Below are 115,002 nucleotides of genomic sequence, written 5' to 3' on the forward strand. Positions count from 1 at the left end.
CCGTTCGCCGCTCGAGTACCCCGAAGGGCCTTTCCGCTCGACTTGCATGTGTTAAGCACGCCGCCAGCGTTCGTCCTGAGCCAGGATCAAACTCTCCAACAAAAATCTTTGTGGAAAAAATGTCCCGGCAACAAAATGTTGCCAAAGGAATCCCAACCGGAAGATCCCGAAGAATCAACCAGCCCGGGGTAATAATCAATTTGGCACTGGCTTATCAAGCACCCTGTTGAGTTCTCAAAGAACAACCACACACCATCCGACAACCCCCACCAGGGGAGCCCATCATCCGGGGCATTTCGCTCCGCGTCCCGCCGCTCTCGCGCCGGGCACTTTTACTACGTTACCCGCTGGTTTCTGCCGTGTCAAACCGCTGTTTTGCGGTTTGTCGTGCTTCCAACCCTTTTTGCGGGCACCCTGACTCGACCGGCTTCCGCCGTTCTCCTCACGGGTTCCGGTAGGCCGGCCGCTGCGGTCTCCCGCGAGCTCGCCCGGTGCCCTGCCGGTCGTGAACCATACCCGGTCGGTTCCGCCTCACCAAATCCGCCTCGCGGCGAATCCGGGGCACCACCCGGGTTCCAGGTCGGAGAGCCGTACGGCCTCTGACCCGGAGGTCGTTCCTGCGCTCCGGCCTTCAGGACTTTCGCCCCGTTTCGTCCGTTCCGCGCTGGCAGAGAGAAAGTTACGCGCCCCGCGGACCGATCGTCAAATCCGCGGAGCGCGTCGCGCGTCACACCGTCGACATACGACTATCGCCGCAGCTCAACGCCGGCGAAGGAGCGCTTGCCCCGGCGCAGCACCAGGTACCGCCCGTGCAGGAGGTCGGACTCCGAGACCTGGGCGTCGACCTCCGTCACCCGGTTGTTGTTGACGTACGCGCCGCCCTCGGCGATGACCCGCCGGGCCTCCTTGAGGCTCGGCACCAGACCCGAGTCCCGGAGCAGCCCCGCGACGTCGGGCAGCTCCGCCAGCTGCGCCAGCCCCGCCTCGGTGAGCGCGGCACGCAACGTGGCCAGGCTCAGCTCCTCGAGGGAGCCCCGCCCGAACAACGCCTGACTGGCGGCGACTGCCTGGGCCATCTCCCGCTCGCCGTGCACCAGGGTGGTCAGCTCCTCGGCGAGCGCCCGCTGGGCGAGCCGCGCCGCCGGACGCTCCGCCGTCGCCTTCGCCAACTCCTCCAGCTCCTCGCGCGGGCGGAAGCTGAAGAAGCGCAGGTAGCGGTCCACGTCGCGGTCGTCCGCGTTGACCCAGAACTGGTAGAACGCGTACGGGCTGGTCATCTCCGGGTCGAGCCAGACCGCGCCGGTCTCGCTCTTGCCGAACTTGGTGCCGTCGGACTTGGTCACCAGCGGGGTGGTGAACGCCTGCACCGGCCCGGCGCCGCGGCGGCGGACGTAGTCCACCCCGGCGGTGATGTTGCCCCACTGGTCGGAGCCACCGTACTGAAGCTGACACCCGTGCCGCCGATGCAGCTCGAAGAAGTCGTTCGCCTGCAGGAGCTGGTAGCTGAACTCGGTGTAGCTGATGCCCGTCTCCAGACGGGCCTTGACGACCTCACGGGCGAGCATCTTGTTGACCGGGAAGTGCTTTCCGACGTCGCGGAGGAACTCCACCACCGACATCTCGCCGGTCCAGTCGAGGTTGTTGACCAGCTGGGCCGCGTCCTGGCCGGTGTACGAGACGAAGGGCGCGAGCTGGTCGCGGATGCGCTGCACCCAGCCGGCGATCACCTCGGGCGAGTTCAAGGTGCGCTCCGCGCTCTCCTTCGGGTCGCCGATCTGGCCCGTCGCCCCGCCGACCAGCAGCAGCGGCCGGTGCCCGGCGAGTTGGAGCCGCCGGGCCATCACGACCTGCATCAGGTTGCCGACGTGCAGGCTCGGCGCGGTCGGGTCGAAACCCACATAGAAGGTGGTGCTCCCGCCGTCGAGCAGCTCGCGCAGCTCGTCGAGGCCGGTCGAGTCCTGGATCAGGCCCCGCCAGAGCAGGTCATCGGTCAGGGAATCCCGCCCGGACGGCGGGATGCTGCTGTCGGTCACGGTCCACGATTCTCCCTCATCGGCTGCCGCCGCCCGTAGCGGGTTTGCCGGAACGCGCCGCTAGGCTGGCCCCACTTCGATCGAGGAGGCGTGTGTCGTGGATATGCCCGACCCCACCGGGGGCTTCGTGGAGCTGCTCGGCCTCAAGATCGACGAGGCGACCGGCGACCGGGTGGTCATCCGCTGGCAGGTCCGGCCGGAGCTGCACCAGCCGTTCGGAATCCAGCACGGCGGGGTCTACTGCTCCGTGGTGGAGACCGCGGCGAGCGTGGGCGCGTCCCTCTGGCTGGCCGACCGGGGAACCGTGGTCGGCGTGTCGAACCAGACCGACTTCCTGCGCGCCGTACGCGACGGCGAGCTGACCGCTGTCGGCACGCCGATCCACCGGGGCCGCAGCCAGCAGCTGTGGCAGGTGGAGATCACCGACGACGCCGAGCGCCTCGTCGCCCGCGGCCAGGTCCGGTTGCAGAACCTCGCTCCCGCCGCCTGACGCCCGACGTCAGCCGCCCGCCCGGTCGAGCAGCGGCGGCGCGTCGGCGGCGTCGGCGGGCGGATCACAGCGGCGCAGCCGTACCTCCGTGATCGCCCGGTGGTCGATGCGAGCGACCTCCAGTCGCCAGCCGTCGAACGCGACGTCCTCGCCGGTGACGGTGGGAATGTGCCCGAGGCAGGCGAGGAGCAGGCCGGCGATCGTGGTGTAGTCGCCCTCCGGCCGACCAGGGAGCTCGACCCCGACGGCCGCCAGGTCGTGCACCGGGAACGTGCCGGGCAGGCGCAGCGTGCCGTCCGGATCGGTCCGCACCGCCCGCACGTCCCGGTCGGTCTCGTCGTAGATCTCCCCGACGATCTCCTCCAGGATGTCCTCGAGGGTGACGATCCCGTCCACCGCGCCGCGCTCGTCGACCACCAGGGCGATGTGCTGGCGTTCGGCCTTGAACTGGCGCAGGGCGTCGACCACGGGCAGCGAGTCGGGCAGCAGCATCGGCGGGCGGACGAACTCGTCGACCGGCCGGTCGTCGGGCAGGCCGACGAGGTCCCGCAGGTGGATCACGCCGACCGCGTCGTCCAGGCCGCCGTGGCGGACCACCGGCGCGCGGGAGTGGCCGCTGGCGGCCAGCACCAGCCGGGCCGCCTCCGCGTTCGTTCCGCTGTCCAGGCAGAAGACCTGCAGCCGCGGTACCAGCACGGCTCGCAACCGCCGGTCGGCGATCTCCACGGCGCCGGCGATGATGGTCTGCTGCTCCTTGGTGAAGCCGTGGTTGCCGGCGACGATGTCCCGCACCTCGTCGGGGCTGATCTCGTCGCGCTGCGGACTCGGATCGAGCCCGACCAGGCGTACGACGAGGTCGCTGGTGGCGCCGAGCGCCCAGACGGCCGGCCGGGTGAGGCCGGCGAGCAGGTCCAGGGGGCGGGCCACCAGCAGCGCCCACCGCTCGGCGGACTGCATGGCGATCCGCTTCGGGGCCAGCTCGCCGAAGACCAGGGTGACGAAGGTCAGCGCCAGGGTGACCGCGACGATGGCGACCGGCTCGGCCGCGTCGCCGAGCGCCGCGAAGAGCGGGACCAGTGGCCGGGCCAGCGAGACCGCCGCGGCGGCCGAGGCGAGGAAGCCGGCGAGCGTGATCCCGATCTGGATCGTGGCCAGGAAGCGGTTCGGGTCCTTGGCGAGCCGGGCCAGCACCTGTCCGGCGCGGCTGCCGCGCTCCAGCCGCTGGATCTGGCTGTCCCGCAGCGAGACCAGCGCCATCTCGCTGCCGGCGAACGCGGCGTTCAGCACGACCAGGACCCCGACCAAGGCCAGTTGGCCCCAGTAGCTCTGCACGCCCGGCTCTCCCTCGCACGACCGCGCCGGACCCCGCCGACGCCGCCGACCGGAGGCCCCCGTCGGCGTACGCGCATCTGTGCCCACTGGGCGCGATGGTGAATCCTCGCCCCGCCGGCACCGTCGCCGGTGGTCGACGGATCAGGCGGCGACCGGCAGGTCGAGGAGTACGCGTCACCGGTGCGGCGAAAGCCGAGGCGGTGGTAGTACGGGGCGACCATGCCGGGCGGGCTGACCACCCGGCGGAAGCCTCGGTCGGTGAAGAGGCGGCTGCGCCGGTACACGAACTCCCCGGGGGTGAAGTCGCGGAACCGCTGGGTCACGTAGTCCAGGTCGATCTGGGCCACGTCGTGCGCCTCGGCGTGCGCCAGCACCACGCCGACCACCTCGTCGGCGCGGACCACCAGGAACGCGGATCGCCGCGCCGCGCCGGCCGGCTGGTCGTCGGCGGGCGGCCAGTGGAAGCCGGGGTTGAACCGGGCGATGTCCGCGGCGTGCACCCGCAGGGTGTGGGCCAGGAACTGGTCGTGCACTCCGACCTCGACGACCTGGTACGTCGCCTCGTCGTGCCGGGTGGCGAGCATCCGCCGCAGGTACCAGACGTTGATCACGGCGAGGACGACGTTCAGCCCGACCATGGGCCAGACCCGCAGGGTGGCGTTGTAGCCGATCAGGATCAGGCATCCGACCAGGTTGAACGCGCGCAGCCGCAGGATGCGGGTCTGCAGCAGGGACCAGACCAGCACCGCGGAGCCGAGCCAGCCGAAGAGTTCGAGCCAGTTCACTCCGCGAGGGTAGTGCCCGTCCTGGTCAGCGTGCCCGGCGGGCGGGTGCCGTCAGACGGTCAGCTCCAGCACGTACTCCTCGACGTCGCGGCCGCGGCCGGCGGCGTAGGCGTGGTCCTCGCCCCGGATGACGAAACCGCACTTGCGCAGCACCGCGAGGGAGCCGAAGTTGTCCTTGGCGGCCCGGGCGTGCACCGGGCGTTGCGGCAGTTCCTGGAGAAGTCCGTCGAGCGCGGCGGTGGCGTACCCCTGACCCCAGTGCCACCGGTCGATCCAGTAACTGACCTCGGTCTGCTCCCCCACCGGGAAGGCGAGCACGTGACCCACCACCCGCCCGTCGACGGTGACCGTGCGGGAGACGATCCCCGGGTCGGTGCGCACCCGGTGCCAGTGGGCGGCGAAGGCGCCCCGGTCGTCGGGGTCGTCGGCGGTGAAGGCAGCCATCCGGACCGCCTCGGGATCGGACTGGTGGCGGTAGAACTCCGGCAGGTCGTCGTCGCGCACCGGACGCAGGTGCAGGTCAGCGGTCACGCGGAGAGGATAGGCCCGACGGGGCCGGACGGGGAACGGACGCCCGCCGCGACGGCGTGCCGTACCGCCGGTGCCGGCGGCGCAGCCGGTCGGGCGGCGAGCGGGTTCGGTCGCGAACGAGCGGAGACTCGGCGATGGCGGCCCGGCTCGTAGCGCTACGGCCCAGGATGGGTGGATGAGACAGGCGCGGATCGGACGGGACCGGCGCGCGGCGAGCAGCGCCGCCCGGGCGAGCGGGGCGCTGGCCGTCGGCGCGCGGGCGCTCGGCGCCTCGGCCGTCGGGGCGCTCGCGGTGTCGGCACTGGCCGGCGGAGCCGTCGCGGTCGCCGCCCTAGCCGTCGGCCGGCTCTCGATCCGCCGGGCCGTCCTGCGGGAGCTGCGTGTCGGCCGGCTCGAGGTGAACGAGCTGGTCGTGCGGCACCGCGACGTCGAACCGGTACCCGCCGTCGGTCACCCGGCGGGTGACCGCGGGTAGACGTCCCGTCGATCGCTGCCGCGCTCCCGGCGGTCCGACGGGCGCGTTCCCACAACGGGTCCGGTTGGACGGGGGTCACACGGAGGCGCCGCCACAGCCGCGGCGACGAGCCACGGCGGTACGTTCGGGCGGTCGCGCAGCAGCACGGCGACCAGACGCGAAAGCGTGAGGAGAGCGGGCCGCACCGGGTGATCCGGCACCGACGGCCCGGGATCCGGGACGAGCTGCTCCGACCGACCGTCGGCCGGTGGAGCGGAACTCGACCCGGACGAAGGAGGTAGTCATGACCATCAACACCGGTGCCCCCGTCGTGGTGGGCGTGGACGGGTCCGACTCCGCCCTGGAGGCGGTCCGGGTGGCGGCCCGGGAGGCCGAACACCGGCACCGTCCCCTGCGGGTGGTCCACGCGTTCAGCTGGCCGCTCACCGCTGCCGAGCTCGGCCCCGCCCCGTTCCCCGCGCAGGCCGAGGGGCTACGCGGCGAGGCCGAACAGTTCGTGTCCCAGGCCCTTGCCGAGGCGCGCAAGGTGAACCCGGAGGTGCCGGCCTCCGGCGTCGTGGTCGACGGATCGGCCACCCGGGTGCTGCTCGACGAGTCCCGTGACGCCGCGCTCGTGGTGCTCGGGCATCGCGGCCTGGGCGGCTTCGCCGATCTGCTGATCGGGTCGGTCACCGTCCAGGTGTCCGCCCGGGCGGAGTGCCCGGTGCTCGTCGTGCATGGCGAACCGCGCGCCGACGGCCCGGTCGTGGTGGGCGTGGACGGCTCCGAGCTCTCCACCGAGGCGGTCGGCTTCGCCTTCGAGGAGGCGTCGCACCGGGGCACCTCGCTGGTGGCGGTGCACGCCTGGCTGAACCCGGTCGTGTTGTTCCCCGGTGATGTGAGCCCGCTGATGGTGGACCTGTCGACGCTCGCCGAGGAGGAGGAGCGGGTGCTCGCCGAGTCCGTGGCCGGGCACGCCGAGCGCTACCCGGACGTGTCGGTGCGGCACGAGCTGGTCCACGGCTCCCCCGCGCAGGCGCTCGTCGAGCAGTCTCGCGACGCCCAGCTGGTGGTGGTCGGTGCGCACGGTCGCGGCGCGCTCGGCGGCCTGCTGCTCGGCTCGGTCAGCCACACGGTCCTGCACCACGCGCACTCGCCGCTGGCGATCGTCCGGCACGTGCGTACCGCCGACGGGTCCTGACGGCGGGCGGCGCAGGCCGCCGACGCTCCCGGGTGGTGGTCGGGCCGGTCGGCCCGGCCACCACCCGGCCCTGACCGTGCCGACGTCGGCCGCTGCCCGGCGCGGCGTGTCGCGGCGTGTCGCGGCGACTTCCACCTGAGCGACGCCGGGCGGGCGGGAAACGCCGCGAACGGCCGTGACCACGCCGACAATGACCTGGTCGAGCGTTGGAGGGCCGAATGAACCGACCCGTCGTGGTGGGGGTGGACGGATCCCCGGCGAGCCTCGCGGCCGCGCAGGAGGCGGCGCGCGCCGCGTCCGCGCGGAACCTGCCGCTGCGCCTGCTGCACGGCTACCTGCACCCGCTCGGCTACGGGGTGCCGCTCACCCCGTACGACCTGGGCCTGCCGGCGCCCACCGACGCCGGGCAGCAGATGTTGGAGCGGGCGGTGAATGAGCTCGCCGACCGCTGGCCGGGGCTGCACATCGAGGCGGCGCAGGTGGCCGGTGGCCCGGGCGCGGCGCTCGTCGAGGAGTCGCAGCGCGCGGAGCTGGTGGTGGTGGGCAGCCGGGGGCTGGGCGGTTTCGGGGGTCTGCTGCTGGGCTCGGTGAGCGCGCAGGTCGTCGCGCACGCGCGCTGCCCGGTGCTGGTGGTGCGCCCCTCCGAGGGGACGGAACCGGGGCGGGGGCCGGTACTGGCCGGCGTCGACGGATCGGAGTCCGCCGCGTTGGCGGTGCGCTACGCCGCCGACGAGGCCCTCCGGCGCGGGGTCGAGCTGGTGCTCGTCCACGCCGAGGCGGGGCGTCACGCCGAGGAGGCCGGTGGCGGGCGGGTCCCGCCGGAGGAGCAGCCGTCGACGCTGCTGGCCGGCGCGGTGGCGACGGCCCGGGACGGCCGTCCCGACCTGGCGGTGACCGGCCGGACGGTTCGGGCGGGCTCGGCCGAGCAGGCGCTGATCGAGGCGAGCCGGGGCGCGGCGCTGATGGTGGTGGGCACCCGGGGCCGGGGCGAGTTCGTGGGCACGCTGCTCGGCTCGGTGAGCCAGGCGCTGGTGCATCACGCCCACTGTCCCGTGCTCGTCGCCCACGACTACCGCCGGGCGGACTGACCACGATCACCGCCAGGCGGACTGACCACGATCACCGCCAGGCAGGCTGACCACGATCACCGCCGGGCCGGCTGACCACGATGACGGCTGGGTCGGCTGACCGCGCCGGCCGGCGCACCTGCCGACGGCCGGCGGCGCGGTCCGGCGGGCGGGGTGGCCCGCCGGACCGCGCCGCGCCGCCGAGGCGACCGCCGCCTCGCGGGCCCGACGGCGGCGAACGCCGGTCAGGGCTCGCGGCGGCCGAGCAGCTCCTCGAAGTTGGTGGTCAGGGCGAAGGGGTCGGCCGGACCGGTGGAGACCGGCCGCCGGTGCACCTGCTCGGCGAGCTCGGCGGCGGCCCGGTCGATCCGGCTCCGCAGTCCGGCGTCGGCCTCCCCGCTCGCCCAGTCCTCGGGGGCGGCGAAGACCGAGGTCGGCACCACCACCGCGTGCAGGTAGGCGAAGAGCGGGCGCACCGCGTGCTCCAGGGCCAGCGAGTGCCTCGCCGTACCGCCGGTCGCGGCGATCAGCACCGGCCGGTCGGTCAACGCGTCCGCCTCGATGAGATCGAAGAAGGACTTGAAGAGCCCGTTGTAGGACGCGTTGAAGATCGGCGTCACGGCGATCAACCCGTCGGCGCCGGTCACCGTGTCGAGCACCGCCCGCAGCGACTCGGCCGGGAAGCCGGTGATCAGGTTGTTCGTCACCTCGTGGGCGTGCTCACGCAGGACGACGTGGCGCAGGTCGACGGTCTCGCCCCGGCCGGCCAGCTCGTCGCGCGTGGCGGCGGCGAGCTGGTCGGCGAGCAGGCGGGTGGCCGACGGCTGGCTGAGGCCGGCCGAGACGATGGCGAGGGTGCGCGTCGTCATCGGTTCACCTCCGGCGCCTTGCCCGTCACGTCGTCCACGGCGTGCACGGTGCTGTCCTTGGCGCCGCCGGCGGCGGCGACGAGCGAGGCGTGGGTCGGCGCCGCTGGCACGTGCGCCGGGCGCATCGAATCGAACTCCTTGCGCAGCACCGGGACGACCTCCTCGCCGAGGAGGTCGAGCTGCTCCAGCACGGTCTTCAGCGGCAGCCCGGCGTGGTCCATGAGGAAGAGCTGACGCTGGTAGTCGCCCACGTAGTCGCGGAAGGTGAGCGTCCGGTCGATGACCTGCTGCGGGCTGCCCACGGTCAGCGGCGTCTCCGTGGTGAACTCCTCGAGCGACGGGCCGTGCCCGTAGACCGGGGCGTTGTCGAAGTACGGCCGGAACTCGCGCACCGCGTCCTGCGAGTTCTTCCGCATGAAGACCTGGCCGCCGAGCCCGACGATGGCCTGGTCGGCGGAGCCGTGGCCGTAGTGCTCGAAGCGCTGCCGGTAGAGGTTGACCATCCGCTGGGTGTGCTCCTTCGGCCAGAAGATGTGGTTGTGGAAGAAGCCGTCACCGTAGTACGCGGCCTGCTCGGCGATCTCCGGGCTGCGGATCGAGCCGTGCCACACGAACGGCGGTACGCCGTCGAGGGGGCGTGGCGTCGAGGTGAACGACTGCAGCGGGGTGCGGAAACGCCCCTTCCAGTCGACCACGTCCTCCCGCCACAGCCGGTGCAGCAGGTCGTAGTTCTCGACGGCGAGCGGGATGCCGGCGCGGATGTCCTTGCCGAACCACGGGTAGACCGGGCCGGTGTTGCCGCGGCCCATCATCAGGTCGACCCGGCCGTCGGCGAGGTGCTGCAGCATCGCGTAGTCCTCGGCGATCTTCACCGGGTCGTTGGTGGTGATCAGCGTGGTCGCGGTGGAGAGCAGCAGCCGCTCGGTACGCGCCGCGATGTAACCGAGCATGGTCGTCGGCGACGAGGGCACGAACGGCGGGTTGTGGTGCTCGCCCGTGGCGAACACGTCGAGCCCGACCTCTTCGGCCTTCAGCGCGATCGCCACCATCGCCTTGATCCGCTCGCGCTCCGTCGGCGCCCGACCGTTGGTCGGATCCACGGTGACGTCACCGACGCTGAAGATTCCGAACTGCATGACAGCTCCTCGGGTTGTTGGCCGCGGCCCGGCGGCCGTTTCGCACCCGACAACATACTTGACTGCTCAATAATTCCGAATGTGGACCACCACTGTGACGGCCGCCACCCCACCCCGGCCATGGACCCTGCCCGATCCTCTCCTCCCCCACCCGACGGCGCCGTCGCAGCCCAGACGGCGCCCGGCCCGCCCGGTAGCCTTGCCGCACGATGACGTACTCCTGGCTCCACGCACCGGCCGCACAGGTCGCCACGACCGCTCGCACCCTCCTCGGCTGGACCGTCTCGGCGAACGGCGTCAAGATCCGGTTGACCGAGGTCGAGGCGTACGCCGGCACCGGAGAGGACCCGGCCTCGCACGCCCACCGGGGCCCGACCCCACGTACCGAGGTGATGTTCGGCCCGGCGGGGAACGTCTACGTCTACTTCGTGTTCGGCATGCACTGGTGCATGAACATCGTCTGCGGCCGGGAGGGTGAGGCCGCCGCCGTCCTGCTGCGCGCCGGCGCCGTGACCGAGGGGATCGAGATCGCCCGGCAGCGGCGCGCGAACGCCCCGGATCGGGAACTCGCGCGCGGCCCGGCACGGCTCGTGACGGCGCTCGGACTCGACCGCGACGCCAACGGCACGTCGGCCCTGGACGGGTCCGGGCCGGTGCTGCTCGCACCGCCGTCGGCGCCCGTCGACCCGGCCCTGATCGCCGCCGGACCGCGCGTCGGGGTCGCCGCGGCACACGACACCCCGTGGCGGTTCTGGCTGGTGGGCGAGGAGAGCGTGAGCCCGTACCGCCGGCACGTCCCGCGTCGCCGGCGCCCCTCGACCCTGCCGGCCTGACGGTGGTGGCCGCGCCGCGCGGCCACCACCCTCGGGTCAGCGCACCGGCTCCGGCTGACCGGCCGGGTCGTGCGGGGCACGCCCGGTGCCCTGCCGGGGGGCGGCGCTCGTCGGTGACTCGGGGAGCAACTCCGCCGCCAGGGCGGAGGCCGTCCGGCCCAGGCGCTGCGCCTCCACCTCCGGCGACACCTCGAACGGCGCCCGGAAGGGGAGGTACGCGGAGAGGAAGTCCGCCAGCATCGCCTGCTGCTCGGAGAGCAGGACCTCACTGGAGTCGGTGTCGTTGAGGCAGAACACGTCGCAGTGCCGCCGGGACAGCAGCGCGGCCAGCTTCACCGGTGTGGAAGGGTGCGCCAGGTCGGCGTAGGTGTACCGGATGGAGCCGGGGACCGAGGTGCCGGAGAGGTACGACCAGTAGTGCTGCAGCGAGGACGGGATCGACAGGTCCCCGGGGTGCCGGAACTGGTGCTCGGCGGTGGCCAGCACCTCGGCCGGCAGGTGCCGCTCGATCTCCTCCAGCACACTGCGGCGCAGCGGGTACGGCACGTGCCGCATCTTCTGTGAGATCGTGCGCCCGAAGCGCTCCTCGATGTGCCGGCGGTTGTTCTTCCCGGCGGCGGTGACGGGAGCGTCGTGCACGGTGGCCGGGCCGACGTCGAGCTGGGCCGGCGAGGTGAAGAACTTCGCGATCCCGTTGGCGTGGAAGAACGCGGTCGGCACCAGCGGCCGGCCGAAGAACATGTCGTCGTTGACGTAGACGAAGTGCTCGCTCAGCCCCGGGATGCGGTGCAGCCGCGACTCGATGGCGTGCGAGTTGAAGGTCGGCAGCCGGCCGGTGTCGGCGAAGATCTCCCGGTGGCGCACCACCCGGACCATCGGGTGCGTGACGTCCAGCCAGGCCGGGACCTGATCGTCGGTGACCAGGTAGATCTGCCGGACCCAGGGCGCGTACGCGACCAGCGACCGCATCGAGTACCGCAGCTCGTCGCGGCTGACGTACCGCGCGTCGTTCGCCGCGACCTCGTTCATCTCGGCCGCCCCGTGCTCGCGCAGCGCCCGGTTCTTGCGCTCGCGCCAGTCGCCGTCGTCACCGTCGACCCAGGTGTAGACCACGTCGATGGGGAAGGTGACCTGGTCGTGGGCGAGGCCGGCGAACTCGGCCCGGCTCGGATAGGTGGTGTCCTCACCGGCGAAGCGGCTCAGCCGCCGGCCCGGCACGGCGACGGTGGCGCCGACCGTCGGCAGAGCCGCGGCGATCCGGTTGGGACGTGGCGCCGCGATGTGCGGGACCGGATACTCCTCGGTCGGCGCGTCCGGCCAGAACTCCACGTCGCAGGCGAAGGCCTGGCCGAGGACGGTACGACCGAACGGGTCGGTGACCGCGGCGAAGACCTCCGCGACCCCCACCGACCGGCCCGGCCGCGCGCGATCGGGAAGGCGCACGGTCACCCCGTCCTGCGCGCCCACCGTGGCGAGCGCCCGCAGTGCCCCGTCCCGGTCCTGCTCGCGTACGGCGACGGCACTGCGCCGCTCGTCGAGGGTCGGCACCGCGAAGTGCGGGACCCCGGCTTCGTCGAACGCCGCGGTCACCAGGTCGAGGTTGTGTCGCCACCGGTCGGCCGGCGTCGCCGCCGCGACCACGCGCGCCTGGACCTGCGCGGCGCCGTCGCGGGCGGTGCGCAGCTTCCCCACCGGCACGCTCGTCCCGCGGCTGGAGATCCGGGTCAGTCGGCGCACCAGCCACAGCTGCCGCTGCGGCGGCAGGACCTGGAGCATCCGGAGCCGGTGTTCCTTCGGCAGCATCCGGTAGACGCGCAGCGCTATCAACGCACGTTCTCCCGTCGCACCCGGACCGTGGACGGCCGACCGGGTCCGTCCACGATCACCGGTCGCCTGCTGAGGTGCCTGTGGCTCACCGTGTCCCCGTCTCCTCGCGCCGGCTCGATGACCGGGCCGACATGCTGGCCTGTCCCGCCCGCCCCGCGACTCGCCGCCCTGCGGGCGGCCGAACGGTCGGTATCCACGAAGGTAACAACGAATTCAACTGCCGGATGCCATCCGATCACCGTGTGTTTACCGCCGGATGGTGCCGATACGGTCACCCAGCCGGGCCGGCGCAGACCCGCCCGGCGTCGGTGACCTGGTAGATCCGGATGCCGTCGACCCGGTGCACCAGCGTCAACCGGTCGCTGCGGTCCAGGCGCGACTGTCGATAGTGGGCTCGCCAGCCGGGGTAGTTCGCGCTGCCCACGACCACGTACCCGATGTCGAGCCGACGGACGGCGCAGCCGGCGGGTGGCGCGTCGGCGTTGTTCACCAGCCAGCGCCAGGCGCGCCAGCGCTCCTCCCAGTTCTCCGCCACCGCCGTCTGCGACGGCGGGATACCGAAGAGCAGCGGCGTGCCGTGGTCGGCGTACGACCACGTCATGAACTGCCGGTGCCGGTCGTACGCGACGACCTGACCCGGCTGGACCTGAGCGTCGAGCCACTCGAACGCGCGAGCGTAGGAGTCGCCGACCGGGGCCCGGCGCTTCACCTCACCGCGCAGCGGATGCCAACTGCTGGGCACCGCGGCGAGTAGCGCCAGGCTCAGCACCACCGCGGCGGCGATCGCGGCGACGGGCGGCACGGCGCGAGCCGGCCACCGCAGCGCCGCCGTCCGGACGCCGAGCAGGGCGAGCAGCCGGCGCAGGCCGAGCCCGAGCACCACCGCGCCGGCCACCGTGGCCACCCCGTAGATCGGGAAGATCATCGACCAGGGGCGGGCGGGATCGCCGTACCAGAGAGCGGCGAGCGACTGCACGAGCGCGGCGTTCGAACTGATGGTGACGATGCCGACCAGCGTGATGGCCAGCCCCGCCGCCAGCCAGGGCCGGGCCCAGCGCAGCTGTCGCAGCACCAGGGCCAGCGGCGACGCGAGAAGGCAGGCGACCGTGATCCAGAGAGCTATCCGGACGCTGAGCGGCCAGGGCGCGACGTCCGCGGTGCCCGGGCCCGGGAAGCCCAGCAGGATGTAGCGCTGCGGATCCGTCAACCAGAACTCGACCGCCTCGCCCCACCGGCCGAGCAGCTGCGGCTTCTCAGTCAGGCGCTCGCCGCCCGCGCCGGCGATCGTGCCGAGCAGCGGCGCGATCGCGCCGGTCCCGGCGATCAGCATCGCGGCGGCGGCCGCGCCGACGGTCCGCCAGCGCAGCCGCTCGCGCAGCCCCACGATCAGGCCGATCGCGAGCACCCCGATGAAGAGCACGTCGTAGGAGTGCGTCATGACGATGCCGGCGCCGCCCAGGCCGGCGAGCAGACCCGTGCGCACCGGATGCCGGCCCCGGACGGCCAGCGCGATCAGCAGGGCCAGCCCGCCGGCCAGGCACGGCGCCGCCTGCTCGGTGATCCGGCCGGAGAGCAACGACGCCCACATCGGGCCGACGAACACCGGCGCGGTGGCGGCGGCCGCCGCCACGAGCGGGCGCCCACCGAACGCCCGGACGCAGGCGTAGATCCCGGCCGCCAGCGCGAACGGCCCGACCAGCAGGGCCCAGGTGGTCATCACGGTGCTCATCGGGCCACCGGAGAGCTGCGTCGCCTGCGCCCAGGCCACGTTGGCGGCGAGCGGGTAGAACTCGCAGGAGGTCACCGTGTCGGTCGAACCGGAGCTGCAGGCGGCGGTGATCGCGGTGGTGCCGGTGTCCAGGATCCGGCGGCTCAGGTAGCCGTGATTCATCGCGTCCCAGCCGGGAGGGGCCGCCAGCCGGCCGACGATCAGCCAGCCGTAGCCGGCGGCGATCACCGTCGGCACCGCCAGCCCCGCGATGTCGGCCGGGCGCGGACGCACCGACGGCAGCCGGAGACGGGAGCGCAGGGATCGCGGACGGTCGTCGGCGTCCTCGACGAGCCCGCGACCGACGAGCCGCGACAGCGCGACAGCCGACCCCGCCAGCACGAGCTCGGCGACGAGCACGGCCATGGCGCCGTCGGGCAGGCCGAGCGGTCGCAGCCAGGCCATCGCCACGGCGATCAGGCCGAGGGTGAGCGCCGGGGACGCCGCCCAGGCGACCCAGCGGTAACGGCCGGGCGGTAGCGCGAAGCCCAACAGGGCTCCGGGCGCGACCGCGACCAGGAACGCGATGAAGCTGGTCAACAGCGCTGCCCTCCCCGGTCAGCACGAGCGCCGCCCCGAAAGACTCGGTAAGCATAGGGGAAACATTCGGTTACGTGGGGCAACGCGCGCCGCCCGAGCCGGCGCGACCAGTCGCCTCAACGAAGTGTTGACAACAAGGCGTTAGAGGGGTCCAATGGACGGCATGGACACGCTGAACAACGATCCGTTCACCGCTCCGGACGCTGCCCAGGCTCGCGCGCACCGCAACTACGCGGCGCTGCTGCGCATCGCGGAACGGCACGCGGGCACCGACGCCCGCCGCCGGCGGTACGCCCACCCCGACGTCCCCGACGCCTACGAGGCGGCGACCCTGGTGATGGCGCTCTCCGGCGGGGCCGAGCTCGAACCGGGAGAGGAGCCGGTCGACCAGGCCGACCTGATGGCCGCGCTGACCCTGATCCCGCACGTGCGCGCGGAGGTGGACGTGCTGGAGACGGGCCTGCTGCAGGCGGCTCGCGGCCGGGGGATGACCTGGCAGGCGATCGCCTTCGGCCTCGGCCTCGGCAGCGCGCAGGCCGCCCAGCAACGCTACGAGCGGCTCACCGCGCGCACTGCGGAGTAGCGCCCGGGGAATGGAAGTCCGGCACGCCCGGACCGTTGGCGGGCACTCGGCCACCAGCGACTGTGGGATCAGCGCAGCGGAAGGGAGACGCGATGCGACGCGAGCAGATGCTGGCGTACTGCCTGGCGAAGCCGGGCAGCTGGCTGGACCAGCCGTGGGAGGGCGACGAGGTGGTCAAGGTGGGCAGCCGGATCTACGCGTTCCTCGGCTCCCCCGACAGCCACCCCACCGTGGGCGTGAAGTGCGGCCCGAACCGGGAGGTGGCCGACGAGTGGCTGCACCGCCACCCGGCGGACGCGCAGGTGATGCCCTACATCGGACGATCCGGCTGGAACACTCTCCGGCTCGACGGCGGAATCGACGACGAGGAGCTGATCGAGGCCGTCGACGCGTCGTACGACGCGGTCGTGGCGAAGCTGCCGAAGCGGGAGCGGCCGACCTCCTGATCAGCCGCGGCACCGCGTGGAATCACGGAAGCCGCCGCCCCGGCGAGCGCCAGGCCGGCGGCCTCCCTGCTGTCGTACGGATCGGGGTTTCCCCGCTCAGCGGGGTACGACCCGCTCGGCGGCCCACTCCCGCCAACCGGCCAGCTTGTCCGCGGCGGTGGCCAGCTGGTCGGCCACCGGTCCCGGGCCGGTGGAGCCGGGCGTGGTCCGGGCCGCGAGCGCCGAGCGGACGGAGAGCACGTCCCGTACCGACGGGTCGAGGTGCTCGCTGACCGTGGCCAGGTCGGCGTCGGAGACCTCGTCGAGCGCGCACTCCCGGGCCACGCAGAGCGCGACCAGCCGTCCGGTGATCTCGTGCGCGTCGCGGAACGGCACGCCCTTACGGACGAGCCAGTCGGCGACCTCGGTGGCGAGCGAGTAGCCCACCGGCGCGGCCGCGACCAGACGGTCGACCCGTACGGTCATCGTGGAGATCATCCCCGCGAGGGCCGGCAGCAGCAGCTCCAGGGTGTCGACCGCGTCGAAGGCCGGCTCCTTGTCCTCCTGCATGTCCCGGTCGTAGGTCATCGGCAGGCCCTTGAGCATGGTGAGCACGCTCATCAGCCCGCCGACCAGCCGGCCGGACTTGCCACGGGCCAGCTCGGCGATGTCCGCGTTCTTCTTCTGCGGCATGATCGACGAGCCGGTGGCGAACGCGTCGTCCAGCTCGACCCAGCCGAACTCCTGCGACGTCCAGAGCACCACCTCCTCGCCGAGGCGGGACAGGTGCACCCCGGTCATCGCGGTGACGAAGAGGAACTCGGCGACGAAGTCCCGGTCGGCGACCGCGTCCATCGAGTTGGCGAACGACGTACGGAAGCCGAGCTCCTTGGAGACCGCCACCGGGTCCAGCGGCAGGCCGGAGCCGGCCAGCGCGCCCGCGCCGAGCGGGCTGATCGCGGCCCGCTCGTCCCAGTCGCGCAGCCGCTCCAGGTCCCGCAGCAGCGGCTGGACGTGGGCGAGCAGCCAGTGCCCGAAGGTGACCGGCTGCGCGTGCTGCAGGTGGGTCATGCCCGGGGCGGCGGTCGAGACGTGCCGCTCGGCCTGCTCGACCAGCGCCTCGGCCAGCTCGACCAGCCGCGCGGCCACCCCACGCGCATGGTCACGCAGGTAGAGCCGCAGGTCGGTGGCGACCTGGTCGTTGCGGGACCGGCCGGCGCGCAACTTGCCGCCGAGGCTGCCCAGCCGCTCCAGCAGGCCCCGCTCCAGCGCGGTGTGCACGTCCTCGTCGTCGACCGTCGGGCGGAACTGCCCGGAGGCGCAGGCCGCCTCCAGGTCGTCCAACGCCGCGAGGATCTTCCCCAGCTCCTCCGGGTCGAGCAGGCCGGCGCCGGCCAGCACCCGGGCGTGCGCCCGCGACCCGGCCAGGTCGTACGGGGCCAACCGCCAGTCGAACTGCACGCTCACCGACAGCCGGGCGAGCGCCTCGGCGGGACCGCCGGCGAACCGGCCGCCCCAGAGGCTGGTGCGGTTCGGGGCGGCGTTGCTCTCGGTCAGGCTCTTGTCGTCCACCGGACCCATTGTGGCAGTGCTCACCTTTCGCTCCCGACTGCGGTGCTCACTCGCTGCGCTCGCTCACTCCTCGCGCTCGCAGGGCTCACCGCTCGCCGAGCCGGGCGTCCCGGGCCGCGGCCATCCGGCTGGGCAGACCCCAGAGCTGGACGAAGCCCTTGGCGAGGGACTGGTCGAACGTGTCACCGGTGTCGTAGGTGGCCATGCCGAAGTCGTACAGGCTGGCCTCGGAGCGCCGGCCGGTGACCGTGGCCCGGCCACCGTGCAGCGTCAGCCGCACCTCGCCGGAGACGTGCTGCTGGGCGTCGTCGATGAACGCGTCGAGCGAACGCTTCAACGGCGAGAACCACAGGCCGTCGTAGACGAGCTCGCCCCAGCGCTGGTCGACGCCGCGCTTGAACCGGGCCAGGTCCCGCTCGACGGTGACCGCCTCCAGCTCCTGGTGGGCCGTGATCAGCGCGATCGCGCCGGGCGCCTCGTACACCTCGCGGCTCTTGATGCCGACCAGCCGATCCTCGACCATGTCGAGGCGGCCGACGCCCTGGGCGCCCGCCCGCCGGTTCAGCTCCAGGATCGCCTGGTACGGGGTGACGGTCTCACCGTCGATGGCGACCGGCACACCGGCGTCGAAGGTCACGACGACCTCGTCGGCGTCGCGGGGCTCGCTCGGGTCGGAGGTGTAGGAGTACAGGTCCTCGATCGGCCCGTTCCAGATGTCCTCCAGGAACCCGGTCTCCACCGCGCGGCCGAACAGGTTCTGGTCGATGGAGTACGGCGACTTCGCCGACACGTCGATCGGCAGGCCCTTCTCCTCGGCGAACGCGATCGCCTTGTCCCGGGTCCAGGCGAAGTCCCGGGCCGGGGCGATGATCTTCAGGTCGGGGGCGAGCGCGCCCAGGCCGACCTCGAAGCGAACCTGGTCGTTGCCCTTGCCGGTGCAGCCGTGCGACACGATCGTGCCGCCGTGCTTGCGCGCCGCGGTGACCAGGTGCTTGACGATCAGCGGCCGGGACAGCGCGGAGACCAGCGGATAGCGGTCCATGTAGAGCGCGTTGGCGCGGATCGCCGGCAGGCAGTACTCGGCGGCGAACTCGTCGCGCGCGTCGATCACCTCGGACTCCACGGCGCCGCAGTCGAGCGCGCGCTGCCGGATGGCGTTCATGTCCTCACCGCCCTGACCGACGTCGACCGCGACCGCGATCACCTCGGCGCCGGTCTGTTCGGCCAGGTACGGAATGGCGACGGAGGTGTCCAATCCTCCGGAATAGGCAAGGACGACCCGCTCGGTCATGGTGTGTTGCTCCCTTCAACGTTCTCTTCCCGGCGGGCCCAGCCGGCGAGCTTCTCGCCGAGCGCGGCCCCGCCGACGCCCTCGCGGGCCACGACGAGGATGGTGTCGTCGCCGGCGATCGTGCCGACGACCTCGGGCAGGCCCGCTCGGTCCAACGCGCTGGCCAGGTAGTGCGCTGCGCCCGGCGGGGTACGCAGCACGGCGATGTTGCCGCTGGAGTCGACCCCGTTGAGCAGCTCGTGCAGCAGCCGCACCAGGCGCGCCGGGGCCGCCTCCGCGTCGCGCAGCGGCCGGTGGCCGTCCTCCGGGATCACGTAGACGCCGCGCCCGTCGCCGCCGCGTACGGTCGCCGCGCCGAGCTCCTTCAGATCCCGGGAGAGGGTGGCCTGGGTGACCTGGATGCCGTCACCGGCGAGCAGCTCGGCCAGCTCGGTCTGCGAGTGGATCGCCTTGTCCCGGATGAGCTCGACGATGCGAGCGTGCCGGGCGGCGCGGGTCAGCGGGGCGGTCATGTGCTCTCCAAGGTCGCGTTGGCGTCGGGCGCCGCCGCGTCCGGGGCCTGGTTGCCGGCCTCGATGAGGAACATGAGCAGCGCCTTCTGGGCGTGCAGCCGATTCTCCGCCTGGTCGAAGACCGCGCTCTGCGGGCCGTCCAACACCTCGTCGGTGATCTCCTCGCCCCGGTGGGCGGGCAGGCAGTGCAGCACGATCGCGCCCGGCGCGGCCTGGGCGAGCAGCTCGGCGTTAACCTGGTAGGGCAGGAACGGCGTGTTGCGGTCCAGCCCGTCGGCCTCCTGCCCCATCGAGGTCCAGGTGTCGGTGGTGACGACGTCGGCCCCCTTGACCGCCTCGGCCGGGTCGGTGAGCACGCTCACCGACCCGCCGGTGTCGGCCGCGATCTCGGCGGCCCGGGCCACCAGCGCCGGGTCGGGGGTGAAACCGGCCGGCCCGGCCACCCGTACGTGCATGCCGGCGGTCGCCCCGGCGAGCAGGTACGAGTTGGCCATGTTGTTCGCCGCGTCGCCGACGTACGCGAGGGTCCGGCCGGTGGTGCCACCGAACCGTTCCCGGACGGTGAGCAGGTCGGCCAGGAGCTGGCAGGGGTGGAAGCCGTCGGTTAGCGCGTTGACCACCGGCACGCTCGCCCCGCCGGCGATCTCGGCGATGCGCTCGTCGCCGTAGGTGCGCAGCACGATCGCGGCGACGTAGCGGGAGAGCACCCGCGCGGCGTCGGCGAGGGTCTCGCCCCGGCCGAAGTGCGTGCCCTGCGTGTCCACGATGAGCGGGTGACCGCCCAGCTCGGCGATCCCGACGTCGAACGAGGTCCGGGTGCGCAGGCTCTGCTTGTCGAAGAGCACCGCCACCGACCGTGGACCGCTCAGCGACTGGTACCCGAACCGGTCCGCCTTCATCCGGGCGGCGAGCTGCAGCACCATCGTCTGCTCGGCGGGGCTCAGGTCGTCGTCGCGTAGGAAGTGCCGGGTCATGGGATCGTCTCCGGGGCGGTCGTGGTGGTCGGCGAGGTCGGGGCGGCGGAGGTCACCGGCGGGACGCGGTCCGCCGCGGGCGCGGTGGCGTCGAGGGCGGCGGGCAGCGCCGCCAGGAAGGCGTCCACCTGCTCCGCGGTGAGGATCAGCGGCGGGGCGAGGCGGACCACGTCCGGCTGGACCGGATTCACCAGGAAGCCGCGCTCCCGCAGCGCCTCGGCGAACACCCGCGACACCGGCGCGGTGAGCACCACGCCGAGCAGCAGGCCGGCCCCGCGTACGCCCGAGACGAGCGGGTGGCCGAGCGCCTCGACGCCCCGGCGCAGTCGCTCGCCGATCCGCTTGACGTGGTCGAGCAGCCCCTCGTGGGCGATGGTGCTCACCACCGCGAGCGCGGCGGCGCAGCTGACCGGGTTCCCGCCGAACGTGGTGCCGTGCGAGCCGGGGGTGAGCAGCTCCGCCGCCCGGCCGAAGGCCAGCGTGGCGCCGAGCGGCAACCCGCCGCCGAGCCCCTTGGCGAGCGTGACCAGGTCCGGCTCCACGCCCTCGGCCTGGTGGGCGAACCAGTGCCCGGTGCGCCCGATGCCGGTCTGCACCTCGTCGAGCACCAGCAGCGCGCCGTGCCGGGCGGTGATCCGCCGGGCCGCGGCGAGGTAGCCGGCCGGCGGCACGACGACACCGTTCTCACCCTGGATCGGCTCCAGGATCACCATCGCGGTGGCGTCGGTGACCGCCGCCTCCAGCGCGGCGACGTCGCCGTACTCGACGTGTGTGACGTCGCCGGGCAGCGGGCGGAACGGGTCGGCCTTGGCCGGCTGCCCGGTGAGCGCGAGGGCGCCCATGGTCCGGCCGTGGAAACCGCCCGCCGCGGCCACCACGTGCGTACGGCCGGTCAGCCGGGACATCTTGAACGCCGCCTCGTTCGCCTCCGCGCCCGAGTTCGCGAAGAAGACCCGGCCGGGACGGCCCGCGAGGGCGAGCAGCAGCTCGGCGAGCGCGACCGGCGGCTCGGCGACGTAGAGGTTCGAGACGTGGCCGAGCGTGGCGACCTGCTTCGACACGGCGGCGACCACGGCGGGGTGGGCGTGGCCGAGGGCGTTGACCGCGATGCCGCCGACCAGGTCGACGTACTCCCGGCCGTCCTCGTCGACCACGACGGCGCCGGAGCCCTCGACGAGGGCGAGCGGCGGGGTGCCGTAGTTGTCCATCATGGACTGGTTCCAGCGCTGCACCAGACTGCTCATGACTTGATCACCATCGTGCCGAACCCTTCCGACGTGAAGACCTCGAGCAGCGTGGAGTGGGCGACCCGCCCGTCGACGACGTGCGCGGCGGGCACTCCCCCGCGCACCGCCCGCAGGCAGGCCTCCATCTTGGGCACCATTCCCGACTCGAGGGTGGGCAGGAGTTTCGCCAGGTCGTCCGCGTCGATCTCGGAGACCAGGCTCGTCGTGTCCGGCCAGTCGGCGTAGAGGCCGGCGACGTCGGTGAGCACGACCAGCTTGCGGGCCTCCAGCGCGACCGCGAGCGCGGCGGCGGCGGTGTCCGCGTTCAGGTTGTGCAGCACCCCGTCGGCGTCCGGCGCGACGGTCGAGATCACCGGGATCCGCCCGGCGGCGATGAGGTCGGTGACCGCGGAGACGTCCACCGACTCGACGTCACCGACCTGGCCCACGTCGACCGGCTCGCCGTCGACGTACGCCGGGCGACGCACCGCCGTGAAGAGCCCGGCGTCCTCGCCGGAGAGGCCGACCGCGAACGGACCGTGCGCGTTGATCAGCCCGACCAGTTCCCGCCCGACCTGACCGACCAGCACCATCCGGACGACCTGCATCGCCTCGGGGGTGGTGACCCGCAGGCCGCCGCGGAACTCGCTGACGATGCCGAGCCGGCCGAGCATGGCCGAGATCTGCGGGCCGCCGCCGTGCACGACGACCGGCTTCAGGCCGACGTAACGCAGGAAGACCATGTCGGCCGCGAACGCGCGCTGCAGCTCGGGGTCGACCATGGCGTTGCCGCCGTACTTGATCACGACGGTGGAGCCGGAGAAGCGGGCCAGCCACGGCAGCGCCTCGATCAGCGTGGCGGCCTTGGCCTGGGAGCGGGTGAGATCGGCGGAGAGGCTCATGCTCCGGCCCGCCTTCCGTTCGCGACTGCGGGACTCCGCTTCGCTGCGTTCCTCGCGCTCACGACGAGTAGGCCGAGTTCTCGTGGACGTACGCGTGGGAGAGGTCGTTGGTCCAGACGGTCGCCGACGCGGCCCCGGAGTGCAGGTCGATCCGGATGGTCACGTCCCGCCCGGTCAGGTCGACCTTCGACCGGTCCTCGGCGGCGGCACCGTCGCGGCACACCCAGACCCCGTTGACCGCGACGTCGACGCCGTCCGGCTCGAAGGCGGCGGCGGTGGTGCCGACGGCGGCGAGGATCCGCCCCCAGTTCGGGTCGTTGCCGAAGAGCGCGGTCTTCACGAGGTTGTTGCGGGCCACCGCCCGACCCACCTCGACCGCGTCGTCCTCACCCGCCGCGCCGACCACCTCGATGGCGATCTGCTTGGTGGCGCCCTCCGCGTCGGCGATGAGCTGCTGGGCCAGGTCGTGGGCGGCGGCGGTGACCGCGACGGCCAGCTCACCCGGCGCGGGCGTGACGCCCGACGCGCCGCTGGCGAGCAGCAGCACCGTGTCGTTGGTGGACATGCAGCCGTCGGAGTCGATCCGGTCGAACGTGACCCGGCACGCCTCACCCAGCACGCCGGAGAGCACCTCCGGGTCGGCCACCGCGTCGGTGGTGATGACGCACAGCATGGTGGCCAGGGCCGGGGCGAGCATGCCCGCGCCCTTGGCCATGCCGCCCACGGTCCAGCCGGCGCCCTGGACGGTGGTCGTCTTCGGCCGGGTGTCCGTCGTCATGATCGCCTCGGCGGCGGGGGCGCCGCCGGCCGTGGAGAGCGTGCCCACGGCGGTGTCCACCCCGGCGAGCAGCGCGGTCATCGGCAGCCGCTCGCCGATCAGGCCGGTCGAGCAGACCGCCACCTCGCCGGCCCCGAGCTCCAGGCCCGGTTCGGCGGCCGTGAGAGCGGCGGCGACGTGTTCGGCGGTGGCGTGCGTGTCCTGGAACCCGGCCGGGCCGGTGCAGGCGTTCGCGCCACCGGAGTTGAGCACGACGGCGCGGACCGCCCCGCCCCGGACGACCTGCTGGGTCCAGAGCACCGGCGCCGCCTTCACCCGGTTGGCGGTGAAGACTCCGGCGATCGCGGCCTGCGGCCCGTCGTTGACCACCAGGGCCACGTCGGCGGCGCCGCTGGCCTTGAGCCCGGCGGCGACGCCGGCCGCCCGGAACCCCTGCGGAACGGTCACACTCATGGGGCCACCCCGTAAACCGACAGGCCGGTGGTCTCCGGCAGACCGAACATCAGGTTCGCGTTCTGCACCGCCTGCCCGGCGGCGCCCTTGCCGAGGTTGTCCAGCGCGCTGACCACGATCAGGCGACCGGAGTCGACGTCGACGGTGGCCTGCAGGTGGCAGGAGTTGGAGCCGAGCGTGGCGGCCGTGTGCGGCCAGCGCCCCTCCGGGAGCACGTGCACGAACGGCGCGTCGGCGTACGCCTCGGCGAGCACCGCCTGCGGGTCGACGCCGCGGGCGGGTAGCGCGGTGACCGTGGCGAGGATGCCGCGCGGCATGGGCGCGAGCACCGGCGTGAGGGAGAGGCCGGTCGCTCCGGTCGCCTGCTTGATCTCGGGCACGTGCTGGTGGGTGCCGACCCGGTAGGGCGACAGGTCGCCCATCACCTCGCTGGCGAGCAGGTGCGCCTTCACGCCCCGCCCCGCCCCCGAGGTGCCCGAGGCCGCGACCACGACCACGTCGGCGGGCTGGGCGGCGCCGGCGGCGATCAGCGGGGCGAGCGCCAGGGTGATGGCGACGGCGTAGCAGCCGGTGTTCGCCACCCGGGTGGCGGAGGCGATCAGCTCCCGCTGCCCGGGCAGCTCCGGCAGGCCGTAGGTCCACTGGCCGGCGTGCGTGCCGCCGTAGTACTGCGCCCACTGGTACGGATCGGCGAGCCGGTGGTCGGCGCCGAGGTCCACGATCCGTACGTCGGCCGGCAGCTGGGCGGCGAGCGCGGCCGACTCGCCGTGCGGCAGGGCCAGGAAGACCAGGTCCGCGTCGGCGAGCGGGTCCGGCCCGGCCGCGCCGAGCACCAGGTCGAGCCCGGCCAGCTGGGGATGGACCACGTCGACGCGGTGCCCGGCCTGGCTGTGTGCGGTGGCGGCCACCAGCTCGAACTCCGGGTGCCCGGAGATCAGGCGCAGCAGCTCGCCGCCGGCGTAGCCGCTCGCTCCCGCCACCGCGACTCGGATTCCCATACTCACCTCCGCATGACTATGCATGCCAAGGTAGCAGCGATGATCTCCGACCGCAAGTTCATACAGTCCACTGCATGAGAATGACGCCAGCCGGGCGCGCCGACCGGAACCGACACCGGCGCCGTTCGCGGGGCACGACCTCGGCGCGGCCCGGCGGATTGCGGTGCGTCAGGATCGGATCTCGGTGCGATGTGCAGGGCGCGTGGTACGGGTGTGCCGTGCCGCCGTCACCGGCCGGGCGGCGGGTCCACCCTCGGCCGCAGCCGCGGCCGGATCACCACCGCACGCAGGTCCCGCTCCAGGAGGTAGCCGCACTCGCGGGAGTCGTAGCTGAACGGCGGGTTGTCACCGAGGACCACCAGGTGCCCCGGCGGGACCTCCCGCTCCGGCCGCTCCCGCAGCAGCGGCACCCGGTCCACCGGCACCGGGTCGCCGGGCACCGCGTGCGCCCGCTTGATGAACAGGCCCGAACCGCCCTCACCGGGCTGGGTGGGGTGGCGGGCGGTCATCTCCGCCGGCGCCACCACCACGACCACGTCACCGGAGCGGACCCGGGCCAGCGGCAGCCGCCGGGCCAGCACCCGGTCGCCGGGGCGCAGCGTGGGTTCCATGCTGCGCCCCACCACCGAGACCAGCATCAGGTGCCGGCGGGCCCAGAGCAGGCCGGTGATGGCCACCGCGAGCACGGCGGCCACCACGACCCACCCGGTCGCCGACACCGGTCAGGCGCCGCGCAGGGTCGCCCCGAAGCGCTCGGCGGCCACGGCGACGGCCGAGTCCCGGGCGGCCACCGCCTCCTCGACGGTGAGCGTCCGGTCCGGCGCCCGGAAGGTGAGCTTGTACGCCAGCGACTTGCGCCCCGCCCCCAGCTGATCGGAGGTGTAGACGTCGAAGAGGCGGACGTCCTCCAGGAGCTCGCCGGCGCCCTCGACGAGCGCCCGCTGCACCTGCGCCGCCGGCACCGACTCGTCCACCACCAGCGCCACGTCGATCAGCGCCGGCGGGAAACCGGAGACCCCCGGGGCCGCCAGCATCGGCGCGGCGGGCAGCAGGTCGAGGTTCAGCTCCATGGCGCTGGTACGGCGCGGCAGCTCCAGCGCCGCCACCACCGTCGGGTGCAGCTCCCCGGCGTGCCCGACGACGACCCCGTCGACCAGCAGCTCGGCGCAGCGGCCCGGGTGCCACGGCGCGTACTCGGCGGCCCGGACCTCGACCCGGTCGGTCGGGAGGCCGGCGGCGGCCAGCACCGTCCGCCCCGCCTCGATCGCGTCCGCCCACCCGGCCGCGCGGCCGGAACCCCACCAGCCGGCCAGCTCGATCTCGCCGGCCAGCACGGCGGCGACGTGCCGGGGCTGCTCGGGCACCACCGCGTCCGCGGCGGCGAACTCCGCGTCGGTCGGCCGCCGGTCCACGCCCATGGCCGGGGGGCTGCCCGCGCCGAGACGCGGATGGAAGACCGACCCGATCTCGTAGAGCGCGAGATCACGGTGACCCCGGCCCAGGTTGCGCTTGAGCACCCCGAGCAGCGGGCCGAGCAGCGTCGTGCGCAGCATCGGCTCCTCGTCGGAGAGCGGGTTGGCCAGCCGCACCGCGGGGCGGCGCGGGTCGTCGCCCGGAAGACCGAGCAGGTCCGGCAGCTCCGGCGAGACGAACGGGTGGGCGAGCACCTCGACGTACCCCCGGTCGGCCAGCGCCTGGGCGATCGTGCGGCGCCGGCGCTGCTGCCAGGTCAGGCCGCGGCCGGCCGGAGCCACCGGCAGCACCGACGGCACCTTGTCGTACCCGTCGAGGCGGACCACCTCCTCGACCAGGTCGGCGGGGTCGACGAGGTCCGGCCGCCAGCTCGGCGGGGTGACGGTGAGCGACACCCCGTCCCCAGCGGCCACCCCGACCGCGCCCGGGTCCTCGGCGAGCCGGTCCACACCCTGCGCCACGGTGCAGCCCACCTGCTCCAGCACGGCCACCACCCGCGCCGGCGGGTAGTCGACGCCGATCCGCCGGGTCGGCAGGTCCGCCGGCAGGGTGATCGGGGTACGCGGCGAGACGTGGTCGAGGTCCAGGATCTCGTCCCCGGCGACGCCGCCGCCGTACTCGGTGAGCAGCCGCACCGCCCGCTCCAGGGCGACCAGCGGCAACGCCGGATCGACGCCCCGCTCCCAACGCTTGGCGGCCTCGCTGAACAGCTTGTGCCGGCGGGCGGTGCGCCCGACCATCACCGGGTCCCAGTGGGCGGCCTCGAAGAGCACATCGGTGGTGCCGGCGACGACCTCGCTGGTCTCGCCACCCATCACCGCGGCGAGCGAGATCGGCACGCCGGCTCCCTCACCCGCGACGGGGTTCGGCAGCCCGGCGTCGCAGATCACCATGTCCTCGGCGGCGAGGACGCGATCCACACCGTCCAGCGTGGTCAGCTTCTCCCCCGCCGCGGCCCGGCGGACCACCAGCGAACCGGCGATCCGGTCGGCGTCGAAGGCGTGCATCGGCTGGCCCAGTTCGAGCATCACGTAGTTGGTGATGTCGACCGGCAGGGAGATGCTGCGGATGCCCGCCGTGGTGAGCCGCCGCTGCATCCAGCCGGGCGTGGGCGCGGACGGGTCGACGCCGCGGACCATCCGGGCGGCGAACCGGTCGCAGCCCACCGTGTCCCGAACCTCGACCGGGTACGCCGGCTGCGGCGTGGCACCGGGCGCGGGCGCGAGACCCGGATCCCGGAACGGCACCTCGAACGCGTGCGACAACTCCCGGGCCAGACCCCGCAGGCTCAGCCCGTAGCCCCGGTCCGGGGTGATCTCCAGTTCGAGCACGATCTCGTCGAGGCCGACCACCGGCCGGGCGTCGTCGCCGGGCTTGGCCGGGCTCTCCTCGGGCAGCACCAGGATGCCCTCGTGGTCGTCGCCGAGGCCCAGTTCCCGAACCGAGCAGATCATGCCGTTGGAGTTGCGGCCGTACGTCTTGCGCGCGCCGATGGCGAACCCGCCGGGCAGCACCCCGCCCGGGAGGATGACGACCACCCGGTCACCGGGGGCGAAGTTGCGCGCCCCGCAGACGATCTCCTGCGGCTCGCCGGTGCCGTTGGCGGCGCCCACGTCGACCCGGACGAACCGGATCGGCTTCTTGAAGCCGGTCAGTTCCTCGATCTCCAGAACCTCACCGACCACCAACGACCCGGTGACGTTCTCCCGCAGGTCGGCCACCGAGTCGACCTCGATGCCCAGGCCGACCAGGGCCTGCGTCAGGTCGTCGGTGGACAGGTCGGCGGGGAGGTCGACGTACTCCCGCAGCCAGCTGACAGAAACTCGCATGACTCAGACCACCGTCTCCGTAACTCGTGCCCGCATCGCCTACGCCCCGGTCCCGAGCGCCCGGCTGAACCGGACGTCGCCCTCGAAGAGATGGCGGATGTCGCTGACCCCGTGCCGGACCATCAGGGTCCGGTCGATGCCCATGCCGAAGGCGAAGCCCGAGTACACCTCCGGGTCGATCCCGCAGGCGCGCAACACCCGCGGGTTGACCATTCCGCAGCCGCCCCACTCGACCCACTGCGGGCCGTCGCGGTGCTCCGGGAACCAGACGTCGAACTCGGCCGACGGCTCGGTGAACGGGAAGTAGTGCGGGCGCCACCGGGTCTTCGCGTCCGGGCCGAAGATCGCCTTGGCGAAGTGGTCGAGGGTGCCGCGCAGGTGCGCCATGGTGATGCCCTTGTCCACCACCAGGCCCTCCGCCTGGTGGAAGACCGGGCTGTGGGTGGCATCCACCTCGTCCGTGCGGTACACGCGGCCGGGGCAGATCACGTAGATCGGCGGCTTGCGGCTGAGCATCGTCCGCGTCTGCACGTTCGAGGTGTGCGTACGCAGCACCAGGCCGGACCGGTCCGCGGGGTCGATGTAGAAGGTGTCCATCAGCCCGCGGGCCGGGTGGTCGGCGGGAATGTTCAGCGCGTCGAAGTTGACCCACTCCAGCTCGACCTCGGGGCCCTCGGCCACCTCGTAGCCCATCCCGACGAACAGGTCGCTGACCTGCTCGATGAGCGTGCTCAGCGGATGCCGTGCGCCTCGGGGCTGCCGGTCGTACGGCAGCGTCACGTCGACGCGCTCGGCGACCAGCACCCGCTCGGCGTGCTCACGCTCCAGCGTCTCGGCCCGGGCGGCGTAGCTGGACTCGATGGCCCGGCGGGCCTCGTTGACCCGTTTGCCGGCGTCGGACTTGGCGGCCGGCGGCAGCGCGCCGATCTCCCGGCGGGCCAGCGAGACCGGCGCCCGGTCACCGAGGTGGGCCGGGCGCAGCGCGGTCAGCGCATCCGGATCGGTGGCGGCGGCGAACGCCTGCTCGGCGTCGGCCACGGCAGCGGCCAGGGCGGCCGGGTCGAGCAGGGCGACCTGCTTCGGGTCGTACGGATCGTTGCGGTAGGTCATGGCGTACGGGCACTCCCTCACGGCGGCGCCGACCCTCGCGGGGTGGCGAAGCGAGTCTACGGACGCGCGGCTTCGCCGCAGCCCGCCGGTGGGAGTTACGCAGGGAGCAGGGTCAGGCCCGCCGCCCGCCGACACCGGCGGGCTGGCTAAACGAACGCCGTGGCGCGTTCATGGACGGCTGGTCTCCCCGGTCGTGACGTTCGCGCGACCGGATCCCGGCCGGCGCTGTGCTTTCGCTGAAGAGTACAGGCAGACGGCGGCGGCCGCAGCGAGGTTGAGGCTCTCGGCGCGCCCGTGCAGGGGCACCCGGACGCGGGCGTCGGCGGCCTCGGTGAGCGCCGGCGGCAGCCCGTGCGCCTCGGAGCCGAAGAGCCAGGCGGTCGGCGCGGCGAGCCGGCCGGCGTCAGCCAGGTCGTCGAGGTCCTCGTCGCCGTAGCCGGTCGTGGCGAGCACCGCGAGCCCGGCGGCGCGCAACGCGGCGACCACCTCGATCGGGTCGTCGGCGCGGACCACGTCGACGTGGAAGAGGCTGCCGGCGGAGGCCCGTACGCACTTGCCGTTGTACGGGTCGACGGCGTCGCCGGCGAAGACCACCGCGCCCGCCCCCGCCGCGTCGGCGGTGCGCAGCACGGTGCCGGCGTTGCCCGGGTCGCGGATCTCGGCGAGCACCGCGACCAGCCGGGGCCCGCCGTCGAGGGCCTGGGCCAGCGGCACGTCGAGGTGCCGGCAGACGGCCACCAGCCCCTGCGGGGCCAGCGTCTCGGCGAGGGCGGCCAGCGCGTCGTCGGTCACCGCGCTGACCGGGACGCCACCGCCGTCGGCCAGGGCGGCCAGCTCGGCGTACCGGTCGAGGGCGGCCGGCGTGCCGAACAGCTCGGTGACGACGCCGGGCACGGCCAGCGCCTCACGCACGGCCTGTGGGCCCTCGGCGAGGAAGCGGCCGCTGGCCTCGCGGTCCCGGCGCCGCTGCAGCCGCCGGGCGGCTACCACCCGGGGCGTACGCGGGGTGAAGAGCATCGTCACCTCAGACATGCGGCGAGGCGCCTCCCGTCAGGGTCGACGAGGGGCGCCTCACTCCAGACGCAGGGGATCAGGCGGCCTGGGCCGCCGCACCGCCGGTGCCCTCGGCCGCGACCGCGGCGCGAGCCACCTCGACGATCGCCGCGAACGCGGTGGCGTCGTTGACGGCCAGGTCGGCCAGGATCTTCCGGTCGACCTCGATGCCGGCCAGCTTGAGGCCCTGGATCAGCCGGTTGTAGGTCATCCCGTTGGCGCGGGCGCCTGCGTTGATCCGCTGGATCCAGAGCTGCCGGAAGTCGCCCTTGCGGTCACGACGGTCCCGGTAGGAGTACTGCATCGAGTGCAGCACCTGCTCCTTGGCCTTGCGGTAGAGGCGGGAGCGCTGACCGCGGTAGCCGCTCGCGGTCTCCAGCAGGGTACGGCGCTTCTTCTGGGCGTTCACAGCCCGCTTGACGCGTGCCATCTCAACTCCTTCTTACGTCGGGTGGCGCGCGTCAGCGGCCGAGCAGCTTCTTGATGCGCTTCACGTCGGCCTTGGCCAGCACGACAGTGCCGGTCAGCCGCCGGGTCTGGGTGGAGGGCTTCTTCTCCAGGTTGTGCCGGAGGCCGGCCTGCTGGGCAACGATCTTGCCCTTGCCGGTCACCTTGACCCGCTTGCCCATCCCCGTGTGGCTCTTCATCTTCGGCATGTGGAACGTCTTCTCCCCTGTTACTGGCCGCTGGTGTCAGCGGTCGTGCCGGTCTCCCCGGCTGCTGCGGTCTCGCCGGCCTCCGGGGCGGAGCCTTCCGCGACCCGGTCCCGGGGCGCTCCGCCCCGAGTGGCCGTCGCGGCGACCGCGGCGGCCTTGGTGGCGCGGTGCGGCGCGAGCACCATGATCATGTTTCGGCCGTCCTGCTTCGGAGCGGCCTCGACGTACCCCAGCTCCGAGATCTCCGACTCGAGCCGGCGCAGGAGCCGGTAACCCAGCTCCGGTCGACTCTGCTCGCGACCGCGGAACATGATCGTCACCTTGACCTTGTCGCCGGCCTTGAGGAACCGCACCACGTGACCCTTCTTGGTCTCGTAGTCGTGCGGATCGATCTTCGGCCGGAGCTTCATCTCCTTGATGACGGTCTGCTGCTGGTTACGCCGCGCTTCGCGCGCCTTCAGTGCGCTCTCGTACTTGAACTTGCCGAAGTCCATGAGCTTGCACACCGGCGGGCGCGCCATCGGCGCAACCTCGACCAGGTCCAGATCGACGTCCGCGGCCAGCTGAAGGGCGCGCTCCAGTGGGACGATGCCCACCTGCTCACCCTCGGGACCGACCAGTCGGACCTCACGTGCCCGGATCTGCTCGTTCACGCGTGGTTCGACGCTGATGGGGCCTCCTCGAGTCGAGTGTCTGCTACGTGCCGACCCTGCGGCTCCCGGGCGGGAGCCGACCCGGAAAGCAGAAGGCCCCGGCGTATGCCAGGGCCTGCTCGACCGGTCAGCACGATCACATGGTCGCGCATCCGGCGCCGGGACATGCCCGGAACCGGTGACCGGACCCGGCCACCGTGGCGGCGACTCGGGTGGGAGCAGGCGCTCCACTTTCATGGCGCCCGCGTTAAGGCAGGCAGCCTGGTCGACTCGACAACACTACACCCTCACCACCGTCCCCACCCAATCCCCCCACCCCCGCACCCCCCGCGCCCCGCGCACCCCCGCGCGCGTCCCGGGGCGCACTTTCACGGAAAGAGTGCCCATTCGGCGCGGAATGGCCACTCTTTCCGTGAACGAGTGGCCACTGCCCGGCGGGTGGGGGCGAGAGGGGGTGGGAGGGGGTTAGCGGTTGGGGGTGCTCTCGGTGATCCGGGCCAGGTGCGCCTGGTGCAGTCGACGCAGCGCCCGCACCCCGTCGACGGCCAGCTCCTTGTCGGCCGCCTGCAGGGCGATGATCGGCAGCAGGTCGTCGTCGTGCAGCTCCAGGCTCGCCCAGGGTGCGCCCCGGTCGAAGCGGACGCCGCGTACGACCTCCCAGGGCAGCTCGTACGAGCCGATCAGGTTGCGCACCCGCACGCCGCGCGCGTCGGCCTCCACCCGAGGGCGGGTGAAGATGAGGATGCCGAGCGCGCCGAAGATGCCCAGCCCGACCATCGCGAGCTGGTCGCCGCGCTGGAAGCTGCCGTAGCCGTCGCCGGTGGGGCCGTGCAGCGACGTCGCCACCAGGGCGAACACCACCACCAGCACGGCTGCCGACGCCCAGCAGACCACCCGGATGCGCCGGGGCCGCAAACTGATCAGCTCGGGTTCGCTCACCCCACCAGTCTGCCACCCGCCGCCGGCCGGCCTGCCGCCGCCACGCTGCCCACGTCGAGCCGCCACGCCGCTCACCCCGACGCCGTCGACCTTCAAGCCGGCGACGCCTGTGTTCAGACGCGCGTCGACGCGGACGGAACGGTCAGCGGCCGCGGGCCGACGCCTCGCGGGGCCGGGCGCCGCGACCCGCCACGACGACGGCGAGGAGAGTCAGCCCCGCCCCGACCAGCACGGCGGGCCGAGCACCCGGGCCGCCGGGCAGGAGCGCGTCGAGCAGCAACGCCCCGCCGAGCTGACCGGCCACCAGGGCGAGGCCGGTGCGCAGCACCCCCGCCGAGCGGACCCCGACCACCAGGCCCGCCACGATGCCCACGCCGAGCAGGCCGCCGGTGTAGAGGTACCAGGCGTCCGGCCAGGCCCCGGTCGGCCCGGCGAGCGCGCCCGCGACAGCCGCCACGATCAGCACCACCGGCGTACTGACCAGGAAGTTGACCGCCACCCCGGCGGCGGCCGACCCGGCCGCGGAGACCCGGCCGTTCAACGCGGACTGCAGCGCCACCCCGACCCCGCCGGCGACCGCGAGCAGGACCAGCCCGACGGCCAGCTCCCCCACCGGTTGACCGACCTGGGCCAACGCCACCGCGGCCACGCCGAGCAGCCCGCCCGCGATCCGGGGACCGGTGAACGGCAACCGGCCGCCCGAGGCCAGGCCGGCCCGATCCACCGCCAGCCCACCCACGCTCCCGCCGGCCACCTGGGCGATGGTGAAGACGGCGACCCCGAGCACCGGCACCACGTACGCGCCGAGCACCACGATCGCCGCGCCGCCCAGCCCGCCCAGGTAGGACCACCAGGGCAGCCGGGCCCGCCGCAGCGTGGCGAGCCCGGTACGCATCGACGGCAGGACGGCGAGACCGACGGCGACCAGCAGGGTGCCGCCGAGGTTGTTGACCACCGCGGCGAGGGTCGGCTCCCCGACCCGGACGCCCAACTCCCCGTTCGCCGCGCCCTGCGCCGCCGAGGCGACGCCGGCCACCGCCACCAGGGAGAGCGCCACCCACACCGGCAGCCCACCACCGGCCGGCGGCGCCGTTCGCGGGCGCGCGACGCCCGGTCCCGAACCGCGCTGGGCCGGCAGCCGGAGATCCCCACCGCCCGCCGCGCCGGGCTCGGTGGGCGGCGACACGGCGCCCGGCGCCGTCCGGGAAGCTGCCGGCTCCGGCGCCGAGGCCGGCGGCGTCCCCGTCACAGCCGGCAGGCGTGGATGTTGGTCACGAGGATCGCCCGGGCGCCGAGCTCGTAGAGCTCGTCCATGATCCGGTGTACGTCGTCGCTGAGCACCATGGCCTGCACCGCCACCCAGCCCTTCCGGTGCAGGGGCGACACGGTCGGCGACTCGATGCCCGGGGTGAGGGCGCTGGCCCGGTCCAGCAGGCCGGCCGGCACGTCGTAGGCGAGCATCACGTAGCGGCGGGCCACCAGCACGCCGTGCAGCCGGCGCAGCAACTGCTCGGCCTGCGGGTGCGTGCCGGAGCCGGCCCGACGTACGAGCACCGCCGACGAGCGCAGCAGCGGCTCACCGAAGACGACGAGGCCGGCCTGACGCAGGGTCGCGCCCGTCTCGACCACGTCCGCCACCACGTCGGCGACGCCCAGTCGTACGGCGTTCTCCACCGCGCCGTCGAGCCGGATCACGTCGGCCTTCACACCCAGCTCGGCGAGGTGCCGCTCGACCAGCCCCGGGTACGCGGTGGCGACCCGGTGCCCACCCAGCTCCTGCACGGAGTCGATGTCCTCGGGGCGGGCGGCGAAGCGGAAGGTGGCCCGCCCGAAGGCGAGATCCACGACCTCCTCGGCCGGTGCGCCCGAGTCGATGAGCAGGTCCCGGCCGGTGATGCCGAGGTCCAGGTCACCGGAGCCCACGTAGGTGGCGATGTCCTTCGGGCGCAGGTAGAAGAACTCGATGTCGTTGGGCTCGTCCCGGCAGACCAGGTCCTTCGGGTCGGTGCGCTGGCGGTAGCCCGCCTCGCGCAGCATCTGGGCGGCCGGCTCGGCCAGGGTGCCCTTGTTCGGAATGGCGACACGCAGCATGGCGGAGTGCTCCTAGCAGTCGGTTCGGATCGACGACGGGACGCACTCACAGATGTCGGTAGACGTCCTTCAGCTCGAGCCCGGTGGCGAGCATCAGCACCTGGGTCTGGTAGAGCAGCTGGGAGATCTCCTCGGCGGCACGCTCCCGGCCCTCGTGCTCGGCGGCCATCCACGACTCGGCCGCCTCCTCGACGACCTTCTTGCCGATGAAGTGCACGCCCCGCTCAAGGGCGGCGACCGTGCCCGAGCCGGGAGTGCCGGCCGCGGCCTTGGCCTGCAGCTCGGCGAACAACTCCTCGAACGTCTTCACGCCGCGATTCTTTCAGCTTCGCGGCCCGGTGGCGCGCCCCGGGTCGGGGTACGGCGTTTCCCGTCGCCCCCGGCTCCGTAGCCTGCGGCCTGGGCGGCGTCAGCCCGCCGTCGACGCGAGAAAGTCCCGCACCACCTGCAGGAACTCGGCCGGGCGGGCGGTGTGCACCGCGTGCCCGCCGTCGATCCGGGCCAGCCGGGCGGCGGGAATCCGCTCGGCCATTCGAGCCAGCTCACGCTGCGGCAGATGGCTGGCCGCCCCGCCGGCGACCAGCAGCGTCGGCGACGTGATCTGCGTCAACCTCTCCCACCAGTCGGGAGGCGGGTCGTTCAACTCGGCCACCACCGCCGTCCGGGCCGCCCAGTCGTACGGCGGGTCCACGGCGGGCGGGTCGGGCAGCCGCAGGCCCAGCGGCACAGGTGGCGGCGGCTCCGCCAGCACCAGCGCGGCGACCCGCTCCGGGTGCGCCTGCGCGAACAGGTAGGCCGAAACCGCGCCGGAGGAGTGCCCGAGCAGCGTGACCCGGGGCAGGGCGAGGGCGTCGAGGAACGCCAGCAGGTCGTCGCGCATCAGCTCCAGCCCGTACCGGCCGGGGCGGTCGGTCGCCCCGAAACCGCGCAGGTCCGGGGCGTACGTCCGGACGCCGTCGAGCCCGCCGGCGAGCCCGGACCAGGTCGCGCCGGTCGCGCCACCACCGTGCAGGGCGACCAGCGCCCGCCCGCCGGCCGGGCCCCAGACCCGGTACGCCATCCGCAGGCCGGGCAGCCGCGCGTACTCGATCCGGCTCATCCCGCGAGTCTGGCAGAGCCGACCGGACGCGACGAGCGGCAGCCTCGGGGTGATCGTCCCCCCGAGGCCGCCGCTGCGATGGGCGGGCCGGTCAGCCCGCGAAGCCCACCCGGTGGCCGTTGGCGGTGTTGACCGACCGGATGGCCAGCGCCGCGTCGAGCGCGGCGACGGTCGACGCCCAGCCCTTGTCCTCCGCCGAACCGGGCAGGCCGGCCCGGTCCCGGGCCTGCTCCAGGTTGTCCACGGTGAGCACCCCGTGCGCCACCGGCTTGCCCTCGTCGAGCGCCACCCGGGTCAGCCCGTCGGTCACCGACCGGCAGACGTAGTCGAAGTGGGCGGTGGCGCCGCGCACCACGACGCCGAGCGCGACCACCACGTCGCAGCGCCGCGCCAGGGCCTGGGCCACCACCGGAATCTCCACCGAGCCGGCGACCCGGGCGACCACTGCGCGGGCGCCGGACGCCTCCGCGGCGGCGACCGCGCGTTCGAGCATGTGGTCGGTCAACTCGCCGTGCCACCGCGCGGCGACCACTCCCACGGTCATCCCGCTCGCGTCGACGGGCGCCGCCGTCGGCTCCCCGAATCCCGCCATGTCTATGCTCCGATCTCGTCACCGGCGGGCATCTTGCCGGCCGGTGCCTCCGTGACGTCGTCCAACTCCAACAGGTGTCCCATCCGGTCCCGCTTGGTCCGCAGGTACCGCACGTTCTCCGGGTGGGGACGCACCGGCAACGCCTCCCGGCCGGTGATCGTCAGGCCGTACCCCTCCAGCCCGGCCCGCTTCGCCGGGTTGTTGGTGAGCAGCCGCATGGAGCGCACCCCGAGGTCGTACAGGATCTGCGCGCCGGTGCCGTAGTCCCGCGCGTCGGCCGGCAGCCCGAGGTCCAGGTTGGCGTCCACGGTGTCCCGGCCCAGGTCCTGCAGCTGGTAGGCCTGCAGCTTGTGCAGCAGCCCGATGCCGCGCCCCTCGTGGCCGCGCATGTAGAGCACCACCCCGCGCCCCTCCTGGGCGACGCGGGCCAGGGCGGCGTCGAGCTGCGGACCGCAGTCGCAGCGCAGCGAACCGAAGACGTCGCCGGTGAGGCACTCGGAGTGCACCCGGACCACGACGTCCTTTCCGTCGCCGATCTCGCCGTAGACCATGGCGACGTGCTCGGCCGTGTCGTGCGTGCTGCGGTACCCGATCGCCCGGAAGACCCCGTGCCGGGTCGGCATCCGCGCGTCGGCGACCTGCTCGACCTGCTTCTCCGTCCGCCGCCGGTACGCGATCAGGTCGGCGATCGTGATCATCGTGAGCGAGTGCTCGACGGAGAACTTCTCCAGGTCCGGCACCCGCATCATGGTGCCGTCGTCGTTGACCATCTCGCAGAGCACGCCGGCCGGACGCAGGCCGGCCAGCCGGGTGAGGTCGATGGCCGCCTCGGTGTGCCCGGGGCGGCGCAGCACCCCGCCCTGCCGGGCCCGCAGCGGCACCACGTGCCCGGGTCGGGCCAGGTCGACCGGCCCGGTGGTCGGGTCGGCGAGCAGCCGGATGGTGTGCGCCCGGTCGGCCGCCGAGATGCCGGTGGAGATGCCCTCCCGGGCGTCCACGGTCACCGTGTACGCGGTGCCCCGCCGGTCCTGGTTGGTGTGGTGCATCGGCGGCAGGTCCAGCCGGTCGGCCTCGCTCTCGAGCAGCGGCACGCAGATGAAGCCGGAGGTGTGGCGGACCATGAACGCGACCAGCTCCGGGGTGGCCAGCTCGGCCGCGAAGATCAGGTCGCCCTCGTTCTCCCGGTCGGCGTCGTCGACCACGACGACGGGCCGCCCCGCGGCGATCTCCGCGATCGCCTGCTCGATACTGCTGAAAGTGGTCATGCCACGGCCTCCGTGTAGGTGGACGGGATCGAGGAGCGGACCGGCCGCAGCCTCTGCGACGTACGCCACCAGCTGGCGAAGCCCCAGACGCAGAACGCGCCGTAGATCAGGTACATGGCCGCCGACGGGTAGAAGCCCCCGTTGAGCAGCAGGGGTACGCCGACCGCGTCCACGGCGACCCAGATCAGCCAGAACTCGACCCAGCCACGGGCCATGCCGTAGGTGGCGAGCAGGCTGCCGACGAGGATCCAGGCGTCCGGCAGCGGCCCCCAGGAGCCGAGCGCGGCGAGCGCCGGATAGGCGGCGGCGACCCCGAGCACGGCCGCGACGAGCAGGCCCACCCGCTCCCGGCCGCTCGCCCAGCGGGGCACCACGGCACCCCCGTCGGGAACGGCGCCGAGCCGACGGGTGCGCGACCAGCGCCACCAGCCGTAGACGCTGACCGTGAAGAAGAAGACCTGCCGGCCTGCCTGCCCGTACAGGTCGTGCGCCTGCGGGGTGGCGAAGACCCCGCCGAGGAAGACGGTGAGGAGCAGCGCGTTGCCGATCATGCCGACCGGCCAGGCCCAGACCACCCGGCGCAGGCCGAGCAGCGCGGAGACCAGCCCGAACGCGTTGCCGACGATCTCGCGGACCAGCACCGGGGAACCGGCCACCGTCACCTGCGCGTCGAGCAGCCAACCCAGCGTGCTCATCAGGCGACCTCGGTGGGTGACCCGGCCGCGCCGGGGCCGAGCGGAACCACCCCGTCGGGACCGGCGGGCCCGACGCCGTTGGCCGACCGGTCGCCGAGCAGCCGCTCGACGTACTTGGCCAGCACGTCCACCTCGAGGTTCACCGGGTCGCCCACGCCGCGTACGCCGAGGGTGGTGAGCTTCAGCGTGGTGGGGATCAGCCCGACCGAGAACCAGTCCGGCCCGACACCGGCCACGGTCAGCGACACGCCGTCGACGGTGATCGAGCCCTTCTCCACCACGTACCGGGACAGCTGGGCGGGCAGCCGGAAGCGCAGCGTCTCCCACTGCTCGGCCGGCTCCCGGGAGAGCAGCTCGCCGACCCCGTCGACGTGCCCCTGCACCAGGTGCCCGCCGAGCCGGCTGCCCAGCGTCGCGGCCCGCTCCAGGTTCACCGGGGCGCCGGGGCGGAGCGCGCCGAGCGCCGAGCGGCGCAGCGTCTCCCCCATCACGTCCGCGGTGAAGACGCCGGCGTCGACGTCGACCACCGTCAGGCAGACGCCGTTGACGGCGATCGAGTCTCCGTGCCGGGCGTCGGCGGTGACCAGCGGGCCGCGGAGGGCGACCAGCGCCGAGTCCGCGGCGGTCGCCGTCACGGCGAGCACCTCACCCAACTCCTCGACGATGCCGGTGAACATGTCAGCCCTCCCTCTTCCGGGGCAGCGCGGTGATCCGCAGATCCGGACCGATCTGCGTAACGTCGATCAACTCCAGATCGATGGCCTCGGCGATGGTCGTCACACCGGCGTCGACGAGCGCGGCCGGACCGGCGCCGAGCAGCCGGGGCGCGACGTACCCGACGATCTTGTCGACCAGCCCCGCGGCCAGGAACGCGCCGGCCAGCCGGGGCCCACCCTCCAGCAGGACCGCCCGCACGCCCCGCTGGTGCAGCGCGGCCAGCAGCGCCGGCAGGTCGACCCGGCCGTCCTTGCCGGCACCGACCTCCGCCACGGTGGCGATCCAGGTCCGGGCGGCGCCGTCGCGGACCTGGGCGTCGGCGGGCGTACGCCCCTCGCTGTCCACGACCACCCGCAGCGGCTGGCGGATGGCGAGGCTGCCGTCGCGCAGGTTGCGGGCGGTGAGCCGGGGATCGTCGGCGAGCACGGTGCCCACCCCGGCGACGACCGCGTCGACGGTGCCGCGCAGCGCGTGCACGTCGATCCGGGCGGCCTCCGAGGTGATCCACATGCTGGTGCCGTCGGCCGCCGCCGACCGTCCGTCCAGCGTCGCGGCGTACTTCCAGATGACGTACGGCCAGCCCCGGCGCATCGAGGTCAGCCAGGCGATGTTGCCGGCCTCCGCCTCCTGGGTGCGTACCCCGAGGTCGACGCGGACGCCGGCGGCGCGCAGGGTGGCCGCCCCGCCGGAGGCAACCGGGTTCGGGTCGGGTACGGCGATCACCACCCGGGCCACCCCTGCCTGGACGAGCGCGAGACTGCAGGGGCCGGTGCGACCGGTGTGGTCGCAGGGTTCGAGAGTGACCACGGCGGTGCCGCCCCGGGCCCGTTCACCGGCCTGCGCGAGCGCGACGATCTCGGCGTGCGGCCCGCCCGCGTACGCGTGGAAGCCCTCGCCGACGACCTCGCCGTCGGCGTCCATCAGCACGCAGCCGACCACCGGATTGGGGCTGGTGGTGCCGAGTCCACGCGCGCCGAGTTCGATCGCGCGACGCATCGCCTCGTCGACGGAGACGCTCGCCATTCGCCTTGTCCCTGCCTTCTCGCTCGCCGGTGGCGCGCGGGCGGGGTGGGAGGCGGCATCGGGCCGCGGGCGTGCGGCGGCGGAGATCCGGGTACGGCGGAGCCGACCCGCAGGGGCGACACGGCACGCCGACACCGGCGTCCGGGCACGACCCGTCCGTCCCGCGCGCTGTCTCCCATCCGGACTGTCTGGGTGCGGAATTCCCGCCCCCAACCGTCGGCCCCGGATTCACACCAGGTCCACCGGGCGGCAGAGCCGACCGGGTCGCGGGCTGACCACGGTCTCGCCGTGGATCACCGCCGGTTCGGAATTACACCGAGTCCCGCCAGCGCGTGGTGGGTACAGGGAAGTCTTACACGCCGAACGGGTGCCGCCGCCACCTGGGCGAGGTACTTCACACCGGGTCCCGCCCGCTCAGGTGACGCCGCGCCGCCGGTCGACCGCCACGTACGAGCCGGGTTGCCCCTTCGCCACCGACTTCATCTCGCTGGCGACGGCGATCGCCTCCAGCGGGTCGGTGAAGCGCTTACCGGCGTCGGAGAGGGAGACACCGATCGAGAGGGTGACCAGCGCGGCGCGGCGGATGTTGCCCCGCCGGTCCTTGAGCTCGACGTAGCCGCGCTCCCGGTCGATCGGGTCGTAGAGGGAGTCGGCCGCCTTCTCGAAGTCCACGACCGCCCGCGAGGTCAGCGGCCGGATCTGCTCCGGGGAGCAGACGATCACGAAGTCGTCGCCGCCGACGTGACCGAGGAACGCCGGGGGCAGCCCGATGGAGACCACCGCCCGGTGCACGCTGCGGGCCAGGGCGGAGATGAAGTCGTCGCCGCGGACGAAGCCGTACCGGTCGTTGACGCTCTTGAACCGGTCGATGTCGATGTAGGCGACCGCGTAGTCGGCGCCGCTGCGTACCCGGTCGGAGATCTCCCGCCGGATCCGGCTGTTCCCGGGCAGCCCGGTCAGCGGCGAGACCTCCCGGAACTCCTTGTTGCGGCGCAGCGTGGAGCTGACCCGGGCCACCAGCTCGGCGGTGTCGAACGGTTTGACCAGGTAGTCGTCGGCGCCGGCGCTGAGGCCGTGCACCTTGTCCACGGTCATTCCCTTGGCGGTCAGCATGATCACCGGCAGGGCCGAGGTCATCGGGTCGGCGCGCAGCCGCCGGGTCAGCTCCAGCCCGTCGATGCGGGGCATCATCAGATCGACCACCGCGAGGTCGGGCCGCTGGCGCTCGATCACCTCGAGGGCCTCCTGGCCGTCGCCGGCGTGGATCACCTCGAAACCGTGCAGCCGGAGGTTGAACTCGACGAAACGCGCGATGTCCTCGTCGTCGTCGACGACGAGGATGACGTCGGGGCGCTCCTCCGCCGCGTCCACCTCAGGCCCCGGAGATCGCGCGTTCCGCGAGCGCCCGCAGCCGGCGTACGGCCTCGGCGGGATCGTCGGCGCCGTAGACGGCGGTGCCGGCGACGAAGGCGTCGGCGCCCGCCGCGGCGGCCTGCTCGATGGTGTCGGCGGCGATCCCGCCGTCGACCTCGATGCGTAGCTCCAGGTGCCCGGCGGCGACGTGCCGGCGGGCGGCGCGGACCTTCTCCAGCAGCTGCGGGATGAAGCGCTGCCCGCCGAACCCGGCCTTGATCGTCATGATCAGGAGGGTGTCGAAGCTCGGCAGCAGCTCCAGGTAGGGCTCGATCGGGGTGTCCCGGTCGATCGCCAGCCCGGCCTTCGCCCCGGCCGAGCGCAGGTCCTTGGCGAGCGCCACCGGGTCGTCACACGCCTCCGCGTGGAAGGTGACGTTGTACGCCCCGGCGTCGGCGTAGCCGGGCGCCCAGCGGCGCGGATCCTCGATCATGAGATGCACGTCGAAGGGCAGTTGGGTGGCCGCCCGCAGGCTCTGCACCACCGGCAGCCCGATGGTGAGGTTCGGCACGAAGTGGTTGTCCATGACGTCGACGTGCAGCCAGTCGGCGGCACCCTCGACGGCACGGACCTCGTCGGCGAGGCGGGCGAAGTCGGCGGCGAGGATGCTCGGCGCGACGATCGTCGGCGGTACGGTCACGGGCCAAGTGTACGAACGTCGCGGCCGATCACCGCCGGCACGGCACCAACCGGGACGGGCCGTGACCCGACGGTGACCGCTGGTGCAGAATCAGCCGGTACGGGCGGGCGATTCCGGACGGGGAGGCATCGGCGACTGGCCGATCGGCGCGAACCCGGCAACACTCCAACCCAGACGGTGACGCACCGCCGGGGCCTCGCGACGCCCGCCACGGACAAGATCAACGCTCACCAGGTTCCCGGAAGGGGCGGACGATGCGACGGTGCCTCGGAGTCCTGGCGCTGGCCAGTGCCGTGGCGATGCTGCTGAGCGGGTGCCTGCGCGCGCACGGCCCCGACGGTGACCTGGTCGACGACTGGCCGGCGATGCGCGCCCCGACGATCTTCGTCCCGGCCACCGACACCTGCCAGGCCCGGATCTTCACAGTCGTGCAGGCGAGCACCTACCAGACGGTGCCCTGCTCCCGCACCCACCTGGCCGAGGCCATCCACGTCGGCACGTTCACCGCGGCGCCCTCCGCCGCCCGGCCGGAGCCCGGTCGCCCGTCGCTGCGCGCCGCCCGAACCGAGTGCGACCAGCGGGCCCGGGAGGTGCTGGGCGGCGACTGGCACGCCGCTCGGGTGGCGCTGAACATCGCGCTGCCCAGCAAGGCGGCCTGGGCGGGAGGCGCCCGCTGGTTCCGCTGCGACCTGAGCGAGACCGACAGCATCGACAACACCCGCCCGATCAACCGCACCGGCAGCCTGCGCGGCGCGATGGTCGGCGACTCGCCGCTGCTGCACCGCTGCTTCGACCCGAAGCTGATCGACGAGAACCTCAACTACATGGCGCCGGTGCTCTGCTCCGAGCCGCACCGCGCCGAGTTCGTCGGGGCGTACACCGAGCGCGACCTGAGCTGGGCGGCGTTCACCGCCGCGGCCGACCAGGTGCACCGGCGCTGCATGGCGCTGATCGCCACCTTCGCGGCGGTGCCCGACGACAGCGAACTGCCCTACCGGGCGGGATCCATCTTCTACCCGCCGTCGCGGCGGGAGTGGGAGGAGGGGGACCGAGGGGTGCGCTGTTTCCTGTGGAGCGACGACCGGAAGCTCACCCGGTCGATGCGTGGGGCGGGGCCGCAGGGACTACCGGCGATCTGAGAGTCCGTGCCGTATGCTCCTGCGCCGTGGCGCAACCGGTCGATGATCGCCGGTCGGCGTGACCACGGTCGACGGGGAGGTCGGCGGGATGCGACGGTGGTGGACGGCGGCCGTGGTGGGCACGGTGGCGGTGCTGGGGCTCGCCGGCTGCGCGCCGGCCGGTCTCGACGCGGAACTCACCGACGACTGGCCGACGCTCGCCGCGGCCGAGGCGTTCGTCCCCGACGCCGGGGTCTGCCACCTCGCCATCGCCGACGTCGGCTACCTCAGCGCGTACAGCCCGGTCCAGTGCGGCGAGTCGCACCGGACGGAGACGCTGCACCTGGGCACGCTCAGCGGCGCGGCCGCGCAGCGCAGCACGCCCCCGCCGGCCGGCTCGGTGGGGCTGCGCGCCGCGCGCACCGAATGTGACCGGGAGGTCAACAAGGCCGTCGGCGCCGACTGGCGCACCGGCCGGCTCAGCGTCGACGTGGTCTTCCCGTCGCCCGCCGCGTGGACCGGCGGCGCCCGCTGGTTCCGCTGCGACGTCAGCGAGATCGCGAGCCTGGACGACCCCGCGATCAGCCTCCGGGAGGGGAGCCTGCGCGACGCCCTGAAGGGCACGTCCAAGCTGGCCTACGGCTGCTTCGATCCGAAGGTGGTCAAGGAGGACATCGAGGAGATGCTCCCCAAGGCCTGCACGGCGAAGCACCACGCCGAGTTCGTCGGGGTCTACCAGGCGCCGGACATCAGCTACGCCGAGTTCACCCGCACCACGCTGCGCGCCCACAAGGACTGCCGCAAGCTGATCGCCTCGTACGTCAAGGTGCCGAACAACTCCGACATGCAGTACCGGGCCGGCACGATCTTCTACCACCCGTTCGAGGAGGAGTGGAAGAGCGGCAACCGCGGCGTGCAGTGCTTCCTCTGGGTCAGCGACCGGTCCCTGACCCGCTCGCTCAAGGGCGCCGGCAGCAAGGGCCTCCCCGTCCGCTGACCCCCCGGCCTCGTTCACGATCGGCCTCGTTCACGGAAAGAGTGGCCTTCGCGGGTGCGAAGGCCACTCTTTCCGTGAAGGTGCGCTGGGGAGGGTGGGCGGTCAGCCGCGGCGGAGGACGGCGAGGAACATCGCGTCGGTGCCGTGCCGGTGCGGCCAGAGCTGCACGGTCGGGCCGTCGCCCAGCCCCGGCATACCGGCCGGCAGCAGCGGGCGGGCGTCGACGAAGTCGACCGGGACGCCGGAGCGGCGCGCCGCCTCGGTCACCGTCACGTGCGTCTCCACGATGTGCGGCGAACACGTGACGTAGGCGACGACGCCACCGGGGCGCACCGCGCGCAGCGCCGCGCCGAGCAGTTCCCGCTGCAGCCGGGTCAGCGACGAGAGGTCCGACGGCTGCCGCCGCCACCGCGACTCCGGGCGCCGCCGCAGCGAGCCCAGGCCGGTGCAGGGCGCGTCGACCAGCACCCGGTCGAAGTGCTGCTCGGGCAGCTTCGGATCCTCCCCGACGGTACGGCCGTCGACGTTCAGCACGGTCACCGGCAGGCCCCGGGTGGCCTGGGCCACCAACCGGGAGCGGTGCTCCGCCACCTCGACGGCGGTCAGCCGAGCGTCGCGCTCGGCGGCGATCGCGCCGAGCAGGCCGGCCTTGCCGCCCGGGCCGGCGCAGAGGTCGAGCCAACGACCGTCCGGGCCGTCCAACGGCGCGGCCGTCAACGCGGCCGCCACCAGCTGGGAGCCCTCGTCCTGCACGTGGGCCCGTCCCTCGGCCACCGCCGGTAGGTCACCGGGGGCGCCGCCGCCCAGGTAGACGGCGTACGGCGAGAAGGCGCCCGGCGCGCCACCGACCTCGTCGGCCAGCTCCACCGCGTCGACGCGCCCCGGACGGGCGCAGAGGTGCACCGGCGGCCGCTCATTGTCCTCGATCAGCAGCCGGGTCGTCTCCCCGAGGTCACCCCCGAGCGCCTCGGCGAACGCCCGCACCACCCACTGCGGATGGCTGTAGGCGAGCGCCAGGTGCCCGATCGGGTCGCTCTCCATGCTCGGCGCGAGCTGCGCCACCCAGGCGTCGACGTCCCGCTCCGCGACCTCCCGCAGCACCGCGTTGGCGAAGCCGGTGGCGCCCGGCCCGACCGCGCGGACCAGGTCGACGGTGGAGGAGACCGCCGCGTGCGCCGGTACCCGGGTGTGCAGCAGCTGGTACGCGCCGAGGCGCAGCGCGTCGCGCACCGGCGGGTCGATCCGTTGCACCTCCCGCCCGGCCGCGGCGGTCAGGATCGCGTCCAGGGTGCCGAGGTGGCGCAGAGTGCCGTACGTCAGTTCGGTGGCGAAGGCCGCGTCCCGGCCGAAGAGCCCCTCCTCGCGGAGGATGGCCGGCAGCACCAGGTTGGCGAACGCGTCGTCCCGGTGCACCGCGGCGATCGCCTCGTAGGCCGCGTACCGGGGCCGGTCCATCGCCGGCCGGCCACCACGTGCGCTGCCGCGCCCGCCCGCCGACCAGCGTCCACCGTTGCCCTGGTCGCCGCGCGGGCGGTCGTCGCGTCGGGTGCCGCCCCGGCGTGCGTCGGTGCGCTCCGGCGCCCGTCCCGGGCCGGTCGGGCGCTCGTCGGGCCGCCCCGAGGTCGCGGATCGGTCGGGCACCCCGGCGCCGGCCGCCCGGTGTTCGCGGTCCGCTGCTCCAGTGCCCGTCACGCGAGTTCCTCTCCGGCGGCGACCCGTGCGCCGCGTGCCCAGTCGGTCGCGGGCATGGCCCGCTTGCCCGCGGCCCGGATCTCGCCCAGCCGGACGGGGGTGGTGGCGGTGCCGACGAGCACCCGGGACTTCTCGACGAGCAGCTCACCCGCCTTGAGGTCGGGGCCGTCGGCCACCGGCGCGACCGGCCCCAGCTTGATCCGTTCGCCGCGGAAGGTGCTCCACGGGCCGGGGGCCGGCGTGCAGGCCCGGATCCGCCGGTCCACGGCGAAGGCCGGGTCCGTCCAGCGCACGCGGGCGTCCTCCACGGTCACCTTCGGGGCCAGTGACACCCCGTCGGCCGGCTGCGCCTGCGCCCGGGCGGTGCCGTCGGAGATCGCGTCGAGGACGGCGACCAGCAGGCCCGCGCCCGACTCGGCGAGCCGCTCCAGCAGGTCACCGGAGGTGTCCGTGGGGCGGATCTCGTCGGTCAGGGTGCCGTAGACCGGCCCGGTGTCCAGCCCCTGCTCCAGCTGGAAGACGCTGGCGCCGGTCAGCTCGTCGCCGTGCAGCACGGCGTGCTGCACGGGTGCCGCGCCCCGCCATGCCGGCAGGAGGGAGAAGTGCAGGTTGACCCAGCCGTGCCGAGGGATCTCCAGGGCGGCCGGCGGCACGAGCGCCCCGTACGCGACCACCGGCACGCAGTCCGGTGCGAGGTCACGCAGCCGGTCCAGGAACTCCGGCTCGCGCGGGCGGGCCGGGGTGAGCACCTCGATTCCGTGCTCGTCGGCCCACGTTCCGACGGCGGAGCGGGAGACGCCCCGCCCCCGCCCGGCCGGCGCGTCGGGACGGGTCACCACGGCGACCAGCTCGTGCCGCGAGGCGGCGACGGCGGCCAGGGACGGTACGGCGACAGCCGGCGTACCCGCGAAGATCACACGCACCGGCCGGTCACCCACCCAGGCCGAAGGGGCTGGCGGCGGAGCCGTGCGGGTTCAGCTTGACCACCGGCGGGGCGGCGGCGTCGTACCACTCGGCCTGCCGGATCGCCTTCATCGCCTCCTTGCGCCCGGCCTGGTCGAGCCGGTCGATGAAGAGCACCCCGTCGAGGTGGTCGGTCTCGTGCTGCACGCAGCGCGCCATCAGCCCGGTGCCGACGATCTGCATCGGGTCGCCGTAACCGTTGAAGCCCTTGGCGATCACGTTCTGTCGGCGCTTCGTGTCGAAGTAGAGCCCGGGGATGGAGAGGCAACCCTCCGGGCCGTCCTGCTCCTCCTCGTCGGGGAACTCCAGGACCGGGTTGACCAGGTGGCCGAGGACGTCGTCGACGTCGAAGGTGAACACCCGCAGGCCCACCCCGAGCTGCGGGGCGGCCAGGCCGGCGCCGTTCTGCTCACGCATGGTGTCGGTCAGGTCGGCGACGAGCCGGCGCAGCTCGGTGTCGAAGTCGACCACCGGATCGGCCGGCGTGCGCAGCACCGGATCCCCGAACAGACGGATGGGCTGGACGGTCACGCGGGACGGCTCCTTCACGGGGTGGATGATCGGGGCCGTACCAGTCTACGGAGTGCCACGGCCGACCCCGGCCGGCGTACGGCGATCGACCGGGGTTGGTGTGCGGAGCGTCACGGCGGCAGCGCCGGACGGCTGTCGGCATCGATCCGGGCCGCCGCGACGGGCGGGGCGGCCGTGCCCCCGCCGGGGCACGCGTCTCGGCGCTGCGGTGTCGACGCGGCGGCCGGACGGCGTCGGTCAGGCGCTGTGGCCCGGCTCGCCGGCCAGCACCGCGTCCCCGGCGAGCAGGGTGTGCTCGGGCAGCGGCAGCTGGATGCCGTGCGCGGCCTCCCAGTCGTAGACGACGCCGGGACGCACCTGGGCGGCGAAGTAGTCGACGGCGCTCATCCCGCCGACGACCGGCTCGTCGACCTCGGCGACGAGCTGGGCCGGCACCAGGTGGAAGCCGCTCTGCAGCGCGGCGCTGAGTCGGCGGTGCCCGTCGACCACGAAGAAGTACTCACCGGTGAAGCCGATCCGCAGCGGCTCGAGCGCCTCGTCGCCCGCACCGGCCACCTCGCCGACGAACTCGGAGTCCCAGAGCCCGCGCAGCGTGGCGATGTCCTCGGTGGGGTAGATCCGGGCCGGATCGAGCAGCAGCAGCGGCGGCTCGTCCCGCAGCACCTCGGCGCCGAGCGTCCCCTCGTACGCCGCGATCACGTGCTCGATCACCTCTTCGGGCGTGGCCCGGGTGGTGTCGCAGATCAGGTCGTAGTTGCGCAGCCGGGCCTTGTCCACCCCGTAGCGGATGATGAACCGGCTCCGCTCGCTCTCGCTGCGCTCGCGGAGCTTGGCGGTCGCCTCCTCCAGCGAGGTGTAGCTCTCGGCCGGCCCGGACGGGCGGGCGAGCACCCGGCGGGCGGCCTCCCCCGGCTCGGTGATCATGTGCACCTTGAGCGCGTCGGTGAAGAAGTGCCAGGCCAGGCGGGAGTCCATGACGAGGCTCTCACCGGAGGCGGCGATGTTGCGCTGAAGCTGGTCGACGTAGCCGTCGACCGCCTGGTCGAGTTCGGCGTGCAGGTTGAGCTGGAGGGCGGTCATCTGCCGCTCCTGCGCCATCTGCCGGTAGAGGTCGCCGACGGCGACCCGGCGCAGGCCCAGTCGCTTGGCGATCTCGACCGAGACGGTGCTCTTGCCGCTGCCGAGGTCACCGTTGAAGACGATCGACTGACGAACGGTCACGACTGGTCCACCCCTGATCACCGGAGAATCGAACTCATCGTCCTGGCGTGGGCTCGACGCACTCCCCCAGCGTCGCGCCTTCGTCCGCCCGGCATGACGGGCGATGCTACCACCCCATAATCGGGCTCCCGCCGGACGCGGCGTGCGACATCACCCGGCTCACCTGCTGGAAGTCCAGGTCGGCGCTCAGAAGAGGTCGAGCGGGTCGACCTGGAGCCGGACCGGGTCGGCCGCCTTGCGGGCGCTGCGCGCCCCGGCGGCGGCGTGCAGCGCGCCGGCCAGCGCGGCGGCCCGCGCGCGGGGCACCCGCACCAGCATCCGCTCCCGCTCCCCGTCGGCGGGGACGGGACCGAGCACCTCGGCGCCGTCGGGCAGCCGCGCCTCGTCGAGCAGGTCCGCCACCGCCGCGGGCAGCCCGGTCACGCTCGCCATCCGGACCGCGGGCGGGAAGCCCAGCTCGCGCCGCTCGGCCAGCTCGCGCGCCGCGAACCAGCCGGCGTCCCAGCGCAGCAACGCCTGCACCGGCGCGAGCGCCCCGTCGGCGACCACCACCACCCGGCCGCCGGCCCCGGCCGGTCGGGCCAGCGCCGCCGCCGACAGCCAGCGCCGCAGCGCCTCCTCCCCGGCCCGCAGGTCGGCCCGGGTGAGCAGCGCCCACGAGTCGAGCAGCAGCACCGCCCCGTAGCCTCCCTCGGCCACCGGTTCGGCGCCCGGCGTGGCGATCACCAGGCCCGCCCCGCCGGGCACGCCGTCGAGCACCTCGTCCCGGCCGGACGTGCGCACCGACACACCCGGGAACGCCCGCCCCAGCTCCTCGGCGGTCCGCCGGGCGCCGGTGACCGCGGCCCGCAGCCGTCGGCCGCCGCACTCCGGGCACGCGTACGCGGCGGCCACCCGACCGCACCAGCGACAGGCGGGCGGCGCGGACGCGGAGGGCAGCGCGAGCGGACCCGCGCAGTGCGCGCAGCGGGCCGGCGTGCGGCACTGCGCGCAGGAGACCGACGGCAGGTAGCCCCGGCGGGGCACCTGCACCAGCACCGGCAGGTCGGCGCGGAGCGCCTCCCGGGCCGCCGTCCAGGCCAGGCTGGGCAGTCGCGCCGTGGCCGCTCCGGGATCGCGGGCCAGCTGCGGGTCGTCGCCCACGGGGGCGATGGCGGGGGTACGCGCGCGCACGGTGGCCCGGTCGGCGACCACCTCCCGCGCCCATCCGGTCTCCAGCAGCAGCTGCGCCTCGGCCGTGCGGGCGTACCCGCCGACCAGCACGCCGGCCTCGGTCAGCTGGGCGCGGGTGAGCAGCACGTCGCGGGCGTGCGGGTAGGGGGCTCGCGGCTCGGCGTGCAGGTCGTCGCCGTCGTCCCAGATCGCGACGAGGCCCAGCCGCTCGACCGGGGCGAACATCGCGGCCCGGGTGCCGATCACCACCGGCACGTCGCCCCGCCGGGCGGCGAGGAAGGCCCGGTAGCGGCGGGCCGGGCCGAGCGCCGCCGAGAGGCAGACGTGCCGGCCGGGGCCGAGCGCGGCACCCACGGCGGCGTCGAGGCGGTCGAGGTCGCGGTTGTCGGCGACCACCACCACCGCGCCCCGGCCGCCGGCGACGGTTGCGGCGACCGCCTCGGCGTAGCGGACCGCCCAGTCCTCTCCCGCGAGCGCGGACCAGACCGCGCGGGGCGCCCGCCCGTCGGTGAGCGCCCGCAGGTAGGCGGGGCCGGCCGGGTAGTCGCGCCACCCGTCGGGTCCGGGCTCCGCCGGGGGTCGGCGCTGCTCCGGCAGCTCCGCCCCGGACTCCGGCGCGGTCGACGCGTCCGGTGCCGGCGGTGCGGCCGACGCGGTCGACGCAGGCGGCGCGTTCGGTGCGTTCGGTGCGGGCGGTTCCGCGCCGTCCGGGCGCGCCTCCTTCTCCACCCGGGCGTGCCGGGGCGGTACGGCGAGGCGGAGCACATCGGCGAGGCTGCCGGCGTACCGGTCGGCGACCGCCCGGGCCAGTCGGCTCACCTCGGGCGAGAGCACCGGCTCCGGTGAGACGACCTTCTCCAGGTAGGCCAGCCGGGGATGGTCGGAGCTCGCCACCCGCTCCAGCAGCCAGCCGTCCACCAGCTGCCCGGCGAACCGGACCTTCACCCGGGTGCCGGGCACCGCCTGCTCGTCGAGCGCGGCCGGAACCAGGTAGTCGAAGGGCCGGTCCAGGTGGGCCAGGGGGACGTCCACGCAGACACGAGCGACCGGCGACCCGTCCGCGGGTCGCCGGTCGCTGCGCGTGGCGCTGGTCAGGCTCCCGCAGCCGACTTGAGGTCGGCGGCCCGCTCGGTGCTCTCCCAGGTCAGGTCGGGCAGCTCCCGGCCGAAGTGGCCGTACGCCGCCGTCTGCTGGTAGATCGGGCGGAGCAGGTTCAGGTCCCGGATGATGGCCGCCGGCCGCAGGTCGAAGACCTCGGAGACGGCCTTCTCGATCGACGCCACCGGCACGGTCTCGGTGCCGAAGGTCTCGATGAAGAGGCTGACCGGGTGCGCCTTGCCGATCGCGTACGCGACCTGCACCTCGCAGCGCTCGGCGAGGCCGGCGGCGACCACGTTCTTGGCCACCCAGCGCATCGCGTACGCAGCCGAGCGGTCCACCTTCGAGGGGTCCTTGCCGGAGAACGCCCCGCCACCGTGTCGGGCGTACCCGCCGTAGGTGTCGACGATGATCTTGCGGCCGGTCAGGCCCGCGTCGCCCATCGGTCCGCCGATCTCGAACCGGCCGGTCGGGTTGACCAGCAGCCGGTAACCCTCGGTGTCCAGCCCCAGGCTCTCCAGCTCCGGCGCGATCACGTGCTCGCGGATGTCCGGGGTGAGCAGCGACTCCAACGAGATGTCGGCGGCGTGCTGGCTGGAGACCACCACGGTGTTCAGCCGGACCGGTCGCAGCCCGTCGTACTCGATGGTGACCTGCGTCTTGCCGTCCGGCCGCAGGTACGGGATGGTGCCGTCCTTGCGCACGGCGGCCATCCGGCGGGCCAGCCGGTGGGCGAGGGCGATCGGCAGCGGCATCAGCTCCGGCGTCTCGGAGCAGGCGAAGCCGAACATCATGCCCTGGTCACCGGCGCCCTGGGCGTCCAGCGCGCTCTCCGATGCCCCGGTACGCAGCTCGAAGGCGTTGTCGACGCCCTGGGCGATGTCCTCCGACTGGGCTCCGATGGAGACGCTGACGCCGCACGACGCGCCGTCGAAGCCCTTCTTCGACGAGTCGTAACCGATGTCGAGGATGGTCTTGCGGACGATGGTCGGGATGTCCGCGTACGCCTTGGTGGTGACCTCACCGGCGATGTGCACCTGGCCGGTGGTGATGAGGGTCTCCACCGCGACCCGGCTGCGCGGGTCCTCGGTGAGCAACGCGTCGAGGATGCCGTCGCTGATCTGGTCGGCGATCTTGTCCGGGTGGCCTTCCGTGACCGATTCGGACGTGAAGAGGCGGCGTGTCACGGCACTCCTAAGCGTGTGAAAGTCGTTCCGCGGAAGTCTAGTCACCACGGTCCGTGGCGGCGGAGGCGGTTACGTCCGGTTCCACCCTCACGGGCGACGGGCGAGCCGCGGCACCACGAGGTCCCAGACGCCGTCGGCGAGGTCCGCCTTGGACTGTTCGGGCATCCGGGTGACCGAACCGTCCGCGCCGATGACGGTCGCCGCGTTGGTGTCGGCGCCGAAGACCTTGTCCGTCCCCACCTCGTTGATGACGATGAGGTCGGCCCGCTTCCGGGCCAGCTTGGCCCGGCCGTTGGCCTCGGCGTCGCCGGTCTCCGCGGCGAAGACCACCAGCACCTGCTCCGGTCGGCGGCGTTCGCCCAGCTCGGCGGCGATGTCCGGGTTGGTGACGAGCTCGATGGTCGGCGCGCTGCCGTCGTCCGCCTTCTTGATTTTGCCAGGCGCGTAGACGGCCGGACGGAAATCGGCCGGAGCCGCCGCCATCACCACGGCGTCGGCGTCGGTGGCCGCCTTCAGCGTGGCCTCCCGCAGCTCGGCCGTCGTACCGACGCGGACCAGGTCGACGCCGGCCGGGTCGGTGAGGGAGACGTTGGCCGCGATCAGGGTGACCCGGGCGCCGCGGGCCACCGCCGCGCGGGCGAACGCGTAGCCCTGCTTGCCGGAGGAGCGGTTGCCGAGGAAGCGGACCGGGTCCAGCGGTTCGCGGGTGCCGCCGGCGGTGACCACCACCCGGCGGCCGGCCAGGTCGGCGGGGGCGTCGACGCCCCGCGCCAGGGCCCGGCGGGCGACCTCGAAGATCTCGGCCGGGTCCGGGAGGCGGCCCTTGCCGGTGTCCGCGCCGGTGAGCCGGCCCACCGCCGGTTCGATGACCCGGACGCCCCGGGCGCGCAGCGTGGCGATGTTCGCCACCGTGGCCGGGTGCTCCCACATCTCGGTGTGCATGGCCGGGGCCAGCACCACCGGGCAGCGGGCGGTGAGCAGCGTGTTGGTGAGCAGGTCGTCGGCGAGGCCGTGCGCCGCCTTGGCGAGCAGGTCGGCCGTGGCGGGCGCGACGACGACGAGGTCGGCCCCCTTACCGAGGCGGACGTGCGGCACCTCGTGCACGTCGGACCAGACGTCGTCGGCGACCGGCTGCCCGGAGAGCGCCGCCCAGGTCGGCGCCCCGACGAAGCGGAGCGCCGACGCGGTCGGCACGACCCGGACCCGATGGCCCGATTCGGTGAAGAGTCGCAGCAGCTCACACGCCTTGTAGGCGGCGATGCCGCCACCGACCCCGAGAATGATCTCGGCGGACATCGCGGTGTGCCGGGGTTACGGCTGGTCGGTCGGCTCGGCGGTGAGCAGGCCGGCGTTGATCTCGCGCATGGCGATGGAGAGCGGCTTCTCCTGCGGGGTGGTCTCGACCAGCGGGCCGACGTACTCCAGCAGGCCCTCACCGAGCTGGCTGTAGTAGGCGTTGACCTGGCGGGCCCGCTTGGCCGCGAAGATGACGAGGGAGTACTTCGACGACGTCTTCTCGAGTAGTTCGTCGATCGGCGGGTTGGTGATGCCCTCGGGGTTGGTGGCGATGGATCCCACGAATTACCTCTGCGTCTGTCGAACCGCGCGAGCGGTGCGGACTGGCGACCGCGGCTGACTCGCGTGAACCGCGGCCGACTCCGGGCCGTACGGGCGCGGGAGGCGCCTAGCCCCGCACGCGCGGGCCGGCCGGAGTCGGATATGAAGAACCGAGAAAGCCTACCAGCTCATCCGCGACCCGATCCGTCAGGTCGTGCGTCAGGGCGAGTTCGAAGGCGGCCGCGACGGCCGGATCGGGCCGGCGGCCCGGGGGGCGCAGCAGCACCAGCCGGGCGTCGGCGATCCGCTCCCGGACGGCGAGCGCGCCCGGGATGTCGAGCGGCAGCAGCGCCGGCTGCCCGGCGGCGAGCCGGGAGCGCAGGGGTTCGTACGGGGTGCCGCGCCGGTGCGGGCCGGCCCGGGACCACTCCAGCAGGCCACCCGCGGCGATCAGCCGGTCGAACCCGGCGGGGGTCAGGAAGACCCGGTCCACCCCGTCGACCTCGCCCTCGCGGCGGGATCGGGTGGTCGCCGTGACCGGCCGCCACACAGCGGGCGAGCGCGCCCGGACAAGCTCGACGACACTCTCCCGGCCCATGCCCGACGGGCCGGCCAGGACAGTGAGCCGAGCTGCCGGACGCGCCCCGCCTTCCGTGCTCACTGCTTGTTTCTACACGCTGCCGCGATCAGTTGGCGGCGAACTCACCAAGCAGTGCCTTGCGCTGCTGCTCGCCGAGGCCCCGCAGGCGGCGGCTGTCGGCGATCTTGAGCTTCTCCATGATCTGGGTGGCCCGGATCTTGCCGATGCCCGGCATCGCCTGCAGGACGGCCGAGACCTTCAACTTGCCGACGACGTCGTCGGCCTCGGCCTTCTCGAGAACACTCGCGAGGCTGGTCTTGCCCTGCTTGAGGTCCTCCTTCAGCTTGGCTCGGGCCTTGCGGATCTCCGCGGCCTTCTCCAGCGCGGCAGCGCGCTGCTCGGGGGTCAGTGACGGGAGCGGCACCAGTTCTCCTCAGGTCCCTATAGCGGCGGGCGGGACGCACCACCGCACTGTGAAACGTGGTGTCGCTGTGAACCAAGGGGTCCGTGGTTCCCAGCGCGGGGAAAACTAGCGGTCGCCGGACGTTTCGGCAACGTGGGCACGCGATGATCTTCGCAAAGTGACCGACCCGTCAGTCAGTTCATCGGGGGCACGACGGCCCGGCAATCGGCCAGCGCACGGTCCGCGGCGGCCCGCAACGCGGCCACGTCGGGGCCCGCGCCCAACACCTCACGGGAGTACGACGGGAGCACCGCGGGCAGGCTCGCGCCGAAGACCGTACGGAGATCGGCGGCCGTCGCGCCCTGCGCCCCGAGGCCCGGCGCGAGCAGTGGGCCGCCCACCCGGGACAGGTCGTGGCCGGTGTCGCCGATCGTCGCGCCGACCACGAGCCCGAAGCTGCCGAGCGGCTGCGCATCGGCGTTGAGCTGGGAAATCTCGTCGATCACGGTCTGCGCGACGCTCCGCCCGTCGGCGGCGCGGGCGTGCTGCACCGCGGGCCCCTCGGGGTTCGAGGTGAGCGCCAGCACGAAGACGCCACCGCCGTGCTCGGCGGCGAGTTCGAACATCGGGGCCAGTGAACCTACTCCCAGGTAGGGGCTCGCGGTCACCGCGTCGACATACAGCGGCCTGGATGGGTCGAGGTACGCCTCCGCGTACGCGCGGACCGTGGACCCGATGTCGCCGCGCTTGACGTCAAGCAGAACGAGCGCGCCACGATCCCGCAACTGTCGGATAGTTGACTCAAGAATCGCGACACCACGGGCACCAAATCGCTCGAAGAACGCCGACTGTGGCTTGACCACCGCAACCCGGTCACCGAGGGCGTCCACGACGGTCCGGGCGAACCGGTCGAGCCCCTCGGCGTCGTCGGACAGCCCCCAACGGGCCAGCAGCCCCGGGTGCGGGTCGATCCCCACGCAGAGCGGCCCCCGCTCGGCCACGGCCCGGTGCAACCGGGCGCCGAAGGTCTCCATCCGTTGCTCTCCCTCTCTCGTGGTCACCACGGACGGCCCCACGCCGCCCGCGTACGCCGCTGCGCCGGCTCGGCGGCTCCGGGGTACGCCCGGCCCGCCGCGCCGCTCCACCGACCGCACAGCGGTCGGCACGGCCCGTCGGCCGCCGCCGGGCCCGCGCCGACTCCGGTCGGTCTCCGGGCCGGCACACCCCGCGTCCCCGGCCGCCACGGTGGCCGCCGCGGCCCGCGCCACCCGGCGGCGTCGATCGGATCCCGGAACCGGCCCGGCCGGACTCCCCCGCCGGCCGCGGCCACGACGGCGCGGAGCGGGTCGACCGGGAACGGATCGGGCAACTCGGCCCGTCTCGGCGGGCGACTGCCCGGCGCGCGGCGCGCGGCGGTCGCGCCGCACGAGGCCCCCGGACGACACCTCCCCGTCCGCGCGCGGCCGCCGGCGTACTCCCCGGCCCGCGCCCAGCCGCCGGGCGCGGCAAGGATCGGGGCGTGGGACCGGCCACCGCCCGGTACGGGTCGACCTCGACCCGGCGCGACGCGCCCCCGGCCCGACGCGGGTCGACCCGGCCTGGCCCGAAGCGACCCCGGCTCGGCACGAGGCGGGTCGACCCGGCCTGGCCCGAAGCGACCCCGGCTCGGCACGAGGCGGGCTCGGTGCGGCGCGAGCCGACGCTCGCCCGGCCCGAGCCGGCACCCTCGCGGCACCGGTCGAGCGCGGGACGACGCGAGCCGGCGGCCGGGAATCACCCGGCGGGGCACCGGCGTCGCGCCCACGCTCATCGAACCGGCGGTCGCGCCGGTGTCGCCGCCCGTACGGCGGCGCGGACCAGGGCCGGGCCCCGGTAGATGAACCCGGTGTAGAGCTGCACCAGGCTGGCCCCGGCGTCGAACATCCGGGCCGATTCGTCCGGGTCGACGATGCCGCCCACCCCGATCACGGGCAGCCGCCCCCCGGTCTCCCGATGCACGAACGAGACCACCTCACGGGCCCGCGCGGCGAGGGGCCGGCCGGAGAGACCACCGGTCTCGGCGCCCCGCGCCACGTCGGCCTCGGCCAGACCGCCGCGGGAGAGCGTCGTGTTGGTGGCGATCACCCCGGCCGCGCCCCGGTCGAGGCAGACCTCCAGCAGCTCGGCGATCGCCGGCTCGGAGAGGTCCGGGGCGATCTTCACGAGCACCGGCTTCTCCCCGACCAGCACGGCGAGCAGCGCGTCCAGATGAGACCGGTCCTGCAAGGACCGGAGACCCGGAGTGTTCGGTGAGGACACGTTGACCGCGAAGTAGTCGCCGTGCCCCTTCAGCGCCTGGTAGGAGGCGAGGTAGTCCTCGACGGCCTCCTCCAGTGGGGTCACTTTGGACTTTCCGAGCGAGATCCCCAACGGGACGCCGAGCGGCCGGGGCAGCGCCGCCAGCCGGGCGGCCAGCGCCTGCGCCCCGGAGTTGTTGAAGCCCATCCGGTTGACGATCGCCTCGCTGTCGCGCAGCCGGAACAGCCGGGGCCGGGGGTTGCCCGGCTGGGCGTGCGCGGTCACCGTGCCGACCTCGACGAAGCCGAACCCCAACGCCGGCCAGGCGGGCAGCGCCACACCGTTCTTGTCCATCCCGGCGGCCAGGCCGACCGGATTGGGGAACTCCACGCCGAAGACCGTGCGCGGGGCCCGTGCCGCGTACCGGGCCCGCAGCGCGGCCAGCGCCGCCGGCCGCCGCGACACCGTGGCCAGCCGGTGCAGCGTCCACTCGTGCGCGGTCTCGGCGTCCCCGCCCCCGAGCCGGAACAGCACGGGTCGTACGACGCGCTCGAACATCACCACGCCGCGCCGCCCCGACCATGGTCGATCATGAGGTTGCCCCGGCGACACGCCGGGCCGGTCGACGGCAACCTCATGATCAACGCCGTGGTGCGCCCGGTCACTGGGCGGCCCGCAGGGCGGCGTGCAGCTCCTGGAGCGGCCGGACCCGCAGGTTGCCCTGGATCCGGGTCTCGATGCCCATGACCGCCGCCGCCGCACCGGGCACCGTGGTGATGCACGGGATGTCCGCGGTCACCGCCGCGCTGCGGATCTCGTAGCCGTCGGAGCGGGCACTCGCGCCCGAGCCCTGCGGGGTGTTCAGCACCAGGGCCACGTCACCGCCGAGGATCATCGAGACCGCGTCCTCGCCCTGACCCTCCTCGTAGTGCTTGCGGATCTGCTCGCACGCGATGCCGTGCCGGCGCAGCACCTCGGCCGTGCCCGCCGTCGCGACGATCTCGAAGCCCAGGTCGGCCAGGCGCTTGATCGGGAAGATCATGGCGCGCTTGTCCCGGTTCGCCACCGAGACGAAGATCCGGCCCCCGGTCGGCAGCGAGCCGTACGCGGCCGACTGCGACTTGGCGAAGGCGTGACCGAAGTTCGTGTCGATGCCCATCACCTCGCCGGTGGACTTCATCTCCGGGCCGAGCAGCGAGTCGATCCCCTTGCCAGCCGGCGTGCGGAACCGCTTGAACGGCAGCACCGCCTCCTTCACCGCGATCGGGGCGTCCGCCGGCATGGTGCCGCCGTCCCCGGTCGCCGGGAGCAGCCCCTCGGCCCGCAGCTCGGCGATCGTGGCGCCGAGCGCGATCCGGGCCGCCGCCTTCGCCAGCGGCACGGCGGTCGCCTTCGAGACGAACGGGACGGTACGCGAGGCCCGCGGGTTCGCCTCCAGCACGTAGAGCACGTCGTCCTTGAGCGCGTACTGCACGTTCAGCAGGCCGCGTACGCCGACGCCGCGGGCGATCGCCTCCGTGTACCGGCGGACCTCGGCCAGGTGCGAACCGGCCAGGGTGATCGGCGGCAGGGTGCAGGACGAGTCCCCGGAGTGGATCCCGGCCTCCTCGATGTGCTCCATGACGCCGCCGAGGTAGACGTCACCGTCGGCGTCGCAGAGCGCGTCCACGTCGATCTCGATGGCGTCGTCGAGGAACCGGTCCACCAGCACCGGGTGGTTCGGCGAGATGTCGGTGGCCCGCCCGATGTAGCCGCGCAGCGTCGCGTCGTCGTAGACGATCTCCATCCCACGTCCGCCGAGCACGTAGGAGGGCCGCACCAGCACCGGGTAGCCGATCTCGTCGGCGATCGTCTTGGCCTCGTCGTACGAGGTCGCCATGCCGTACGCCGGGGCGCGCAGACCGGCCCGGGTCAGCAGGGCGCCGAACGCCCCCCGCTCCTCGGCGAGGTGGATCGACTCCGGGGAGGTGCCCACCACCGGAACCCCGGCGTCCTTGAGCCGCTGCGCCAGCCCCAGCGGGGTCTGCCCGCCGAGCTGCACGATCACCCCGACCACGCCCGGCCCGCCGGCCGCCTTGCCGGAGGTGTCCTCGGCGTGCCAGACCTCGAGCACGTCCTCGAAGGTGAGCGGCTCGAAGTAGAGCCGGTCGGCGGTGTCGTAGTCGGTCGAGACCGTCTCCGGGTTGCAGTTGACCATGACGGTCTCGTAGCCGCCGGCCCCGGCGCCACCCGCCGGGGCCGCGCGCAGCGCTTGGACCGCGTGCACGCACGAGTAGTCGAACTCGATGCCCTGCCCGATCCGGTTCGGCCCGGAGCCGAGGATCAGCACCTTCGGCCGCGCCGACCCGACCACCTCGGTCTCCTGGTCGTACGTGGAGTAGTGGTACGGGGTGGTCGCCTCGAACTCGGCCGCGCAGGTGTCCACGGTCTTGTACACCGGCCGGATGTCGAGCCGGTGCCGCAGCGTCCGTACGCCCTCCTCGGCGGCCAGCTCCGGACGGAGCGCGGCCAGCTGCCGGTCGGAGAGGCCGGCCCGCTTCGCGCGGCGCAGCAGCTCGGCGTCGAGCACCGGCGCGTCCACGATCTCCGCGCGCAGCTCGACGAGGCTGGCGATCTGGTCCAGGAACCACGGGTCGATCCCGCCGGAGGCGGCCGCCACCTCGGCGATGGAGGCGCCCAGCCGCAGCGCCCGCTCGACGGTGTAGAGCCGACCGTCGTGCGGCGTACGCAGCGCGGCGAGGGTGTTCTCCCTGGTCGCGCCCACCGGATCCGGCACGCTCCAGAAGCCGGCCGCCTTCGTCTCCATCGAGCGCATCGCCTTGTTCAGCGCCTCGGTGAAGTTGCGTCCGAGGCTCATCGCCTCACCCACCGACTTCATGGTGGTGGTCAGCTCGGCGTCCGCACCCGGGAACTTCTCGAAGGCGAACCGCGGGATCTTGACGACCACGTAGTCCAGCGTCGGCTCGAACGCCGCCGGAGTCTTCAGCGTGATGTCGTTGGGGATCTCGTCCAGGGTGTAGCCGATGGCGAGCTTTGCGGCGATCTTCGCGATCGGGAAGCCGGTCGCCTTCGACGCCAGCGCCGAGGAGCGCGACACCCGCGGGTTCATCTCGATGACCACGATGCGCCCGTCGGCCGGGTTCACCGCGAACTGGATGTTGCAGCCCCCGGTGTCCACCCCGACCTCGCGCAGCACGGCGATACCGAGGTCGCGCAGGCGCTGGTACTCCCGGTCGGTGAGCGTCATGGCCGGGGCCACGGTGACGCTGTCGCCGGTGTGCACGCCCATCGGGTCGAGGTTCTCGATCGAGCAGACCACCACCACGTTGTCGTGGCGGTCGCGCATCAGTTCGAGCTCGTACTCCTTCCAGCCGAGCACGCTCTCCTCGATGAGCACCTCGTGCACCGGGCTCGCGGCCAGGCCGTCACCGGCGATGCGCTCCAGGTCCTCCTGGGTGTGCGCCATGCCCGAGCCGAGGCCGCCCATCGTGAACGACGGCCGGATCACCACCGGCAGGCCCAGCTCGGCGACGGTCTCCCGGACCTCGTCCATCGAGTGGCAGACCCGCGAGCGCGGCACCAGCGCCGACGGGTCCTCGTAGTCGAGGCGCGCACCGGCCTTCGCCACGATCTCCTTGAACAGCTGCCGGTCCTCGCCGCGGTTGATCGCGTCGATGTTCGCCCCGATCAGCTCGACGCCGTACTTCTCCAGCACACCGGCCTCGTGCAGGGCGACCGCGGTGTTCAGCGCGGTCTGCCCGCCCAGGGTCGGCAGGATCGCGTCCGGGCGCTCCTTGGCGATGACCAGCTCGACGAACTCCGGGGTGATCGGCTCGACGTAGGTGGCGTCGGCGAACTCCGGGTCGGTCATGATCGTGGCCGGGTTCGAGTTGACCAGGCTGACCCGGATCCCCTCGCTGCGCAGCACCCGGCACGCCTGGGTGCCGGAGTAGTCGAACTCGCAGGCCTGCCCGATCACGATCGGCCCCGAGCCGATGACCAGGATGTGCTTCAGGTCGCTCCGCTTCGGCATCACTTTCCGCCTTCGCTGTGGTTCCGGTCGAGGCCGCGGCCCTCGCTGCGCCGCCGGTCGAGGCCGCGGCCCTCGCTGTGCCGCCGGTCGAGGCCGCGGCCCTCGATCAACTCCGCGAAGCGGTCGAAGAGGTAGTCCGCGTCGTGCGGACCGGCCGCCGCCTCCGGGTGGTACTGCACCGTGAACGCGGGCACGTCCTTGGCCCGCAGCCCCTCGACCACGTTGTCGTTGAGGCAGACGTGCGACACCTCGACGCCGCCGAACGCAGTGTCGATCACCTGGTTGGGAACGACAGCCCCTACCCCGGCGCCGGGCACCTGCACCGCGAAGCCGTGGTTGTGGCTGGTGACCTCGACCTTGCCGGTCGACCGGTCCAGCACCGGCTGGTTGATGCCGCGGTGGCCGTAGCCGAGCTTGTAGGTGCCGAAGCCGAGCGCCCGGCCGAGGATCTGGCTGCCGAAGCAGATGCCGAAGAGCGGGATCCGCCGCCCCAGCACCTCCCGGGCCAGCGCCACCGGACCGTCGGCGGTCGCCGGGTCACCCGGACCCGGCGAGAAGAAGACCGCGTCCGCGCCGGTGGCGAGCAGGTCGTCGATCGTGGACGAGGCCGGCAGCACGTGCGTGGTGACCCCACGGGCGGCCAGCCGCCGCGGCACGTTGCGCTTGATGCCCAGGTCCAGCGCGGCGACCGTGAACCGGTGCTCGCCCTGCGCCGGCACCACGTACGACTCGGCGGTGGTCACCTCGGCGGAGAGGTCCGCCCCGGCCATCTCCGGGGTCTGCCGGACCCGGGCCAGCAGCGCCCGCGGGTCCTCCTCGACGCTGGAGATGCCGACCCGCATGGCACCGCGCTCCCGCAGGTGCCGGGTCAGCGCCCGGGTGTCCACCCCGGCGATGCCGACGACACCCTCGGCGGCGAGCCGATCCTCCAGCCCGCCGCTGGCGCGCCAGTTGGAGCCGATCCGGGCCGGGTCACGCACCACGTACCCGGCCACCCAGATGCGGGACGACTCGTCGTCCTCGCCGTTGACGCCGGTGTTGCCGATGTGCGGCGCCGTCTGCACCACCACCTGCCGGTGGTAGGAGGGGTCGGTGAGGGTCTCCTGGTAGCCGGTCATGCCGGTGTTGAAGACCGCCTCGCCGAAGGTCTCCCCGACGCTGCCGTAGGCCTCGCCCTGGAAGGTGCGGCCGTCCTCGAGAACCAGGATCGCCGGCCTGCGCTTCACCATGCCGCATTCCCTTCGACCCGGACTGCGGGGCTCCGCTCCGCTGCACTCCTCGCTCGGATCATTTGACAGCCTTTCCGTCCAGAACCGTCGGCTCGCCGCGCAGGAAGGTCGCCACGACGCGACCCGGCAGCGTCATGCCGGCGTACGGGGTGTTGCGGCTCAGACTCGCCAGCTCACCGGGCTCGATCCGGCGCTGGGCGGCCGGGTCGACGAGGGTGAGGTTGGCCGGCACGCCCGGTGCCGGGTCGAGACCGTGGGACTCCAGCCCGGCGATCCGGGCCGGGGTGCGGGACATCCGCTCGGCGATCAGGTCCCAGCGGGGGCCGAGCACCTCCAGCGTGATCGAGAGCGCCGTCTCCAGGCCGAGCATGCCCGGCCGGGCGTACGCCCACTCGCACTCCTTGTCCTCCACGGCGTGCGGCGCGTGGTCGGTGGCCACGATGTCGATCACCCCGTCCGCCAGCGCGGCGCGCAGCGCGGTGACGTCGTCGTCGGTGCGCAGCGGCGGGTTGACCTTGTAGACCGGGTCGTACGTCTCGGCCCGCACGTCGGTGAGGAGCAGGTGGTGCGGGGTCACCTCGGCGGTGACCCGTACGCCACGGGCCTTGGCCTGGCGCAGCACCTCGACGCTGCCGGCGGTGGAGACGTGGCAGACGTGCAGGCGGCTGCCCACGTGCTCGGCGAGGAGCACGTCCCGGGCGATGATCGCCTCCTCGGCCACGGCCGGCCAGCCGGTGAGCCCGAGCCGCGTCGAGACCGCCCCCTCGTGCATCTGCGCGCCCTCGGTGAGGCGGGGCTCCTCGGCGTGCTGGGCGATGATCCCGTCGAAGGCCTTCACGTACTCCAGCGCGCGGCGCATCAGCCGCGGGTCGGCGACGCAGTGCCCGTCGTCGGAGAAGATCCGCACCCGGGCGGCGGAGTCGGCCATCGCGCCCAGTTCGGCCAGCCGCTCGCCGGCCAGCCCGACCGTGACCGCGCCGATCGGCTGCACGTCGACCAGGCCGGCTTCGCGGCCGAGGCGCCAGACCTGCTCGACGACGCCGGCGGTGTCGGCGACCGGTGAGGTGTTCGCCATGGCGCAGACCGCCGTGTACCCGCCGAGCGCCGCCGCGCGGGAGCCGGACTCCACCGTCTCCGCGTCCTCGCGGCCGGGTTCGCGCAGGTGGGTGTGGAGGTCGACGAGGCCGGGCAGGGCGACCAGCCCGGCGGCGTCGAGCACGGTGGCGCCGTCGGCGGCCAGGTCGGCGCCGGTCTCGGCGACCACACCGTCGCGGATCAGCAGGTCGGTCGGCGCGGCGCCGAGCACGCTGACCCCCTTGATGAGGTACGAGCTCATGCCGCCACCTCGCTGCGCTCGGCGGCGGCCTGAGGCACGTCCGCACTGTGCCGATGATTCACTCGCTGACGCTCGCTCATGCGTTGTTCCCCCCGAGCAGCAGGTAGAGGACGGCCATCCGGACGGAGACCCCGTTGGTGACCTGTTCGACGATGGTGGAGCGGGCCGAGTCGGCCACCTCGGGTGTGATCTCCATGCCCCGGTTCATCGGGCCGGGGTGCATGACGATCGCGTGCTCGGGCAGCCGTCGCATCCGCTGCCCGTCGAGCCCGTAGCGGCGGGCGTACTCGCGGGCGGAGGGGAAGTAGGAGTCGCTCATCCGCTCCCGCTGCACCCGCAGCATCATCACCACGTCCGACGTCGGCAGCACCGCGTCGAGGTCGTAGCAGACGCTGATGTCGGGTGCCTGCCCCGCGGTGTTCGCGGTGGCCGCCCTGGTGGCCCAGTCGACCGGGATCAGCGTGGGCGGCCCGACCAGGGTCACCTTCGCGCCGAGGGTGGAGAGCAGCAGCACGTTGGAGCGGGCCACCCGGCTGTGCAGCACGTCGCCGACGACCGCCACCGACAGCCCGGCGAGCCGCCCCAGCCGGGAGCGCATGGTGTACGCGTCGAGCAGCGCCTGGGTGGGGTGCTCGTGGGTGCCGTCGCCGGCGTTGACCACCGAACCGTCCACCCACTCGGCCAGCCGGTTCGCCGCGCCGGAGGCGGGGTGGCGGACGACCACCGCGTCGGCGCCCATCGCCTGCAGGGTGAGCGCGGTGTCCTTCAGGCTCTCGCCCTTCGCGACGCTGGAGCCCTTGGCCGAAAAGTTGATCACGTCGGCGCTGAGTCGCTTCGCCGCCGCCTCGAACGAGATGCGGGTCCGGGTGGAGTCCTCGTAGAAGAGGTTCACCACGGTGCGCCCGCGCAGCGCGGGCAGCTTCTTGACCTCGCGACCGGCGACCGTGGCCATCTCGGCCGCGGTGTCCAGGATCCGGGTGGCGGTGGCGGCGTCCAGGTCGGCGCCGGAGAGCAGGTGCCGGATCATGAGGCGATCCCTCCGTAGAGCTTGACCCCGTCCGCGCCGTCGGTCTCGGCGAGCGTGACCTTGACGCTCTCGGCGAGCGAGGTCGGAATGTTCTTGCCCACGTAGTCGGCGCGGATGGGCAGCTCCCGGTGCCCCCGGTCGACGAGGACCGCGAGCTGCACCGAGGCCGGGCGGCCGACGTCGTTGAGCGCGTCGAGCGCGGCCCGGACCGTCCGCCCGGAGAAGAGCACGTCGTCGACGAGGATGACCCGCTTCCCGTCGATGCCGCCGGGCGGCAGCTGGGTGGGGCCGATCGCGCGGGTGGCGTTGCGGCGCAGATCGTCGCGGTAGAGAGTGATGTCGAGCACACCGACCGGTACGGCCACGTCCTCGAAGGTGCTGATCCGGGCGGCGAGCCGCCGCGCCAGGGGCGCGCCCCGGGTGGGGATGCCGAGCAGAACGGTCTCGGCGGCGCCCTGGGTCTTCTCCAGGATCTGGTGGGCGATGCGATCGACCACGCGCTGAACGTCGGCGCTGGCGAGGATCACCTTCACCGAGGGTTGCCGCGCGGGTGGTGATTCGGCAGCCGGTGGGCAGGCCACGGCGGACCTCCTTCCCCGCCTCACGGGACGGGTCGTTAAAGGATGTCGGGCGCCTCCGCCGCTGGCCGCGGGCGGCCCACGCGAAGGCTTCACGCCACGTTACCAGTGGTCACCGGGTCGGCCGCCGCCGGCTACTGACCACCGGATCAGCGTCACGAAATGGGGATAACTCCCCCCGCGCTCCCCAACGGTAAGGTCACGAACACTTGACCAGGTTGCTCAATCCCCGTACCGTCACGCTCCGTAGCGAAATCGCTGGGAGAACCCCCGCAGCACTGGGAGTGTCCGAATGCCCTCTGAATACGCCAAGTCTCTGGGTGCCCGCCTGCGCTCGATCCGCCAGCAGCAGGGGCTGTCCCTGCAGGGGGTGGAGGAGAAGTCGAACGGGCGCTGGAAGGCCGTCGTGGTCGGGTCGTACGAGCGCGGTGACCGGGCCGTCACGGTGTCCCGCCTGGCCGAGCTCGCCGACTTCTACCGCGTGCCGGTCTCGGAGCTGCTGCCCGACGGCAGTGGGGTCCGTCACGAGCCCACCAGCAAGATCGTGCTGGACCTGGAGCGGCTCTACGACGAGGCCTCCGAGGACCTGGCCTACGTCGCCCGCTACGCGCGCGCCATCCAGCAGCAGCGCGGCGACTACAACGGGCGGGTGCTCTCGATCCGCGCCGACGACCTGCGCGCGCTGGCGATCGTCTACGACGCCTCGCCGTCGGGTCTGATCGAGCGGCTCACCGAGCACGGCGTGCTCGTCGCCGACCCGCGGGCGTTCTTCGCCTCCTGACCGGCTGATCAGCAGAGAGGGCCCGTGCCGTACGGCACGGGCCCTCTCTGCGTCGCGCTATCCCTGCGCCGCTGTCTCTGCGGCGTGCGGAGCCGTTCAGCGGGTGGCGTACTCGGCGATCCGGCCGAGCACCCCGTTGAGGAAACGGGGCGAGTCGTCGGTCGACATCTGCCGGGCCAGCTCGACCGCCTCGCTGATCGCCACCGCGTCGTCGATCTCGTCGAGGAAGAGCAGCTCGTAGACGGCGATCCGAGCGAGGTTGCGGTCGACCGCGGGCATCCGATCCAGCGTCCACCCCTCGGCGTAGCTGGCGATCAGCTCGTCGATCCGGTCGAGGTGGTCGGCGACCCCCTCGACCAGCCGCACCGCGTAGCCCAGGTGCTCCGGGTGGGGTCGCTCGATGCGCTCCAGGTAGCCGGCCAGCACCTCCACCGGCGGGTGGTCGCGCAGGTCCGCCTCGAAGAGCACATCGAGCGCTCGCTTGCGCGCCTTGCGGCGCGCCGGCATCTGCTGTTTGGGACCCTCAGCCATCAGGAGCGGCCGAGGTAACGGCCGTCGCGGGTGTCGACCTTGATCTTCTCGCCGGTGGTGATGAAGAGCGGCACCTGCACGGTCGCGCCGGTCTCGACCGTCGCCGGCTTGTTGCCGCCCGTGGAGCGGTCGCCCTGCAGACCCGGCTCGGTGTACGTGACCTCGAGCACGACGCTGGTCGGCAGCTCGATGTAGAGCGGCACGCCCTCGTGGGTGGCGACGGTCGCCTCCGCCTCGGGCAGCAGGTAGTTCGCCGCCTCGCCGACGGTGCCGCCGGGCACGGTGATCTGGTCGAAGGTCTCCAGATCCATGAAGACGTAGTCCTCGCCGTCGGCGTAGAGGTACTGCATCGTGCGCTTGTCGACGGTCGCCGTCTCGACCTTGGTGCCCGCGTTGAAGGTCTTGTCGACCACCTTGCCGGAGAGCACGTTCTTCAACGTGGTGCGCACGAACGCACCACCCTTACCGGGCTTGACGTGCTGGAACTCGACTACGGCCCAGAGCTCCTTGTCGAGGTTGAGTACCAGGCCGTTCTTCAGGTCGTTGGTGGTGGCCATTTCCTGCCTTGATCATCAATTGGCGGACAGACCTGGAAAGTCTACTAGCCCCGCCAGGATCTGGCCCGGCTCCACCCGGCCCGCAGCTCCGACCCGCCGCCGTCGGCCCCGGCCGGACCCCGTCCGCCCCCCGCACCCGCCCACCGCGGCACCCCCGGCGCCGCCTTCCCCGCTGCGGTCGACCGCGTGATCAACATCACTTCCTGCAGCCCAGCGCGCATCGGCCGGCGACTCCCCGGCTCCCTTGCTCTGCACCCCTGAACGCGCCGGTAACGGAAGGTGACTGAGGCCTGAACGGCAGGAGTCGGGGCGGTCCGCTGGAAGTGCAGTTCAACGGGGTGGTGCGTATAGGGCAGCAGAGCAAAGGATGCGGAGTGGTGAGGTGACCCGAGCAGTTGGGCATTACTCAGCGTGAGGAAACCAGGGGTTGCGGGCCTGACCAACCCGATGGCTCGGCCGGACACTCGGGCGCCGAGGGCCGGGGCGGAGCGGACCGGGGCGGGCCGGGGCGGACCGGGCCGGGTTATGGGTAGCGGCCAGGGAACCGGACCGGGGCCGGGGTTGGGGTCAGCGAGAAAGGCGCGGCCGGGGCCGGACACGCGAGGGGGGTGATCGACTCGAGTTCCTTGAAATCGGGGTGTCGCGGCGGTGCGGACACCCCGATATCTCGGCAAGTCGAGTTGATCATCGTCGCCGGGCCCCCGCACCGGGCCCCGCACCAGGCCCGCGCCGGGCGGCGCGCGGGCGGGCTAGGCGGGGCGGGGGCGGGGGCGGGCGAGCCTAGTCGGGCAGGGTCAGCGCGCGCCGTGGCCGGCGGCTAGGTGGTGCAGGGCGAGGCGGTAGCCGTCGAGGCCCAGCCCGCAGATCACCCCGGTGGCCACCGCGGAGACCACCGAGTGGTGCCGGAACTCCTCGCGGGTGTGGATGTTCGAGATGTGCACCTCGATCAACGGCCCGCGCAGCATCGCGCAGGCGTCGCGGACCGCGTAGGAGTAGTGCGACCAGGCAGCGGGGTTGAGCACAACGGCCGCACCCTCGTCCGCGGCGGCGTGCAGCCAGCCGAGCAGCTCGTGCTCGGCGTCGGTCTGCCGCACCGTGACGTCCAGGCCGAGGTCCCGGCCGGTCGACTCACAGAGCGCCACGAGGTCGGCGTAGGTGCTCGCCCCGTAGACCTCGGGCTCGCGGGTGCCGAGCCGGCCGAGGTTAGGCCCGTTCAACACGCGGACCTTCACGGCTGCGCCACCTCCTCGTATGCGGCGCGCAGCAGGGCGTCGTCCGGGCCTTCGAGGATCGCCGGACGGGCCAGCCCGTCCAGCACCACGAAGCGCAGCCGGTTGCCCCGGGCCTTCTTGTCCACCCGCATGGCGGCCAGCAGCTGCGGCCAGGCGTCGGCCGGGTAGCTGGTGGGCAGGCCGAGAGCGGCCATCGCCGTACGATGCCGACGCGCCGTCGCCTCGTCGAGCCGGCCGGTGAGCCGGCCCAGCGCGCCCGCGTAGACGACGCCCACGGCGACCGCGTCGCCGTGCCGCCAGCGGTAGCCCTCGACCTTCTCGATCGCATGCCCGAGGGTGTGGCCGTAGTTGAGCACCTCACGAACGCCGGACTCGCGCAGGTCGCCGGAGACCACGTCGGCCTTCACCCGGATCGCCCGCTCGATCAGTTCGCGGGTCACCGGTCCGGTCGGGTCGACGGCGGCCGCCGGGTTCGCCTCGACCAGGTCGAGGATCGCCGGGTCCGCGATGAAACCGCACTTGACGACCTCGGCGAGCCCCGCCGCCAGGTCTGCCGGGGGGAGGCTGTCCAGGGTGGCCAGGTCGCAGACCACCCCCGCCGGCGGGTGGAACGCGCCGACCAGGTTCTTGCCGGCAGCGGTGTTGACCCCGGTCTTGCCGCCCACCGCGGCGTCGACCATGCCGAGCAGCGACGTGGCCACCGGCACCCAACGCACCCCGCGCAGCCAGCAGGCGGCGACGAAACCGGCCAGGTCGGTGACGGCGCCGCCGCCCACCCCGACCACCGCATCGGTACGGGTGAAGCCGTGCTCGCCCAGCCGGTCCCAGCAGGCCGCGGCGACGTCGATCCGCTTGCCCGCCTCGGCGTCCGGTACCTCGATCGGCAGCGGTTCGACGCCGGCGGCGCGCAGCCGCTCGCCGAGCGAGTCGGTCAACGCCTTGAGCGGCGGGGCGTGCAGCAGCGCCACCCGGGTCGCCCCGGGCAGCAGACCGGGCACCGTGTCGAGCAGGTCACGTCCCACCAGCACGTCGTACGACTGCTCACCGCCGCCGACCGGGATCCGGGTCACCTCGTCCATCGCGGGCAGCCTAGTCGAGCGGACCGGGACCGGGCGACGTCAGCGCTTCAGCAGGGCGTGGATCTCGGCCGCGATCTCCTCCGGGAGGCGCCCGTCGGTGGACACCGTCGCGGTGGCGACCTCCTCGTAGAGGGGGCGACGCTGGTCCATCAGGTGCTTGAGGGTCGCCCGCGGATTGATCGCCAGCAGCGGGCGGCCGGCCCCGAGCCCCACCCGCTTGACCGCGTCCGGCAGCTCGACGGAGAGGTGCACCACCGGGTGCCCGACCAGGGCCGCGCGGGTCTCCTCGGCGAGCACCGCGCCGCCGCCCAGCGCCAACACCCCCGGGCAGGAGGCGAGCGCCGCGGCGACCGCGGCCCGTTCGAGCGCCCGGAAGTGCGCCTCACCCTCGTCGATGAAGATCTCCGGGATCGGCTTACCGGCCATCCGCTCGATGTCCAGGTCGGTGTCGCGGAACTCCACCCCCAGCCCGGCGGCGAGCGCCTGCCCGACCGTGGTCTTGCCGGAGCCGGGCGCGCCGACCAGTACACAGACCGGCCGGGTCACCCCGGCTGCCGCCGCGCCGGTCACCGGATCACCAGCGCGTCCAGGTAACCGGCGAGGTTACGGCGGATCTCCGCGACCGAGTCGCCGCCGAACTTTTCCATGGTCGCCTCGGCGAGCACCAGGGCGACCATCGCCTCGGCCACCACGGCGGCGGCCGGTACGGCGCAGACGTCCGACCGCTGGTTGATCGCGGTGGCCGGCTCGCCGCTGGTCACGTCGACGGTGGCCAGGGCCCGGTTCAGCGACGAGATCGGCTTCATCGCGGCCCGGACCCGCAGCGGCTCCCCGGTGGTGATGCCACCCTCCAGCCCGCCGGCCCGGTCGGTGACCCGCCGGACGCCGGTGGCGGTGGGGACGATCTCGTCGTGCGCCGCGGAGCCCCGCGACCGGGCCTGCTGCCAGCCGTCGCCGATCTCCACGCCCTTGATCGCCTGGATGGACATCAGCGCGGTGGCGAGCCGGGCGTCGAGCTTGCGGTCCCACTGCACGTGGCTGCCCAGGCCCGGCGGCACCCCGTACGCCAGGACCTCGACCACGCCCCCGAGGGTGTCGGCGTCCTTCTTCGCGGCGTCGACCTCGGCGACCATCCGCACGCTCGCCTCCGGGTCGACGCAGCGCAGCGGGTCGGCGTCGATCCGCTCGGCGTCCTCGGGCCGCGGCCGGAGCCCCGGCTTCACGCTCACCGGACCCAGCTCCACCACGTGCGAGACGATCTCGATGCCGAGGGTCTGCTTCACCAGCGCCTTGCCGACGGCGCCGACGGCGACCCGAGCCGCGGTCTCCCGGGCGCTGGCCCGCTCCAGGATGGGTCGGGCGTCGAGGTGCCCGTACTTCTGCATGCCGGCGAGGTCCGCGTGCCCCGGGCGGGGGCGGGTGAGCGGGGCGTTGCGCGCCTGCCCGGCCAGCTCCTCCGGATCGACCGGATCGGCGGCCATGACGGTGCGCCACTTCGGCCACTCGGAGTTGCCGACCCGGATGGCCACCGGGCTGCCGAGGGTGACGCCGTGCCGCAGGCCGCCGATGACCTCGACCTCGTCCTGCTCGAACGACATCCGGGCGCCCCGGCCGTAGCCGAGCCGACGGCGGGCCAGCTCGGCGGAGATGTCGCCGGTGGTCACCTCGACTCCGGCGGGCACCCCCTCGAGCAGCGCGACGAGGGCGGGTCCGTGCGATTCACCTGCGGTCAGCCAGCGCAACACAGGCGCAAGTTTGTCACGCCGTGTGGTCGGACCGGTGCGGCGGCCACCCCGTCCCGCCCTGCGGACGGTGATGTCCGCCGACCGGCCGGGACGCGCCGACCCGCCCCGACCGGTCAGGCTCAGATCCCCCGGCCGCGCCGGTGCAGGGTGCGCAGGACCGCGTCGGCGCGGACCACCCGACCGGCCACGGCCAGCGCCAGGTAGGCCCGGGGTTCGCGGGGGTTGCGGCGCAGGGTGCGGCGGGCCCAGTGCAGCGCTCCGCGCCGGTCCCCGGAGGCGGCCCGGGCGAAGGCGATCTGCCCGGCCACCCGGGCCTCGCCGGCCGGCTGACCGGCGAACTCGGGGTAGCGTTCCAGCAGCCACTGCAGCGCCGAGGAGATGGTGTCCCACCGCTGGGCGAAGTACGACCGCTTGTGCCAGCGCACCAGCACGTACGGGGTGCGCAGGTTGACCAGCGGGGCGCTGCGGGCGGCCCGGAGCAGGAACTCGTAGTCCTCGGCGTAGCTGCCCGGGATCTCCTCGTCGACCAGCCCGAACCCGTCGCGCAGGGCGGTGGCGCGGATCAGGAACGTGGACGGGTGCAGCTCGGTCATCCGGTCCCGCAGCAGGTCGGCGAGGGCGACCCGGTCCCGGTCGAGCACCCGGTCGACGGTGTGTCCGTCGTAGCTGACCCGGATGCCGCAGCTCACGAACTCGGCGTCCGGCGCGGCGACGAGCGCCTCGACCTGGGCGGCGAGCTTGCCGGGCAGCCACTCGTCGTCGTCGTCGCAGAACGCGACCAACTCCCCCACGGCAGCGAGGGTGCCGGTGTTCCGCGCGCCGGCCAGCCCCGGTGTCCGCTCGTTGCGGAGCACCCGGACCCGCCGGTCGGGCCGCGACAGCTCCTCCAGCGACCGGTCCGGGTCGGACTGGTCGTAGACCACCACCACCTCGATCGGGCCGGGGTGCTCCTGGTCGAGGATGGCCCGGATCGCGGCCCGGAGCAGCTCCGGCCGGTCCCGGGTGGGTACCACGACGCTGACCGAGGGGAAGGTCGTCACCTGTCACGCTCCGCACCTTGGGTCGACCGGCTCCACAGCCGCCACCTGGGGCGGCGTCGGGACGCGGCGGCGACCAGTTCGTCCACGATCTGACCCACCCGCGTCACGGCCGCCTGCTGGGCGTGCTGCGCGGCGGCGTCGGTGGCGACCGCGAACCGGGTCGGGTCGGCCAGCCCGGCGGCGAGGGCGTCCCGGAGCTCCTCGCGGGACTCGCAGAGCGCGACCATGCCGGCCGCGCCGAGCCGGCGGGCGAAGAGCTGCTGGTGGTCGTCGACGTGCTCGCCCAGCGTCGGGTTCCGGGGGACCACGATGGGCAGGTGACCGTGGCGGCGCGCCTCCAGGATGGTCGCCGGCCCGCCGTGGCAGACCACGAGGTCGGCGTCGGCCATCGCGGCTTGCAGCGCGTCGTGGCCGAGGAAGGGCACCGCGCCGGGCACGGCCGGCGGGCGGGTGTGTCCGTGCTGGACGGTGAGACCGACCTCGTCGGCCGTCTCGACGTGCCACTCCTCCAGCCAGCTCACCAGGCGGTCGAAGGGGTGCTTGTCGGTGCCGACGGCGACGAGCAGCTGCAGTCGCGCGGAGTCGGCGCGCTCGCGTTGCCGGGGCACCCGCGACGGGTCGGGACGGCCGACCGGGCGGGTGACGTGCGGCGCGGACCGGCCGGGGGCCGGCCGGTGCGTCGGGGCGGTGCCCGTGCTCGCGTCCCCGCTCACAGCAGTGTTCCCACGACTGTCGCCTCCGGGTACTGCCGCCGCTGCTCGTCCCACTGCACGAGCATCGCGGAGAGGAACGGCCGGCAGAGCCGCGCCGTCAGCGTCGCCGTGTCGATCCGGTCGTACACCTCGATGTAGACGGTCGGCACGCGCCGCAGCCGGGCCAGCACGACGAACGGCACGGCCACCCCGGCGCCCGTGGTCACCACCGCGGCGACCCGCCGGCTGCGCAGCACCCGCCAGGCGAGCACGGCGTTGCGCAGCAGGTTCGGCACGTGCCGGGTGGTGGGGTGGTGCGCGGGCACCAGCTCCTCACCGGCGAGCAGCGACACCGCCTCGGGCGTGTCGAAGGTGACCCAGCACCGTCGCCACTTCTCGTACCACGGTCGCAGGGCCAGCAGTTGGGCCAGATGTCCGCCGCTGGACCCGACCAGCAGCAGGACCCGGGGCCCTCCGTCCTCGATGTTCACGTCCACGCGACTCCCCACAGATTCGCTTGGAATTCCGGCCGGCGCCAGGCAGAAGCAGATCACAGGTCATCCGGCTGGTGTATAGGGCGACTGGGTGATCGATCGGTGTTCCGCCGGTGACCTCGGGGGACAACGGCCGCGGCAGTCCATCGACCGCCATCACGACGAGCAATTCTTCCGTCACGCTACGCCAACGGTCAACGCCCCTCGGCGCGGCGAACCGCCAGGATCAGACGTTATGTCGTTTCTCGATGACGTCCAGCAGGGCGGGATGCAGGGCGGCGTTCCAGCCCGCCCCGGCATCGGCCAACCGGAAGGTCCGCAGCCACATCTCCACCAGGTACGCGTCGGCCACCGCCTGGCGCCGCGCGGGATCGAGCCCGAGCTGGTCGCCGTAGCGGGCGAGTCGGGTGTCGACCGCCCCGGCGGCGGCCGCGGCCGGCTCGTCCCGCAGCACCACGGCCCGCTGGAACGCGTCGTGCGCCAGGTCGAACCCGAGCGGCACGTCGGGCGCGCTGTGCTCCCAGTCCCAGGCGACCAGCTCACCGGCGTGCCGGCCGAGGTTCCACGGCACCCAGTCACCGTGCCAGTGCCCGAACTCGAGCGCCGTGCCGCCGTGCCGCCGGGCCAGGGCCGCCACGGCGGCGACCGCGCGCCGCCCGGACGCGTCGGCGGCGCCCGCCCGGGCCGCCTCGGCGGTGAGCCGGTCGAGGAAGGACGAACCCGCCAACGGCCGGGGCGGCGACGCGGGACGGCCCCGACGGGCCACCGCGAGCAGCGCGGCGATCTGGGGCGGCTCGGTGAGCGGCACCGCGCGTACCCGGGGTGGCAGCGGCTCGACCACCGCGACGACCTGCCCGGCCCACTCGACCTGGGCGAGCAGCCGGGGCGTGGCCGGATGGTCCGGCACCCCGGTCAGCTCGGCCAGCTCACGCAGCGCGGCGGCCTCGGCGGTGACCAGGGCCCGGGTCGCGCCGTTCCAGCCGATCTTCGCGTACCCCCGGGGGCGACCGTCCCCGGTGAAGAGCGCCAGCGTGGGCTTGTGGTTCGGGTCCGGCGGGCGCACCCCGCAGCCGGCGTGCAGCGGACCGGCGGCCAGCGTCTCGCCGAGCCGTTCGGCCAGCAGCAGCTCCGCCGGGGTGACGCCGCCCGGCACCGACACGGTGAGGGTGGGGAAGGCCGGGCCCGCCGCGCCGACCCGGGACAGCCCGCCGAGCGCGGCCCGTACGGCGCGTACCCGGGGCGGCCGCAGCGCGTTGTACGCCAGCAGCGCCGCCGCGGTGGCCCGGGGCGCCCCGAGGGGCAGCAGGAACCGGGCCCGGGACACCGACGGGACGACCGCGTACCGGGCCGCCACCCGGTGACCGGCCGGCGGGGCGGCGCCGACGGTCAGCGTGACCCGCTCGTCGCCGAAGACGGCACGGGTCACCCAGCCGAGACCGTCGCCACGGGACCGGGGATCGCGGGAGGTGCCGACGGCGCTCGTCACGCGGCCCGGTCCGGCCAGTCGAGGTCCAGGTCGAGCCGTCGCCGCAGCGCGTCGTTGTGCGGCTGGTAGTACGCCGTCAGCTCCTCCCGTACGCCCGGGTCCAGTGGGGCGGAGCGCCGGTCGTTGTAGACCTTGAACTCCGGCAGGTCGTGGTGGGGCAGGCCGAGGAAGTCGAGCGTTCGGCGGTAGGTCGCTCGGGCGTCCCGGTAGAGGTTCTCGCTGGGCAGGAAGAGGAACTGCTCCGGGTCGAACCGGGCCAGCCACGGCTCCAGGTGCTCCAGGTAGCGCCCCCGGGCCCGGTAGGTGTACCAGTCGTACCGCTCGCTGTGGTGTTCCGGCTCGGCGACCAGCCGTTCCCGCTCCCCCGCGGTGCGCTCGTCCTCGGCGGCGAGGGCGTCGGCGAAGTCCAGCGGCTCGATGCCGTGGGTGCGCCGCTCCTTCCAGTGCGAGTACGCCCGCTCGACCGGATCGCGCAGCAGGACGATGAGCCGGACCGACGGCATGAGCGCGGCCACGCGCTGCGCGGCCAGCGGGTGGAACATGTACAGCGGCGCGGCCTCGCCGACCCGCACCGGCCCACCGTGCCGGCTCGCCAGCGCCTCCCGCTGCCGCTGCGTCGGAAAGTGCGACCGGTACCAGGGCTCACCCCGGCGCCAGTTCTCCTCGAAGTAGTGCGACGCCTTCGTGTTCCACGCCGGGAAGAGACGCGGCACCAGCGGGTGCTGGATGAGGTAGTTCCAGAGCGAGGTGGTGCCACCCCGCTTCGTGCCGATGATCAGGAAGTCCGGTAGCGGACGCCGGTCGCTGGTCCGCACCCCGTAGTCGACCAGGGACTCCTTCACCCGGTTGGTCACCTGGGTCGGCACGAGCTGCTTGACCCGGTCACGGATGGACGGCACGAGTTACCTCACCTGCCCTTCGTCGCCGCAGCGGGGCCGGCGTCGTCCGACGCCCCCTCCCGCCCGCGGATCTGTCCCATGGTCGCCCGGAGACGCCGTCGCACCCGGGGCATCGTCAACATGCCGACGCAGCCGGCCACCAGCACGGCCAGCGCCACCGCCAGTCCGGGGATGCCCCGCCCGGCGGCGAGCACGCCGACCAGCCCGGCCGCGCCCACCCCGGCGAGCGTGCCGACCGCCGCCCGCAGCAGCCCCGCGTCGACCAGCCGCCGGCCGACGACGGCCCGGGCGAACCCGGCCGCCGCGAGGTTCTCGGTGGCGATCCCCGCCGCCCAGGCCAGCGCGGCCCCGGTGGCGCCGTACGCCGGGATGAGCCACAGTCCCAGCGAGACGGTGACGAGCAGGCCGGCGAGCGCGGCGCTCAGGTGCAGGCCGCTGCGTCCACCCATCAGCAGCAGGCTCTGCACGTTGCCCACCCCGGTATTGATCAGCATGGCGAGGGCGAGCACGGTCATCGCGGGCGCGCCGGCGGCGAACTCGGGGCCGAAGAGCTGCAGGAAGGCCGGCCCGAAGACGGCCAGCAGCAGGTAGACCGGCCAGGAGAGCACCAGCGCCCAGGTGGTGAGCCGCCGGTGCACCGCCGCCGCAGCGGCCCGCTCACCGCGGCCGAGCAGCCGCGACAGCTGCGGCGACACCGCCACCCGCAGGCCCTGCATGGCCAACTGCCCGGCGAGGATGTAACGGCCGACCGCCCCGAAGACACCCGCGTCGGCCTGCCCGGCGAGCACCGAGGTGAGCAGCACCCCGACCCACATGCTGCCCGCGTCGATCGCCGCCGAGGCCGCCCGGGGCAGCGCGAAGCCCCAGAACCACGTCCAGTCCGCCCGCTGCGGCCGCAGCGTCGCCCCGCGCCCGAGGCCGAGGGGGCCGGCGACGAGCGCGAGGCAGACCAGCAGGGCGATGGCGGCCGGCACCAGCCAGCCGCCCACGCCGATGACGAGGCCACCACCGGCCAGGGCCGCCGCGCCGACCAGCACCGGCCGGGCGACCGGCAGCAGCAGGAACTGCACGCCGACGTACGCGCGGATGGGGCGTACGCAGCGCAGCGCCGCGAGCAGCAGGGTCGTCCCGACCACCACCGGCACCGCCACGAAGGCGAGCGCCAGCAGCGGAGTGCCCTCGGCCCCGGAGCCGCCCAGCAACCGGGGCGCCAACGCTCCGGCGCTCAGCACCCCGACGACGGCCACCACAAGCGCGACGACCAACGGCGGAATCAGCGCGACCGGCAGCACCCGGGCGGCGTCCCCGCGCGTGCCGGTCCGCCGCCGGGGCAGCGCCCACATCAGCCCGGTCTCCGCGCCCAGCGTGCAGACGGCGGTGGCGACGGTGACCACCCCGATCGCGGCGAAGAACGCGCCCGAGCCGACGGTGCCGTAGCCGCGGGTGATCACCACGGCGAGCACGAAGCCGAAGAGTCCGCTGGTCGCCGCGCCGATCAGCCCGGCCGCGCCGCTGCGGGCGCTACGCCGCGCCTCCGCCTCGCTGTCGGCTCCACCGCCGGGGGTGGGCTCCCGACCGGTGTCGACGGCCGTCACGCGGGCACCGCCGCAAGACGCGCGACGGGGCGCGCCGGACCGCGCGGTCGCTCCCGCACGCTCAGCGCCATGGCGAACGCGACCGCGAAGAAGGCGACCGCGAGGTTCTGGTTGGCCATGCCGTAGAACGGGATCTGCACGAGGCAGACCACCGGCACCACGGCCAGCCACTGGCCGGCCGCCGACGTGGCCCGGCCGCAGATCAGCGCCGCGGTGACGAACCAGGCCAGGAAGCAGAGCAGCGCGGGCACGCCGTGGCTGAACAGCACCATCCAGAACTGCCCCTGCGTGCCGATCGGGGCGTCCGCCGAGACGGTGTCCACGTTGACCGGGGCGCCGTAGCCGAGCCAGGGGGAATCCCGTACCCGACGCAGCACCTCCAGGTAGAGGGAGAGCCGGTCCGCGTTGGTGTCACTCGACTCGACCCTCCGGTTGATCAGGTCGGCGATCGGAATGAAGAGCGCGGCGATCGCGCCGATCACCACCACGCCGACGAGCGACGCGGCGACCCGGACGTTGCCGCGGAGGCTGGCCCGGACGCCGAGCACGGCCAGGCCGACGCCGAGGCTGAGGAACATCGCCCGGTTCAGAGTGAGGAACGCCGGCGGCAGCGACAACGGCAGCGAGACGAGCAGCGCCACCCGCAGCAGGCCGCGCCGGCGCAGCATGGTGAAGGCGACCACGCAGGGCAGCGTCATCGCGTACGCGCTGCCGTAGTTGTTCGTGTACGCGAACGGCGCCGCCGGCCGGTAGATCGGGTTGAGCGAACGCGCGCTGTACTCCGCCGTGTTCAGGTGCACCATGTCCTGGATGAACGGTGTGTTCGCGACACCACCGGGGAGCAGCACCTCCACCGGGGTGGTCATCGCCAGCCGTGGCGCCAGCACCGCGAGCCAACCCAGCACGACGAGGGCGAACCAGAACGCGGTCAACGGGGTGAGTACGCGCACCAGGTCGGCCCGTTCCCGGGCGGCGGCGTAGACGTACACCCCGACGACCAGCGCGGTGACGTAGAACGCGAGCCGCAGGCCGAAGGTGAGCACCGACCCGGCCGACTGGAGCTGGGTGGCGCTCGCCGCGACGAGGGCGAGGAAGAGCAGCCAGCTGCCCGACGCCGGGGGCAGCGGCACCCTTCCCCGGGTCAGCAGGAGCGCGAGCAGCAGCGCGCCGAAGAGCGGCCAGCCGAGGTAGAAGAACCCTGTCAGCCACCAGAGCGGCACCAGCCCGAACATCATCGCCAGCGGCCAGAGCGGCAGCAGCGGGGCCGGGCGCGGCGGCGACGGGTCGAGCGATCCGATCGGGCGCGACGCCTCCCCGCCCGGTTCGCTGGTCGCCGGGGCGCGGGTGGCCACGTCTCAGCCCCAGCCGCTGCGGGTGAGCACGAACCCGAGCGGGCTGACACCGGCGGCCCGCAGCCGCTCGACGAGGCGGCGCAGGTCGCCCTGCCGGGTCCGGTCCCGCTCCACCACCACCACGGCGGTGCCCTGCCGGGCGATCGCCACCCCGCGTTCGTCCGACTCGGCCGGTGGGGCGTTGTAGAGCACCAGGCCGTGGTCGGCGCCCTGGTGCCAGCTGCCGAACCGGACGCTGCCGATGCCCACCGTCACCTCGTCCGCGCCGATCAGCCGACCGTTGCGGGCGGCCGGCGCGGACCCCACCCGGGGCAGCGTGAGGGTGGCGTCCGGGTCGGTCGACGGGCGGGCCGCGGGCGGGTGCGGCGACGGCCGCCGGGCCGCGCCGGACTCCGCCGCCGGGCCGGTCACCACCGGCGTACCGGCCGCCCGGGGCTTCGGCACGATCGACCGGGCCGCGTCGGCGACCGCCGGCAGCCGCCCCCGGTCGGCGAGCACGGCGTCGCGCAACCGCTCGACCCGCCCGTGGTCGTCGGCGACGTAGACCTCCCGCCCCTCGGCGGACAACGCCACGGCCAGGCTGGCGGTGAGCGCGGTCGGGTCCTCCCGGGCGGCGAGCAGGGCGACCCGGGCGGGCTGGCGGACCCGCTCGGCGATCGCCATCGCCACGTACCGCACGTCGGCGTCGACCGCGCGCCGCCGGCCACGGAAGCGCTGCCGCCGCACCGTACCCAGCATCGGCAGGCCGGTGGCGTCCCGGGCGTCCCGCACCGACCGGACCCGCCGGTCCACCGACTCCCAGGCGTACGCCAGCACCACCCCGAGGAGGGCTCCGCCGAGCAGGCCGGCGATCACGAAGAGCGGCCGGTGCCCGGCGGAGGAGGCCAGCGCCCGCTCGGCCGTCTGGGTGACCCAGCCGGGATTCACGTCGACGGCGGCGATCTCGGTGCGCGCGGCGTTGAGCTGGGTCAGCTGGTTGTTGATCCCGGCGAGCTCGGCCACCGCGAGGTCCGCGGCAGCGGTGCCCCGGGCGCTGTTGGCCCGCCGCTGCACCGCGCCCTGCTGGGCGACCACCTTGGCGATGCTCTCGTCGTAGGAGCGCAGCATCTCGGCGCGTTGCTTCTCGTACATGGCGCGCCGCACGTCCAGGTAGGCCTGGGCGGCGAGGTTGACGGCCTGCACGGCGCGGTCGGCGTCGGGCGCCTGGTAGACGAAGCGGAGGATCTGCCCACCGGTGGGGACCTCCACCTCGAGCGCGGCGCGGATGTCACGAGGATCGCCGCCGACCGAGTCGGCGAGCCGCTGCACCACCTCGGTGCCGGTGGCGATGCCGCTCTCCACGTTCATGTTCACCGCGCGGTCGGCGGCCGCGCCGCTGGGGGTGAACGCGTCGGTGACCACCGGCCGTACCGCCACCACCGCGCTCGCGGTCACCTGCGGCGGCACCAGCATCAGGTAGCCGAGCGCGGCGAGCAGGCCGAGCGCCGCCGCGCCCGCGACCAGTCGTGCCCGGTGCAGCGGTACGCGGAGCAGGTCGGTCAGCGTGACGGTTCGCGCCGACCCGTCGCCGGGCGTTCCGCCGGCGGGCCAGGAACCGGAGGTGGTATCAGTCATTGAACTTCTTCACCGTCTGTTGGGGATCGCCGACCACCACGACGCCGGGCGGTACGTCACCACGCACCACCGTCGCAGCGCCGACCACCGAATCGCGGCCGACCCGTACTCCCTTGAGCACCAACGCGTGCGCCCCGATCCAGACGTTGTCCTCGACGACGATGGGCGCCCGGGTGGCCGGCGTGGGCGGGGCGTGCCGCTGCGCCGGCGGCAGGTTGTGGAAGTCGTTGTCCAGCAGCTCGCAGTCGGACAGCAGGCAGCGGTCGCCGACGGTCACCGAGGTCCAGGTGCCGATCCAGGTGGCGTTCAGCAGACAGTCGGACCCCACCCGGACCTCGCCGGGACCGGCGAAGCGGACCAGCTTGTTCACCCGGGTCCGGTCGCCGATGCTCACCCGCACACCACGGCGCAGGCGGATCCGACCTCGGATCTCGACGTCCCGGCCGAGGGTGAGCCGCCGGTAGCGGAGCCGGTACCAGGAACGTTTGACCGCGAACACCGCGCGCACGAGGCGTCCACCACGCAAGCCACCGGCGCCGACCAACGACCCCTCCCCACGTCCGCGGAGCCGGCGACGGTCGCCCGCCGCCGGCCCGGAGTGAACAATCTATCGATGTTTGGTCACGAACGGTTGATCCTCACTGCACGGAGAAGAATGTCGACGGTGTGGACCAGCTGAGTCCCGGCGCCGCCGGGGCGATCACCGTGACCGCCGTGCCGTCCACCGCCGGCGCGACAGTCGGGTCGAACGGCACGCCGCGCAGCGTCCCGTCGGTGGCGCCGTAGACGATCCGGTCGCCGACCCGGGCCATCCCGCGCACCGTGGACCAGGTGATCCCCGTGGTGGGCAGGGTGAACTCGGTGGCACCGAGGTAGTTGCCGTCGATCTCGAAGTAGCGGTAGTAGAGGGCGTTGGCGCCGGTACGCGTGTAGTAGAGCCGACCGTCCAGGTAGAACGCGCCCGTCATCGCCGCCGGGTTGAACCAGTCGTTGTAGCCGGAGGCCTCCCACGGCGCGCCGATCGCACCGCCGTTGAAGAGCGAGATGTCGATCCGGCTGCCGGTGGGGCTTCCGGCGACCGCACGCGACCAGTAGATCCGGTCGGCGACCCGCCAGGTCGCGCCCGCGCCGACGTAGTTCGGCTGGCTGACCGTCGCGGGCGTGCCGAGCCCGGCGCTGTCGAACGGCACCTTCGCCAGCGTCGCCGACCCGGTGCCGACGTAGAGGTTGCCGGTGGTCTCGGTGGGCGCGTTCTTCGGGGTGATGGTGCGCCCGCCGGAGAGCGGGAACATGCCGAGCCGGCCGTGGTACTCCTCACCCATGCCGTCGGAGTTGTGCCCGAAGTAGAGCCCGTCGGAGCCGCGCCAGAGCACCGGCACGGCAGAGCCCCAGGAGGAGGCGCCGGAGGGCAGCGCCGAGCCGCCGCTGCGCCGCGGGTTCCAGTTCACCGGCAACCCGGTGGCCGGGGTGACCGCGGCGATGCCGAGCCGGTCGATCGCCCCGGCCCCGGCGGCGTCGCTGCGGTTCGGGTTGTTCAGCCAGCGGAAGTGTCCGCCGAGGTAGATGACGTTGTCGGCGACCTCGACCGAGGTGATGGTGTCGTTGCCGGTGAAGTCGACCCAGGTGGCGAGCTGGCCGGTGCCGCGGGCGGCGGTCTCGAACCGGACCAGCGCGTCGCAGTACGCGGCCGGCCAGCCACCACCTCCGTTGCTGCCGACCACGAACCAGCTGCCGTCGCCGCCGAACTTGACGTCCTGCACGTAGTGCACGAACGTCTCGGGAGCGGCGCACGGCGGCACGAACTTCTCCGTGCTCCAGTCGATCACGCTCGGCGTGCCGGTCAGGGCGACGAGGCCGATCTGATTACGGGGCAGCCCGTCGAGGTAGAGGAAGTTGCCGCCGACGACCAGCGTCGCGCCGTCGAGTGAGACGTCGATCGTCCAGACGTACGGCGAGGTGCCGTGCCGGCCGGTGGTGGCGTCGACGGTGAAGCTCGGATCGATCGCGCCGGTGCTGGCGTTCAGCCGGGCGAGACCCGTGTGCGCCGTGCCGTTCAACCAGTTGAAGGCGCCGGCCACGTAGAGCTGGTTGCCGTGCAACGCCAGGTCCCGGACGTTGCCGCCGTCGGAGCGGCCGACCCAGCTGTCGAGGATCTCGCCGGTGCTCGGGTCGAGGGCCACCAGGTTCTTGCGCGAGACGCCGTTGACGTTCTTGAAGGCGCCGCCGACGATGAGCGTCCCGCCCGGACCGGCGACCAGCGTGTTGACCGCGCCGTCCAGCACCGGCAGGAAGGTGGTGGAGATCGTCCCGGTGCTCCGGTCGTACGCGAAGAGGTAACGCCGGGCGGTCCACGCGGCGGTCGCGGTCTGCCGGATCTGCGTGAAGCTCCCTCCGACGTAGACCAGGTTGCCGACCTGGGCGAAGGCGCGGGTCTCGCCGTCGCGGGCGTGCGGGGTGCTGTTGGCGGGGTTCGCCGCCACGAGGGTCGCGGTTTCCGGGGCGGGTACGACGGCCGCCGCGGACGCGGTCGGCACTACCACCAACGCGGCGACGGTGGTCAGCGCGACCGCCCCCGCCCAGATGCGTAGTCTTCCGGCGGGCTGCCGGCGAATCGGGAGCTCGGGCACGCTGCGCCTCCAAGGTGGATGACAACGCGCGTAGCGTGCCTCGCCGACCGTGGCAGACGGCATCCGCCGATTGGGCGGTCGGTGGATCCGTTACCTGACAGAACTTGCGAGGTGGCGGGTCCGGCCCCACCGGCCGGCTGGGGGCTACGGTCGTCAGCGGCCTCCCGGAGTGGGCTGGCGCAGGTAGGCGTCCTGCCCGGCCCGCGCGAACCCGGCCAGCGCCGCGGCGTCGTGGTTCATCGTCATGTTGCAGCTGGCCGTGGTGGTCGTCATGCCGGGCGAGTTGAAGTAGACCGCCGCCTTGATCTTCGGGTGCGCCTTCAGCGCGGCCGGGAACTCCTCGAACCACCGTCGCTTGGCGGCCGGGTCGGCGGTGTCGAAGTTGGTACCGAACTCGGCGAGCATCCGCGGCTTGCCGGCGCCGATGCCGTGCTCGTCCAGCCACCGGTAGAAGTTGCCGATGGTGGTGCTGGGGCTCTTCCACACCTTGCTGCCGTTGCAGACGTGGAAGTTGTACGGGTCGTACGCCACCCAGTCGACGTACCGGTCGCCGGGGTAGAGGCCGGCGTACCGGTCGTAGTGCCCGGACCAGCCCATCATCGTCCACACCCAGACCGCGTTCTGCGCCCCGGCGGCGGCGAACCGGTCGTGCACGTACCGCCAGGCGCGGACGAACTCGGCGTCGGTGCCCTTCTCCGGCTCGTCCTCCGGCTCGTGGTCGAAGCCCATGAAGACCGGCACACCGGTGTCCCTGATCCGGCCGGCCACCGCGTCGATCGTCGCGTCGTACCGGCCGCTGTAGACGTCCGCCCAGGTCAGCACCTTGCCGCTGGAGAAGATCCGCGACTCCCAGGCGAAGAACATCATCCGCCCCTCGCGCATCTGCTCGCGCTGGTACGGGTCGGGGAAGGCGCCGTTGCTGCCGGTGCCGGAGAAGTCGTGGTAGCGGTGCACGATGTCGAACTGCCGCCCGACCTGCTCCTCCACCTCGGCGACCGCCCGACCGTGGTCCCAGCCGTCGGCGGCGCTGGTCGGCGAGTACATGCCCCACCAGGCGCCGCAGGCGGGCACGAGTTCGGGCGACACCTCTCCGCAGCGTCCGGAACCGGTGGAGGCGCTCGGCGTGGGGCGCGGCGAGGGCCGGCTCGGGCTCGCCGTCGGTGTCGGTGTCGGTCGCGTCGAGGCGCTCGGTGACGCGCTCGGCGTCGGCGGCGTCGCCGCGGCGGTGGTCGGGTTGGGCGCCGGCCGGTCGCCGAGGTCGTAGCTGAGCATCAGGCGGGGGCGCAGCTCGGGGTCGCGGTTCTCGGTGGAGGCCCAGTAGATCCGCGTCTCCAGACCGGTCTGCGCCAACGCGAGCGTGACGGTGCCGTTGCCGGTCACCAGCGGGGACACGTCCCACTCGTTGAAGCCGGGTCGTACGCCGGTCACGGTGTCCACTGCGGGGCCCGGGGTCACCGGCGCCGGCCGGGGCACCGCCGCGTCGACCGGGGAGGCGTGCGCGGTCACCGTGGCGGCGAACGCCCGCCAGGAGTGCACCCGCAGCGTCGCCCGGACGTTGACCGCCGTCGCGGGGAGCGTGGTCACCGCGAACCGGATGACCGCGTCGCGGGCGCCGCGCGGGTTGCCGTCGCAGCGGGTCGCGCAGGTGGCGAGGGTGGTCTTCGCCGCGTTGTCGCCGTCCTGCGACACCCGGGTGGCCGTGGTGTCGGCGACCGCCTGGATCGACGTGTCGTCCGCGGCCAGCAACGGCATCATCGTCGCCACGATGCCGGTCACCACCGACGCGCCGATCACGCCGAGCGCGAGGGCCTTGCGCCGGGGACGGCCGCTACGGGGAAGGCGGTGCAGTCCGTGCCTGCTCACGGGAAACTCCCTGTGTCTGCTTCGGTAACGGAGTGCAGCGTATCGATGACAGCGACAGTCCGTGAGCAAGTCGGCGGGACCTAAGAGCTTCTTAACCGTCGGATAAGGGAGGCAACAGCGCCTCGCCGGCCGTCGACAGCCCTCACTGCCGCCGGGCGTCGGCGAGCGCGGCGGCCATCGCCTCGCGCGGCGCCGACACGCCGGTGAACTGCTCGAACTGGCCGATCGCCTGGGCCAGCAACAGCTCCAGCCCGGAGACGACACGGCAGCCGGACGCCGCGGCGGCGGCGGCCAGCGGGGTCGGCCACGGATCGTAGAGCGCGTCGAAGAACACGGTCCGTGGCCGCCAGGCGACCGTCGCGGCGAGCGGGTCGGCGACGCCCTTCGGCACCGTCGAGAGCACCACGTCGGCGTCCAGCCGCGCGGCGGCGTCCACCCAGGGCGCACCGACCATCGGGATGCCGAGGGCGTCGGCCACCGGACGCAGCTCGTCGACGGCGGCCGCTCGGCGGGCCACCACTGTCACCTCGCGGGCGTCGAGGCGGGCCGCCGCGGCGAGCGCCGCCCGCGCGGTCCCGCCGGCGCCGAGCACGGTCACCGGCGCGCCGCGTCGTACGCCCGCCCCGGCGAGCACCTCGACCATGCCGGTCACGTCGGTGTTGTCGGCGTGCCAGGCGCCGTCCGGGCGGCGTACCAGCGTGTTCGCCGCGCCGACCGCGACCGCGACCGGCGACGCGGTGTCGGCCACCGCGAGCGCCGCCTCCTTGCCGGGCATGGTCACCGACAGCCCGGCCCACTCGGGGCCGAGGCCGGCGACGAGGCCCGGCAGTTCGGATTCCGCGCACTCGATCCGGGTGTACGACCACCCGGCCAGCCCGGCCGCCGCGTATCCGGCGTTGTGGATCACCGGGGAGAGGGAGTGCGTGATCGGTTTGCCGAGCACCGCCGCCCGCCGTCGCACCGTCATCAGATGATCCCGGCCTCCCGGGCCTTCTCCATGTTGCGCTCGTGCTGCTCGAAGGTCTCCGCGAACTCGGAGTGCCCCGCCTTGTCGATTGCCACGAAATAGAACCACTTGCCCGGCGGTGGGCTCATCGCCCCCGCCATGGCCTCCTTGCCCGGGTTGTTGATCGGGCTCGGCGGCAGGCCGCGCAGCTTCCGGTTGTACGGGTTCTTCGGGTCGTCGAGCTCGGCGGCGGTCATGTCGCCCGACCGCTTGGTCGGCTTGCCGATCGACTCCAGGTAGTAGTTGACCGTGACGTCCATCTCCAGGCAGCCGCAGTCGAAGTCGCCGTAGACCCGGTTGTAGGCGACCCTGGCGACCTTGCCCAGGTCGTCCTTGTTGCCCGCCTCCGCCTGCGCCAGCGACGCGACGATCAACGCCTCGTACGGGGCGATCTTCCGGTCGCTCTGCACCCGGTCGGCGAACTCCATCTGCCCGGTGACGGTCAGGAAGTTCTGCACCATCAGCGAGAGGATGCCCTCCGCGGTGGCCTTCGGCGGGATCTCGTACGTGTCCGGGTAGAGGAAGCCCTCGACCGTCGGCGTGATCTTCTTCTTGTCGCTGCGCGTGAACCACCAGTCCGGCACACCGAGCCCGATCGGGTCCTTCGCCGCGGTCTCGAACTCCTTCACCGGGATCTTGGTCTTCTCGGAGAGCAGCTTGTAGATGTTCTTTGCGGTACGGCCCTCCGGGATCGTGATCCCGTTGACGATCTTGTTCTTGAGGTCGAGCATCGCGGTGACCGCGTGCGCCCCGCTCATCTCCTTGCGCAGCTTGTAGAAGCCGGGCTGGATGTTCTTGCTGCGCGAGTTGTCGGCCGCCGCCTCGATGAATGCCTTCGGGCTCTTCACCACCCCGGCGGTGAAGAGCGCGTCGGCCATGTCGGCGAGCAGGGCGCCCTGCTTGATCTCGACCTGGACCTCACCGCTGCCGCCACCGTCGTAGTCGGGGGTGACGAAGTAGTTCTGGATCCGGTCGAAACCGTAGAACGCCCCGCCGCCGATCCCGCCCAGCAGGACCATGGCCAGCAGCAACGCCAGGACTGTCTTGCCCCGGCCACCACCCTTGCCGTTGCGTTTACGGACGAAGCTGCGCCGGTGTCGGCCCTTCTCCCCCCGCTCCGCCTCGTCAAAGCCCAGATCGAGATCGTCGATCATTACGTCCGCCTCCGCTGCGCATCCAGCCAGCTCTGCAGAATCTCCACCGCGGCGGCCTGGTCGACCACCGCGCGTTGGCGCTTGCCTCGGACGCCACGCTCGGCCAGCCTACGAGAAGCCACGACCGTTGACATCCTCTCGTCGGTGAGCGTTACCGGCACCGGCGCTATTACATCGGCCAGCCGGTCAGCGTACGCCTTCACCTGCACCGCGGCCGGTCCGTGCCGGCCGGCGAGATCGACCGGAAGCCCGACCACCACCTCCACCGCCTCGTGCTCGGCGACCAGCGCGGCGAGCTCCACCAGGTCGGTGGGGGTCGCGTCCGGCGCGGCCGTCCGATCGCGGGCGACGGTGAGCAGCGGGGTCGCCAGCACCCCGTGCGGGTCGGAACGAGCCACCCCGATGCGTACCTGCCCGACGTCCACCCCGAGCCGGACTCCCCGCGACAACTCGGTCACGGACGATCACCACCCCGATCACGACGAACCGGGATGGACCCGCTGGTCCACCCCGGTTCCCGACGGTCGCCGATCACGCCTCGGCGATCGCCTTCTCGACAGTGAGCAACAGGTTCGGCGCCTCGGCCGCCGGCAGGCCACCGCCCTGGGCCAGGTCGGGGCTTCCGCCGCCGCGGCCCGAGAACGCCGCCTTCACCAGATCGGACGCGGCCAGACCCCGCGAGCGGGCCGCCTGGTTCACCGCGACCACCAGCGACGCCTTGCCGTTGCTGCGGGCCGCCACCGCGACCACCGCCGGACGAGCCGGATCGATCTTGCCGCGGATCTCCTGGGCCAGGGTCCGCACGTCGTTGCCGCCCGCGCCCTCCGGCGCCTCGGTGCCCACGTAGGCGACCCCGTGCACGTCCTTCGCCTGCGCGGCCAGCGCGCTCGCGCCCCCCAGCACCAGTTGGGCGCGGAGCTTCTCCAGCTCCTTCTCCGCGTCCCGCAGCTGCGTGACGGTCTGCTCCACCCGGTCGGCGACCTGCTCCGACGGCACCCGGTAGAGCTCGGCGAGGCGGGAGACCAGCAGGTGCTCCCGGGCCAGGAAGTTGAACGCGTCCATCCCGACCAGAGCCTCGACCCGGCGTACGCCCGAACCGATCGACGACTCGGAGAGGATCTTCACGAGGCCGAGCTGCGCGGAGCGGGCCACGTGCGTGCCGCCGCACAGCTCCCGGGCGTAGTCGCCCACCTCGACGACCCGCACCTGCTCGCCGTACTTCTCGCCGAAGAGGGCCATCGCCCCGATCCGGCGCGCCTCGTCCAGCGAGGTGATGAAGGCGTGCACCTCCATGTCGGCCAGCAGCACCTCGTTGACCTGCTGCTCCACATCCCGCAGCACGCTCGGCGACACCCCGGTGGGGGTGTTGAAGTCGAACCGCAGCCGGCCCGGGGCGTTCAGCGACCCGGCCTGGGTCGCCGACTCGCCGAGGAAGTTACGCATCGTCTGGTGCACGAGGTGGGTCGCGGTGTGCGAGCGGGAGATGGCCCGCCGCCGGCTCGTGTCGATCTCGGCGTAGGCGCTCTCGCCCGGACGCACCTCGCCGCGGATGACCCGCGCCCGGTGCACGATCAGGCCGGGCACCGGCTGCTGAACGTCGAGCACCTCGAGCTGACCGCCACCGACGGTGATCAGGCCGTGGTCCGGCTGCTGGCCGCCGCCCTCCGCGTAGAACGGGGTGGTGTCGAGCACCAGCTCGACCAGCTCACCCTCGACCGCCGCGCCGAGCGGGCCGGTCCCGCCGAGCAGCGCCCGCACCCGGGACTCACGGGACACCTCGCTGTAGCCGGTGAACTCCACCGGCCCCTCCGCGTCGAGCACCGACCGGTACGCCGACAGGTCGGTGTGCCCGGTCTTGCGGGCCTGCGCGTCGGCCTTCGCCCGGGCCCGCTGGTCGGCCATCAGCCGGCGGAAGCCCTCCGCGTCGACCTGCAGACCCTGCTCCGCCGCGATCTCCAACGTCAGATCGATCGGGAAACCGTACGTGTCGTGCAGCTGGAACGCCTTCTCACCGGTGAGCGCCGCCCGCCCCGCGCTACGGGTCTCGGCGATCGCCGTGTCCAGGATCGTGGTACCCGCCCGCAGCGTGGACAGGAACGCGTCCTCCTCCGCGTACGCGTAGTCGGCGATCCGCTCGAAATCGGTCGCCAGCTCCGGATACGACGGCGCCATGCAGTCCCGCGCCACCGGCAGCAGCTCGGGCAGCGCCCGCTCCTGCCAGCCGAGCAGCCGCACCGCCCGGATCGCCCGCCGCATGATCCGGCGCAGCACGTAGCCCCGCCCCTCGTTCGAGGGCGTCACACCGTCGCCGATCAGCATCAACGCGGTACGCACGTGATCCGCGATCACCCGCAACCGCACATCATCCGGATGCGACTCGCTGGCCACGTGGCTGGAGCCCGCGCCGTAGCGCTTGCCGGTCAGCTCCGCCGCCCGGTCCAGGATCGGCCGAACCTCGTCGATCTCGTACAGGTTGTCGACACCCTGCAGGATCGAGGCCATCCGCTCCAGGCCCATGCCCGTATCGATGTTCTTCGCCGGCAACTCACCCAGGATCGGGTAGTCCTCCTTGCCGACGCCCGGACCCCGCTCGAACTGCATGAAGACGAGGTTCCAGAACTCCATGTAGCGGTCCTCGTCGACCGCCGGGCCACCCTCCCGGCCGTACTGCGGACCACGGTCGTAGAACAACTCCGAAGACGGACCACACGGGCCGGGGATACCCATCGACCAGAAATTGTCCGCCTTGCCACGACGCACGATCCGCTCCGCCGGCACCCCCACCGAACGCCAGATCTCGAACGCCTCATCGTCGTCCAGGTAGATCGTCGGCCAGATCCGCTCCGGATCCAGACCGAAGCCACCCTGCTCCTGCGACTTGGTCACCAGATCCCAGGCCAGCGGAATCGCCCCGGCCTTGAAATAGTCACCGAAGGAGAAGTTGCCGTTCATCTGGAAGAACGTGCCATGCCGACTGGTCTTACCAACCTCGTCGATGTCCGGCGTACGAATGCACTTCTGCACACTCACCGCCCGCCGATACGGCGCAGCCTGCTGCCCCAGGAAATACGGAACGAACTGCACCATGCCGGCGTTGACGAACAACAAGTTCGGATCGCTGATGGCGGGCAGCGGAGCGGACGGCACCACGGCGTGACCGTTCGCCTCGAAGTGCGCGAGGTACCGCCGCTTGATCTCCGCCGTCTTCATCGCTGGTGTTCCTCCGGAAAGATCTCTCGATCGCCGATCCGCGGGTCCTCCCGCAGTTCGGCGAAGTTGTCGTCGAACGCCTCGCCGTGCGCGAACGCCTCGTGAATCTCCTGCTCGCGCTCGGCCATCCCGACCCGGACGTCCGCCACGAAGCTACGCAACGACCCGGTCAGGTCGCCAGCAGATTGTGACAGCGTGCTCGCGATGCCGGCCGGGGTGTACGACTGTGCGGTGCGGGTCACCTTGCGGACCACCACCACGCCGACGGCCAGCCCGATGCCCAGCCAGAACAAACGTCTCATGTTCCTCCGCGCCCTCCGCTCGCGCCGACGGTCAGTGCTCGACCTTGCGGGCGGTCCGCCGCCGCTGCTGCTTGATGGTGTCGCGCACCTCACGCTCGGTCTCCGCGTGCCGGCGCGCAGCAGCCGCCTTGCGTACGCCGTAGCCGAAGGCGGCGACCTTCACCAGCGGGTTCGCCGCGGCCGCGGAGACCACGGCGACCAGGTTGGCGACGTTGGCGGTGACGTTCTGGGCGTGCCCGGTCATCGTGTCGACCTTGGCCAGCTGGAGGTTGACCCCGTCGAGGGAGGTCTGCACCTGCTCCAGAGTGGCGTTGACGTTCCTCACCGTGGTGTTCACGTCACCGAGCAGCGGACCGGTCCGGTCGCTCAGGTCGTTGATCATCCGGGTGGTGGCGTCCACGGTGTGCCGCAGCCGCAGGATGGGCAGGGTCAGGATCAACACCAGCATCGCGAACGCGATCGCCGCGATCAGCGCCGCGATCTCCAAAATGCCCACGCCTGTCCTCCTCGAGCAGAACTACACCGAACCGGACGTCCCCGGAAACGCGCGACCGTTACGCCCGCACCGCCGCTCCACGACCGTTGCCGGTCAGCGGGCGCGGGCGGGCCTGCCAGCCCCAGACCCTACCGTCCGTGATGGAATTCGGCTCACGACGGTGAGGGAGTCAGCTCGCCGAGCGGATCCCCGCTCAGCGTCGGTAGCGGCTCATCCCCGGTCAGGGACGGGTCGGTGCTGGGCAGCGGCCGGGTCCGCTCGTCGTCGATCGCGTTACGGACCTTCACCGACACCAACGATCCGGTACACGTCTGCGCATCGGTCGACGGGTCGGGAGAGGGCACGATCGCCGGCTCCCCGTCGACCGGTGGCGGTACGCAGGCCGGCGCGCGCACCCAGAGGTCGAGGGTGAGCTCGTCCCTGCGCCAGCAGGTGTAGCTGCCCTTCTCCTGCTGCTGGGCCGGGCACATGGCCACCTTCCACGGGCGCCAGCCGTCCTGCCGCAGCGCCTGCTCGTACACCTGCACCGTCTCCTCGGGAGACCGCTCGGACGTGACGGTGCGTTCCCGCAACCGGCACTCGATGAGGCACCAACGGCTGCCGCTGACGTCGTCGTCCGTCTTCGCCGTCGCCCAACCCGGCACGTCCAGCGCGTCGAGGGTGTCGAAGACCGGGTCGCGGCTGATCGTGCGGAACCCGAAGAAGAGCGGCACCGCTCCGAGCAGCACCAGGCTGACCAGCGCCAGCGCGGCCATCCGCAGCCGCCGGCGTTCGCGCATCTGTCGGCGCAGCTCCGAGCGGGCGCCGCTCAGCCCGCCGGAGGACGCGCCGGCCACGTCGGAGTCGGCGGCGTCGCGCAGCGCCGGCACGTCCACCGGCTGGGGGTGCGCGACCTCCGGCTCCGGGCCGGGCGGCGGCACGACGGCCGCAGCCCGGGCGGTCACCGGCGACTCCGCCGGGTGAGCGGAGACCGGCGACACGCCTGACGGTTCGGGCCGACCCGGGTCCCGCTGCGGCGGCAGGGCGCGGCCGGCGGCCCGATCGTCCGACTCCGGCCGCCCCACGGCGGCGGAGCGTCGGACCATGGGACGGCCGTGCTCGTCCACACCGCCGGCCGGCCGGGCCGGACCGTCCGGACCGGACCGTCCGGCCACATCGGGCCGGGGCGGACCGTCGGGGCGGGCCGCGCCACGGGCCGGACCGTCGGCTCCGGTGCGGGCCCCGCCCCGTGCCGGGGCGGGCGGGACTTCCTGGCCGGGTACGACCTCCGGGCCGGGAACGGGTCGGGCCGCGCCGGGAACGGGTCGGGCCGGGCCGTCCGGCCCCGGGCCGCGGGGCGGGCCGTCCGGCCCTGGGCGCGGAGCCGGCTCGGGCGTCGGTGCGGGACGAGCCGCCCCACGGGCCGGTGCGTCGGGACCCGGCCGCGGACCGGGTTCGGGGCCGGGGCGAGCCGCGCCACGGGGCGGAGCCTGCCGGCCGGGCTCGGAACCGGGACCCGGACCGGGGCGAGCTGCCCCACGGGGCGGACCATCCGGTCCCGGCTCCACAGCGGGGCCGGAGCGGGCGGCCCCACGGGGCGGACCGTCCGGGCCGGGCGCGGGGCGGGCCGGGGCACGGCCCGGCGTCGAGGGGCCGGCGGGGGCGCCGGAGGTGGGTTCCCCGGTCGCCGAGCGACCGGCGGCCGGTCGGCCGGGTCGGGCAGCGCCACGCGGGTCGTCGCCCGGACGGGGCGGTACGGCGGAGCGGCCGAGCGGCTCGTCCCGCGTCGGCTCCTCCGACGCGCCGTGCCGGGCACCGGCGGGGCCGTCGGCGGGCTTGGCACCGCGCGCCGCGCTCGGCCGTTCACCGGTCGGCTCGTCGGCCGGCGGTACCGCGGCGCGAGCGCCACGACGCCCGCTCGCGCGACCAGGGGCGCGATCCTGACCGGGCGGGACGAGACCGGGAGCCGGTCGCCTGCCGGTGGACCGGTCCGAGGCCGGCGGCGCGGGCGGCGTCGCCGCGCCGGCTTCGATCACCGGATGCTGGTCGGTGTGCGGTGTCCGGCCGGCCTGCCGGAGCCAGTTCGCGGGACGCTCGGGGCGCTCGCCGCGGGTGGCCTCGGCGTCCGGCTCCGGACGACGGCCGCTGGCCGGATCCTTCTCCTCCGCGGCCCTGCGGCGACCCGGAGCGCGGCCGGCCTCGTCGGCCGGGCGGCGGCCGACCGCGACGTCGGACTCCTCCGGCACCGGAACGTGGTGTGCGCCGGTCTCCGTCTCCTCCGGAGCCGCCCGCCGGCGGCGCCCGCCGCGACCGGAGGCCGGCTCGGCTGCGCGGGGTTCTCCCGGGACCGTTCGGTTGTCGCTCGTCGGCTCGTCGGGCTCGGGCGCCCGGCGGCGGCCGCCCTGGGCGGACGCCTCACCGACTACCGGCACGGCGCCTGACGGCCCCGACGTCGATGCGGCCCCCCGGCGGCGCGGGTTGGCCCGCCGCTCGGGCGCCGCGGCCGGGCCGGACGCCGGCTCCGCGCTGAGCGACGGATTCGTCGCCGTCGAGCGGTCGGCGGGGCCGGGGGGCGCGGCGGCCCGGGCCGGGTCGGTCGGGTCGGCGGCCGCGCGCCGTCCCACGGGCGCGCCTTCGCCGGTCCGGGTGTGTTCCGCACCGGCGCGCCGTCGGGGCGGTGTCGTCTCGGGTCGCTGCCCGAACGGCGCACCGGAGGTCGGGTGCCCGGGTGCCCCCGGCGCGCCGGGGACGGGGTGTGCGGGGGGCGCGGCGGGGCCGCCGGGGGGCGGCACCGCGGCGGCAGCGCGGCCGGCGGACGGGCCGGTGGGCCCGGCCGGGTCGCCGCCGGGCCGCGCCGGGCCGAACGGGGCCGGCGGGCCGCCTGGGACCGGGCCCGGCGGCGGGCCGATCGGCTCACCCGAGCCCGGCCGGGGACCCGCCGTGCGGGGCTGCGGATCGGTCGGCCCACCCACGTTCGGACGAGCTTGCGGACCTGTCGGCCCACCCACGTTCGGACGAGCCTGCGGACCCGTCGGCCCACCGACGTTCGGACGAGCCTGCGGGCCAGTCGACCCACCCGCGCTCGGACGAGCCTGCGGACCCGTCGGCCCACCGACGTTCGGGTGCGGGCCGGTGCCCGCTACCGGTACGGCGCCACGGCCGGGCTGGCCGGGGGCGCCCGGCCCGGCAATGGGTGGTTGCGGCGCGGCTGCGCCGGGGCGGGCCTGCTGTGGCGCGGCCGGTGCGGGACCGGGCACGTCGGACGGGGGCGCGGAGGGTCGCTGCTCCGGCCGACGGGCAGCCGGCTGTGGCTCCGGCGCGCCGGGCCACGGCCCGTCCACCGGGCGCGGCCGCGGGCCGGGGGTCTCCGGGCCGCCACGACGCACGGGCGGCGCGGCCGGCGGCACCGGCGCTCCGGCGGGCGGTGGGCCCTCCGGTCCGGGCCGGCCGGCCGGCGCTCGACCAGCACCCCGGGGTGCGGCCGGCGCGGATCCGTCCGGCGCGTCGGGCCCCAGCTCGGCCCGCTGCTGCTTGGCCGACCGCAGGTCGTCGATCCAGCCGAACTCCTCGCCGCTGACCGGCTCCTCCGGTTCGGCCTCGGCCCGGTTCCGTCCCCAGCGGCGGCCCTTGGCGCGGGGATCGCGCCGCTCGTCGGGGCCGTCCTCCGGTCGCTCCGCACCACGCGATCTCACTGCTGACCCTCTCCGACGGCTGGCCTGCCGCCATCTTTCTCCGCGTCGGCGTCGCGCGCCCCCACCGTCCGGCCGCCGTTGGCCGCCGTAGCGGTCGGCGCGGGTCGGACCGCCTGGGTCGCCGCCGGCGAAGCCACCGCCGGATCGTCCGAAGCTTGCTCCGGCCCGCTCCCCCGGCCGTCCACCGGGTCCGGCGCCGACGCGGCAGGGGCATCGGAGCGCGTCGTGGGCGCATCCGTCGCCTCGGGGCGGGTGACCGGGGTGGGCAGGCCGCGCACGATACGGCGCAGCAGCGGCAGCCGCCCGGCCACCGCCCGCTCCGCGCCGTGCTGGGTCGGCCGGTAGTAGTCGGTGCCGACGAGGTCGTCCGGCACGTACTGCTGGGTGAGCACGCCCCGCTGATCGTCGTGCGGGTAGCGGTAGCCGGTGCCGTGGCCGAGACCGCGGGCGCCGGCGTAGTGGGCGTCGCGCAGGCCGCGGGGCACCGGGCCACCCCGCCCGGCCCGTACGTCGGCCATCGCCGCACCGATCGCGCTGGTCGCCGAGTTCGACTTCGGCGCCGTGGCCATGTGGATCACGGCCTGGGCGAGGTTGAGCTGCACCTCCGGCAGACCCACGTACTCCACGGCGTGCGCGGCGGCGGTCGCCACGCTCAACGCGCTGGGGTCGGCCATGCCGACGTCCTCGCTCGCGAAGATCACCAAGCGGCGGGCGATGAACCGGGCGTCCTCACCGGCCACCAGCATCCGCGCGAGCCAGTGCAGCGCGGCGTCGACGTCCGAACCGCGCATGCTCTTGATGAACGCGCTGATCACGTCGTAGTGCGCGTCGCCGTCCCGGTCGTAGCGGACGGCCGCCACGTCGACCGCCTGTTCGGCGGTGCCGAGGTCGATCCGTCCGGTGCCCAGGGCTCCGGCCGAGGCCGCCGCGGCCTCCAGGGCGGTCAGCGCCTTGCGTACGTCGCCGGCGGCGAGCCGGACGAGGTGGTCCTCGGCGGCCGGCTCCAGGACCAGCGCACCGGCGAGGCCCCGTTCGTCGGTGACCGCCCGGCGCAGCAGCCCGCGGACCGCGTCGTCGTCCAGCGGTTGCAGGGTGAGCAGCACGCACCGCGACAGCAGCGGCGAGATGACCGAGAAGTACGGGTTCTCGGTGGTGGCCGCGAGCAGCGTGACGGTGCGGTCCTCGACGGCGGCGAGCAGTGAGTCCTGCTGGGTCTTGCTGAACCGGTGCACCTCGTCGATGAAGAGCACGGTCTGCGGGCCGCCGCTGCGGCGCTGCCGGCGAGCCGAGTCGATCACCGCCCGGACGTCCTTGACCCCGGCCGAGAGCGCCGACATGGCGACGAACCGGCGGTCGGTGGCCCGGGCGACCAGGTGCGCGATGGTGGTCTTGCCGCTGCCCGGCGGTCCCCAGAGGATGACCGACATGGGAGCACCACCGGAGACCAGCTGCCGCAGCGGCGCACCGGGCGCGAGCAGGTGTTCCTGCCCCACCAACTCATCGAGGCTCGCCGGGCGCATCCGGACGGGTAGGGGCGAATCCGGCCCCACGTCGGTGAATCCGTCGGCACCACCGGAACCCGCGGGGGCGCTGGGCGCTCCGGCGGGCTCGCCGAGGGAGAACAGGGCGTCGGACTGCATCACGAGAACAGTACCGGGCCGGGCCGGTGACGCCGGAATCGCGCCACGGACCCGACCCGTACTGATCCGTTCCGGTCAGAGACTGTCGTGAAACCCTGGACTCGCCGCAGCCGCCGCGGGGTTTCTCGACAGTCTCCTAACCACGGCCCGGTCGACGGCCCCGGTACCAGCGTCCGCCGCCGCCACCGGGGCCGCGGCCGACACCGGCCAGGTAGAGCGCGAGCAGCAGCAGCCCGACGAGCACCAGGGTGTTCCAGTTGAACAGGTCCGGCGCTCCGAAGTTGGTGTCCATCAGGTCGAGCAGCAGGGCGAAGCCGAATACGATCGCCGCGAGAATGGCGAGCATGACGTCCTCCGGTGGGGGTTCCCAGTAGGTTGTCGCCGGATGTACCCGATCGGACCGCTCGTCAATCTCCACCGTGGACAACCCGACCCGGTTCGGGCACCGACGGCAGCGCCTCCCCCGTCGCCTCCTAGGCTGAGTGCATGATCATCGCCGACCAGATCCTCGACGGTCGGGCCGCCGTCCTGGCCGCCACCGGCCACCACCCGTACGCCCGGCACTCGCTCGGGCGCGACAGCGAGCCGCGGGGCTGGCAGCGCGACGGCGCCGTGGTGTGGGTGCTGCCGGCGGGGCACGGGCCGGCGGTGGCGGCCCTGGGCGCGGCCGGGCCGGCCCTGGACGTCTGCGCCGACCTGATCGCCGAGGGCGTACTCGGGACGGGCCAGTGGCTGAACCTGCCCCGGACCGACCCGGCGGGCCTCACCGACCGGCTGCCGGTGGCGCAACGCGACGAGTGGCACTTCCTCTGGACCACGCAGGCGCCCCCGCCCCAGCCCGGCGAGGAGGAGGTCGTCCGCCTCACCGAGTCGGACTACCCGGCGCTCACCGCCCTGATCGACGAGGCGTTCCCGAGCACCACCTCCCGGCCCGGCGCGCCGGGGGTTGTCGGCTGGTACGGCATCCGCGACGGCGACCGCCTCGTCGCCTGCGGCGCGGACCGCAGCCGGGGTGACATCGGCTTCCTCGCCGGGTTGACCGTCGCCCCGCAGCAGCGCGGCCGTGGCCTCGGCGCGGCGCTCACCGCCGCGATGACCCGGGCGCTGATCGCCCGGTACGACCAGGCCGCGCTCGGCGTCTACCTGGTCAACGTCGGCGCGATCCGGCTCTACCGCCGCCTCGGCTTCACCAACACGGCGACCCGCACCTCCCTGCGTCTCGCCTGAGCCCGCCGGACGGCCCGGCACGGCCCGGCCGCCCGGCGGCCCGGCGGCCCGGCCCGGCGCGGCGCGGCCCGGCGCGGCGGCGCGGCGGCAAGGTGATCGACTCGAGTTCCCTGATGTCGGGGCATCCCCGTCGAGGGACACCGCGACTTCAATGAACCCGAGTCGATCACCCCGGCCTGCCGGACTTCAACCCGCCGACCCGACCACCGGGGCCCCGTCGCTCGCCGACGATCGGACGTCGACCGGACCGCCGGACGACGGCGGCGTAGGACCAGGCACCGGCGGCGTACTTCCGGACGACGGCGGAGTGGGGTCGGCCGGGGCCGGCGGGCCCGTCTCCTCGACGGGCCGCCGGCCGGAGCGCCAGGCGGGTAGGTAGAGCGGCGCGGCCACGGCGAGCACCACCGCGCCGACCAGCATCGCGGTCGTGACGCTCGACCGGTCGGCGAGCGCGGTGAGCAGCACGGCGCCGACCGCGAAGCCGGGCTGGCCCATCATCGAGTTCAGCGAGATGACACTGGTCCGGTAGGGGCCGTCGACCTGCCGGTGCAGCAGGCCCACGTGCAGCGGGTTCGACGCGCCGTGCACGGTGTAGCAGGCCAGGTACGCGACGAGCACCCCGACGGGGCCGGCGAGGAACCCCATGCCGACGACCGTCACCCCCTGGGCGATCCGCAGCAGCGCGGCACCGGGCGCCGCGCCCGGCCAGCGCAGCAGGAGCGGGGTCAGCGCCGCGCCGGCCGCCGAGGCCAGCCAGGCCGCCGAGTTCGCCGGCCCGAGCAGCGCCGCCGCCCGGTCCGCGTCGCCGACCACCTCGGAGAGGCGTACGGGCAGCAGCGACTCGAACGTGACCATGCCGAAGCCCCAGAAGAGTTCGACGGCGACCAGGGCGAGCAGCACCCGGGAGCGGCGCAGCAGGCCGGCCGCCTGCCCGATCATCCGGGGGGCCTCGACGATCGACGCCCGCAGCGCGCCGCGGCCCTTGGCGGGACCCACCTCTTTCAGCAGCACGAGCAGGAACCCGATCGCGACCGCCTGCAGCGCGGCGGCGACCAGGACGGGCACGGTGAGCGCGCTGACCGGCCCCATCGGGCCGAGGGCGATCAGACCGCCGCTGAGCAGCGCTCCGGCGCTGATCGCCACGCCGATGACGGTGCCGGCGTAGCCGAGGCCGGGCTCGTAGACGGCGTCGGGGTCGGCGGCGAGGGTGGCGTCGACGTACCACGACTCGAGTGGGCCGCTGTCCAGTGCTCGGAAGACGCCCTGCATCGCCCAGACCAGGAAGAAGAGCGCGAACGAATCGGCCACCGCGAAGACCAGCAGCGAGACGAGGCCCAGCAGCCAGGCCACCAGCAGGACGGGGCGCCGGCCGAGGGCGTCGGCGAGCCCGCCGGTGGGCAGCTCCAGCACCAGCACGACCACCCCCTGGGCGACGGTGACCAGGCCGATCTGGGAGAGCGAGAGCCCACGCTCCTGCATCAGCAGGATCATCACCGGGATGGTCAGACCGGTGGGCAGCCAGCGCAGCCCGTGCAGCAGCAGGAAGCGGAACCGCACCTGGCGTACGGACAACGCGCTCATCGCGCACCCTCCGTCCAGGGGAAGGCGGCCAGGTAGACCTGCACCTGGCGAGCGTCCGGCGCGTCGGTCACCGACTCGTCGTGGTAGCGCATGATGACCTGCCACAGCTCGTCGTTGAGGGCCCGCAGCCGGGCCGGCGGGAGCGTCAGCACCATGTCGCTCATGCCGACGGCGTCCCGCCACTCCTTCGGGTGCTCCTCCGCGACCGCCATCCACCGCTCGGCCTGCTCGGCCATCAGCCGGACGTGGTTGGCCTCGATCCACCGCACCGCCGCCCGGGCGTCCGGGTCGTCGTCGAAGTCGGTGGGCTCGAAGTTGCTGATGTCGTGCACGGCCCGCCACCACCGTTGCCGGCCGGTGCCGAGGTCGGGGTCCTCGGCGACCAGCCCGACGTCGGCGAGTTGCCGCAGGTGGTAGCTGGTCGCCCCGGTGTTGGTGTCGAGCTTGTCGGCCAGGGCGGTCGCCGTTGCCGGCCCGTCGACGCGCAGCGTGCCGAGCAGGCGCATGCGCAGCGGGTGGGCGAGGACGCGGATCTGCCGGGCGTCGAGCTGTACCTCGCGCGGCGCGGGTCGATCGGTGCGGGGAGCGTCGGACATACATGCACAATATCTGTGCATAAGATGTGTGCACAAGTCTTGTGCAGAAGATTTGTGCACAAGCCGGTCGGCCGATTGCACGGAGTGCGGGTCGGGCGAAGTACGGGCCGCCGCGCGGAGTACCGGCCGCGCGGTCCGGCGGGGGTCAGACGGCGAGGAGTTCGCGTACGCCGCGCAGCCGCGTACGCAGCAGGGCGGTGGCGCGGGTGGAGTCGAGGCGTACCTCGGTGGGGCGCACCACGCCGACCTCGACGCCGGTGGTGGTCTTCAACAGGGTCGGGTCGAGGCCCTCCCGGCGGGCCACCAGCAGGCCGAGTTCGGCGCGGCTGACGGCGTCCGCCCCGGCCACGTTGAGTGTGCCGGCGTAGTCGCTGCCGGCCAGTTCCAGCACCGCGCCGGCGAGGTCGTCGACGTCGATCGGGCAGCGGAGTTCGTCGGTGAAGAGGGCGGCCCGCCCGGCGAGCGCGTCCCGGCAGAGCTGGATCTGCTTGCTCCGCTCCCCCAGGATCAGCGACGTCCGGACCAGCGCCGCGGCCGGATCGATCACCCGTACCGCGGTCTCGGCCGCCGCCTTCGCGGCCCCGTACGCGAAGATCGGGGTGGGTGGCTCGTCGTCCCCGTACGGCTCGGAGCGGCCGGCGTGCAGCGCGTCGCTGGAGATGTGCACGAGCCGGGCACCCACCTCGGCGGCGGCGTACGCGATGTGCGCCGCCCCGTCGGCGGTCACCGCCCAGTCCCCGTAGCGGTAGGGCGTGCCGATGACCACCGTGGGCCGGATCCGCGCGACCAGGTCCCGGACCGCGGCCCGGTCGGTGACGTCGAGCCGGTGCGCCTCGACGCCGGCGATCTCGACGACGCCCGAGTGGTACGTCCCCACCACCCGTTCACCCGCGGCAACCGCCTGCCGGCAGACCTCCGCCCCCAGGAACCCACTCGCCCCCGCCACCAGAACCGTCACGCCACGCCCTCCTCAACCCAGGTGATCAAGAGGTTTGCGTCATCCTGACACGCGATCATGACGCAAACCTCTTGATCGCCAAGCCGCTCCGCCAGCGTGGGGATCAGGTCGGGTCGGCGACGGGGGCGGCCGGGCCGGCGGTGCCGACCTGCGGCGCCGCCTGCGGCTTCGGCTTGGCGTCGATGCCCGCCTCGGTGCGCTGCTGCGCGGTGATCGGCGTCGGCGCGCCGGTGAGCGGGTCGAAGCCACCCCGGGTCTTCGGGAAGGCGATCACCTCGCGGATGGAGTCCGCGCCGGCGAGCAGCATGCAGACCCGGTCCCAGCCGAAGGCGATGCCGCCGTGCGGCGGGGCGCCGTACTTGAACGCCTCCAGCAGGAAGCCGAACTTGTCCTGCGCCTCCTCCGGGGTGATGCCGAGCAGGTCGAAGACGCGCTGCTGCACGTCGCCCCGGTGGATACGGATCGAGCCGCCGCCGATCTCGTTGCCGTTGCAGACGATGTCGTACGCGTACGCCAGCGCCCGGTCCGGCGCCTCCTCGAAGCGGTCCACCCACTCGCCGTTCGGCGAGGTGAACGGGTGGTGCACGGCCGTCCAGCCGCCCTCCTCCGTCTTCTCGAACATCGGCGCGTCGACCACCCAGCAGAACGCCCAGGCGCTCTCGTCGATGAGCCCGGACCGCTTGGCGATCTCGATCCGGGCCGCGCCGAGCAGCTCCTGTGCCTCGCGGGTGTTGGTGCTGGCGGCGAAGAAGACCGCGTCGCCCGGCTTCGCGCCGACGGCGTCGGCCAGCCCGGCCAGGTGCGCCTCGGAGAGGTTCTTCGCCACCGGGCCGCGCGCCTCACCGGTCTCGGCGTCGAGCACCACGTACGCGAGGCCACGCGCGCCGCGCGCCTTCGCCCAGTCCTGCCAGCCGTCCAGCTCCTTGCGGGTCTGGCTCGCGCCGCCCGGCATGACCACCGCGCCGACGTAGCCGCCGGCGTCGATCGCCCCGGCGAAGACGCGGAACTCGGTGCCGCGCAGGTAGTCGGTCAGCTCGGTCAGCTCGACGCCGTAGCGCAGGTCCGGCTTGTCGGAGCCGTAGCGGGCCATCGCGTCGTGCCAGGTGATCCGCGGGATGGGCCGGGAGATCTCGTAGCCGGCGAGGTCGGACCAGAGCTCGGAGACGATCGCCTCACCGAGGTCGATCACGTCGTCCTCGGTGACGAAGGACATCTCGATGTCGAGCTGGGTGAACTCGGGCTGCCGGTCGGCGCGGAAGTCCTCGTCCCGGTAGCAGCGGGCGATCTGGTAGTAGCGCTCCATGCCGCCCACCATGAGCAGCTGCTTGAACAGCTGGGGCGACTGCGGCAGCGCGTACCAGCTGCCCGGCTGCAGTCGGACCGGCACCAGGAAGTCGCGGGCACCCTCGGGCGTCGAGCGGGTCAGCGTCGGGGTCTCGATCTCCAGGAAGTCCCGCTCGTGCAGCACCTTGCGGGCCAGCTGGTTGGCCCGCGAGCGCAACCGCATGGCCTTCGCCGGGCCACCGCGCCGCAGGTCCAGGTAGCGGTACTTGAGCCGGATGTCGTCGCCCGCCTCGACCTGGTCGTCCACCGGCAGCGGCAGCGGCGCGGCCTCGGAGAGCACCTCCAGCTCGACGGCGGTGACCTCGACCTCACCGGTGGGCAGCTCCGGGTTCTCGTTGCCCTCCGGGCGGCGGGTCACCTCGCCGGTGACCGTCACGCAGAACTCGTTGCGCAGCGCGTGCGCGTCCTCCTCGCGGAACACCACCTGGACCACGCCGGAGCCGTCGCGCAGGTCGACGAAGATGACACCGCCGTGGTCGCGCCGGCGGGCCACCCAGCCGGCGAGCGTCACCGTGGTGCCGGCGTCCGTGGCGCGCAGGCTTCCGGCGTTGTGGGTACGGATCACGGCTTGCGTCTCCTCGTCACTGATCGGGCTGCCCCCGCATTCTGTCAGCTCGTCGGAGTGCGCTCCGCGCCACCCGGCAACCCGGTGTGGGAGATCATTCGCCGCATGTTGGTGTGCCACCGGCCCGCCCGGGCTCAGGCGTCCGGGATGTCCCAGGCGGTCACCTGGACCGTCGTCGCCCCGTCGTTGGCCACGCCCATCACCTCGATCAGCACCATCCGCCATTCGTCCCCGCTCGCCCGAGCCCTGCCGTAGTCGGTCGTGATACAGAGCGCGGCGCCTTTGCGTACCGGCACCGGCGCTCCTTCCCCGACGGGCGCGATGCGGATCTTGTCCGCGCAGTCCTGCGGGCCCATTCCGGACTCGGCCGCGTCGCTGCCCTCGACTCCGTCGCCGAGCCGGAACACCGTCGGGTCACCCCCGCACCCCATGACAAGGCGCAGGTCCGCGCCGGTGTCCTCGTTCTGCGCCCGCGGCTCGTCCAGGTCGGCGTACATCGAGTAGCCGCACCTCGTTTTCAGAATGAGCGTCTGCTTGTCGTACTTCGGCCGGTAGACGGTCCGCTCGTTGAGCAACGGCGCCTCGCCAGGGCTCCGAGGGTTGGCCGGGGTGGGTGCGTCAACGGTGGCGGACTCCTCAGGCATTGCCGTCTCGCCGCCGGACGCCGACGACGGTGTGGGATCCGGAGCCGGTTGGCCGAGCGCGGTCGTCTTCGCGTCCTCGGCTCGGTCGACGGCCCGCCACGCGAAGCCGAACGCACCGAACGCCACGAGCAACGCCAGCGTTGCGACGCCGACCGCGAGCAGGGCTATCCGGTGGCCGGACGGACGAGCCACGCGAGGTGGTTGGGGCCCGGCGGGGTCGGTCGAACCCGGAACCGATTGGCCGGCAAAGTTGTGCGATCCGCGCGGCTCGCTCACGAGCACACCTCCGAGAAGACGTAGCTATTGATCTCGCCCGACAGGCGCGCCTTTATCTCACAAACGCGTACTCGCCGCTATCACATTGGCGACAGTGATCACCGCTGCGTCCACTGGCCGTCCCGTGATGATAGAAACACCGTCGCGATGCGCCGGCCGACGACGAGCGGGGAGAGACGTGGCAACCGTCGACGAGGGACAGCCCACCGGCACCGACCCGGCTCCGGGCACGGGCCGCCCGCGCTGGGGAATTCTCCTGACAGCTGCGGCGACCGTCATCGGCCTCCTGATCGGCGGCGGCAGCTTGCTCCGGGATTACTTCGGCTGGGAAAGTTCGCCCGATGCGGTTGCGGCAAGCCCGACCGCCCACTTGAGCACGCCGACCGGCAGCACCGGCCCGGAGAACGGAGCGTCGAGCGGCACCGTGCCGCCCACCCGAACGGCGGGCACGCAACTTGCCGGCCTGCCGGCACAGGGCGGCGCGAGCAACCTGGTCGCCCTTCCCCGCGCGCTGGCCGGACGGCCCGGATACGAACGTTCCATCGTCGTGACCTGTCCGGAGAACACTCCCCGAGACCCGCACCACGAGGTGACATACGCGCTGCACCAGCGCTATCTGAACTTGACCGCCACGATCAGGCCGTACTCCCCCGAGGACCCGATGGCAAAGGTGTACGTCTCTGTCATCGTCGCCCAGAAACAGGACGACGGCACGGTCAACCGGATAACGCGCGGGGGCTCGGAGGCCCGGCAGGACTCGACGAATACCCTGTCGGCGAGTGTGGAGGGCGCCGACGAGGTCACCCTGCGCATCGACTGTGAACTCCCCACCACGCTGGTGGTGCTCTCCGACGCCATGATGACGGCGGCCTGAGCGCAGGCGGCGGCCCGGTCCCCGGCTGCTTTTCGCGATGTCACCGAGCTGGTGGGACAGCGGGACGCAACGACAGTACGAGCCATCGGGGGGCGAACCGGCGAACCCGAGCCGACGGAGCGCCGGGCCGATTACCGTGGCCGGATGCGGGCCGTACCCACGTGGGCCGTCGCCACCGCGGCGGCGGCGCCCGTGCTGCTCGCGACGGGCTGGACGGTCGCGGGCGCGCGGCAGCCCGCGGGGTACGACCCGGTCCGGGACACCATCAGCGAGCTGGCCGGGCCGGACGCCACCGACCCCTGGATCATGACCGGCGCGCTGCTGCTCTTCGGCTGCTGCTACCTGGCGATCGCCGCCGCGCTGCACTCGGCCGGCCTGCCCAGCCGCTTCCTGCTCGCCGTCGGCGGGGTGGCCACCATCGCGCTGATTGCCTTCCCCCGGCCGTCGGTCGGCGGTTCCCTCGGTCACGGCACCGTGGCGACCGTGGCGGTCCTCGCGCTGGCGCTCTGGCCGGCCGGTACGGCGCTGTGGCTGCCGCGCGGGCCGGTCGTCGGACACCTGGCTCCCCCCGAGCCGCCCTGGGCGTTCCGCCGGGCGGTCGGGCTGAGCGTCACCGCGCTGCTGCTGGGCCTCGTCGGCTGGTTCGCGCTGGAGGTGAACGTCGGCTCCCGGACCGGGCTGGCCGAGCGGGTGACCGCGCTGGCCGTCGCGCTCTGGCCGTTGCTGGCGGTGCTCTCCGCCCGGCGGGCGCAGCTCGCCGCCAGGTCCAGCGCCCGCTGAGAGCACTCCGGCCCGCTGCTCGGGCCGCGTGCCGTGCGCCGCGCACCGCCGCTCGGGCCGCGCGCCGTGCGCCGCGCACCGCCGCTCGGGCCGCGCGCCGTGCGCCGCGCACCGCCGCTCGGGCCGGGCGCCGTGCGCCGCGCAGCGCCGCTCGGGCCGCGGGCCGGAGACGCGACGCGGGCCGCCGGACGACTCCGGCGGCCCGCTGGCGAGATGACGGTCAGATGATGCTGACGCCGTAGACGCTCAGCGCCTCGGTGACCGGCTGGAAGTAGGTGGTGCCGCCGGTGCGGCAGTTACCGCTGCCGCCGGAGGTCAGGCCCAGCGCGGTGCTGCCGCTGAAGAGCGAGCCGCCGCTGTCGCCCGGCTCGGCGCAGACCGTGGTGCGGATCAGGCCGCGGACGGTGCCCTCCGGGTAGTTGACGGTGGCGTTGAGCGCGGTCACGGAGCCGCTGCGCAGGCCGGTGGTGCTGCCGGAGCGCTGCACGGACTGACCGACGGAGGCGTTGCCCGCGCCGGTGACGTCCCGGTAGCTGCCGTTGTAGAGGTAGACGTTGCCGGTCGCGTTCGCCGAGTTGTTGTGCCGGACGATGCCGTAGTCGTTGCCCGGGAAGCTGGTCCCGGCGCGGGTGCCGAGCAGGCTGGTCTGGCTGGAGTTCGAGTACCAGCTCGCGGAGATGTTGGTGCAGTGTCCCGCGGTGAGGAAGTAGTAGGTGCTGCCGCTACGGACGTTGAAGCCCAGCGAGCAGCGGCCACCGCCACCGGCGTAGATGGCCTGGCCACCGGAGATGCGGGTGCTCAGCACACCGGCCTCGGACTCGATCCGCAGCGCGCCGTTGGCCCGTGCCACGGCGGCCTTGACCCGGTCCAGCTTGGCGCCGGTCACGGTGGGGTCGACAGAGACGACGACCTGGTTGCTCACCGGGTCGTTCCACCAGGCGGTGCCCGGGATGCTCACGCTGCGCTCCAGGTCGGAGGTGACCCGGGCCAGCTCGGCCGCGCCGCGCTCGACGAACTTCGGGGTCGCGCCGGCGGAGCGGACCTCGCGGGCGGCGGCCTCGTCGGTCACGGTGACGACCATCTTGCCGCTGGCGTCGGCGTACGCGCCGGCGGAGCGGGCGCCGAGCCGCTCGGAGAGGGTGGTGGCGGCGTCGGGGGAGGCGGCGGGGGCTGCCTGGGCCGGTGCGCCGATGAGCGAGCCGACGACCAGGGTTCCGGCCACGGCAATGGTGGCGGCGTGGCGGAGTGTGGACCTCGTGGGTCGCATTAACAACCTCCAAAGAGGGGGCGACGGCCCTCGCCGGGGGCGGCGGGGCCCGGAAGGGTCCGGCCGAACTGGGGGAACCGGCCGAACGCAATGAAGTATTCACATGCTTAAGATCCTTAACAAGAGCGCTCTCCGCCCATCTCCGCGGACGCGGGCGGCCGCCGACCGGCAGCATTGTGGACACAGATGGACATCTATACGATCTGGTCAGCGCGCCGATACCCGTCGGCTACCGCGATCCGGAGGCCCCCATGTCCCCCTTCCGGCGCCTACTCGCCCCACTCGCCGCGCTCACCGCCCTCACCCTGCTTCCCGCCGCCCCGGCGGTCGCCGATCCCGGTCCGCCGCCGGGCTCGATGGCGAGCCTCGGCGACTCGATCACCCGTGGGTTCAACGCCTGCGGGTGGTACGTCGACTGCACCTCACGGTCGTTCAGCACCGGCGACAACTCCGCCGTCAACAGCCACTACCTGCGCGTGCGGGCGGTCGACCCGGCCATCAACGGCAACAACCACAACGACGCCCGCACCGGCGCGAAGTCCGCCGACATGTACGGACAGGCCGGCACCGCGGTCGGCCAGGGCGTCGACTACGTCACCATGCTGATCGGCGCCAACGACGCGTGCACCGGCTCGGAGTCGAGCATGACCCCGGTGAGCACGTTCCGAGCCAACATCGACTCGGCGCTGAACCGCCTCCGCACCGGGCTGCCCGACGCCCGGGTGTTCGTGATCAGCATCCCGGACGTGCACCGGCTCTGGTCGGTCGGCAAGGGCAGCGGCAGCGCCCGTACGGCCTGGTCGCTCTTCGGCATCTGCCAGTCGCTGCTGGCCAACCCGACCTCCACCGCCCAGGCGGACGTCGACCGGCGCAACCGCGTACGCCAGCGGGTCGTCGACTACAACATGCAGCTCGCCCAGGCCTGCGCGGCGTACGGCCCGAACTGCGACTTCGACGGGAACGCCGTGTTCGGCTACCCGTTCACGCTGAACCAGCTCTCCGGCTGGGACTACTTCCACCCGAACGCCACCGGCCAGCAGGTGCTGGCCACCATCTCCTACCCCGCCGGCTTCAACTGGTAGCCCACCCCGCCCGTTGGTCATGAAGTTAGCCCCGCAATCTGCCCAATTTGTCGCCGCTAACTTCATGATCAACGCAGCGGGACCGGGCGCGAGGGGCCCGGGACCGGGTGGGGTGGGGGTGGGTCAGGTCGATTGGGGGCGGGCGGCGGGACCGGGGCGGGGGATCACGTCGCGCGGCTGGTCCACCAGGTGCCCCTGGTCGCAGCGCAGCTCGACGCGGATCTCGCCGCCGCAGTCCCGGTGCCCGACGCTCAGCGGCGCGCCGTCCGGGTCGGCGAGGTAGCGGTCTCCCCAGCCGAGCACCGCGACGAGCACCGGCCAGAGGTCCAGGCCCATCTCGGTGAGCCGGTACTCGTGTCGCACCCGGCTGCCCGGCTCCCGGTACGGCTCCCGGCGCAGGACCCCCCGTTCGACCAGGACCGCCAGGCGGTTGGTGAGGACCTGGCGCGGGATCTGGGTGCGTACCCGCATGTCGTCGAAGCGGCGGATGCCGCTGAACACCTCGCGGAGCACCACCAGGGTCCACTTCTCGCCGAGGATCTCCATCGCCCGGCCGATGGTGCAGTTCTCCACCGACCAGTCGAGCGCCGCGGGTCTCATGACGCCAGGCTAGGTCTCGTTGACAGACTCAGCAAGGCGCTGCCACCCTGAGTCCATGACGCAGACGCAGGACTCGACGCGCAGCCGCACCTTCTCCTGGTCCGACCCGGCGGTGAACGCCGCCGAGCTCGGCCGCCGCAGTGGTCTCGAGACGCTCCGCGCGACGTTCTCCGGCGAGCTGCCCCCGCCGCCGGTGAGCCGGCTGCTCGACATGTCCCGGATGACCGTCGACGAGGGACTCGTCACCGTCGAGATGGTGCCCCAGGAGTTCCACTACAACCCGCTCGGCAGCATCCACGGCGGAATCCTCTCCACCCTGCTGGACACGGCCGCCGGATGTGCCGTGCACAGCACCCTGCCGGCCGGCGTCGCCTACACCTCGCTGGATCTCAACGTGAAGTTCCTCCGCCCGGCCACCGTCGACTCCGGCACCCTCGTCTGCGTGGGCACCGTGCTGCAGCGCGGCCGGCGTACGGCGCTCGCCGAGGCGCGGATCACCGACGCCGACTCGCGCCTGATCGCCCACGCCACGAGCACCTGCCTGATCTTCCCGGTCACCCCCGCGCCCTGAGCCGGGCACGGCGATCTGGCCGGGCCGGGCCGGGCAGTGCAGGACCGGGCAGGACCGGGCAGGACCGGGCCGGGCCGGGCGCGGCAGCGCGGACCGAGCCCGCGATCACGGCGGCCAGGCAGCCCGGCCAGCTGCGGACCACGGCCGCGTCCGGGCCCACGAGCGGCCCGAACGCGGCCATCACCGCTTTGCCGGTCAGCTCACCAGCGGCTTCAGGTCGACCGCCGGCGGCGTCCAGGCCTCGGCCGTCGCCGCCACCTGGTCGCCCGAGCGGATGTCCTTCACCTCGTCGCCGGCGCCGTCCGTGCCCGGGAACCAGACGTACGGGATCCGCCGCCGCTCGGCGTACCGGATCTGCTTGCCGAACTTCGCGGCGCTCGGCGACACCTCGGTCGGGATCCCCCGCCGACGCAGCGCCTCGGCGACCCGGTTGCTGGTCGCCCGCTGCTCCTCGTTGGTCACCGCGACCAGGACGGCGGTCGGCACGTCCCGCGAGATCTCCAGCGCGTCGGTGCCGAAGAGCAGGCCGAGCAGCCGGGTGACCCCGATCGAGATGCCCACGCCGGGGAAGCGGACCGCCCCGGAGCTGGCCAGGTTGTCGTACCGGCCGCCGGAGCAGATCGAGCCGTACCGCTCGTAGCCGCGCAGCTGGGTCTCGTAGACCGTCCCGGTGTAGTAGTCGAGGCCCCGGGCGATGCGCAGGTCGGCCACGCAGAGCCCCGGCGAGTGCTCGGCCGCGGTCTCCACCACCCGGACCAGCTCCTCGATTCCCTCGTCCAGCAGCGGGTCAGTGACCCCGAGGGCGCGCACCGCGTCGGCGAAGGACGCGTCCGGGGCGGAGATCTCGGCCAGCGCCAGGCACGCCTTCGCCTGCGCCTCGCTCGCCCCGGCGGTCTGGGCCAGCAGCTCCGCGACCTTCGCCGGGCCGATCTTGTCGAGCTTGTCGACCGCGCGCAGCGCCGCCTCCGGATCGGTCAACCCGATACCCCGGTAGAAGCCCTCGCAGATCTTGCGGTTGTTGACCTGGATCCGGACCTCGGGGATCGGCAGCGACCGCAGGGCGTCCCCGATCACCAGCGGCATCTCCGCCTCGTGGTGCGGACCGAGGGTGTCCCGGTCGACGATGTCGATGTCGGCCTGGACGAACTCGCGGTAGCGCCCCTCCTGCGGCCGCTCCCCCCGCCACACCTTCTGGATCTGGTAGCGCCGGAACGGGAACTGCAGCTTGCCGGCGTTCTCCAGCACGTACCGGGCGAACGGCACGGTCAGGTCGAAGTGCAGGCCGAGCGCGTCGTCGCCGGCCGGGCCCGCCTCGTCGTCGTGCAGCCGCCGGATCACGTAGACCTCCTTGGAGGTCTCCCCCTTGCGCAACAGCTGGTCGAGCGGCTCGACGGCACGGGTCTCCAACGGGGCGAAGCCGTACAGCTCGAACGTGGCGCGGATCCGGTCGAGCACGTACTGCTCGATCATCCGCTGCGATGGCGACCACTCCGGGAAGCCGGAGATGGGCGTGGGCTTGCTCATGACGTACTCCTTGACTTCCGCGCGCCGCGCGGTCGGTCGGTGCCCGCGCCGGGCGCGGGGGCGGATCAGAGGCCTCGGGTGGGTACGGCCGGGCGCGCGTCGCCGGCCCCCGCTGCCTCGATGAGGTACGGGTTGGTCGCGCGCTCGCGGCCGATCGTGGTGGTGGGGCCGTGGCCGGGCAGGACGACGGTCTCGTCGGCCAGCGGGAGGATCTTGTCCCGCAGGCTGGTGAGCATCGCCGGCATGCTGCCGCCCGGCAGGTCGGTGCGACCGATCGAGCCCGCGAAGAGCACGTCGCCGGAGAGGCAGATCTCCTCCGCCTCCCAGCGCGAGCCGGCGCCGGGCATCCGGAACAGCACCGACCCGCCGGTATGGCCCGGTGCGTGGTCGACAGTGATCTCCACGCCGGCCAGCGTCAGGGTGGCGCCGTCGGTCAGCTCGGCGACGTCCTCCGGCTGGGAGTAGGTCAACCGACCGCCGAAGAGCGCGGCGAGATCAGGGGAGAGACCCTTGGCCGGATCGGCGAGCAGCTCCCGGTCGCCCGGATGGACGTAGGCGGTGATGCCCCGCGCCCCGCAGACCGGCGCCACCGAGAAGGTGTGGTCGAGGTGGCCGTGGGTGAGCAGCACGGCGGCCGGGTGCAGGCGGTGCTCGGCGAGCACGGCGTCGAGCCGGTCGAGTACGCCGATGCCGGGGTCGACGACCACGCACTGCTCCCCCGGCGCCGTGGCCACCACGTAGCAGTTGGTGCCGAAGGCGTCGGCGGGAAAGCCGGCCACGAGCACGTCCGCTCCCCTTCCGTCGACATGAGGTCCGTCCCTGATCAGCCTAACCGGCGGCGCGCGGCATATTCGCCGGACCATCCGCCCCGCCGGTCCCGCCAGACACAGTGACGCGCTCCGATAAGCACAGCAAGGACCTCGTACACCACACACACAGCTCGTAGCCGTACACTCTGGCGAGCGTGTGGCGTGGCGCACTGCCCCACACGGGCGTGCGACGTCCACGGCGCCGGCGACGACCAGGGTAGAGGAAGGGGAGCACGGGTGGCTTCCAGCAGGGACCGGCAGCGCAAACTGGCACGGGCCAAGCTCGATCGCCAGATGGTCCGCCGGGCGGCGCGGGTCAAGCGACGGCGACAGATCCAGGCCGGTGTGGGCGCCGCCGTGGTGCTCGCGCTGATCGTGGTCGGTTCGGCCTGGGCGCTCGGAGCCTTCGACTCCGAGCCGAAGGAGAACACCGCCGCCGAAGAGGTCTGCCTCTGGACGCCTCAGGACGGCACCGCCAACGCCAGCCTCAAGGACGTCGGCACCCCGGAGACCACCGGCCTGCCCACCGACGGCACCCGGGCGATGACGGTCACCACCAACCAGGGTGCGCCGATCACCGCCGAACTCGACCTGGCCTCGGCCCCGTGCGCCGCGGCGAGCATCGCCCACCTGTCGAGCCGGTCGTTCTTCGACAACACCAAGTGCCACGAGATCATGGCCGAGGGCGCGCTGCGCTGCGGTGACCCGAGCGGCACCGGCCTGGGCGGCCCCACCTACTCGTTCTACAACGAGAACGTGCCGGACGTGCCGGAGCCGAGCCCGTCGGCCAGCCCGACCGAGAAGCGACCGCCGGCGTACCCGAAGGGCACGGTCGCGATGATCGCCAACCCGCCGGGCTCCAACGGCAGCCAGTTCCTGCTCTTCTTCAAGGACTACGCCCCCGACGAGGCGACCTACCCGATCATTGGCAAGGTCACCGGCGGCCTGGACGTCCTGGAGAAGATCGGCAAGCTCCCGACCGTGGACAATGGGGCCGGGGCCAAGGTCAAGCCCCAGACCGACGTGGTGATCCAGAGCCTCACCGTCGGCGAGCCGGCGACCGGCGCGCCGCTGGCGACGCCGTCCGGTTCGGTCGCCCCGCCCAGCCCGAACGCCGGCTGAGCGACACCAGACCTCGCAACGGCACCCCACCGCGCCCCGACAGACAGTCCAGGAGGATCAGGCGTGACGTCCACCAGAGAGCGGCAGCGCGCGGCGGCACGCGCCCGGCTCGAGAAGGAGATGGCCGAGCGCGGGGCCCGGGCCCGCAGGCGCCGGCAGACCCAGGCGATCGTGGGGGCGAGCCTCGCCCTGCTGCTGGTGGTGGCCGGCACCGTCTGGCTCGCCACCAGCCTGGGCGGGGACGACGACGCCGCCGGCACCGACACGGCGGCACAGGACCTCGTCCAGTGCCCCTACGTCGAGATCCCCGCCGACCAGCGGACCAAGGAGATCAAGGACGTCGGGGTGCCGTCCAACCAGCAGTCGAACGTCGGCGTCCAGACGTTGACCCTCGACACGAACCTGGGCCCGATCACCGCCAAGGTCGACCGGTCCCTGGTGCCGTGCACCGCGGGCAGCTTCACCCACCTGGCGGAGAAGAACTTCTTCGACAACACCAAGTGCCACCGGCTCGTCACCGAGGGCATCCAGGTGCTCCAGTGCGGCGACCCGAGCGCGACCGGCACCGGGTGGCGGGAGACCGACGGCACCGGCGGGCCGAGCTACCGGATGGCCGAGGAGAACCTGCCGACCGACAAGCGGCCCCCGTACCCGGAGGGCGTGATCGCGATGGCGAAATCGCAACAGCCGGGCAGCACGGGCAGCCAGTTCTTCATCGTCTTCGGCGACTCGCCGCTGGACCCGGACTACACCGTGCTCGGAACCATCACCAGCGGGATGGACCTCGTCAAGGACGTGGCCAAGACCGGCGACGACGGTGCCTTCGCACAGCAGGCCGGTGGCGGTCACCCGAAGAAGGAGGTCGTCATCAAGAAGCTGACGATGAGCGCCCCGCAGAGCTGACCCGTACCCGTACCGCGAAGCGCCCGCCGGTTTCCCCGGCGGGCGCTTTCGTCTCCTGCCCCGCCCGGACACGGACGGGCAGCCGGGCCGGACGGGCGGCCGGCAGGCGGCGGGCACCTTGATCGACTCGGGTTCCATGAAATCGGGGTGTCCTGACACGCGGACACCCCGACTTCCTTGAGGTCGAGTCGATCAAGGCGCCCGAAGGCCGGCCCACCGACCCAGCACTGGGCCGGACGCGCCCACCGGCCCAGGACGGGGCCGGGTCAGGCGCCGGAGGTGACCCGGTAGGCGTCGAAGACGCCGTCGACCTTGCGAACCGTGGCCAGCAGGTGGCCGAGGTGCTTCGGGTCCGCCATCTCGAAGCTGAACCGGCTGACCGCCACCCGATCCCGGGTGGTGGTGACGGTGGCGGAGAGGATGTTGACCCGCTCGTCGGAGAGGACCCGGGTGACGTCGGCGAGCAGCTTGTGCCGGTCCAGCGCCTCGACCTGGATGGCCACCAGGAACGTCGAGGCGGAGGTGAGCTTCCAGCTGACCTCGACCACCCGCTCGCTCTGGGCCTTCAGGTCCTCGGCGTTCGCGCAGTCGTCCCGGTGCACGCTCACCCCGCCGGAGCGGGTGACGAAACCGAAGACCGCGTCCGGCGGCACCGGGGTGCAGCACCGGGCCAGCTTGATCCAGACGTCGCTGACGCCCCGGACGACCACGCCCGGGTCGTGGCTGCTCGCGCGGCTGCGCGGCGGGCGGGTCGCGACGGCGGTCTCGGCGATGTCCTCCGCCGCGCCCTCCTCGCCGCCGTACGAGGCCATCAGCTTCTGCACGACGGACTGGGCGCTGACCTGACTGTCACCGACCGCGGCGTAGAGCGAGGCGACGTCGGCCAGGTGCAGGTCCCGGGCGATCCCCATCAACGCGTCCGAGGTCAGCATCCGCTGCAACGGCATGCCCTGCTTACGCATCGCCTTGACGATCGCGTCCTTGCCGGCCTCGATCGCCTCCTCGCGCCGCTCCTTGTTGAAGTACTGGCGGATCTTCGTACGGGCCCGCGGGCTCTTGACGAAGCCGAGCCAGTCCTGCGTCGGGCCGGCGGTGTCGGACTTCGAGGTGAAGATCTCGATGACGTCGCCGTTGGAGAGCGTCGACTCCAGCGGCACCAGCTTGCCGTTGACCCGCGCGCCGATGCACTTGTGCCCGACCTCGGTGTGCACCGCGTACGCGAAGTCCACCGGCGTCGACCCCGTCGGCAGCGGGATGACGTCACCCTTCGGGGTGAAGACGTACACCTCCTGGCTGGACAGGTCGAAGCGCAGCGCGTCGAGGAACTCGCTCGGGTCGGCCGCCTCCCGCTGCCAGTCCAGCAGCTGACGCAGCCAGGTCATCTCGTCGATGTGCGCCGGCGGGCCGACCACCGGGACGCCCTTGTGCTCCTTGTACTTCCAGTGCGCGGCGATACCGAACTCGGCCGTGCGGTGCATCGCGTAGGTGCGGATCTGCATCTCCACCGGCTTGCCGGTGGGCCCGATGACCGTCGTGTGCAACGACTGGTACATGTTGAACTTGGGCATGGCGATGTAGTCCTTGAACCGGCCCGGCACCGGCTGCCAGTTCGCGTGGATGACGCCCAACGCCGCGTAGCAGTCGCGCACCGTGTCGACCAGGATCCGCACGCCGACCAGGTCGTAGATGTCGTTGAAGTCGCGACCCCGCACGATCATCTTCTGGTAGATCGAGTAGAGGTGCTTCGGCCGGCCGGTGGTCTCCGCCTTGATCTTGGCGGCCTTGAGGTCGGTGGAGACCTTCTGGGTGACCTGGCGCAGCAGCGCCTCCCGCTGCGGCTGGTGCTCCCCGATCAGCCGGTTGATCTCCTCGAACCGCTTCGGGAAGAGCGTGCCGAAGGCCAGATCCTCCAGCTCCCACTTGATCGTGTTCATACCCAGCCGGTGGGCCAGCGGGGCGAGGATCTCCAGCGTCTCCTTCGCCTTCTGCTCCTGCTTCGGGCGGGGCAGGAAGGTCAGGGTCCGCATGTTGTGCAGCCGGTCGGCCAGCTTGATCACCAGGACGCGCGGGTCCTTGGCCATCGCCACGACCATCTTGCGGATGGTCTCGGCCTTCGCCGCGTCACCCAACTTGACCTTGTCGAGCTTGGTGACGCCGTCGACGAGCAGCGCGACCTCGCCGCCGAAGTCGGCGCGCATCTGGTCGAGCGTGTACTCGGTGTCCTCGATCGTGTCGTGCAGCAGCGCGGCGACCAGCGTGGTCGTGTCCATCCCGAGGTTGGCCAGGATGGTGGAGACCGCCAGCGGGTGGGTGATGTACGGGTCGCCGGACTTGCGGTACTGCCCGGAGTGCCAGCGCGCCGCGGTGTCGAAGGCGCGCTGGAGC

104 protein-coding genes, 1 rRNA gene, 1 pseudogene and 1 riboswitch (1 of these 107 only partly in view) are annotated in these 115,002 nt (G+C 73.3%); of the genes and pseudogenes, 17 read left to right on the forward strand and 89 right to left on the reverse strand.

Features of this window, described 5'->3' with window-relative positions:
• Together D7044_RS02975 and tyrS are read right to left on the reverse strand one after the other, a co-directional pair.
• Nucleotides 1–102: ribosomal RNA gene (locus D7044_RS02975) — 16S ribosomal RNA — on the reverse strand; the annotation flags it as partial.
• A 644-nt stretch (nt 103–746) separates the two neighbouring features.
• On the reverse strand, nt 747–2,033 hold the full coding sequence (gene tyrS, locus D7044_RS02980) for a tyrosine--tRNA ligase (protein WP_120683789.1): 1,287 nt from the start codon (nt 2,031–2,033) through the stop codon (nt 747–749).
• Nucleotides 2,034–2,136: 103 nt separating this feature from the next.
• Between tyrS and D7044_RS02985 the strand changes: the two genes are divergently transcribed.
• Entirely contained in the window at nt 2,137–2,523 is a 387-nt protein-coding gene (locus D7044_RS02985) for a PaaI family thioesterase (RefSeq protein WP_199716492.1), read from the forward strand.
• A 9-nt stretch (nt 2,524–2,532) separates the two neighbouring features.
• On the opposite strand, the gene D7044_RS02990 is transcribed toward D7044_RS02985, so the two are convergent.
• From D7044_RS02990 to D7044_RS03000, 3 genes and pseudogenes are all read right to left on the reverse strand, one after another.
• Entirely contained in the window at nt 2,533–3,855 is a 1,323-nt protein-coding gene (locus tag D7044_RS02990) for a hemolysin family protein (RefSeq protein ID WP_120687919.1), read from the reverse strand.
• A 141-nt stretch (nt 3,856–3,996) separates the two neighbouring features.
• Nucleotides 3,997–4,640: pseudogene (locus tag D7044_RS02995) on the reverse strand (hypothetical protein).
• 51 nt (nt 4,641–4,691) lie between these two features.
• Nucleotides 4,692–5,171, reverse strand: coding sequence for a GNAT family N-acetyltransferase (locus D7044_RS03000; RefSeq protein ID WP_120683797.1), 480 nt, complete (start codon nt 5,169–5,171; stop codon nt 4,692–4,694).
• 175 nt (nt 5,172–5,346) lie between these two features.
• On the opposite strand from D7044_RS03000, the gene D7044_RS03005 reads away from it, so the two are divergent.
• The 3 genes from D7044_RS03005 (at nt 5,347) to D7044_RS03015 (ending at nt 7,914) form a co-directional block, all read left to right on the forward strand.
• Nucleotides 5,347–5,646: a hypothetical protein gene (locus D7044_RS03005; RefSeq protein WP_120683799.1), complete on the forward strand. Its 300-nt coding sequence runs from the start codon at nt 5,347–5,349 to the stop codon at nt 5,644–5,646.
• Between the two features lie 283 nt (nt 5,647–5,929).
• Complete coding sequence (locus tag D7044_RS03010) at nt 5,930–6,826, forward strand: universal stress protein (protein ID WP_120688205.1); 897 nt, start codon at nt 5,930–5,932, stop codon at nt 6,824–6,826.
• Nucleotides 6,827–7,044: 218 nt separating this feature from the next.
• The gene (locus D7044_RS03015) at nt 7,045–7,914 is read left to right on the forward strand and encodes a universal stress protein (RefSeq protein WP_120687920.1); all 870 of its coding nucleotides are present in this window, start codon (nt 7,045–7,047) and stop codon (nt 7,912–7,914) included.
• 224 nt (nt 7,915–8,138) lie between these two features.
• On the opposite strand, the gene D7044_RS03020 is transcribed toward D7044_RS03015, so the two are convergent.
• Together D7044_RS03020 and D7044_RS03025 are read right to left on the reverse strand one after the other, a co-directional pair.
• Complete coding sequence (locus D7044_RS03020; RefSeq protein ID WP_120687921.1) at nt 8,139–8,762, reverse strand: FMN reductase; 624 nt, start codon at nt 8,760–8,762, stop codon at nt 8,139–8,141.
• Nucleotides 8,759–9,898 carry an LLM class flavin-dependent oxidoreductase gene (locus tag D7044_RS03025; RefSeq protein WP_120687922.1) on the reverse strand — a complete coding sequence of 380 codons (1,140 nt, stop codon included), beginning with the start codon at nt 9,896–9,898 and terminating at the stop codon, nt 8,759–8,761. The genes D7044_RS03020 and D7044_RS03025 overlap by 4 nt, the downstream gene beginning before the upstream one ends.
• A gap of 209 nt (nt 9,899–10,107) precedes the next feature.
• Here D7044_RS03025 and D7044_RS03030 point away from each other — a divergent pair, with 209 nt between their 5' ends.
• Nucleotides 10,108–10,731 (forward strand): DNA-3-methyladenine glycosylase, encoded by a 624-nt coding sequence (locus tag D7044_RS03030; RefSeq protein WP_120687923.1) that lies wholly within the window; start codon nt 10,108–10,110, stop codon nt 10,729–10,731.
• Nucleotides 10,732–10,767: 36 nt separating this feature from the next.
• On the opposite strand, the gene D7044_RS03035 is transcribed toward D7044_RS03030, so the two are convergent.
• Together D7044_RS03035 and D7044_RS03040 are read right to left on the reverse strand one after the other, a co-directional pair.
• Nucleotides 10,768–12,558: a stealth family protein gene (locus tag D7044_RS03035; protein ID WP_233564861.1), complete on the reverse strand. Its 1,791-nt coding sequence runs from the start codon at nt 12,556–12,558 to the stop codon at nt 10,768–10,770.
• A 271-nt stretch (nt 12,559–12,829) separates the two neighbouring features.
• Nucleotides 12,830–14,866, reverse strand: a complete 2,037-nt coding sequence (locus D7044_RS03040) for a DUF6541 family protein (RefSeq protein ID WP_120687924.1) — start codon at nt 14,864–14,866, stop codon at nt 12,830–12,832.
• Nucleotides 14,867–15,029: 163 nt separating this feature from the next.
• Here D7044_RS03040 and D7044_RS03045 point away from each other — a divergent pair, with 163 nt between their 5' ends.
• Nucleotides 15,030–15,449 (forward strand): DNA-binding protein, encoded by a 420-nt coding sequence (locus D7044_RS03045; RefSeq protein WP_120683988.1) that lies wholly within the window; start codon nt 15,030–15,032, stop codon nt 15,447–15,449.
• A 92-nt stretch (nt 15,450–15,541) separates the two neighbouring features.
• A complete protein-coding gene (locus D7044_RS03050; RefSeq protein WP_120683811.1) occupies nt 15,542–15,895 on the forward strand; it encodes an MmcQ/YjbR family DNA-binding protein in 354 nt (117 codons plus the stop codon).
• Between the two features lie 96 nt (nt 15,896–15,991).
• On the opposite strand, the gene argH is transcribed toward D7044_RS03050, so the two are convergent.
• The 27 genes from argH to rpe form a co-directional block, all read right to left on the reverse strand.
• A complete protein-coding gene (gene argH, locus D7044_RS03055; protein WP_120683813.1) occupies nt 15,992–17,455 on the reverse strand; it encodes an argininosuccinate lyase in 1,464 nt (487 codons plus the stop codon).
• Between the two features lie 76 nt (nt 17,456–17,531).
• The gene (locus D7044_RS03060; protein WP_120683815.1) at nt 17,532–18,737 is read right to left on the reverse strand and encodes an argininosuccinate synthase; all 1,206 of its coding nucleotides are present in this window, start codon (nt 18,735–18,737) and stop codon (nt 17,532–17,534) included.
• Complete coding sequence (locus D7044_RS03065) at nt 18,734–19,249, reverse strand: arginine repressor (RefSeq protein ID WP_120683816.1); 516 nt, start codon at nt 19,247–19,249, stop codon at nt 18,734–18,736. Before D7044_RS03065 ends, D7044_RS03060 begins: the two co-directional genes overlap by 4 nt.
• Nucleotides 19,246–20,223, reverse strand: coding sequence for an ornithine carbamoyltransferase (gene argF / locus D7044_RS03070; RefSeq protein WP_120687925.1), 978 nt, complete (start codon nt 20,221–20,223; stop codon nt 19,246–19,248). Before argF ends, D7044_RS03065 begins: the two co-directional genes overlap by 4 nt.
• Nucleotides 20,220–21,467, reverse strand: coding sequence for an acetylornithine transaminase (locus D7044_RS03075; protein WP_120687926.1), 1,248 nt, complete (start codon nt 21,465–21,467; stop codon nt 20,220–20,222). The genes argF and D7044_RS03075 overlap by 4 nt, the downstream gene beginning before the upstream one ends.
• Nucleotides 21,464–22,351: an acetylglutamate kinase gene (argB, locus tag D7044_RS03080; RefSeq protein ID WP_120683822.1), complete on the reverse strand. Its 888-nt coding sequence runs from the start codon at nt 22,349–22,351 to the stop codon at nt 21,464–21,466. Before argB ends, D7044_RS03075 begins: the two co-directional genes overlap by 4 nt.
• Nucleotides 22,352–22,409: 58 nt before the next feature.
• Nucleotides 22,410–23,582, reverse strand: coding sequence for a bifunctional glutamate N-acetyltransferase/amino-acid acetyltransferase ArgJ (gene argJ / locus D7044_RS03085; RefSeq protein ID WP_120683824.1), 1,173 nt, complete (start codon nt 23,580–23,582; stop codon nt 22,410–22,412).
• Entirely contained in the window at nt 23,579–24,580 is a 1,002-nt protein-coding gene (gene argC / locus D7044_RS03090) for an N-acetyl-gamma-glutamyl-phosphate reductase (protein ID WP_120687927.1), read from the reverse strand. The genes argJ and argC overlap by 4 nt, the downstream gene beginning before the upstream one ends.
• Before the next feature lie 227 nt (nt 24,581–24,807).
• Nucleotides 24,808–25,299 (reverse strand): S26 family signal peptidase, encoded by a 492-nt coding sequence (locus tag D7044_RS03095; RefSeq protein WP_120687928.1) that lies wholly within the window; start codon nt 25,297–25,299, stop codon nt 24,808–24,810.
• 3 nt (nt 25,300–25,302) lie between these two features.
• A complete protein-coding gene (gene pheT / locus D7044_RS03100; protein WP_120687929.1) occupies nt 25,303–27,882 on the reverse strand; it encodes a phenylalanine--tRNA ligase subunit beta in 2,580 nt (859 codons plus the stop codon).
• A 39-nt stretch (nt 27,883–27,921) separates the two neighbouring features.
• On the reverse strand, nt 27,922–28,992 hold the full coding sequence (gene pheS, locus D7044_RS03105) for a phenylalanine--tRNA ligase subunit alpha (protein WP_120687930.1): 1,071 nt from the start codon (nt 28,990–28,992) through the stop codon (nt 27,922–27,924).
• 168 nt (nt 28,993–29,160) lie between these two features.
• Nucleotides 29,161–30,024, reverse strand: coding sequence for a TrmH family RNA methyltransferase (locus tag D7044_RS03110; RefSeq protein WP_233563579.1), 864 nt, complete (start codon nt 30,022–30,024; stop codon nt 29,161–29,163).
• Between the two features lie 58 nt (nt 30,025–30,082).
• Nucleotides 30,083–30,475 carry a 50S ribosomal protein L20 gene (rplT, locus tag D7044_RS03115; RefSeq protein ID WP_120683834.1) on the reverse strand — a complete coding sequence of 131 codons (393 nt, stop codon included), beginning with the start codon at nt 30,473–30,475 and terminating at the stop codon, nt 30,083–30,085.
• Nucleotides 30,476–30,506: 31 nt separating this feature from the next.
• Nucleotides 30,507–30,701: a 50S ribosomal protein L35 gene (gene rpmI, locus D7044_RS03120; RefSeq protein WP_007458415.1), complete on the reverse strand. Its 195-nt coding sequence runs from the start codon at nt 30,699–30,701 to the stop codon at nt 30,507–30,509.
• Nucleotides 30,702–30,721: 20 nt separating this feature from the next.
• Complete coding sequence (gene infC / locus D7044_RS03125; RefSeq protein WP_120683836.1) at nt 30,722–31,354, reverse strand: translation initiation factor IF-3; 633 nt, start codon at nt 31,352–31,354, stop codon at nt 30,722–30,724.
• 465 nt (nt 31,355–31,819) lie between these two features.
• Complete coding sequence (locus tag D7044_RS03130) at nt 31,820–32,293, reverse strand: PH domain-containing protein (protein ID WP_199716451.1); 474 nt, start codon at nt 32,291–32,293, stop codon at nt 31,820–31,822.
• Nucleotides 32,294–32,435: 142 nt separating this feature from the next.
• Nucleotides 32,436–33,479, reverse strand: coding sequence for a DMT family transporter (locus D7044_RS03135; protein ID WP_233564862.1), 1,044 nt, complete (start codon nt 33,477–33,479; stop codon nt 32,436–32,438).
• Nucleotides 33,480–33,538: 59 nt separating this feature from the next.
• Nucleotides 33,539–34,384 (reverse strand): ATP phosphoribosyltransferase, encoded by an 846-nt coding sequence (gene hisG / locus D7044_RS03140; protein ID WP_120683838.1) that lies wholly within the window; start codon nt 34,382–34,384, stop codon nt 33,539–33,541.
• Between the two features lie 46 nt (nt 34,385–34,430).
• A complete protein-coding gene (locus D7044_RS03145; RefSeq protein ID WP_120331238.1) occupies nt 34,431–34,694 on the reverse strand; it encodes a phosphoribosyl-ATP diphosphatase in 264 nt (87 codons plus the stop codon).
• A 99-nt stretch (nt 34,695–34,793) separates the two neighbouring features.
• On the reverse strand, nt 34,794–35,483 hold the full coding sequence (locus D7044_RS03150; protein WP_199716453.1) for an alpha/beta fold hydrolase: 690 nt from the start codon (nt 35,481–35,483) through the stop codon (nt 34,794–34,796).
• A 91-nt stretch (nt 35,484–35,574) separates the two neighbouring features.
• Nucleotides 35,575–36,075 carry a 6,7-dimethyl-8-ribityllumazine synthase gene (gene ribH, locus D7044_RS03155; RefSeq protein ID WP_120683840.1) on the reverse strand — a complete coding sequence of 167 codons (501 nt, stop codon included), beginning with the start codon at nt 36,073–36,075 and terminating at the stop codon, nt 35,575–35,577.
• A gap of 2 nt (nt 36,076–36,077) precedes the next feature.
• The gene (locus D7044_RS03160; protein WP_120687931.1) at nt 36,078–37,340 is read right to left on the reverse strand and encodes a bifunctional 3,4-dihydroxy-2-butanone-4-phosphate synthase/GTP cyclohydrolase II; all 1,263 of its coding nucleotides are present in this window, start codon (nt 37,338–37,340) and stop codon (nt 36,078–36,080) included.
• Entirely contained in the window at nt 37,337–38,035 is a 699-nt protein-coding gene (gene pnuC, locus D7044_RS03165) for a nicotinamide riboside transporter PnuC (protein ID WP_120687932.1), read from the reverse strand. The genes D7044_RS03160 and pnuC overlap by 4 nt, the downstream gene beginning before the upstream one ends.
• The gene (locus tag D7044_RS03170) at nt 38,035–38,712 is read right to left on the reverse strand and encodes a riboflavin synthase (protein ID WP_120687933.1); all 678 of its coding nucleotides are present in this window, start codon (nt 38,710–38,712) and stop codon (nt 38,035–38,037) included. The genes pnuC and D7044_RS03170 overlap by 1 nt, the downstream gene beginning before the upstream one ends.
• 1 nt (nt 38,713) lies before the next feature.
• Nucleotides 38,714–39,775 (reverse strand): bifunctional diaminohydroxyphosphoribosylaminopyrimidine deaminase/5-amino-6-(5-phosphoribosylamino)uracil reductase RibD, encoded by a 1,062-nt coding sequence (gene ribD, locus D7044_RS03175; protein ID WP_120683848.1) that lies wholly within the window; start codon nt 39,773–39,775, stop codon nt 38,714–38,716.
• 163 nt (nt 39,776–39,938) lie between these two features.
• A riboswitch (FMN riboswitch) is annotated at nt 39,939–40,109 on the reverse strand.
• Between the two features lie 80 nt (nt 40,110–40,189).
• Entirely contained in the window at nt 40,190–41,146 is a 957-nt protein-coding gene (locus tag D7044_RS03180; protein WP_120683850.1) for a GGDEF domain-containing response regulator, read from the reverse strand.
• A 1-nt stretch (nt 41,147) separates the two neighbouring features.
• Complete coding sequence (rpe, locus tag D7044_RS03185) at nt 41,148–41,828, reverse strand: ribulose-phosphate 3-epimerase (protein WP_120683852.1); 681 nt, start codon at nt 41,826–41,828, stop codon at nt 41,148–41,150.
• 254 nt (nt 41,829–42,082) lie between these two features.
• Here rpe and D7044_RS03190 point away from each other — a divergent pair, with 254 nt between their 5' ends.
• Nucleotides 42,083–42,967 carry a septum formation family protein gene (locus D7044_RS03190; protein ID WP_120683854.1) on the forward strand — a complete coding sequence of 295 codons (885 nt, stop codon included), beginning with the start codon at nt 42,083–42,085 and terminating at the stop codon, nt 42,965–42,967.
• An 88-nt stretch (nt 42,968–43,055) separates the two neighbouring features.
• Complete coding sequence (locus D7044_RS03195; protein WP_120683998.1) at nt 43,056–43,943, forward strand: septum formation family protein; 888 nt, start codon at nt 43,056–43,058, stop codon at nt 43,941–43,943.
• A gap of 102 nt (nt 43,944–44,045) precedes the next feature.
• On the opposite strand, the gene D7044_RS03200 is transcribed toward D7044_RS03195, so the two are convergent.
• The 17 genes from D7044_RS03200 to pyrR all read right to left on the reverse strand — a co-directional run bounded on the left by D7044_RS03200 (nt 44,046) and on the right by pyrR (nt 64,831).
• Complete coding sequence (locus D7044_RS03200) at nt 44,046–45,584, reverse strand: RsmB/NOP family class I SAM-dependent RNA methyltransferase (protein WP_199716494.1); 1,539 nt, start codon at nt 45,582–45,584, stop codon at nt 44,046–44,048.
• Nucleotides 45,585–45,631: 47 nt separating this feature from the next.
• On the reverse strand, nt 45,632–46,558 hold the full coding sequence (fmt, locus tag D7044_RS03205; RefSeq protein ID WP_120683856.1) for a methionyl-tRNA formyltransferase: 927 nt from the start codon (nt 46,556–46,558) through the stop codon (nt 45,632–45,634).
• Between the two features lie 7 nt (nt 46,559–46,565).
• Nucleotides 46,566–47,129 carry a peptide deformylase gene (def, locus tag D7044_RS03210; protein WP_120684000.1) on the reverse strand — a complete coding sequence of 188 codons (564 nt, stop codon included), beginning with the start codon at nt 47,127–47,129 and terminating at the stop codon, nt 46,566–46,568.
• Between the two features lie 237 nt (nt 47,130–47,366).
• Nucleotides 47,367–48,350, reverse strand: coding sequence for an AAA family ATPase (locus D7044_RS03215; protein ID WP_120683858.1), 984 nt, complete (start codon nt 48,348–48,350; stop codon nt 47,367–47,369).
• 186 nt (nt 48,351–48,536) lie between these two features.
• Nucleotides 48,537–50,555, reverse strand: coding sequence for a primosomal protein N' (locus tag D7044_RS03220; RefSeq protein WP_120683860.1), 2,019 nt, complete (start codon nt 50,553–50,555; stop codon nt 48,537–48,539).
• Nucleotides 50,556–50,614: 59 nt separating this feature from the next.
• Nucleotides 50,615–51,808: a methionine adenosyltransferase gene (gene metK, locus D7044_RS03225; RefSeq protein ID WP_120683862.1), complete on the reverse strand. Its 1,194-nt coding sequence runs from the start codon at nt 51,806–51,808 to the stop codon at nt 50,615–50,617.
• An 87-nt stretch (nt 51,809–51,895) separates the two neighbouring features.
• On the reverse strand, nt 51,896–53,104 hold the full coding sequence (coaBC, locus tag D7044_RS03230; protein WP_120683864.1) for a bifunctional phosphopantothenoylcysteine decarboxylase/phosphopantothenate--cysteine ligase CoaBC: 1,209 nt from the start codon (nt 53,102–53,104) through the stop codon (nt 51,896–51,898).
• A 15-nt stretch (nt 53,105–53,119) separates the two neighbouring features.
• A complete protein-coding gene (gene rpoZ / locus D7044_RS03235; protein ID WP_120683866.1) occupies nt 53,120–53,386 on the reverse strand; it encodes a DNA-directed RNA polymerase subunit omega in 267 nt (88 codons plus the stop codon).
• 106 nt (nt 53,387–53,492) lie between these two features.
• Nucleotides 53,493–54,026 carry a nucleoside/nucleotide kinase family protein gene (locus tag D7044_RS03240; RefSeq protein WP_120683868.1) on the reverse strand — a complete coding sequence of 178 codons (534 nt, stop codon included), beginning with the start codon at nt 54,024–54,026 and terminating at the stop codon, nt 53,493–53,495.
• A gap of 25 nt (nt 54,027–54,051) precedes the next feature.
• Nucleotides 54,052–54,369: an integration host factor, actinobacterial type gene (gene mihF, locus D7044_RS03245; protein WP_120683870.1), complete on the reverse strand. Its 318-nt coding sequence runs from the start codon at nt 54,367–54,369 to the stop codon at nt 54,052–54,054.
• A 173-nt stretch (nt 54,370–54,542) separates the two neighbouring features.
• Complete coding sequence (gene pyrF, locus D7044_RS03250; RefSeq protein ID WP_120683872.1) at nt 54,543–55,382, reverse strand: orotidine-5'-phosphate decarboxylase; 840 nt, start codon at nt 55,380–55,382, stop codon at nt 54,543–54,545.
• Nucleotides 55,383–56,154: 772 nt separating this feature from the next.
• On the reverse strand, nt 56,155–57,186 hold the full coding sequence (locus D7044_RS03255) for a quinone-dependent dihydroorotate dehydrogenase (RefSeq protein WP_120688209.1): 1,032 nt from the start codon (nt 57,184–57,186) through the stop codon (nt 56,155–56,157).
• Nucleotides 57,187–57,286: 100 nt separating this feature from the next.
• Complete coding sequence (gene carB, locus D7044_RS03260; RefSeq protein ID WP_120687934.1) at nt 57,287–60,658, reverse strand: carbamoyl-phosphate synthase large subunit; 3,372 nt, start codon at nt 60,656–60,658, stop codon at nt 57,287–57,289.
• Nucleotides 60,658–61,884, reverse strand: a complete 1,227-nt coding sequence (gene carA / locus D7044_RS03265) for a glutamine-hydrolyzing carbamoyl-phosphate synthase small subunit (RefSeq protein ID WP_233564879.1) — start codon at nt 61,882–61,884, stop codon at nt 60,658–60,660. Before carA ends, carB begins: the two co-directional genes overlap by 1 nt.
• Nucleotides 61,885–61,945: 61 nt before the next feature.
• Entirely contained in the window at nt 61,946–63,223 is a 1,278-nt protein-coding gene (locus tag D7044_RS03270) for a dihydroorotase (protein WP_120687935.1), read from the reverse strand.
• A 76-nt stretch (nt 63,224–63,299) separates the two neighbouring features.
• Complete coding sequence (locus D7044_RS03275) at nt 63,300–64,250, reverse strand: aspartate carbamoyltransferase catalytic subunit (protein ID WP_120683880.1); 951 nt, start codon at nt 64,248–64,250, stop codon at nt 63,300–63,302.
• Nucleotides 64,247–64,831: a bifunctional pyr operon transcriptional regulator/uracil phosphoribosyltransferase PyrR gene (gene pyrR, locus D7044_RS03280; RefSeq protein WP_120683882.1), complete on the reverse strand. Its 585-nt coding sequence runs from the start codon at nt 64,829–64,831 to the stop codon at nt 64,247–64,249. The genes D7044_RS03275 and pyrR overlap by 4 nt, the downstream gene beginning before the upstream one ends.
• A 289-nt stretch (nt 64,832–65,120) precedes the next feature.
• Here pyrR and bldD point away from each other — a divergent pair, with 289 nt between their 5' ends.
• A complete protein-coding gene (gene bldD / locus D7044_RS03285; RefSeq protein WP_013285505.1) occupies nt 65,121–65,609 on the forward strand; it encodes a transcriptional regulator BldD in 489 nt (162 codons plus the stop codon).
• 96 nt (nt 65,610–65,705) lie between these two features.
• On the opposite strand, the gene nusB is transcribed toward bldD, so the two are convergent.
• The 26 genes from nusB to D7044_RS03425 form a co-directional block, all read right to left on the reverse strand.
• Entirely contained in the window at nt 65,706–66,116 is a 411-nt protein-coding gene (gene nusB / locus D7044_RS03290) for a transcription antitermination factor NusB (protein ID WP_187399017.1), read from the reverse strand.
• Nucleotides 66,117–66,139: 23 nt separating this feature from the next.
• Nucleotides 66,140–66,697, reverse strand: coding sequence for an elongation factor P (gene efp, locus D7044_RS03295; protein WP_120683886.1), 558 nt, complete (start codon nt 66,695–66,697; stop codon nt 66,140–66,142).
• A gap of 794 nt (nt 66,698–67,491) precedes the next feature.
• Entirely contained in the window at nt 67,492–67,929 is a 438-nt protein-coding gene (gene aroQ, locus D7044_RS03300; protein WP_120687936.1) for a type II 3-dehydroquinate dehydratase, read from the reverse strand.
• Nucleotides 67,926–69,008 carry a 3-dehydroquinate synthase gene (aroB, locus tag D7044_RS03305; protein ID WP_120687937.1) on the reverse strand — a complete coding sequence of 361 codons (1,083 nt, stop codon included), beginning with the start codon at nt 69,006–69,008 and terminating at the stop codon, nt 67,926–67,928. The genes aroQ and aroB overlap by 4 nt, the downstream gene beginning before the upstream one ends.
• Before the next feature lie 39 nt (nt 69,009–69,047).
• Nucleotides 69,048–69,554 (reverse strand): shikimate kinase, encoded by a 507-nt coding sequence (locus D7044_RS03310; RefSeq protein WP_120684006.1) that lies wholly within the window; start codon nt 69,552–69,554, stop codon nt 69,048–69,050.
• 20 nt (nt 69,555–69,574) lie between these two features.
• The gene (gene aroC, locus D7044_RS03315; RefSeq protein WP_120687938.1) at nt 69,575–70,753 is read right to left on the reverse strand and encodes a chorismate synthase; all 1,179 of its coding nucleotides are present in this window, start codon (nt 70,751–70,753) and stop codon (nt 69,575–69,577) included.
• Between the two features lie 119 nt (nt 70,754–70,872).
• Nucleotides 70,873–71,793 carry a glycosyltransferase family 2 protein gene (locus tag D7044_RS03320; RefSeq protein ID WP_120687939.1) on the reverse strand — a complete coding sequence of 307 codons (921 nt, stop codon included), beginning with the start codon at nt 71,791–71,793 and terminating at the stop codon, nt 70,873–70,875.
• The gene (locus tag D7044_RS03325) at nt 71,790–72,401 is read right to left on the reverse strand and encodes a glycosyltransferase (RefSeq protein ID WP_407663405.1); all 612 of its coding nucleotides are present in this window, start codon (nt 72,399–72,401) and stop codon (nt 71,790–71,792) included. The genes D7044_RS03320 and D7044_RS03325 overlap by 4 nt, the downstream gene beginning before the upstream one ends.
• Nucleotides 72,402–72,502: 101 nt before the next feature.
• Nucleotides 72,503–72,982: a glycosyltransferase family 28 protein gene (locus D7044_RS03330; RefSeq protein ID WP_199716455.1), complete on the reverse strand. Its 480-nt coding sequence runs from the start codon at nt 72,980–72,982 to the stop codon at nt 72,503–72,505.
• A gap of 223 nt (nt 72,983–73,205) precedes the next feature.
• Nucleotides 73,206–74,465, reverse strand: coding sequence for a hypothetical protein (locus D7044_RS03335; RefSeq protein WP_120687940.1), 1,260 nt, complete (start codon nt 74,463–74,465; stop codon nt 73,206–73,208).
• On the reverse strand, nt 74,462–75,364 hold the full coding sequence (locus D7044_RS03340; RefSeq protein WP_120687941.1) for a sulfotransferase family protein: 903 nt from the start codon (nt 75,362–75,364) through the stop codon (nt 74,462–74,464). Before D7044_RS03340 ends, D7044_RS03335 begins: the two co-directional genes overlap by 4 nt.
• An 8-nt stretch (nt 75,365–75,372) precedes the next feature.
• Complete coding sequence (locus tag D7044_RS03345; protein WP_120687942.1) at nt 75,373–76,959, reverse strand: lipopolysaccharide biosynthesis protein; 1,587 nt, start codon at nt 76,957–76,959, stop codon at nt 75,373–75,375.
• On the reverse strand, nt 76,956–78,194 hold the full coding sequence (locus D7044_RS03350) for an O-antigen ligase family protein (protein ID WP_120688211.1): 1,239 nt from the start codon (nt 78,192–78,194) through the stop codon (nt 76,956–76,958). The genes D7044_RS03345 and D7044_RS03350 overlap by 4 nt, the downstream gene beginning before the upstream one ends.
• Nucleotides 78,195–78,314: 120 nt before the next feature.
• Complete coding sequence (locus D7044_RS03355) at nt 78,315–79,925, reverse strand: lipopolysaccharide biosynthesis protein (RefSeq protein ID WP_120687943.1); 1,611 nt, start codon at nt 79,923–79,925, stop codon at nt 78,315–78,317.
• Nucleotides 79,918–80,433: an acyltransferase gene (locus D7044_RS03360; RefSeq protein WP_411710962.1), complete on the reverse strand. Its 516-nt coding sequence runs from the start codon at nt 80,431–80,433 to the stop codon at nt 79,918–79,920. The genes D7044_RS03355 and D7044_RS03360 overlap by 8 nt, the downstream gene beginning before the upstream one ends.
• 130 nt (nt 80,434–80,563) lie before the next feature.
• Entirely contained in the window at nt 80,564–82,507 is a 1,944-nt protein-coding gene (locus tag D7044_RS03365; protein WP_233564880.1) for a delta-60 repeat domain-containing protein, read from the reverse strand.
• A 198-nt stretch (nt 82,508–82,705) separates the two neighbouring features.
• Nucleotides 82,706–84,415 (reverse strand): glycosyl hydrolase, encoded by a 1,710-nt coding sequence (locus tag D7044_RS03370; protein ID WP_120687946.1) that lies wholly within the window; start codon nt 84,413–84,415, stop codon nt 82,706–82,708.
• 142 nt (nt 84,416–84,557) lie between these two features.
• Nucleotides 84,558–85,382 carry a shikimate dehydrogenase gene (locus tag D7044_RS03375; protein ID WP_120687947.1) on the reverse strand — a complete coding sequence of 275 codons (825 nt, stop codon included), beginning with the start codon at nt 85,380–85,382 and terminating at the stop codon, nt 84,558–84,560.
• Nucleotides 85,382–86,575 (reverse strand): endolytic transglycosylase MltG, encoded by a 1,194-nt coding sequence (gene mltG, locus D7044_RS03380; RefSeq protein WP_120687948.1) that lies wholly within the window; start codon nt 86,573–86,575, stop codon nt 85,382–85,384. The genes D7044_RS03375 and mltG overlap by 1 nt, the downstream gene beginning before the upstream one ends.
• Nucleotides 86,575–87,033, reverse strand: coding sequence for a Holliday junction resolvase RuvX (ruvX, locus tag D7044_RS03385; RefSeq protein ID WP_120683915.1), 459 nt, complete (start codon nt 87,031–87,033; stop codon nt 86,575–86,577). Before ruvX ends, mltG begins: the two co-directional genes overlap by 1 nt.
• Nucleotides 87,034–87,106: 73 nt before the next feature.
• Nucleotides 87,107–89,785, reverse strand: coding sequence for an alanine--tRNA ligase (gene alaS / locus D7044_RS03390; protein WP_120687949.1), 2,679 nt, complete (start codon nt 89,783–89,785; stop codon nt 87,107–87,109).
• On the reverse strand, nt 89,782–90,087 hold the full coding sequence (locus tag D7044_RS03395) for a hypothetical protein (RefSeq protein WP_120683919.1): 306 nt from the start codon (nt 90,085–90,087) through the stop codon (nt 89,782–89,784). The genes alaS and D7044_RS03395 overlap by 4 nt, the downstream gene beginning before the upstream one ends.
• A 31-nt stretch (nt 90,088–90,118) precedes the next feature.
• A complete protein-coding gene (locus D7044_RS03400) occupies nt 90,119–90,583 on the reverse strand; it encodes a DUF948 domain-containing protein (RefSeq protein WP_120683921.1) in 465 nt (154 codons plus the stop codon).
• Between the two features lie 152 nt (nt 90,584–90,735).
• Nucleotides 90,736–91,362 carry a hypothetical protein gene (locus D7044_RS03405; RefSeq protein ID WP_120688212.1) on the reverse strand — a complete coding sequence of 209 codons (627 nt, stop codon included), beginning with the start codon at nt 91,360–91,362 and terminating at the stop codon, nt 90,736–90,738.
• Between the two features lie 2,888 nt (nt 91,363–94,250).
• Nucleotides 94,251–95,894, reverse strand: coding sequence for a replication-associated recombination protein A (locus D7044_RS03420; protein WP_120687952.1), 1,644 nt, complete (start codon nt 95,892–95,894; stop codon nt 94,251–94,253).
• 136 nt (nt 95,895–96,030) lie between these two features.
• Nucleotides 96,031–96,240, reverse strand: a complete 210-nt coding sequence (locus tag D7044_RS03425) for a hypothetical protein (protein WP_120687953.1) — start codon at nt 96,238–96,240, stop codon at nt 96,031–96,033.
• A gap of 140 nt (nt 96,241–96,380) precedes the next feature.
• On the opposite strand from D7044_RS03425, the gene D7044_RS03430 reads away from it, so the two are divergent.
• A complete protein-coding gene (locus tag D7044_RS03430) occupies nt 96,381–97,121 on the forward strand; it encodes a GNAT family N-acetyltransferase (RefSeq protein ID WP_120687954.1) in 741 nt (246 codons plus the stop codon).
• A gap of 186 nt (nt 97,122–97,307) precedes the next feature.
• Here D7044_RS03430 and D7044_RS03435 read toward each other — a convergent pair whose 3' ends face one another.
• From D7044_RS03435 to D7044_RS03455, 5 genes are all read right to left on the reverse strand, one after another.
• Nucleotides 97,308–98,702, reverse strand: a complete 1,395-nt coding sequence (locus tag D7044_RS03435; protein ID WP_120687955.1) for an MFS transporter — start codon at nt 98,700–98,702, stop codon at nt 97,308–97,310.
• Complete coding sequence (locus D7044_RS03440) at nt 98,699–99,298, reverse strand: helix-turn-helix domain-containing protein (protein WP_120683936.1); 600 nt, start codon at nt 99,296–99,298, stop codon at nt 98,699–98,701. The genes D7044_RS03435 and D7044_RS03440 overlap by 4 nt, the downstream gene beginning before the upstream one ends.
• A gap of 145 nt (nt 99,299–99,443) precedes the next feature.
• Entirely contained in the window at nt 99,444–100,256 is an 813-nt protein-coding gene (locus D7044_RS03445) for a sugar nucleotide-binding protein (protein WP_120687956.1), read from the reverse strand.
• A 103-nt stretch (nt 100,257–100,359) separates the two neighbouring features.
• Nucleotides 100,360–102,165 (reverse strand): aspartate--tRNA ligase, encoded by a 1,806-nt coding sequence (aspS, locus tag D7044_RS03450; RefSeq protein WP_120687957.1) that lies wholly within the window; start codon nt 102,163–102,165, stop codon nt 100,360–100,362.
• A 134-nt stretch (nt 102,166–102,299) separates the two neighbouring features.
• Nucleotides 102,300–103,001, reverse strand: a complete 702-nt coding sequence (locus tag D7044_RS03455; protein ID WP_120687958.1) for a hypothetical protein — start codon at nt 102,999–103,001, stop codon at nt 102,300–102,302.
• Nucleotides 103,002–103,263: 262 nt separating this feature from the next.
• Between D7044_RS03455 and D7044_RS03460 the strand changes: the two genes are divergently transcribed.
• On the forward strand, nt 103,264–103,959 hold the full coding sequence (locus D7044_RS03460) for a hypothetical protein (protein WP_120683944.1): 696 nt from the start codon (nt 103,264–103,266) through the stop codon (nt 103,957–103,959).
• A 144-nt stretch (nt 103,960–104,103) separates the two neighbouring features.
• Nucleotides 104,104–104,739: a DUF998 domain-containing protein gene (locus D7044_RS03465; RefSeq protein ID WP_120687959.1), complete on the forward strand. Its 636-nt coding sequence runs from the start codon at nt 104,104–104,106 to the stop codon at nt 104,737–104,739.
• A 220-nt stretch (nt 104,740–104,959) separates the two neighbouring features.
• Here D7044_RS03465 and D7044_RS03470 read toward each other — a convergent pair whose 3' ends face one another.
• Complete coding sequence (locus D7044_RS03470) at nt 104,960–106,006, reverse strand: S1 family peptidase (protein ID WP_120683948.1); 1,047 nt, start codon at nt 106,004–106,006, stop codon at nt 104,960–104,962.
• Nucleotides 106,007–106,257: 251 nt separating this feature from the next.
• On the opposite strand from D7044_RS03470, the gene D7044_RS03475 reads away from it, so the two are divergent.
• Entirely contained in the window at nt 106,258–107,088 is an 831-nt protein-coding gene (locus tag D7044_RS03475; protein WP_120687960.1) for a GDSL-type esterase/lipase family protein, read from the forward strand.
• 123 nt (nt 107,089–107,211) lie between these two features.
• Here D7044_RS03475 and D7044_RS03480 read toward each other — a convergent pair whose 3' ends face one another.
• Complete coding sequence (locus tag D7044_RS03480) at nt 107,212–107,688, reverse strand: winged helix-turn-helix transcriptional regulator (RefSeq protein WP_120687961.1); 477 nt, start codon at nt 107,686–107,688, stop codon at nt 107,212–107,214.
• 55 nt (nt 107,689–107,743) lie between these two features.
• On the opposite strand from D7044_RS03480, the gene D7044_RS03485 reads away from it, so the two are divergent.
• A complete protein-coding gene (locus D7044_RS03485) occupies nt 107,744–108,259 on the forward strand; it encodes a PaaI family thioesterase (RefSeq protein WP_120683954.1) in 516 nt (171 codons plus the stop codon).
• Between the two features lie 195 nt (nt 108,260–108,454).
• Here the strand turns inward: D7044_RS03485 and hisS are convergent, their stop codons facing one another.
• Both hisS and D7044_RS03495 read right to left on the reverse strand, forming a co-directional pair.
• On the reverse strand, nt 108,455–109,783 hold the full coding sequence (gene hisS / locus D7044_RS03490) for a histidine--tRNA ligase (RefSeq protein WP_120687962.1): 1,329 nt from the start codon (nt 109,781–109,783) through the stop codon (nt 108,455–108,457).
• A 65-nt stretch (nt 109,784–109,848) separates the two neighbouring features.
• The gene (locus D7044_RS03495) at nt 109,849–110,568 is read right to left on the reverse strand and encodes an MBL fold metallo-hydrolase (protein ID WP_120687963.1); all 720 of its coding nucleotides are present in this window, start codon (nt 110,566–110,568) and stop codon (nt 109,849–109,851) included.
• A 261-nt stretch (nt 110,569–110,829) separates the two neighbouring features.
• Here D7044_RS03495 and D7044_RS03500 point away from each other — a divergent pair, with 261 nt between their 5' ends.
• A complete protein-coding gene (locus tag D7044_RS03500) occupies nt 110,830–111,714 on the forward strand; it encodes a peptidylprolyl isomerase (protein WP_120687964.1) in 885 nt (294 codons plus the stop codon).
• 63 nt (nt 111,715–111,777) lie between these two features.
• Nucleotides 111,778–112,617 carry a peptidylprolyl isomerase gene (locus tag D7044_RS03505; protein ID WP_120683962.1) on the forward strand — a complete coding sequence of 280 codons (840 nt, stop codon included), beginning with the start codon at nt 111,778–111,780 and terminating at the stop codon, nt 112,615–112,617.
• 266 nt (nt 112,618–112,883) lie between these two features.
• Here the strand turns inward: D7044_RS03505 and D7044_RS03510 are convergent, their stop codons facing one another.
• Nucleotides 112,884–115,002: the 3' portion of a RelA/SpoT family protein gene (locus tag D7044_RS03510; protein WP_407663404.1), read on the reverse strand. Its footprint extends 365 nt past the window's final position; only the last 2,119 of its 2,484 coding nucleotides appear in the window; its start codon lies beyond the right edge, outside the window; its stop codon occupies nt 112,884–112,886.

The organism is Micromonospora musae, assembly GCF_003626635.1.
Lineage (GTDB): Bacteria > Actinomycetota > Actinomycetes > Mycobacteriales > Micromonosporaceae > Micromonospora > Micromonospora musae.

Excerpts from the sequence above, each read along its gene's own strand:
- alaS (WP_120687949.1), bottom strand. The coding sequence starts at position 89,785 with ATGAAGACGGCGGAGATCAAGCGGCGGTACCTCGCGCACTTCGAGGCG.
- D7044_RS03025 (WP_120687922.1), bottom strand. The coding sequence starts at position 9,898 with ATGCAGTTCGGAATCTTCAGCGTCGGTGACGTCACCGTGGATCCGACC.
- D7044_RS03375 (WP_120687947.1), bottom strand. The coding sequence starts at position 85,382 with ATGACGGTGCGACGGCGGGCGGCGGTGCTCGGCAAACCGATCACGCAC.
- efp (WP_120683886.1), bottom strand. The coding sequence starts at position 66,697 with ATGGCCACCACCAACGACCTGAAGAACGGCCTGGTACTCAACCTCGAC.
- D7044_RS03395 (WP_120683919.1), bottom strand. The coding sequence starts at position 90,087 with ATGAGACGTTTGTTCTGGCTGGGCATCGGGCTGGCCGTCGGCGTGGTG.
- D7044_RS03350 (WP_120688211.1), bottom strand. The coding sequence starts at position 78,194 with ATGATGTTCGGGCTGGTGCCGCTCTGGTGGCTGACAGGGTTCTTCTAC.
- pyrF (WP_120683872.1), bottom strand. The coding sequence starts at position 55,382 with ATGGAGACCTTCGGCGCCCGGTTGCACCGGGCCGTGGCCGAGCGGGGG.
- D7044_RS03160 (WP_120687931.1), bottom strand. The coding sequence starts at position 37,340 with ATGACCACTTTCAGCAGTATCGAGCAGGCGATCGCGGAGATCGCCGCG.
- rplT (WP_120683834.1), bottom strand. The coding sequence starts at position 30,475 with ATGGCACGCGTCAAGCGGGCTGTGAACGCCCAGAAGAAGCGCCGTACC.
- argB (WP_120683822.1), bottom strand. The coding sequence starts at position 22,351 with ATGAGCCTCTCCGCCGATCTCACCCGCTCCCAGGCCAAGGCCGCCACG.
- carB (WP_120687934.1), bottom strand. The coding sequence starts at position 60,658 with ATGCCGAAGCGGAGCGACCTGAAGCACATCCTGGTCATCGGCTCGGGG.
- D7044_RS03020 (WP_120687921.1), bottom strand. The coding sequence starts at position 8,762 with ATGACGACGCGCACCCTCGCCATCGTCTCGGCCGGCCTCAGCCAGCCG.
- D7044_RS03110 (WP_233563579.1), bottom strand. The coding sequence starts at position 30,024 with ATGTCTGAGGTGACGATGCTCTTCACCCCGCGTACGCCCCGGGTGGTA.
- hisS (WP_120687962.1), bottom strand. The coding sequence starts at position 109,783 with ATGAGCAAGCCCACGCCCATCTCCGGCTTCCCGGAGTGGTCGCCATCG.
- argC (WP_120687927.1), bottom strand. The coding sequence starts at position 24,580 with ATGGGAATCCGAGTCGCGGTGGCGGGAGCGAGCGGCTACGCCGGCGGC.
- D7044_RS03190 (WP_120683854.1), top strand. The coding sequence starts at position 42,083 with ATGCGACGGTGCCTCGGAGTCCTGGCGCTGGCCAGTGCCGTGGCGATG.
- D7044_RS03440 (WP_120683936.1), bottom strand. The coding sequence starts at position 99,298 with ATGTCCGACGCTCCCCGCACCGATCGACCCGCGCCGCGCGAGGTACAG.
- D7044_RS03355 (WP_120687943.1), bottom strand. The coding sequence starts at position 79,925 with ATGACTGATACCACCTCCGGTTCCTGGCCCGCCGGCGGAACGCCCGGC.
- D7044_RS03430 (WP_120687954.1), top strand. The coding sequence starts at position 96,381 with ATGATCATCGCCGACCAGATCCTCGACGGTCGGGCCGCCGTCCTGGCC.
- D7044_RS03150 (WP_199716453.1), bottom strand. The coding sequence starts at position 35,483 with ATGAGCCGGATCGAGTACGCGCGGCTGCCCGGCCTGCGGATGGCGTAC.
- D7044_RS03045 (WP_120683988.1), top strand. The coding sequence starts at position 15,030 with ATGGACACGCTGAACAACGATCCGTTCACCGCTCCGGACGCTGCCCAG.
- aroB (WP_120687937.1), bottom strand. The coding sequence starts at position 69,008 with ATGGACGAGGTGACCCGGATCCCGGTCGGCGGCGGTGAGCAGTCGTAC.
- D7044_RS03010 (WP_120688205.1), top strand. The coding sequence starts at position 5,930 with ATGACCATCAACACCGGTGCCCCCGTCGTGGTGGGCGTGGACGGGTCC.
- D7044_RS03005 (WP_120683799.1), top strand. The coding sequence starts at position 5,347 with ATGAGACAGGCGCGGATCGGACGGGACCGGCGCGCGGCGAGCAGCGCC.
- D7044_RS03270 (WP_120687935.1), bottom strand. The coding sequence starts at position 63,223 with ATGAGCTCGTACCTCATCAAGGGGGTCAGCGTGCTCGGCGCCGCGCCG.
- mltG (WP_120687948.1), bottom strand. The coding sequence starts at position 86,575 with ATGATCGACGATCTCGATCTGGGCTTTGACGAGGCGGAGCGGGGGGAG.
- D7044_RS03275 (WP_120683880.1), bottom strand. The coding sequence starts at position 64,250 with ATGATCCGGCACCTGCTCTCCGGCGCCGACCTGGACGCCGCCACCGCC.
- D7044_RS03075 (WP_120687926.1), bottom strand. The coding sequence starts at position 21,467 with ATGAGCAGTCTGGTGCAGCGCTGGAACCAGTCCATGATGGACAACTAC.
- nusB (WP_187399017.1), bottom strand. The coding sequence starts at position 66,116 with ATGCCGGCGCGCCGCAAGGCGCGCAAGCGAGCGCTCGATGTGCTCTTC.
- argJ (WP_120683824.1), bottom strand. The coding sequence starts at position 23,582 with ATGAGTGTGACCGTTCCGCAGGGGTTCCGGGCGGCCGGCGTCGCCGCC.
- D7044_RS03405 (WP_120688212.1), bottom strand. The coding sequence starts at position 91,362 with ATGCGCGAACGCCGGCGGCTGCGGATGGCCGCGCTGGCGCTGGTCAGC.
- coaBC (WP_120683864.1), bottom strand. The coding sequence starts at position 53,104 with ATGTCCGCCGAGATCATTCTCGGGGTCGGTGGCGGCATCGCCGCCTAC.
- argF (WP_120687925.1), bottom strand. The coding sequence starts at position 20,223 with ATGACCCGGCACTTCCTACGCGACGACGACCTGAGCCCCGCCGAGCAG.
- D7044_RS03475 (WP_120687960.1), top strand. The coding sequence starts at position 106,258 with ATGTCCCCCTTCCGGCGCCTACTCGCCCCACTCGCCGCGCTCACCGCC.
- D7044_RS03050 (WP_120683811.1), top strand. The coding sequence starts at position 15,542 with ATGCGACGCGAGCAGATGCTGGCGTACTGCCTGGCGAAGCCGGGCAGC.
- pheS (WP_120687930.1), bottom strand. The coding sequence starts at position 28,992 with ATGACCTACCGCAACGATCCGTACGACCCGAAGCAGGTCGCCCTGCTC.
- ribH (WP_120683840.1), bottom strand. The coding sequence starts at position 36,075 with ATGGCGGGATTCGGGGAGCCGACGGCGGCGCCCGTCGACGCGAGCGGG.
- D7044_RS03195 (WP_120683998.1), top strand. The coding sequence starts at position 43,056 with ATGCGACGGTGGTGGACGGCGGCCGTGGTGGGCACGGTGGCGGTGCTG.
- bldD (WP_013285505.1), top strand. The coding sequence starts at position 65,121 with ATGCCCTCTGAATACGCCAAGTCTCTGGGTGCCCGCCTGCGCTCGATC.
- D7044_RS03425 (WP_120687953.1), bottom strand. The coding sequence starts at position 96,240 with ATGCTCGCCATTCTCGCGGCGATCGTATTCGGCTTCGCCCTGCTGCTC.
- argH (WP_120683813.1), bottom strand. The coding sequence starts at position 17,455 with ATGGGTCCGGTGGACGACAAGAGCCTGACCGAGAGCAACGCCGCCCCG.
- D7044_RS03485 (WP_120683954.1), top strand. The coding sequence starts at position 107,744 with ATGACGCAGACGCAGGACTCGACGCGCAGCCGCACCTTCTCCTGGTCC.
- D7044_RS03465 (WP_120687959.1), top strand. The coding sequence starts at position 104,104 with ATGCGGGCCGTACCCACGTGGGCCGTCGCCACCGCGGCGGCGGCGCCC.
- D7044_RS03470 (WP_120683948.1), bottom strand. The coding sequence starts at position 106,006 with ATGCGACCCACGAGGTCCACACTCCGCCACGCCGCCACCATTGCCGTG.
- D7044_RS02985 (WP_199716492.1), top strand. The coding sequence starts at position 2,137 with ATGCCCGACCCCACCGGGGGCTTCGTGGAGCTGCTCGGCCTCAAGATC.
- D7044_RS03060 (WP_120683815.1), bottom strand. The coding sequence starts at position 18,737 with ATGACCGAGCGGGTCGTCCTTGCCTATTCCGGAGGATTGGACACCTCC.
- D7044_RS03420 (WP_120687952.1), bottom strand. The coding sequence starts at position 95,894 with ATGCAGTCCGACGCCCTGTTCTCCCTCGGCGAGCCCGCCGGAGCGCCC.
- rpmI (WP_007458415.1), bottom strand. The coding sequence starts at position 30,701 with ATGCCGAAGATGAAGAGCCACACGGGGATGGGCAAGCGGGTCAAGGTG.
- D7044_RS03435 (WP_120687955.1), bottom strand. The coding sequence starts at position 98,702 with ATGAGCGCGTTGTCCGTACGCCAGGTGCGGTTCCGCTTCCTGCTGCTG.
- D7044_RS03015 (WP_120687920.1), top strand. The coding sequence starts at position 7,045 with ATGAACCGACCCGTCGTGGTGGGGGTGGACGGATCCCCGGCGAGCCTC.
- D7044_RS03065 (WP_120683816.1), bottom strand. The coding sequence starts at position 19,249 with ATGACCGCCCCGCTGACCCGCGCCGCCCGGCACGCTCGCATCGTCGAG.
- D7044_RS03170 (WP_120687933.1), bottom strand. The coding sequence starts at position 38,712 with ATGTTCACCGGCATCGTCGAGGAGTTGGGTGAGGTGCTCGCCGTGACG.
- D7044_RS03030 (WP_120687923.1), top strand. The coding sequence starts at position 10,108 with ATGACGTACTCCTGGCTCCACGCACCGGCCGCACAGGTCGCCACGACC.
- hisG (WP_120683838.1), bottom strand. The coding sequence starts at position 34,384 with ATGCTGCGTGTCGCCATTCCGAACAAGGGCACCCTGGCCGAGCCGGCC.
- pnuC (WP_120687932.1), bottom strand. The coding sequence starts at position 38,035 with ATGAGCACGCTGGGTTGGCTGCTCGACGCGCAGGTGACGGTGGCCGGT.
- ribD (WP_120683848.1), bottom strand. The coding sequence starts at position 39,775 with ATGGCGAGCGTCTCCGTCGACGAGGCGATGCGTCGCGCGATCGAACTC.
- pheT (WP_120687929.1), bottom strand. The coding sequence starts at position 27,882 with ATGCGAGTTTCTGTCAGCTGGCTGCGGGAGTACGTCGACCTCCCCGCC.
- D7044_RS03480 (WP_120687961.1), bottom strand. The coding sequence starts at position 107,688 with ATGAGACCCGCGGCGCTCGACTGGTCGGTGGAGAACTGCACCATCGGC.